Raw genomic sequence first — 115343 nt, 5'->3', positions numbered from 1 at the left:
GGAAACTCATGGCCCAGGCAGGGCGGCATGTATTATGAGAAGGGTGGAGTGCGCGCGGCCAGCCTGTTCTTTTCCGGGGGAAAGGGGGCTCCCGTGTTCATGGCCGTCCTGCCTCCGGAGGGGAAGAAGCTGAAACAATTCATTGCCGGCATGGCGGCGGAGGAATGGAACGGCATTCTCTCCGCCCTGTCCACCCGCGATGCCTCGGAGGAGACGCGCCAGCCCGGCAGAAAACCGCTGGAGCAATATTCCAGATACCATTTGCGTCTGCCCCGTTTCTCCCAGGCCTCTCCCACGCTCTCCCTGAAAGAAGCCCTGGAGGCCCTGGGAATGAAAGACGCGTTTACCGCCCGCGCGGATTTTTCACGCATGGGAAGTTGCGCGTCGGAACCCTTGAAAATCCATGACGTATACCAGAAATGCGCCATCCGGGTACGGGAGGACGGGCTGGAAGCCGTGGCCTCCACCGCTGATGACATGGAGCCTTTTGCCGGAACTCCTCCTCTTGGGAAAGGGCCGGAAATAAAATTCAACCGCCCTTTCCTGTGGCTCATTTACAGCCCGGTGGACCGGGCGGTGCTCTTTGCCGGAACCTTTGCCGGTCTGGAATACCCGGAAAAGGAACAGGCGGGCATGAACGTTGCGTGCTCCCAAAAACCTTGATTTTCCCAGGGGGGCTCTATAGGGTGGTGGTGCGCCGTTATGACCACCCCTACGTTTGAAGATGCCGTGAGCCGCATTGTGCAGAAAGACTCCCGTTTCTCGGAACGGGCGTATGCCTTTCTGAAAGATGCGCTGGATTTCACCATGCAGCGCATTGAAGAGCAGGAGGCGGGCTCCCAGCGCCATGTCAGCGGGCAGGAGCTGCTGGAAGGCTTCCGGGATTACGCCCTGGGCCAGTTCGGTCCCATGGCCTCCACCGTGCTGAAGGACTGGGGGCTGCGCAACGGCAAGAATGTGGGGGAGATGGTTTTTTTACTGATTGAGGAGGACGTGTTTTCCAAGCAGCCGGAAGATTCCCTGGATGACTTCAAGGGATTCATGAGTTTCCGCAAGGCGTTTGAGGAGCCTTACGAATTCCGGGATCAGCCCAGTTAACCGATCATACAGCCATGAGCAAGGAACCTGATGTACGCTGGCCCGCTGAATGGGAACCGCAGGACGCCGTCTGGCTTTCCTGGCCCCACCGCAGGGATCTGTGGCAGGGCGGCCTGGACGAACTCCGGCAGACTTACGGGCGCGTGGCCGCCGCCATTGCCCCGCATGCCCGCGTGTGCGTGAACGCCGCGGAAGTTCTTCATCCGGGCATCCGGCAGGCCATGCAGGATGCGGGGGTGCGGGAGGAACAGTACAGCCTGTTCAACCATCCCACCAACGACGTCTGGTGCCGGGACCACGGCCCCGTCTTTGTGCAGGACTTGAAGGACGGCTCCCTGATGCTGGCGGACTGGCAGTTTAACGCGTGGGGCGGCAAATTTGCTCCCTGGGACCTGGACAACGGCATTCCTGCCCTGATGGGCGCCGCGCTGGGGCTGCCCGTGCGCAGCTCCTCCATGATTCTGGAAGGTGGCGCCATTGAGGGGAATGGAGACGGCCTGCTGGTGACGACGGAGTCCGTGCTGCTGAATCCCAACCGCAATCCGGAATGGAGCCGCACCGCGATGGAGGAGGAACTGCGGCGCATGCTGGGCGTGAAGACCGTTTTCTGGCTTGGTTCCGGCATTGAGGGGGATGATACGGACGGCCATGTTGACGACATGGTGCGCTTTGTGCGCCGGGATGCCGTGGTCTCCATCGTGGAGCCGGACTCCTCCTCCCCCCATTACCGCGCCCTGGCGGAAAACAATGAACGGTTGCAGGATTTGAAGTGCGTGGACGGCTCCGGCGTGGAGGTAGTACCGCTACCCATGCCGGACCCGCTCCGCGCGGAGGACTGGCGGCTGGACCAGCTTCCGGCCAGTTACGCCAATTTCCTGATCGTGAATGACGCCGTCATTGTTCCCGTGTTCAACCAGCCCCGGAATGACGACCGCGCCCTGGGCATTCTGCGGGAATGCTTCAGCGGAAAACAGGTGGTGGGCGTGGATGCACGCAAGCTGGTGCTGGAGGGCGGAGCCATCCACTGCATCACCCAGCAGCAGCCCCGGCCGCGGAAGGAGGAGCCATGAGCGCGGAGGAAGGCGTAACGGTGGATGTGATTCTGCCGATGGAGAAGGCCGCGGACGAGCGCTCGCGCCGCGCCGCCGTGGCGGACAAGCTGGGCATTGCCCCCTCCCGCATCCGGGAACTGCGCCTGCTGAAGGAATCCATTGATTCCCGGCAGAAGAAAATTTTGTTTCAGCTCCGTTTTCTGGCGGGGGTGGATGAACCGCTGCCCCCGGAGCGCCTCCCCTCCCGGGATTATCCGCCCGTGAAACCCGGCGCCCCGGCGGCGCTGATTGTGGGATTCGGCCCGGCGGGGATGTTCGCCGCACTGCGCTGTCTGGAGCTGGGGATGAAGCCCGTGGTGCTGGAACGGGGGAAGGACGTCTCCTCCCGCCGTTTTGACCTGGCCCCCATTCTGCGGCAGGGCACGGTGATTGAGGATTCCAACTACTGCTTTGGAGAGGGCGGCGCGGGCACCTTCTCGGACGGCAAGCTGTATACGCGCGCCACCAAGCGCGGCCCGGTGAGGGAGGTTTATGAAATATTCGTCGCTCACGGCGCGCCGCGGGAAATCCTGACGGACGCCCATCCGCACATCGGCTCCAACCTGCTGCCGAACGTGGTGAAGGCCATCCGGGAATCCATCCTGCGCGCAGGCGGGGAAATCCATTTCAACGCCCGGGTGGTGCATCTGCTCCGTTCCGCGGACGGGCGGCGCATACGCGGCGTGGCCTGTGCGGATGGCCGGGAATTTGCGGCGGATGCCGTCCTGCTGGCTACCGGGCACAGCGCACGGGACGTGTACCGCATGATGCTGGCGGAGGGGCTGGCGCTGGAACAGAAACCTTTTGCCGTGGGGGTGCGCATTGAACATCCGCAGGCATTCGTGGACGCGCGGCAGTACCATCTGCGCCCGGACGGGAAACGCCCGGAACAGCTTCCGGCGGCGCGCTACTCCGTGACCACGACCATCCGTGACCGCGGCGTCCACTCCTTCTGCATGTGCCCCGGCGGCTTTATCGTGCCCGCCGCCACGGAAAATGACGAGGTGGTGGTCAACGGCATGTCCCTGGCCCGGCGTGACTCCCCCTTTGCCAATGCCGGGTTTGTGGTCAGCGTGCATCCGGAAGACACAGAAGCCTTCCGCAGGGAGCACGGCGTTCTGGCGGGCGTGGCTTACCAGAAGACGCTGGAAACCGCCTCCAGCCGGGCCGGAGGAGGCATGCAGAAAGCCCCCGCCCAGAAAGTGGAGGATTTTCTCAAGGGGCGCGTTTCCTCCTCCCTTCTTCCCACCAGCTACCACCCCGGCATTGCGTCCCATCCCCTGCATGAACTGTTTCCGCCGGAAATCGTGTGGCGCATGCGGGAAGGACTGCGGCAATTTGACCATAAGTGGCGCGGTTTTGCCGGGCCGTGCGCCCAGCTCATCGGCTGTGAGACTCGCACCAGCTCCCCCGTGCGCATTCCGCGGGACTCCGCCACGCTGGAGCATCCGGAACTGGAAGGCCTGTACCCCTGCGGGGAAGGAGCCGGGTATGCGGGCGGCATTGTTTCCGCCGCCCTGGACGGCCGCCGCTGTGCGGAAGCCATGGCACAGCAGGCGTCCCGTTAAAACGGTCTTGCGCGGCGGCCACCGGGGCTGCCGCAGGCTTCTACGGATAACGGGACGGAGGCGCTGCCAAAGGCGCACTCTTTTTTACCAATCCCGTGTTTCTCCCTTAATGTCATTGCCAGTTCTCCGGAGCCCGGCATTGTTTCAGTTGCCGCGGAGGCCTGCGATGCTCCATGAAGCTCTTTCCACGCTCCGCCGGACAAGGCCGCATCCCCGTCTGTTGACCTGTAAGAACAGCCTTTCGTTCCGGAAATAATTGGCGCATGCAAGCCGGAAGGGAAGAGGCCGGAGGAACGGTATTGCCGGAATGCATGTTTCTGGTATGGTGTTTTCATGGGGAAGATGGTTCGTTTTCTGCTCGTTTTAAGTATATCGGGAATGGCGGCCGCCCAGGATATTGCTCCTCCCGCCGTGCCGGACTTGAACCGGGATACGGAGGAGGGGAGGGTGCGTGAAAAGAATCGTGAAGGAATTCGGAACTTTCTTGCCCAGTTGTGCCTTGTCCGGAACCTCCCTGCCTTTGAAGTCATAATCAGGGGCGGCAACGGTCTGGCTACGGAATTTTACCAGGTGATCCTGGAGGAATTCCCGGAAAGCGCCCTGAAACGCTGTCCTGCGGATTTTCAGGAACTGATTGTTGCAAAAAAGCGGAAGATACAGGAATTCCTGGACGGAAAGGAAAAAAGCATTGTCTGGCCTTATGCGGCGGATGAAGAAGTCACTGCCTTGCTGTTCAAGTACGGCTTGAAGGATGAAGAAGACCGGATTGCCCGCTGGCTGGCTAAGAGGCTGGCCTTCAGGCAAAGCGATACCCCCGCGTTTAAAGCCCGGCGGATACATGAACTGAAAGAAGAGATGGAGGCAGGAAAAGTTGCAGTTCCCGGTGATGTGGGCGAGGCTGAAGAAATGGAGGGCCCGGAAATGCCGGAAGATGTATAAAAGAAGGAGTTATGGCGCGTCATGAACTGCCGTGCGCCGGAAATTGCTGCCTACTGGTGGAAAAGAGGAGGGCGGCGTCCGGGAAAAACGTTTTTTTCTGCGGTTTTCATTCCGGAAGGAGAGATTTTAAGTTTTTCCTGGTGAAACGGCCCGGAAAAGTAAAGTAGTGAAAGAACAGGAGATACCTACAGATTTCGAACGCTCGGGGGGCGCAGCTGTCCAAAATGAGCCATGAGAGCGTCCCGGATCTTCTTAATACTGTGCCCCGTGTGGTTCGCGCTGCCCGGCGCGGGCCAGGATGTGGGGGCTCCCGGCATGCCGAATGTGGACCTGGAAACTCCTTCCGGGCAGAAGCTGGCGAAGGAGAAGGCGGCCATCCGCAAGTTTTTCGTGCTGCTCTATTTGGCGGTAATCCTGCCCGCCATGGAAAACCAGAGCGATCTTTGCAGGGAGAAAGACCTGTATCCCCTCATGCTGGCCGCTTTTCCGGAGCAGGAACTGAAGGAATGCCCGCAGGGGCTCCAGCATTTGATGAATGCCAGGGTGCAGGAGCTGAAGGACGCCGTGGACGGGAAGAGGGAATTGCAAACCACCCCGTTTAATCCGGAAGACCGGGAACTTTTCATCTTCCTGGCTCAGTACGGCATGGAAGACGTGTGCCAGCAGGTCATGAACTGGATAAGCAGGGAAGTCAACACCCGCGGTGACATGGACCAGGAATCCTTTGCCCGGGAGTTCAGAAAATTCCGGGACAAGGTGCGTTCTGGGCATCTGGTGATGCCGGAAGCGGTGGAGGACTGAGCCCGGAGCCGGAGTTCTTCCGGAATGGCCCGGAACTATCCTTGGGGGCATGAGGAAAACTCATTGTTCCAGAATGGCCGTGTGCTATGGTGTTGGCATGTCCGGAGCGAGTCGTCTTTTATTGATTGGTGCATTGTTGGGCGGCATGTGCCCCCTTTCCTCCCGGGCGCAGGATATTGCGGCTCCCTCCATGGCGAATGTGGATTTGGAAACGGAGGAGGGGAAGGCGCTGGAGCGGGGCCGGGAAGCCATTGACAGGGTGGTCGTGCTGGGAAACATCATAAGCATGATAACGACTCTGGAAATGGAGGGCAGGGAGATGCGTGACGTCCTGATGGCCCTGTATGCCAACCATCAGGACGGGGTTCCTCCTCAAATGCTGGAGAAATGCCCGCCTGACTACAGAAGAACCTATGAGGCAGTGAGGGAGGAAACGGGAAAACTTCTGGACAGGGTGCGCAAGGAGAAGATGGATGATGTCCAGTTCCGCGCGGCTTTTAAGGAATTTTACATCCGGACCAATGAAATTAGCGCTCCCGTGGGAGAAAAATACCGTTTGAAAGAACGCAGCATCTCTCTTTTGGAGGCATTGAACCGCAAACTCCGGGTATTGGAGAAGGAGGAAAAAATAAAGCTGCTCCAACGGATGAAGGATGAGCTGATTGCCGGAAAAATGGAACTCCCCGGGTCGGCTGAAGAAGCGGATGATGAGGTCGGAGGATGCTTGAAGGTTTTTGTAAGGTAATGGGAATGCGGAAATGGATATTGGACGCCATTCACGCCTGCGGCCCGCCGCTTTTTTTGAAGGTTAAGTCTTGCCAGGGCAGGGGGCTTGGGGCCATAATCTGCAAGTTTCACAACCGCATACACAGCCATGAAAGTCATCGTCATCTACGGCAGCCCGAATGATAAGCCCTTTATGGAACCCGCCCGCGAGTATTTTACGCAGGAGAATGTTCCGTATGAAGAAACCGTCCTGTCCGCCCACCGCGACCTCCCGGAACTGATCAAGTTCCTGGGTGATCTGGAAGCCAGCGGAGAAAAGGCCGTGATTCTGGCCGTGGCCGGCCTGTCCGCCGCCCTGCCCGGCGTGGTGGTGATGAGCTGCTCTCTTCCGGTAATCGGCGTGCCTGTTCCCGGCGGCCCCCTGAACGGCATTGACGCCCTGCTGGCTATCGCCCAGTGCCCGGGCGGCGTGCCCTGCACCACGGTGGGCCTGCATAAGAAGACCCCCGTTAACGCCGCCATGGCCGCCCACCGTATTCTGAAGCTGGCCGGCCTGTAACCGTTCACTCCTTTACCTTCCGGCAGATGACTCCTCCCCCCTCACAGGAAATCGTGTTGGACGGCCCGGGGATTTCCCGTGCGCTGGAGCGCATGGCCCACGGCATTGTGGCCCGCTTCCCCGGGGAACCGCTCGCCATCGTGGGCCTGCTCAGCCAGGGGGACGTCATCGCCCGGAGGCTGGTGGACAAGGTGAAGGAACTGGGCGTGGAAGCCCAGTGCGGAGCCATTGACATTTCCCTGTACCGGGATGACATTTTCAAGCTGGAGGCCCGTCCCTCCCTCCGCTCCTCCAACCTCTCCTTTTCCACGGATGACATGAGGGTGGTGCTGGTGGACGACGTCCTTTATACGGGGCGCACCATCCGCGCGGCCCTGAACGCCCTCTTTGACTACGGGCGCCCGGCCCGCATAGAGCTGGCCTGCCTGATTGACCGCGGGGGGCGGGAGGTGCCCATCCAGCCGGACTATACGGGCCACGTGCTGGACCACGCCGGGGCCAAGGTCATCGTAAGCATGAAGGAGGCCGACGGCGAAGACCGTGTGGTCATCGCCGCCAATTAAACAGTTCTCAATCCATTACCCGTTTTTCATGAATCCCCGCAAGGATCTTCTCAACATCTCCTCGTTGACCGACGAGGAAATTCATACGCTGCTGGATTCGGCCGGTCCGATGAAGGAGCTCTTCACCAAAAGCGTCAAAAAGGTGCCTGCCCTGAAAGGGAAGTCCGTTTTGACGCTTTTTTATGAGCCCAGCACCCGCACCCGCTCCTCCTTTGAGGTGGCGGCGGAACGCCTGTCCGCAGACGTGACCAACTTTACGGTGTCCACCTCTTCCGTGGTGAAGGGGGAATCCGTGCAGGACACGATTGCCACGCTCCAGGCCATGAAGGTGGATTACGTGATTGTGCGCCATTACAACAGCGGCCTGCCGAACGTGATTGCGCGCCATACCTGCGCCAGCGTCATCAACGCCGGGGACGGGGCGCATGCCCATCCCTCCCAGGCCTTGCTGGATTCCTTCACCATCCGGGAGGTGTTCCCGGACGTGAGGGGAAAGCGCGTGCTGATTGTGGGGGACATCCTGCATTCCCGCGTGGCGCGCTCCACCTCCCTGCTGATGAAGAGGCTGGGGATGGAAGTGGCCTACCTGGGGCCCGGCTCCCTGGTGCCGCGCACGGAGCATTCCGGCATCCCCCGTTTTTCGGATTTCAACGAGGCGTTCGCGTGGAAGCCGGACGTCATTTACCTGCTGCGCGTGCAGAAGGAACGGCAGGACGCCCCTTTCTTCCCCAGCGCCCGGGAGTACAACAAGATTTACGGCGTCACGGAGGAACGGCTGGAGCGCATTTCCGGTGAAGGCCTGTACATCATGCATCCGGGCCCGGTCAACCGCGGCGTGGAAATCTGCGACCTGGCAATGGACTACGAGCGCTGCCTCATCAACCGCCAGGTGGAGAACGGCATCGCGTGCCGCATGTCCATCCTTTACCATCTCACCCCGCAAACCCAGCACTGATTGTTCATGAAAACTTCCGTACTTATTCGCAATGCCCGGCTGGCGGACGGTTCCGCTCCGGTGGATATTCTGGTTTCCGGAGGAGTAATCGCCTCCAAGGCGCCTGCCGGAACGCTGTCCGCGGATTCCGCGGAGAAGGTGCTGGACGCCTCCGGCAAGCTGGTGCTGCCCGGCCTGTTTGACCTTCATGCTCACCTGTGCCAGCCCGGACGGGAGGACAAGGAGCGCGTGGCTACGGCTACGGCTGCCGCGCTGCATGGCGGCGTAACCGGACTGATGGCCATGCCGGATACCGATCCCGTGATGGATAACGCCGCCCAGATCACCACCTTCATGGAAATCTGCCGCACGGATGCGCTGGTGGAGGTCATCCCCTCCGGCTGCCTGACCAAGGGGGACGGCGGTGAAGAGCAGGCCTCCTACGACTCCCTGCGCGCCAAGGGCGTGCGCTTCATCACGGACGGGGACCGCGCGCCGGACAACATGCTGCTGCTGTACCGCGCCATGCAGTACGCCAGCAACCTGAACCTCACCTTCGCCCTGCGCGGGGACGTGCCATCCCTGACGGCCAAGGCCACCATGCACCCGGGCACCACCTCCTACCGCCTGGGTCTCACGGGCTCCCCCTCCTGCGCGGAGGAAATAGGGATGGAAACCATCATCCGCCTTTCCGTGGAGACGGGCAACTCCCTGCACGTGCAGACCGTTTCCACCGCCGGCAGCGTGGACATCCTGCGCCGCTGCAAGCCGGAAACCGCCGGACTGAGCGCGGAAGCGGCCCTCCACCACCTCCTGTTCACACATGAGGACGTGGGCCGTTACGATACCAGTTACAAGACCCTGCCTCCCCTGCGGGACCGGTCTGACGTGGACGCTCTGATTGCCGCGGTGAATGACGGCACCATTGACTGCATCGTCTCCGACCACACGCCCTGCACGCCGTTCTCCAAGCTTCAGGACTTCGTCATCGCGCCGCAGGGCATGATTGCCCTGGATACGTTCCTTCCCGCCATTTACCAGTATCTGGTGGAACCCGGAAAAATGTCCTGGCAAACGGTGGCGCGCGCATGCAGCGACGCTCCCCGCAGGCTCATGGGCCTTCCCCCCGTCTCCCTGGAGGAAGGCGCCCCGGCCAACCTGGTGGTGTTTGACCCGGAGGGTGAAACGCCCGTCACGGATGAAACGCTCCGCAGCCGCGCCCGCAATACCCCCTTCCTGGGCAAGACCCTGAAGGGGAAGGTGGAAGCCGTAGTGCTCGGAGAACAGCTTCACTGCTTCTGATGAAAGCGTAATGAAGAAAGACCGGAAGCTATTAATTATTAACTATTAGCTATTAACTTCCTCTTGCACCCCGTCGCCCGCGTCAGCACGTGTTATCCGGACAAGTTCGGCGTGCCGCGCCAGAGCGGCCTGGTGCCGGGAGCACGGGCGCGGCTGGTGTTTGAACCGCCGTTCCGCAATTCGGACGCCGTCCGCGGCCTGGAGGGCTTTTCCCACGTGTGGTTGATCTGGGTGTTCAGTGAAAACCTGCGGGAAGGGTGGAGCCCCACCGTCCGGCCTCCGCGCCTGGGCGGGAATGTGCGCATGGGGGTATTCGCCACGCGCGCGCCGTTCCGGCCCAACCCCATCGGCCTGTCCGCCGTCAGGCTGGAACGGGTGGAACTGCACCCGCAGGACGGCCCGGTACTGCACCTTTCCGGCGTGGACCTGGTGGACGGCACGCCCATTCTGGACATCAAGCCTTATGTGCCCCTGGCGGACTGCATTCCGGAGGCCGCGGAGGGTTTCACCGCCTCCCCCTATGAGCGGCTGGACGTGGAAATACCCGCCGCTCTGGCGGAATCCATGCCGCCGGAGGAACTGGCGGCGCTGGAGGATACGCTGTCCCTGGACCCCCGCCCCCAGTACCAGGATGACCCGGAACGGATTTACGGCCTCCTGTTCTCCGGGTGGGAGGTGAAATTCAGGGTGGTGGAGGGACGCTTGTACGTGCTGTCTCTGGAGCCCTCCGGGCAACGCCCGAATACGGGAGACTAAAGATGAAAGCTTGAAATCCCGGTGTTTTTCCATCCGCCTGCGGTTATATTGGCCGTTGCCCTGGTCATCAGGCGCGGACCCTGGGCGGCCCGTCAGGACAGTGCGGGGGCTTGCTTTACGGGGCATGGGGAGGTAGCCTTCTCCCGGAATCCGGGAATGGAACCGGACTGTTTAAGGGAATGAACAATGACCGGCAGATAGCTGAAGCTTTTGAGAGGAACTTCCGTGATTACGGGGAACTGGGCGCATCCGTTTCCGTCTGGAAGGAGGGGAGGGAAATTGTTTCCCTGCATTCCGGTTTTGCCGTGGCGGATGAAATGCGCCCGTGGACGGACCGTTCCCTGGTGCCCGTTTACTCCGCCACCAAGGGGGCCGCTTCCGCCGCCCTGCTGCTGGCCCTGCACCGGCAGGGAGCCTCACCGCAGATGAGCATGGGGGAACTGTGGCCGGAATTCCCGTTGCCCTACGCATCCATCGCGCAAATGATGTCCCACCAGTGCGGCCTGGCTGCCTTCTCACGGCCTGCCAGCGTCTTTGACCATGAGGACTGCGTTCGCGCCCTGGAGGAAACCGTTCCGGCGTGGCAGCCACCGGAGCACGGCTACCATCCGCATACCTACGGCGTGATGCTGGATGAACTCATGTTGCGCCTGACCGGGGAGCGCCTCTGGCGTTACTGGGAGGAATACATCCGCACGCCGCTGGACCTGGACTTTTACATCCGCCTGCCGGAATCCGAATTCAGCCGGGTGGCGACCCTGTACCCCGGCAAGATGGACATGTCCAACATGGGCACGCCGTTTTATCTGGAATACATGAAGAAGGGAACGCCCGTGAACCGCGCGTTCAACACCCTGACCGGCCTGAACAGCGTCCGGCAGATGAACACGCCGGAAGCGTGGACGTCCGGCGCTCCGGCGTTCGGGGGTGTAGCTTCCGCCCGCGGCATGGCAAAATTCTACCAGGCGTGCCTGGGGCTGGATGAACTTCAGGTATTCCCGGCGGCGGTGCGCGGCTGGATGCGGGACATCGTCATTGACGGCCCGGACCTGACCCTGAAAACGCCCACCGCCTTTTCCTGCGGCTTTATGCATGACCCGGCGGACCCCGCCACGGGGCGCAAGCTGCGCCGCCTGTTCGGCTCCGGCGGCTTCGGGCACGCCGGGGCGGGCGGCTCCCACGCCTTTGCGGACCCGGCCCACGGCCTCTCCTTCGGTTACGCGATGAACCGCATGGACTTGAACGTGCTGCCCGGCGTGAAAACGCGCCTGCTCATTGACGCGGTGATGAAGGAAATTCAGGGGGCGCCGGAGGCGTGACCTTCCGGAAAGAACCGGAGGGCAGGAGAGTAAAAGCCGTTCTTCCGGAGTAAAAGGGAGATTTTCCGGATGCGCGGCCTGTTTTTAAGAGCGTCCGTTTTCCGCGGTCTGCGCCGCTTCATCTCCAATGGACTCATTGGGTATCCATCCCTCCTCCCGGTCGCTTATTCTCCGGACCCACGTCCACCCGTTCAGCGTCCTGATCTTGACGATTTCTTCCCCCGGGTCTACGTTCAATTCCTTGGCGCTGTAATCTTCCAGCACCGTTCCCTGCGCTCCGTCTTCCGGATGGTCAATCAGTTGAACGGGAACCCAGCCTCCATGGCCCCGGCTGTTTTCCGCCCAAATCCAGTCCTTCCAGTTTTCCTCCGGCGCTCTTTCTCCCAGCATAACGCGTTCCCCCTTTTCCAGCCTGATGGGATGTTCATATTCCGTCCGGTGTGAAGCAATTGTTTTAAAAATTTCCTGGGTATTCATTCTTGTATGTGTGTGATGAGCTTTTCCGTAGGGCAATAGAATCCTGTTCGTGCTTTAAGAGGGCGCTGCGTGATTGGCGGGAGCTTGTGTTCCTGGTGAGGTCTTGTCTGGTCAATCTTCATTTGCCGGAACCCATGCCAGTTTCCATTCCCGGCCCTTTCCGTCTTTGGCCCTTAGGGTGAGCGCCAGCTTCAAAGGGGATAATGATTTTTTGCCTATCTCTATGGAAAGAGAATTCTCTTCCATTTTAGTGGTAACGGAGTCGGGTGTCCAGAGAATGGAGAAGACAGGCGTATTTTTTATTTCCGCGGGAAGATGGGCAGTTTCATTGGGATTGATAAAATGTGTTTCCGTCTCGGCATATTCTCTATTTCCAGCGGATTGCCTGGATTGAGCTTTTTCAATAATCAGGGTTCCTCCTTCAGCGGAGAAGGAGTCCTGTGTTTCCCGGTTCCGGAAATAAAGATGGGGAAATTCGGAAGAAATATCCGGGACGAAATCGTCATCTCCATGGTCGCAGCGGCTGCTTTTTTCCTCTGTTCCCATCTTTTGAGAATCGCGGAGGATACCCTTTTCATACCAGATAATACACCCTTCAACGAGTGAGACGGCAGCGAGGAGAACAATGATGGTATTTGTAAGACGGCTGTTCATGCTCCTTCAACAGGGATGGGGTAATGAAAATTCCAATGCTGGGACTAGTGATTGTTTTCCGGAAGCGGAGGACTTACTATCTAGGATGAAGATAAGGCGCATGGTCTTTCATGCCTGTGGCGTTAGTTTTATTTCCCTGTGGAGCGTTAAGCCGTTTTTAGGGAAATAAGGGGCCTCAAATTCATGGAAGGTTCGGAAGCCGTGCTGGCTCCACAAGTATTTAAGTTCCGGCATTTCTAACTACTACCATATCTTTTTGCCCCGCCTCCGCAAGTGCCGAATCTTCCGTTTTTCGACAACACCCCCCTGATGCCTTACGGCAGATAAAAAAACTTCTCCCTGCGCCATCCGCCATGGAGGAGCGCAGGGAGAAGAAGTGATTTAAAGATGAAGAATGCGTCCGGCTCCGGAAAGCCGCCTTTTACCACCCTCCGCCTAGGGCGCGGGCAAGCTGGACGACGGCCTTGCGGATGTTTTGCTTCATGGTGACCAGGGATTCCTCGGAACTGAGCCAGGAGCGCTGGGCCGTGACGACGTTCAGAAAGTCCGTCTGTCCGTTGATGTACAGGGTGCGGGAGAGCAGGAAGGCCTCCTTGTTGGCATTGTTTTCCTTGTGAAGGTATTGCATTTGGGAGGTGTAGTTGCCGTAGGCGATCAGGGCTTCCTCCACCTCGGAGACGGCGGTAATGAGCGTCTTGCGGTAGGCTTCCGCGGCCTGTTCCGCTGCCGCTTTCTGGGCGCGCACCGTGGCTCTCAGGGCTCCGCCCCGGAACAGGGGCTGCACCAGGTTGCCGCCCAGGGACCAGACGTTGTTGTTTTCCCGGAAGAGCTGGCCGAAGTCCCCGCCGCGGCCGGAAAGGGAGCCCGTCAGGCTGAAGCGCGGGTAAAGGTCCGCCACGGCCACGCCCACGTTGGCCACAGCCACGTGCAGGTCCGCCTCCGCGGCGATGACGTCAGGCCTGCGCCGCAGGAGTTCGGAGGGGAGGCCCACCGGAACCACGGGAGTTTTTTCAAAGACGGAGGTTTTGGGAAGCGTCAGTTCCACGCGGGAATTGTACGTGCCCAGCAGCACGGAGAGCTGGTTTTTGGCGGAAGCCACTTGTGCTTCCAGCGCCGGAATACGGCTTTCCGTGGAGGCTACGGTGGAGGTGGCCTGTTCCACGTCCAGGCGGGGGGCGAATTCCGATTTGTAGCGTTTTTCCGCAATGGTGAGGGTGTTGCGCTGGATTTCCAGCTGTTCGCGGGCAATGCGGAGCTGTTCGCAGGCGGTGATCCAGTCAAAGTAGGCCGTGGCTACGTCCGCCAGCAGGGCTGTGCGCACGGCGCCCGCGGAAGCCTCCGTGGACATGAGGGAAGCGCGGTACGCCTCAATGGAACGGCGGTTGCCGCCAAAGAGGTCCAGCTCCCAGGAGGTGGAGGCCCCCAGGGTAAAGTCCTGGGAGGTGGAGCTGCGGAAGCCCCGGTCCGGAGACAGGCTCCAGCCCGCGCTCGCGTCCGCGGAGGGCAGCAGGGAGGCCTGGGAGACGCGCAGCCTTTCCCTGGCTTCCCGGATGCGGAGCAGGGCCGACTTCATGTCCGGATTGTTGTTCAGGGAGGCGGAGACCAGGCGGTTGAGCTGGGGATCCCCGAAGATGTTCCACCAGGAGCGCAGGTCCTTGTCGGAGCTGCGGGGGGGGCGGGACGTGGCCCAGGAGGAGGGCAGGTCATTGGCCGGCGGCCGGAAGTCAGGGCCTACCATGCAGGAACTCAGGCAGCAGGCGGCCAGCAGGGGGAGGTATTTGAACATGGATGACATGGAAAAGAAAAGAGTAAGGGGAGGTTATTCGTGGCGCAGGGCGTCGATGGGGTCCATTTTGGAAGCCTTCCAGGACGGATACCACCCGAAAGCCAGGCCGATGAACACGGAGACGCCCACGGCCAGGGCCATGGCTTCCGGGGAGGAGGCGGTGGCCCAGTTCATGGTGCGGCTGACGATGATGGAGATGGCCTTGCCGAGCATGATGCCCAGCGCGCCGCCCACCACGCAGAGCAGCACCGCTTCCAGCAGGAACTGGCGCATGATGTCCTGCGGACGGGCGCCCACGGCCATGCGCAGGCCGATTTCCTTGGTGCGTTCCGTGACGGAGACGAGCATGATGTTCATGATGCCCACGCCGCCCACGACCAGGGAGATCATGGCCACGATCATCAGCAGGTTGGTCATGACTTCCGTGGTGCTGCTCATGGCGCGGGACATTTCAGCCATGTCCCACACCCGGAAGTCGTCCAGCTGGCCGTCCTTCAGGTTGTGCTTGGCGCGGATGACTTCCGTAATCTGGTCGATCGCCTCGGAGGAGCGCTCCGGGTCCGCAATCTGCGCCATGATGGAGTCAATGTTGTTGAAGCGGCGCGGATGGGGGGCGTCCGTGTACGGCTGGTCCGTGGTTTCCGTGTAGTAATCCACGGAATTGGCGGTGTACTTGTCCGCCCGGTTGAAGGTGGTGGTGGATTTGCCGGAGGAGGAGGCGGACCCGCCACCCAGCCCCTGAAGGCGGTAGCGGATGCTCGTCCACGGCAGGATGATGGAGTCGTCCTGGTCGCGGCCCATCATGTTGGCCCCCTTCTTCTGGAGGATGCCGATGACCTTGAACATGACGTTCTTGATGCGGATGTCCTTGCCCAGCGGGTCTTCATCCCCGAAGAGTTCCCTGGCTACCGTCTGGCCGATGACGCACACGCGCCTGGCCTGCTCCACGTCTTCCTCGGAGAAGGGCTGGCCGCGTTCCATGTCATACCAGCTTTTGATTTTCAGGTATTCCACGGAACCGCCTTCCACGGTTTCCGGGCTCCAGTTCTTGTTGCCGTAAATGACCTGGCCGCTGGCGCGCACCACGGGCGTGGCGCGCAGGACCATGGTACAGTCTTTCATGATGGCTTCACAGTCCGCGTTGGTCAGGGAGGCCCTGCCGCCCGCGCCGGTGTTGACGCCGCTTTTGGAGATGGCGCCGGGGCGGATGTTCAGGGTGTCCGCCCCCATGGAGGCGATGGTGTTTTTAATCTGGAGCGTGGACCCCTGGCCTATTTCCACCATGGCGATCACCGCGGCAATGCCGATGATGATGCCCAGGATGGTGAGCGCGGCGCGCATGGGGTTGCGCACCAGGGCCTTGATGCAGGTTTTAAGGAGGGGAAGGAATTTCATACGTCGTCCTTGCTTAGCGTGTCGGAAATCCCTTCGCAGATGAGGCCGTCCGCCATGTTGATGGCCCGGTCCGTGAAGGCGGCTATTTTGGGGTCATGCGTCACCAGGATGACCGTGATCCCCTTCCGGCGGTTCAGGTCTCTGAACATGTGCAGCACTTCCTTGGAGGTGGTGGAGTCCAGGTTGCCCGTGGGCTCGTCCGCCAGCAGGATGCTGGGGTTGTTGATGAGGGAGCGGGCGATGGCTACGCGCTGCTGCTGGCCGCCGGAAAGCTGGGCCGGGGTGTGGTCCATGCGGTCGGAAAGGCCCACCAGGTTCAGCAGCTCCACGGAGCGCTCGCGCATGGCCTTCATGCTGAGGGTGGGGTGGGCGTACACGGCGGGCATCATCACGTTTTCCAGCGCGGTGGTGCGGGAGAGCAGGTTGAAGTTCTGGAAGACGAAGCCGATGCGCTTGTTCCGGAGCGTGGCGCGCTCTGCGGCGTTGAATTTGGCTACGTCCTCTCCGGCAATGTAGTAATGGCCGGAACTGGGGCGGTCCAGGCAGCCCAGGATGTTCATCAGGGTGGATTTTCCGGAGCCGGAGGCCCCCGTGAGGGAGACGAACTCCCCTTCCCTGATGTCCAGGGTGATGCCCTTGAGCACTTGAAGGTCTATTTCCCCCAGGTGGTACACCTTGGTTATGTCACGTAAGCGGATCACGTTGTTGTAATGCTTGATGCGGTAAAAAAATGGTTGAGCGGGCTGGTATGGCGTGGTCCCCGGATCAGGGAGGCGGGGGCGGGCCGCCATTGCCGGAGGCCGCCTTCGTATTGCCCGTGCTCGGCTTGCGGCGCGGAGGCATCTTGGGAGCGAACGGGTTTTCACCGCCGGCGGAGGCGGACGTTCCGTCCCCGGAGTTCTCGGAGCGGTTCAGGATCTGCGCCGTGGAGACAATTTCCATACCTTCCCGGAGCGTTTCCCCCTTGACGGCCGTCATCATGCCGTTGCTTTCCCCCCTGGTGACCAGGTGGGGGTAAAGAAGACTGTCCCGCAGTTCCCAGACCACGGCTTTTTTCTCCTGTCCCTTTTGTGCGGGAGCGGCCAGTTCGGGCTGCATCTGTTCAAGGGCTTTTTTCTGTTCGGCGCCGATGATGTCCGCTTCCGGCTGAAAGCGGAGCGCGGCATTGGAGACCAGGAAGGCATTCCGGATGTCCTCCACCACAAACTGGACGTTGGCCGTCAGGTAGGGGATGAGGAGCTTGTCCGGGTTGGGAACGTCAATGTCCACAATGTAGGTGACCACGTTGGAGGTCATGGTGGCGTCCAGGCGGATTTTGTCTACCGTTCCCTTGAATTTGCGGCCGGAAAAGGCGTCCACGGTAAAGATGACTTCCTGCCCCTGGCGGATGCTGCCGATGTCCGCCTCATTCACGGCGGCCCAGATTTTAAGCTTGGAAAGGTCCGTAGCGATGTAGAAGAGGCTGGAGGCGCTCATGCTGGAAACCACCGTCTGGCCGATGTTCACCAGGCGCTTGACCACCACGCCGTCCACGGGGGACTGGATGGTGGTGTATTCCAGGTTGCGCATTTCCTTTTTCAGCGCGGCTTCCGCCTGTTTCAGGGAGGCCTCCGCTTCCAGCAGGGAAGCTTCCGCCACGGCTACGTTGGCGCGTGCAGTCTCTTCATCCGCAATGTACTGGTCATAGCTGGACTTGGACAGGGCGTCCCCCGGTCCCAGCTTTTCCGCGCGTTCCCGGTCCAGCTTGGCCTGGTGGTGCTTGGCCTTGGCCTGCTGGATGTCCGCCCTGGCGCGGGCGATTCCGGCGGAGGCCTGCGCCTTGGAGGCTTCCGCACGCTGCACGTCCAGCTGTACGGGCAGCTTGTCGATCTCCGCGAGCATCTGCCCCGCCTTCACCGGGCTGGAGTAATCCACCACCTTGCCGTTCAGATCCTTGCCGAACTCCATGATGATGCCGCTGACCTGGGCGCCCACGTCCACCAGTTCATCAGGTTCCGTGACGCCGGTGGCATCAATGGTGATCATCAGATCCCCCTTTTCAAGAGGCTCTGTCTGGTACTCCACCTGGATGGCTTCATTCCCCTTCCACTGTTCCCAGGCGAACCAGGCGCCTGCGAGAACGACAATGACGATGATGAGTTTGATAAATCCCTTCACGACTATAATATACTTCGCAATAATGAAAAAGTTGCACAGATGTTAAAAACTTTTTCGCAACGGGGAGTGATCCTACCATGATTTCCGGAAATGTCTAAGGATTTATTTCATTCCATAACAGTTATGGAATATTAACTAATTATCTTACATAATCGTAATGCCCGTGCTCTTTTTTACGGAATTGTAAGGGGCTGGGGCAGGGCGCCCGGAGAGTGCTCCCGGCAATCAATTGATATCCATGCTTTTTCATTCAAAGGTAAAAACTGGCACGTTTCTTGCAAGGTAAAATGTGAAGGATCGCGTGATCCGGAAATAACCAGTAAACCATATGTACAAGAACGATTTATTTGATTTGATGTTCAGGCTGCTTCATTCCTTCTGCCGTTCCTCCCGGCCATGCAGGAACCGGAAGGAGAGGGAACGGAAGGCCCTGGAATATTTGAAGATCATGGCGGCCAACGCGCGGATGCGTTCCTTTTGAGCGCCCTCCGGGCTTCTGTATGGAAACCATGCAGGGCAGAAGCCGTAAAAACTGTTGGCGCCCATGCTCCGGCGGGCATGTGTTCAATTAGGCCGCCGGGCTCCCGGCTGCAAAGGGAGAGGAAAGACACCGCTGCACCGTCACTGGCAATGAGCCACGTTCCCGTGCCTCAATAGAGCGGGGACTTCCGCCGCTGTTTTGACTTATCCGGTATAGGACTTAGTCAGCCCTGCGTCGGGGCTGCCCCCATTAGGTATAATATCGGTTCGGGCCACTTTGCCAGGTGTTGACGAGTGCAGCAGCCAACACCTTATATACTGCACGGCGGGATATTATCCAAGGTGTTTTTGGAATCTTTTAAGACATGCGCGGAAGGGCCGCCGGGGAGTGATTGAACCTGAACGGGATGCCGTTCCGTCAGCAGGCACCCTCCAGCCATTCCTTTAAAATGGGGCGGTCTGCGGGCGCCCACGGCAGTTCCGCCAGCGTGCGGCGGGAGAAGAAGCCCAGGCTTTCATGCTCCAGGGGCCGGGGCAACGCTCCGGGTTCCAGGCGGCATAGGAAGGGGATGAGGCGGATGATGCGTTCCTTTTCCCCGTGCCGTACGGGAGTGAGCATGCGGACGGGATGGACGGCGCACCCCAGCTCTTCCCGGATTTCCCGGATGATGGCGTCCTGCGCGTTTTCTCCGGGTTCCAGTTTTCCGCCGGGAAATTCATAAAGCAGCCCGTTGGACTGTCCCGCGGCCTTTCTGGCGGCCAGGAGCAGGGTTCCCTGGGCGGCGGACAGCTCAATCAGGGCGCAGCAAACGTCCAGGGTGTTCATGATGCGCTTAAATCCACGGCGTGCAGGTTCATGATGCGGGAGTCCGTATCCAGAATGCCGAAGCCGATGCGCCCGGTTCTTCCCTGGAGTTCCCCCGGATTGGCAAGCAGGCAGTCTCCGTACATTTCCCGCACGGCCTGGTGGGTGTGGCCGTACAGGGCGGCGTCCACATTGCCGCTCCGTGCTTCCCGCATGGCGTATTTGGGATAATGGGAGAGGGAGAATTTCATGCCGTACCTGGTGATGACGGCGTGTTCCGGGTGCAGGCGCGCCGCCGGGGAGTTGGCCGCCATCCGGTGCATCAGGAGAAGATCGTAATCGTTATTGCCCGGCACGGCGTCCAGGGGCAGGCCGCCGGTCAGCTCCAATATGCGCAGGAAGCTTTCCGGGGTGGTGCAGTCTCCTAGGAAAAAGAAATGTCCGCAGCCCAGCAGGCGCATCTGGCGCATGGCGGGCTCCAGGTGGTCCGTGCGGTCGTGCAGGTCGGAAAAAATGCCTATCTTCATGTTCTTTCAGCGGGTCATGGCCTGGATGGGCCAGGCCAGCAGTTCGTCAGGCAGGGGAGGCAGGGGAGAGGATTCCCCGTCCCGGCGCAGCAGGCAGGTGAAGCCGCCCGCGCCCGCTCCGTGGAAAGGCATAAGACGGTAGCAGGCCTCCCGCGCCAGCGCGGAGCGGAAGGGCTCCAGCTCCGGCACGGGCACGGTGCACAGATACGGACAGCGTTTCAGCAGGTACAGGATGTTGCGCTCGTTCTCCTCCGGGGCGTAGGTGCAGGTGGTGTACAGCAGATGGCCTCCGGGCGCCAGGCAGCGGACCGCCGCCAGCAGGATGCCCCGCTGCCGCTTGGCGTTGCCCCCGGTCACGGAGGGGTTGAAGCAGCCGGGGTTGGGAATGCCCTTGGCCAGCAGGGACTGCCCGCTGCACGGGGCGTCCGCCAGAATGAGGTCAAAACTGCCGGGGGCGAGTTCCGCCCACTGGTCCGGCCGCAGGCGCTGGGTGTACAGGCCCGTGAAGCCGCAGCGCAGCAGGTTGTGGCGCAGGATGCCCAGGCGTTTGGGGTGCACCTCGTTGGAGACGTGCACCCGCGGGGCGACCCGCGTTTGCGCCAGAATGCTTTTCCCTCCGGGCGCGGCACACAGGTCCAGGCAGCGTTCCGGCCGGAGGGGCAGATGGGCCAGCGGGGCGGTCTCCCAGACGGAGGAGAGGTCCAGGGGGTAGTAATAGCCGCGTTCGTAATCCGGCAGGGAACCGGGCCGGGCCTCCGTTTCTCCCGCCGGGAGCGCCAGAATGGAAGGGTGCCCCCAGTCCCGCGGCGTTTCATCCGCAGGGAGGGGCGGAACGTAGCCTTCCGGAGCCTGCGGGGTGATGACCAGCGCGCTTCTGGCGCGGTCCCCGGCCTGCATGGCATCCAGAAAATCCTGCTCCTGTTCCGGAGCCAGCCCCAGCTTGGAGGCGAGCCTGAGTATTTGGATGGAGGACACGAGATCAGGCCCGGAACGTTTCGCCGAAGTGGGTGTTGAGCGCCAGATGGGCGGACCCCAGGATGCCCGCCTCCGTGCCGAACTGGGCGGGGAGGATTTCAAGCTCTTCCACCAGCGGGGCGGCAAGCTGGGCCCTCATGATTTCCTGGAGGGGCTGGAAGAGCAGGGTCTTGGCCTTCGCCACGCCGCCGCCGATGATGATGGCCTGCGGGTTCAGCAGGTAGCAGCAGTTCATCAGCGCGCAGGAAAGCTTCACGGCCAGGTCCCGCCATACCTGGGCGGCCACTTCATCCCCCGCCAGCGCGGCCCGTTCCAGGGCGATGGGGTTGCAGTCCACAATGGCCTTGTCCACGCCGTGGCTGGCGTACAGGGTGCGGGCGTCCGCCGCTATTTCCCGGTTGCCCACGTAATCCTCCAGGGCGCCGCGGTTGCCGTAATGGCCCAGCCGTCCCCGGTAGTCAATGCTCGTCTGTCCCAGCTCTCCGGCGGAGCAGGTGGCCCCGCGCACAAGGTCCCCGTTCACGATGAGGCCGCTGCCCACACCCGTGCCAAGGGTCAGGCAGACCAGGTGCCTTTTTCCTTTTCCTGCCCCCAGCTTCCATTCCGCGTAGGCCATGCAGTTGGCGTCGTTCTCCACATACACGGGCAGTCCGCAGGCGGCCTGGAGCATGTCCCGCACCGGAACGTTGTTCCATCCGGGCACGTTGGTGAGCGTGTAAACGGTTCCCTGGTAAAAATTGACGAAGCCGGGCATCCCCATGCCGATGGCCTGCACCTCCGGGTGGTTCAGCCGCAGCATGTTCACGAACTGGGCGATGGCTTCAATCAATTGATCCGGATTGCCGTATTCCTGGGTGGCGATGGAAGGCGCGTGCGCGATCACTTCCGTCCCTTTGACGACCCCCAGCTTGATGGAGGTGCCCCCGAAGTCAATGCCGATGGTGGGGATGGTTGAAGCTGTCATATGGTACCAATATAGAATTTTACGGGTCGATGGAAAGGTTAAATGAAGTACGTTTCCGTTAAAAAAACGGCCGGAAGGATGCCGCGGAAAATGACTTGTTTCATGGCTGAATTTTCTTGAATGAACATTTGGCCGCTTGTAGTGTCTCATAGTCTAGTCAGTTGGGCGGTCTCGCCCGCTGTTCGTGAAACATCGTCAACCTCAGCCCATAGAGACACCTCATATGCCTACTCCCAAGAAAACCGAAAGCAAGGCCGCCGCCAAAAAAGCTCCGGCTCCCAAGAAAAAGACCTGCGGGAAGACCGCCTGCAAGACCCCTGTAGAGCAAGAGGCTCCCGCTAAAAAGAAAAAGGCTGCGGAACCGAAAAAGGCCGTCAAGCCGGCTAAAAAAGCCGCCTCCCCTGCTGCCGCTGTGGAAAAGAAGCCGGAACCTAAGACGGCCAAAAAGGCCCCGGCCAGGAAAACCGCCGCTTCTCCCGCCGCTCCGGCGCCCGCTCCCGCCAGGAATGAGCTGACGGATGAACAGACGGAAGCCATTGCCGCCGCCAAGGCGCAACTGGCCGCGGACCCGGAATGGGAACCCTTTGTGCTGATGCAGCGCCAGCACCTGATGGACCTGCGCGACAGGGCGCTGGACAACATGAGCGGCGTGGCCCGCGACACCCTCCGGAACCATCCGGAAGGCAGTGAGGCCTCCGGCTCCGGTGAGCACCAGGCGGACGCCGGCAGCGACGCCTATGACCGTGACTTCGCCCTCAGCCTTCTTTCCAAGGAACAGGACGGCCTGTATGAAATTGAGCAGGCGCTTGCCCGCATTGACAACGGAACGTACGGCATTTGTGAAATGTCATACAAGGTCATTCCCATCCTGCGCCTGGAGGCCATCCCCTTCGCGCGCCTTACCGTGGAATGCCAGGCCCAGTGGGAAAAGGAAAAAGGGCAGAACGCCCGGTTCCGCCCCAGAGTGGCCCTGGGCTTTGCGGGAGGACAAAATGATGTTGATTTATCTGTTTCACTTGACGATGATGAAGAATAGTGTATAAATCCTCCCCCGTAACACATTTTCATCATGCCAAGAGACATCATCATCCTCGAATGCACTGAGGCCAAAGCCGAAGGAAAGCCTACGTCCCGCTACGTCACCACGCGCAACAAGAAGAGCCTGCGTACCCCCGGCCGCCTGGAAAAGGTTAAGTACAATCCTTTCCTGAAGCGCCGTACGCTTCATCGTGAAATGCGTTAATAACGGGCCAGCCTATATTCTTTATTATTATGTCCACTGAACCCAAGACTGTAGAACGTCGTATTCGTTTCCGCACGTGCAATCGCCAGATGCCGCGCCGCCGTCTCGACATCCCGATGGATCAGGTCGATCTGCTCAACCCCGATTTCCTGTCCAAGTTCACCTCTGAAACCGGCAAAATTCTTCCCCGCCGCGTGACCGGTCTGTCTGCCAAGATGCACCGCAAGGTGACCCGTGAAATCAAGCGGGCCCGTTCCATCAACCTTCTGCCGTAACAAGCGCCAAGGAAAATCTCTTTCGGTAGAAATTGTCTTTGCAGGCGGGAGTTTGTCCGGTAACAGGGCAGACTCCCGCTTTATTTCCAGCCATCATCCTCCCATGCAGGAACTGAAAGATACCCAGTCCGAGACGGATACGCGCAATATCTCCATTGACCGGGTGGGCGTCAAGGGGTTGCGCTTCCCCATCCAGATTCAGGACAAGCTCAACCGCATCCAGTCCACCGTGGCGACGGTTTCCCTGGCGGTGGACCTGCCGGAGGAATTCAAGGGCACGCACATGAGCCGCTTTGTGGAGGCCCTGCACCAGCACGGCCCCCTGCTGGACGTGCACACGGCCCTGGCCGTTCCCCGGGAACTGCTCCGCCGCCTGTCCGCGCGCCGCTCCCATGTGGAAATGGAATTCCCGTTCTTCCGCGCCAAGAATGCCCCCGTGACCGGAATAGAAGGGATGATGGATTACGTGGTCCGCTTTGAAATGGAGGCGGAAGCGGACAACAAGCTGGCGGACTTCAAGCTGACCGTGGTCGTCCCCGTGACGACGCTGTGCCCCTGTTCCAAGGCCATGAGCGCCTACGGGGCCCACAACCAGCGCGGGCTGGTCACTTATTCCGTGCGGTTTGCCTCCCGTCCCGTCTGGATTGAAGACCTGATTGACCTGGTGGAATCCTGCGCCAGCTGCTCCCTGTACAGCGTGCTGAAAAGGCCGGATGAAAAATGGGTGACGGAAAAGGCTTATGAAAACCCCGTCTTTGTGGAAGACCTGGTGCGGAACGTGGCGCTGAAAACGCAGAGCCATTCCGCCTTCAGCTGGTACCGGGTGGAGGCGGAAAACTTTGAATCCATCCACAACCACCAGGCGTACGCCGTCATTGAACGCGACCTGCGTTCCTGAACTTTTTCCCGTGCCGGAGTTATGAACGACAACTGGTGGGCCATCGCATCTCTCGTCCTCTCCCTGGCTTTCACGGGGCTGGGATGGCGCCTGCTGGCCTCCGGACGCCGTTTTTTATACGCCCACCTCTGGATGGCGTGCCTCTTTGCGCTCCAGACCGGGGCGCTCTGTGTCAAGGCGTACCAGACGGGGATGTGCCCCATCCGCGGCGCATCGGAAGTGCTCTTCTTCCTTTCCTGGACCATCAACCTCTTCTATCTTCTGCTGGGCCGCGCGTACCGCATGTCCGTGCTGGGCATTTTCACGGCTCCGGCCATTGCCCTGCTGACGGCGCTTTCCCTCCTGGTCAGCATATCCGGCGCGGATGTGCAGGGCACGCATGACTTCTGGGTGACGGCGCACGTGGGCGTGGCCATGATGTCTTACGGGGCCGGGGGCCTGGCCGCCGCCGCGGGCGTGGCGTTCTGCATGCAGAATGAATGCCTTAAAAGGCGCCAGATTCCCGGCACCTGCCGCCTTCTGCCCCCCATCCGCACGCTGGAAGCCAGCATGAAGCGCCTGATCCTGGTGGCGTTCATCCTGCTCCTGGCCGGGGAATGGCTGGGCTGGCAGCGGCACCTCCCCATCAACGGGGCCAAGACCGTTATTGTCATTCTGCTGACGCTGGGCTACGCCGCCCTGCTGTGGCGGACCTACCGCCGCGGAATGCCGGGCAGGGTTCTGGCCTACTGCTGTGTGGCCCTCTTTATGGCATCCATGAGCATTTTCCTGGTAAGCTGATGAGAATGGTTTGTTTAGGCTTGAATCACCGGACCGCTCCCGTGGAAATACGTGAGCGTTTTGCCGTGCCGTGCCACAGGCTCCAGGAAGAAGGGCGGCGCATCCGCTCCCTGCCGGACGTGGACCAGTGCGTGGTGCTTTCCACCTGCAACCGGATGGAAATCTACTACTGGTCGGACCGTCCTGAAAGCGCGCAGGAGCACATCCTGTCCCATTTCCTGGGGACCGGGCGCGGGAACGTGGACATGGGGGCCCACTTTTACAGCCACCTGGGCGCGGAGGCGCTGGAACACCTGTGCCGTGTGCTGAGCGGGCTGGACTCCATGGTGCTGGGTGAAACGGAAATCTTCGGCCAGGTGAAGACGGCCTACCAGATGGCGCTGGATGCCGGAGTGACCGCGGGCTGCGCCAATAAAACCTTCCAGAAAGCCTTCACCATCGGCAAGAGGGTGCGCACGGACAGCCAGATTCACGCCGGGGCCACCTCCGTGGGGTCCGTGGCCGTGGAGCTGGCGGAACAAATCTTCGGCGATCTTTCCGGCACGCGCGTCCTCATCCTGGGAGCCGGGGACATGAGCCGTGTGACGGGCCGCGCGCTGCGCGCCCGCGGGGCGGAGGGCATTTACGTGGCCAACCGCTCCTTTGACCGGGCCGTGGAACTGGCGGGCACCATCGGCGGCCAGGCCATCCGGTACGACGTGTGGGGGGATTACCTCAAGGACATTGACGTGGTGGTGGCCGCCACCGCCGCCCCCCACTGCATCATCACGCAGGAAACGCTGCTGCCCCTGCGCGCCGCCCGCAAGTACCGCTCCCTGTTCCTGATTGACATCTCCGTCCCGCGCAACATTTCACCGGACGTGGCGGACATTGACGAGGTGTATCTGTACGACATTGACACCCTTACCCAGCTGGCGGATGAGGCCAAGCGCAGCCGGGAGCAGGAAGTCTCCCGGTGCGAGGCCATCATCCAGGACAACATCTCCAAATACTTTCCGGACTCCGCTCTCTATGACCAGTAAAAACACCCTCATCATCGGCACCCGCGGGAGCGCCCTGGCGCTGGCCCAGGCGGACATGGTACAGGCCGCGCTGGCCGTCCGTCATCCCGGGCTGGACGTGCGCCGTGAAATCATCCATACCACCGGGGACCGCCGCACGGACGTGCCGCTGGCGGACGTGGCCCGCGTTTCCGGCATCGTGGACAAGGGAATCTTCATCAAGGAGCTGGAAGCCGCCCTGCAGGAAGGCCGCATTGACGTGGCGGTGCACAGCCTGAAGGACGTGCCCAGCGAGCTGGCGCCCGGCTTCACGCTGGCCTCCGTCCTTCCCCGCGCCGCTGTGGAGGACGTGCTGATTACGAAGGAACCGGACTGGAACGGAACGGGCACCCTGGCTACGGGAAGCGTGCGCCGCCGCCTCATGGCGCGTACGTACTGGGGCTCCGGCCTGCGGTTTGAGGACCTGCGGGGCAACGTGCCCACGCGCTTGGCGAAGCTGGCGCAGCACCCCGGCTGGGACGCCGTCATTCTGGCCAGGGCCGGACTGGACCGCCTGGGGCTGTATGCTCCGGAAACCGTGGCGGATGGAAGAAAACTTTACATGCGCCCCCTGCCGGTGGAAGCCTTCATTCCCGCCGTGGGGCAGGGCATTGTGGGGATGGAATGCCGCGCCGCGGACAAGGAGACGGCTGGCATTCTCAATAGCGTGAATGATCCGGAAGCCTATGGCTGCGCCCTGGCGGAACGTGCGTTCCTGGTGCGCCTGGGCGCCAGCTGTTCCACGCCCGTGGGGGTTTACGCCCGTTTGGAAGGTGAAGAAATGGTTCTGAGCGCGGCGTACTACGTGCCGGGCCGGGAAGAGCCTTTTGTCGTGGTGGTCCGGGGGGACCGGAAAGCTCCCCGGGACCTTGGCCTGCGGGCTTTTGAAGAACTGGGAGTGCGCTGACGGCGCGGTTCTCCCGCTTTTTTTCCGGATCAGGGAAAACAAAAAAAGGTCCCGGACTTTGTCCGGAACCTGAATTGAGCAGTGAGCGCACGGAAATTAGTGTTTTTCCTTGTGACTGTCCTTGGAGCTGGAGCTCTTTTCGGACATAAACTGCCCGGTTGAAGCATCACGCTTGACGCGCTGCCCGGTTTTATTGGTGGTGGTTTCAGAGCGCTTCTTTGAACCGCCTCTGTGATTTCCACCCATGTGGGAACTGGTTGCCATGTTATATTCACCTCCTTTCCATTTTCTTCACTTGTTCATGAACGAGAGAAGAAATCCGGCCATATCATAGGTCCCTGTGACAGCATTTGGGCCTTGCGGACGGCGCTTGTGCAAAATGTGCGCCTGGTTTATGAAGAAGACTGCTTCATCAGGTAATCCCTCAGCGCCGCGGCTTCGTTATGCTCCGTGTTTCTGGCGGAATACAGCAGCGTTATCTTTCCCTTGCGGGCCAGTTGGAGAAGGTGAGAAACCGCCTCCGTATTGTTGTCAAGCTCTTCAAAGTACCTCTGGCGGAACTCGTCCCATTTGGCATCGTCATGGTCAAACCACTGGCGCAGGCGTGTGGTGGGGGCTGCGTTCTTCTCCCATTCATCCCAGGAAGCCTTTTCCTTGGAAATGCCGCGCGGCCATAGCCGGTCCACCAGCACGCGGTACCCGTCTCCGGCGTCCTGGGGATCATAAATGCGTTTGATGGAAATATTCATTTAAAAAATAGTTTTATTACAGAAATAGAGCTTCCCGGGCATGCATCCGTTGAGCCGGAGAAGGTCATGCGGCCGTCCTGCGGCATGCGCGGCGCGGCGGCTGACGGGTAAAACAAAGGTGGAATCAGAAGAACGTCTCCGGGCCTGAAAGGCCCGGAGACGCTGGAAAAACAAGTGCCTGCGGATAGATAGAAGATAGCTGTTCCGGATTAGAATTCCAGCATGACACCCATTCTGCCGCTTTGGTCCAGATGGCCGTTGCCCGCCTCCAGACTGTAATCCAGCCCGGCGCTCCAGTTGCCGGATATGCTGATCTGGAATCCGGCGGAGGCCTGAAGGGCGGTGCGGCCCGGTTTGCTGCCGGGTGCCGTCCAGGAACGGGCAACGCCCTGGACCGCCACATGGGGCGTGCGGCGGTCCAGGTCGTGCGCCATGCCCGTGCGCACGTAGCCCAGAGCCGCTCTTCCCAGTGCGGAACCGTTCCGGTGGAATTCCACGCCCAGGCGTCCGCGCAGGGCATTCATGCGGCTGTCTTTCAGGCAGTAGGCGTAGCGTTCCCCCTGAAGGGTGGAGGCGTCCTGTGAGCTTTCCGCGTACTGGAGGCCGGAATAAAGGCCCAGCCGTGTTTTCCGGTTCAGCTCCCGCGTCCAGCTTCCCTGGAGGTCCAGCAGCCATGTCCTGTCCTTCCAGGAGCCTGACAGGCGGTCGCCCGCCAGGTCCGGGGAGGTGAAGCCCCCCTTGCTGCATGCGGAACCATAGCCGCCCTGAAGGCTGAGATGGAAGAAATCCTTCGTGCCCAGCTTCATGGACCGGGAAAGTTGCAGGAGGGCCATGACGGCGTCCTGGTCAAAGCTGCCCATGTCCCCGTTAACATCGTTCGTCCCGAAGCTCTGGCCGAAGGCGGCGCCCAGCGTCCACATGGGAGAAAGGTCATAAGCGCCTCCGCAGGAATACCCCCGGGAACGGAAGCGGTAACCCTGAGCCGCCGCCTGGGAGGACTGGGTGAAATAATCTCCCGTGGTCGTGATCCAGAAAGCCGTTCTTCCGTCCGGCTTCAGGCGCTGGCCCTCCCTGGTTCCCGCCGTGGCGGCAAAACTGCGCAGGCTGCGCATGGCCGTCCACTGGGAATTCCCCTGGACGGTGCCTACTCCCGCCGGGGCACGCCAGTCTCCCCCCTCTCCCTCCGGTGGAAGCAGGGCGCTGTGCTGCCCGGAAAGGTAATCGAAAAAGGAGCCGCCTACGCTGTAGCTCCATCCGTCGGCGTCCACCAGGCGCACGCTTTTGGCCCCGTTGACGCTGTCCATCAATTCCTTAGTCTGCCCTTCATGGGAAAAAATGAAGGGGCGCAGTTCTTCATAGGAAATGCCGAGCCGGCTGACGTCCAGCACAAACTCCAGGGAGCCTGCAAAGGCCGCCAGAGAAGAACCTTCCGTGAATGTTCATACGGGATTCTCCTCCGTGGCCGACGCCATGGAATCAGTCATCTGCACGAGCACGGTATGGGTGCTCCCCGGTTTTACGGCATGCACGCTGTACTGGCCGTCCATCGTCGTAAAGCCGTCAATGATGAGGCTGCTTCCCTGCCATGCGTCCAGCGCGCCGTGGATGGCCGTTCCCTCCCCCATGCCCAGGCTTCCCCGGTACAGTTCCGTATCAAGCCCGTCAATGGAGGCTCCGGCCTTGAAAAACACGGTTCCGTCCACGGGATAGCCTGCTGGATCGGGCTTGTTGATCGTCAAGACGCTCTCTCTGCCCTCTCCCCTGATGCCGTCGTAAAAAACCATGGAGCCGCCGTTCCCGGCGCAAAGGGCAATGTTGGCGTAATACTTGGAGTGAATGGCGTTGGAAACGCCTTCGCCGCCAAGTGCCGGAACCCGGTCCCTGTTGCCGCGGAAAATGCTGTCCCGCCCGTTGGCGATCACCCGGAGCCGCCCTTCGTTTGCGATGGCTCCCCCCTGCGCCAGGGACGGATCTGCGGAAGAGGCGTAATTACTGTAAAAGGAACAATTCACCAGCGTCAGCGTGCTGCCGGTAAAATTGTGAATGGCTCCCCCGCTGGAATCCGTCTCCGTCATGGAGGAAGCGTGATTGCCGTTAAAGACGCAGGAAACAAGCGTGCCCGAGGCTCCGGTTTCCAGGTTGAGCGCCCCTCCCCACGCACGCCCTGAGCTGATGGGGCCTGCGGTGCAGAAGGCGTAATTCCCGGTAAAGACGGCATTCCCCAGATTGATGGAGGCATTGTTATTCAAATCAATCCCGCCTCCGGAGGCTGCATAGCCCATGGTGTAATTCCCGTGGAACTCCAGGGCGTCTCCCTCCAGCCGTCCCCCGTACGTGGCCATGGAAACGGCGCCCCCCGCCGCCATGCTCATGCCATTGGCTCCGGCATTCAGGTAGGAGACGTAATTCCCGGAGAAGCGGCAGTTATTCAGCGTAACGGCGCCGACGCTGGAAATGGCTCCGCCATGCTGCTGGGGGCTGTTGAGGCACGGTTCATTGAAGGAAACGTAATTCCCGGTGAACTCGCACCCCTGGATACTCATCACGGAACCTGCCGCTCCGGCGAGCGCGCCGCCGCCTCCGGCTGTCTGGGAAACCATCCCGTTATTGGAAAAGGAACATCCGGAAAGGGCCAGCCTGGCGTTCTCTCCGTTGGAGATGGCTCCGCCGGAGGAATAGGAATACCAGCTCACGGCGGTATTGAAATTGCCGGTGATGGTGCAGTCGCTGATTTCCAATGTGCCGCGGTTGTCAAACGCCCGGCTGGTGAAGGTCTGGAGGCTCTGCGTGGTGGAGGACAAGGCGTGACGGCCTCCGTTCAGCGTCAGGGATGCGTCTTGAGCCACGGTGACGGCGGCGCCGTTGACGGCTGTTTCTGAAATGGAACCGTCCGCGCCCAGCTCAAGTACCGTTTCAGTGATGGAGCCGTCCTGCCAGCCCTGCACAAGATCATCCCAGGAGATGGGGCCGGAAGCGGAGGCATGGGGAACCGCCTGTGACAGGAGCAGGGCGGCAAGGAGGGGGAGAGGAAGTCTTGGAATCATTTATTTGGAGTTTGTCTTTGGATTAATGTTGCGGCTGTGTCCGCAAACTTCCCGGAGACTGGTGGATTTTCAATCCGCAAGGACATGGCGATTCCCTTGTATCCAAGGAGTTGTTCCGTTTTTTATCCTCTTCCTGTCATGCCTGCAAGAAGGGGGAGGGAGGCACCGGATAAGGCTCAAGTAATTTTGCCTTAAATGAATTATTATTGACAACGGATTGAAAATCCGATGAATACATTTATTTAATAAAAATGTAGCGGAAAGGAGGGCTGCTCATGCCCGTAATCACTACTTCCGCCAGGAGGAATCGGGCACCGCGCCGCGGGACTGCAGCGTCAGGATCAGCATCTTGAGCTCGCTGAGGCGCAGGTCATGTTCTTTCCTGACTTCGGGATTCAGGGCTCCGTAAAACAGCCACTGGTCCGTCTGGGCGGACATCAGCTCCTGCGCCGTCAGGGCCATGGACAGAGCCTGCCCCGGAGACCGGGAGGCGGTAACCGCACTCCAGGAATACAGCATGTTGGTGTAAATGGTGGTCCAGGCGAATATGCGGTCGTCAAACCTGCCGGGCTCCAGATACGGGCGCAGCAGTTGCTCCGCCTCCGTGTAGCGCCCCTGATGGATGTAAAGCAGGCTCTTGGCCGCTGCCATTCCATAATTGCCGGGGCTCAGAAGCTCCGCTTCTTCCTCCTGCCGTTCCAGCTCTCGGAGACGGGCCTGGTCCGGAGCCGGGGAATTGCCCAAGGCGTGCAGGATGCTGCGCCGTACCAGGTCCGGGTCCAGGCTGGCGGAGGCGGCTTCCTCCAGCATGGGGAGCCGTCCGTTGGAGGAAGGCGGGGCGGCGTGCAGGGAGGCCTTCCAGACCGGGAAGGCCAGGAACGCGAAACAAAGGGCAAGCGCCGCCAGCAGAAAGGCCGTGGAAGCCTGGGCCCAGCGTCCGGCGCGCCGGGATGCCTTCACTCTGGAAAGGGAGGCGGTGCAGGTAATGCCGCAGCACAGGGCGCTGGCGCCCAGCAGGGCCGGATTATGCCAGATAAACTCTCCGTAGGCATGGAAGGCGGCGATGCACAGCACGCAGAAGGCCGCGGGCCCCAGGGGATTGGTTCTCTGGTGCTCGCCCGCCAGCCGGAGCACGCTCCGGAACCCGGAGAAGAGGAACAGGGCCAGCAGGGCCAGCATCAGCACCAGGCCCGCATAGCCGTAATCACAGGCGGCCTGCGCATATTCATGGTGCGCAAAATTGGGGAGGTTGGAGCCGGAAAAAAATTCCGTGGAGAGATTGGTGAACATCCTGCTGCCGTGGCCGGTCCACGGCGCCAGGTCCGCCAGGGCCCACGCCAGCCTGGACAGGTCCAGCCTGCTGCCGAAGGAGAACGTATCCAGCAGGGAACCCAGCTTTCCGGCACCGTTCGCCAGGTCCAGCACGGCGTACGCGGCCCCGAAGAAGAGCAGGAGGATAAACAGGATGGCCGCCGCGTAAAATTTCCTGTTGTTGCGGAAAACGCTGGAGGTATAAATGAAGAAACAGAGGGTGACGCCTGCCAGGGCGTTCGGGAAGGCGGAACGGGAGCCGCAGGTGAAGGAAACGAGGATGAGCGCCAGTCCCGTGAACAGGGCGGCGCCCCATTTCCTGGCGGACGCCACGCTGTAGGCGCAAAGGAAAAAGCCCGTGACGGACAGGAAATGGGCGGAAAAATTCTTGTACCCGAAGAGGCCGATATTGCGCAGCTCCGTGCCGAAAAGGGAATAATCCGGCCTGAACCAGGAGGCCTCCGTCCCCGTCAGGTTCTGGTAACCCCACAGCAGCGCATTCAGCAACCCCAGGGCTGCCGCCAGCACGGGGAGAACACTCTTCTTCCCGTCGCCCGCTCCGGCATACGCCCCGGCCATGAACATGACCATGGCGGTGGCGATCAGGCCCAGGTCCGCCACGCTCTCATAATAAAACCAGGGGGAGAACCACGCGCGCAGGAAAAAATAACCGCCCCCCAGCCCCAGCGCGAGCCAGCCTGCCAGGCCGGGGCTGGGAATCTTGTCTCCCCGGATGATGCAGAAGCAGAACAGCAGAAGGGCCGCCGCCAGAAGGCAGGCGGGAAGAAAAAGAGTGTGCCATTCCCCCCCCGCGGCAGTCGTCGCCAGGGAAAAGTAAAAAAGAGCCAGAAGCGCTGCCAGAGCCTTTCCGGCAACGGTTTCAGCAATGCGCGGCGCGGGCGGTTTGCTGGGGATAGGGTCTGGCATGGCTGAACGTGGACTGGATGGCAGAAATGCAGGCAACAGTATAGACGCGGGGAACTCCGTTGCCAAGCGCAAGCTTCCGGGGGAGGCGGGATGTTTTTGGCGTCCTTGTGTAAAACCGGATACCTTGAGAAGGCAGGGGAAAAGAGGTTATGAGAGGCCTCACCCTGTTGTCGGGAAGCATCCGCCGGAAATGAACCAGCCGCCCTGCCATGAAACGCCGCAAGCTTGTTTTGCGGAAAACAGGGCCCCTCACGCCTGGATGCCGAATTTGCGCTTGATCTCCGGAACGGAATAATTAACCAGCGTAGGCTTGCCGCCCGGCGTGCAGTACGGCACCTCGCAGGCCAGCAGTTCTTTCAGGATGGCCGGGGCGCGGTGCGGGGAGATACGTTCCTTCCAGGCGGATTTTCTGGCAATTTCCCCGATGAAGGTTTCATAGGCCATGCGTTTGGCGTTTCGGCTGAACTCGGACTGCGTGAGGCGGTCTACCAGCTCCAGAAGGAACGCGCGGGCGTTGTCCAGCTCCAGCAGGGCGGGGAGGGATTCTATCCTGATGGTGTTCTGCCCGAAGGGAGTAACGGTCATTCCGGCCTGGTCAAAATGGGGGGCGACCTGCTGGATAACGGCAAAGTCCCGGGGGTCCAGGTCCAGCATGACCGGGTCCAGCAGCTGCTGGGACGGCATCGGCGCTTCCCGGTGGGCGCGCAGGCGTTCAAAGATGATGCGCTCCCGCGCCGCCCTGGGATGCATCAGCACCAGCCCTTCCGGCGTTTCAAACAGGGCGAATTGCTGGCGGAGGGTCCCCAGATAGGTGAATCCGGCGGAGGCGTCTTTCTCCATGGCTGCCTTTCCGCATGCGCTCCGCGGGGTGCCGCCCTCCGTCTTATTCTGAAAATCCAGCCGCCCCTGGGTGGCGGGAACCTGTTTCAGGGGAATGGGCCGGAGCGGGGGGGCGGGCGCGCTTCCGCGCGTCTGGCTGGTTCCGGAAAGGAGGGAAGCCATGCCGCCTTTTTCCGGGGAAGGCGGCAGTGGATGGTCCGCCCGGAGAGGTTTTTCCTCACGCGGTGCGGGGAAAGGAGCTTCCGGAAGACGCTTTTCCGTATCCGGCTCTGCGGCGGGAGCGTGGATTTCCTGGCGGGCGTGTTTCTGGAGGGTGTTGGAGATTGCCTCCACAATGGTGTTCACCACGTCCGCGGAACGGCGGAACCGCACTTCCTTCTTGGCGGGGTGCACGTTCACGTCCACCAGGGCGGGCTCCACCTCCATGTACAGGAACAGCGCGGGATGCAGTCCGGTGGGAAAGCCGCCGTAGCCGTCCCGGATGGCCCGGTTGATGAGCTGGTCTTCCACGGGCCGGGTGTTCATGAACACGTACTGCCCTTTTCTGGTGCGCCTGGCTTCGGAAAGCGGGAGCAGGAAGCCCGTGACGGAAATGCCGGGGCCGATGACCGGTTCTACCGGGATCAGGGCCGCCGCCGTGGCCGCATCCGTCAGGGCGGAAATGCGGACGCGCAGGTCTGCCGTGGCCGGCAGGTCAAAAATAAGCTGGTCATCCCGCTTGTAGGTAAAGCGCACCTGGGGGTAGGCCAGGGCATGCAGGCGGAGCTGGTGCTCCACATGGGAGGCCTCCGTCTCTGAGGACTTCAGGAACTTGCGCCGCGCCGGGGTATTGTAAAACAGGTCGGAAACCTCAATGGCGGTGCCGGGGGAGACGCCGGAGCTTCTCGGCTCATGCTCCTGGCCTCCGTCAATGCGTATTTCCCAGCCTTCCAGCGCTTGCGGCTGTCTGGTGCAGAGCTTGAAGCGGGATACGCTGGCGATGCTGGGAATGGCCTCGCCGCGGAACCCCAGGTGAGTGATTTCAAAAAGGTCCTCCAGGGAGGAAAGCTTGCTGGTGGCGTGGCGCTTGGCGCATAGTTGGGCATCTTCCCGGGACATGCCGCTGCCGTCGTCCGTCACCTTGATCAGGCCCACGCCTCCGCGGCGTATCTCCACCCGTATGGCTTTGGCTCCGGCGTCCAGGCTGTTTTCCACCAGCTCCTTCACGACGGAGGCGGGGCGTTCCACCACCTCGCCCGCCGCCACCTGGCTGGCAAGAGTGGAAGACATGACGTGAATGGAGGGCATGGCGGCAGCGGATTGGGAAAGAAGTATCGGAATCAGGGTACTAGCCGCCGGCGACGATGGAGACGATCTCCACCCGGTCTCCGGGAGCGACGGTCACCGCGGGAAAATCCTGCGGAAGGAGGGCGGAGCCATTGTGCTCCACCACCACGGGAGCTCCGTTCATGTTCAGGAGTTCCAGAAGCCGGGAAACGGAACAGGGTTCCGCCAGTCCATACGGGGCTCCGTTCAGCGTGATATCGTTTTGGGCTGTCATGGCGGAGCCAGTATACCACAACAGGGGGGAGAATCCAGAAACATACCTTGGGGATGGCGTAAAAAAGGCTCCGGTTCCAGGCGGGGGAAAAAGAAAAAAGCGGCATCATGGATGCCGCTGGTTTTCCATTTGCCGCCGTTGCCGGCGGCTGGAAGGCTGAAGGTGCACCAAGGAGCCGGACCCGGTTGGTGCCTGTTTATTGATATTTAACTCGCTATTTCAGCGGTGGGATATCAAAACTGTTTTTCCGGGGAACTCGTCATTGTTAAGCTGCTTGAATAATCTTGACCACGGCTGCCTGCCCGTAATGGTGGGCGACGAATGCCCATACCTCTCTGGCAGCTCCGGTGGTGTTGGACGCCAGCGTCAGAGTGACCTGGCCGCCGCCGGAAGGTATCTGTTCGGTAGACTGGGTGCACCACACGGCGGCGGAATCATGCCCGCACATGGTGTCGTTGACCACATATAGGTCCTCCACCAGCGTGGACGATACCGTCAGCGTTACCTCCCCTCCTTCCGCCGATACTTTCAGCGCCGATGCTGCCACTTCCGGCACGGGTTTGGCCGTTGCTCCGTCCATCACCACGCGCCCCATGATGGATCGTACATTGTTGACTCCCAGCGTGGGGATTGCGTCAATCCTCATACCTCCCATCCGCAGCCCTACTTGAAAGGTACTGCTTACCTCGTGCGCCTTGGCTTTTGCCGTGACGCAGGCTGTGTGACCAGACCCGCAGAACAAGGATGTCATCGGCATGACATATTTGCTGTCAATAAATAATTCCCATCTATTCATCGTGTTTTCGTGGTCGGCCACTGCACGGGGAGCCATTGCCACGGACACATAGGTTGTATTATACACGGATGGCGGCACCAGAGCCCACACATACTGCTGGTCGCCAAGGTCGCGCCCGTAATCCGTCCCCCGGATTAACATGGACTTCGTGCTGCCTAGATACCTGGTGCCGTATAACGTCACCTGCCAGGCGGGTGACATGTCTCGGTTGGTGTAATTATTGGTTGCGTTAAGCAACGGATATCTGTAATCCGCTTCGGCATGATTGAAATCTATCCAATGGATGGGATGAGCATAACAGGCCGCCGCCGGGATGGTTGATGATGAGTATCCCTGGGATGTGCTTCCCAACAGAATAGACGCCTTGTCAGAGCCGATAACCCGCCACACAACTGCGGAGGCATAATTACTGTTATAGTAATCGCCCAGGTAGGCAAATTTCCATGCGCCCGTAGATTTACCAATCAGGGAAATACCGGAGGCGGGCGTCATGGTAATCAGAAAATCGTGCAGATCGTTTTCAAAAATTCCTTCCTTTATGGACGCATTAGCCGTTCCCACATGATAAGACGTGGCCAGTTGAATCTGCCGCACCAATGTTGTCACCCATGACGGGATCATTGTATCTATGTAGCTATTCATCTGCCGCCAGTCATTAGCGGTCTGCTGCTCTATCAATGCCTCGTAAGACAGGGCTTCCTGTGCCGTGGAGGGCAGTGGCACGCGCACACCCCCGTTGGCATTGATAGTTTCCGTCGCAGTCAGCCCGCCGTCCAGTGTCATATTGCCCGCTTTATCCGTCAGCTTGTCCTGCTTGCCGTTCCATGTTTCACGCTCTTTCCCTGTTATGTGGACTGCAGCATCATTCTTGTGTGCGTCAAACACAGACGTATCGGCTTTTGTAGAAAGAGCGGAAGCATCGGCTTTAGCGTTCCACCCGGTACGCTCCTCCACCGTAACATGTACGGTTCCATTTTCCGTATGCTCCTTCAATTCATTCAAAGAGGCCAGGAGAGTTCCGTTGATAGAAGTAATTTTATTCATGATTGTTATTCTTTGTTATTGTTTGTCGTGAAGTGGTTGAAAAACGCCACTACCGCCCTGTCCACTATCGTGAACTCCGAATCATCCTGACTGGTGAAAAGCCTGCGTTCTCCCCGGCATTGACTGCTTCCACGGTCAACGCAACCGCATCCCTGAATTCCGGGAATACTTTCCCTCCCTCCGGGAGTGGGTTGACGATGGCCTGGCTCAGCCGCACCCAGACTTGAAGCGCTTTCCAATTGTCGAATAAAACGGCACGGTGTGATGCCACTTCATTGAAAGTTTCTGTCTGTTCCTAGGAAATATCATCCTGTGTGAAACGTCGGGACTTAATGAAGCCGTTCTTGTCCGCGAATACGGCTGTCAGGGTAAGCTTTCCCCAGTTGACGGATTCGGGAAACTGGGATTGTAATGGTACGCTATTCAAAAATTATTCCGTTGGTTATTCAGCTACGCTGATAGGGGGGCCAGCTCGTAGCACACGCAAGTATTGCTGCCGATGCCGTTAAGCACCGTCGGGGACTCCAACCGGAGCAAGCCCTCCTAATAGCGTATCAATGTACAAGACAGGTGCGGCATTTGCCTGATAGGTATCCTCCCTGATGTCCGCCAGCATAACAAACGTATCTGACTTACGGTAAATTGGGAAAGAACAAAATTACTTCGTTGGATACTTCCCCTTACTCAATAATCTTGAAATCCACAGGAACAACCAGCTTTGGGTCCAAATCAATCAATTTGGCCCCCGAACTGCCCGTGTAAGTCTTGGAAAGCGGGTTGAGAGGAATAAGCTCGTGGTCAACCGCCACGTTAAAAGCGCCGGATAGCGTGGATACGTACCGGATCATCGTGCCGGCGGAAACCCGTTCAAGTTCACGCTCCATAAAGTCCTTTGCCATTCCTTTGTTCACGGCGGTGAGCATCATGTTGCGCTCGTCCCCAGGAAGTCCAGGGAGTGATTCAAGCAGGAACTTTCCCGCGGACAATCCGTTGCGGCCAGCCTCCCACGCTGCCGCACCTTCACTGGAACTCTTTGCCATCCAGGGAGCGGACAGCGGTATCCATTTATTACCTTGGTTGATGATGCCTACTGTACTGTACAGTTTTTGAACCGTGTACAACATACGGCACAGTTATCTTTTTCCGGCCGCTTCCGGCGGTTCTCTCCAAAATAGAAAAAGCCTGATAAAATCAGGCTTTTTTCTTTCCACTTCTTCTTGGGAGTGGCATCGCGTACGGGACTCGAACCCGTGTTGCCCGCGTGAAAGGCGGGAGTCCTAGACCGCTAGACGAACGCGACTTGAACAGGTTTTACAGCATCTTGGAGGCGGGGGCGGGAATCGAACCCGCGAATAACGATTTTGCAGACCGTTGCCTTACCACTTGGCCACCCCGCCGCTGATGTTGTGCGCGGATACTAGGGGAAAGAAACGCGGGTGTCAATCTCGTTTTTGGAAAAGATGCCTTGTTTCTGCGGAAGGCTGCGGGAGAATCCGGCCAGCTTTCTCCGGGAAAATACGGATTAAAGCGGGATGATGGGAAGGCAGTCCCCGAAGGGCACGGCCGGGAGGTTTCAGAGAAGAACGTACAAAGGCCTGCGGCGCTTCCTGGCCTTTATTGAAAATCAACCCAAGCTCGGAGAAATGCCCTTTTCCGTCCCTGCTCAAGAGAGCAGTCAGCGGTTGGACAGCAGTTGCTTCATGTCCGGGAGACGGAAGTGCAAAGGGGGAAGTTCCGTTTCCAGGGCGGCTGCTTTTTCTTTCCTCAGGGTTTCCGCCCGTTCTTCCAGTTGGCGGGCTGAGGCCAGGATTTTGCGTATTTCCTGCCGCCCGCGGCCTATGTGGGAGGCGGCGCGGGCCGGGTCAGGAGTGAATTCCGGCCCTCCCTTGAGGTATTTTTCAAAGTATTGCTGGTAGCGTTCCGCCAGTTCCCGCCCCCTGGCAAAGAGCTGGCGGTCTTCCTCCACGTAGGCCACCACAGCGGGGTCCACGTCTTTCGTGCTCAGGTCCGCCAGTTCTTCATCCCGCTCCCGCAGCAGGTCCGCCGCGTCCTTGCTGCTTTCCGCCAGGCCCGGAAGGGTGGGGTTCTTTTTCAGTTTAAGGAGGCGCTGCACCAGCGCGTCGCTCTTTTCCGAGTATTCCGTATTGATGTCAGCCGCTTTTTTCCAGTAGGAAACGGTAGGGTCACCGCAGGAGGCCATCAGGAGGACGGCCACCACAGGGAGCATGCGGCGAAGGAAGGTAAGGGAAGTCATGCTGCCTTTGTAGCATTCCCAAGGATGGAAGCAAGGATGTTTTATGAATCCTTCTACGCGGATCGGGGTGGAAAATGCTGTCCGTCAGTTGGTTCCATTTCTGGAACGTTGCTTTTCCGCCGGAGGGGGCATTTCCACCACGCCAGTGCTGCCTCCGGGCGTCAGCAGTATTTCCACCTCCAGGGGCAGGGAGGTGTCCGCCAGCAGTCCTTCCGGGATGGAGATGCCGATGGGGGCGGAGCTTTTGCCGGGCAATACTTCCTGGGGGGAGATGATGTCCAGAATGAGGCGCCCGTGCTGGAGAATGTTGATCTTGCTGATGGAGAAGGCGTCTTTCATGCCTGTGTTATGCAGCGTGACGCCCTTGAGCTGGGCGGGGGCAAACGGTCCCGGAATGGTGAACCGCAGGATGGTGGATTCTCCTGAAGCGAGCGGCAGGGGGAGCCAGTACGCCGCAATGTCCGCCCTGGGGTTCAGGCTGTCCGTGAGGTAGCCGGAGCCGTTGAGGCGTTCCATCATGAGGCGGGAAAGTTCCGAGGAAGCGGGCACGCCCCACCCCTGCGAGTACATGAGGGAGAGCAGGTACATGGCCTCCTGGTCCCGGTACTGGACGGCCATTCTCAGGAACCGAGCCGCCTGGGCGTAATCCCGTGAGGCCAGCGGGGGCTGCTGGGGCAGGCGGGGGAAGTAGGAGGGGACGTCCATGAGCAGGATGCCCAGCTCCTTCATGGCCTCGTAGCATCCTCCGGTGGCGGAACGGTAGAGCCATTCCACGCCTTCTTCAGGCCGGGGGCCTCCGGGGCAGTCCGGAGACATGAGGGCTTTTCCCAGTACCTGCTGGGCAATGGGGTAGCCGGCTCTGGCCAGTTGCTCCAGGGCCGCCAGCGTGTCCGGTGTGGCGTCCGCATGGTTCAGGACGTCTCCGTGGCCCGGTGTTGGCGTAGTGACCGCCGCCACCAGCCCCTTGTAAACCGGGTCATGCAGCAGGGCAGGCTCCGGCGCAGGCGGCGCGGCAATGAAACGGATTTTGGGGAACGCCTCTTCCGTGCGTTCCGTCTCGCTTTTGAAACAGGCCATTTGCATGGGAACGGCCCTGTGCGTGGCGGTTTCAAAGGTGTACGTGTAAACACGGTCCGTGGACAGTTCCGGGAGGGACGGGAAGAAGAACGTGCTGGTGGACTGTCCCGGCACCGTGAAGGAGGGGACCGGGTTGACGGAGCGGTCCACGAGGGCGCCGTTGGAGTCCCGGATGGTGAGGTGAATTTCCTCGCCGCCGGAGGGCGGCGGCGTGATTTGAAGATAAATGCAGGAGATGCGCAGTTTTTCCGGCAGGATGGAGGGGAGGCCGGAGCGGGTGAGGATCGTATCATCAAGGCGCAGGTGGAATTCCTGGAGCGTTCGCGGTTCCAGCGCCGCGTCTTCCGTCATTTTAAGTTCCGGAATGCGGATGGACGCCAGGTCCCTGGGTGGGGCCGGCAGTTCCCGACCATTGGAATTGGCGGCGGGCTGCTGGATGGCTTCCTTGATGGTGTTGATGGTGGTGCCCATGGGGGCCTTTTTCAGGTAGTCCGTCAGGTAGACCGCTCCGGCGGCCAGCAGAAGGGTGCAGGCGCTGCCCACCATCAGGTACATCATGTGGCGGTTGCGGCGGAGGGTGCGTGCCGACAGCCTCCGGGAGGCGGAATGGAGGCCGCCCGGGCTGGCGGCGGGATTGTTGTTCCCGGATTTTTTTTCAGCGCAGGGGCGCGGCATCCCTTCCGGATGGATGTAGTGGATGTCTGCCGGGGACAGGTGGATGGTGGCGGAGGATTCCTCCCCGGAAATGGCGCAGATGTCGTGAATCCATTCCCGGGCGTTCTGGTAGCGGCAGTTGATCTGGGGGGAGAGCGCCTTGTCCAGGGACAGCAGGAACTGCCGGGAATAAAAGCGCGTGAGCACGGGATCACTGTGCAGGGGCTGCATGCCGTCTTCCGCCAGGCGCACTTCCGCCCGTTCCGGCGGGTGGCCCGTGAGCAGGGCGTAAAAGGTGGCTCCCACGGAATAAAGGTCGCTCCAGGGGCCGATGTTCGTTTTTCCCAGAGCCTGTTCCGGGGAGGAATACCCCTGGGTGGTCAGGACGGTGGCGGCGTGCAGCTTCAGGGCGTGGCGCGCCGCGCCGAAGTCGATCAGCACGGGCGTGCCCTCCTCCGTCAGCAGGATGTTGCCGGGCTTGATGTCACGGTGGTAGATGTGCCGGGAATGGAGGTAGTCCAGAATACGGAGCAGGCGCGTCAGCAGCCCCTTGAGTTCATCCTCCGTGTAACGGTGGCCCGTGCTGTGGAGCTTTTCCCCCAGAAAGTCCAAGGAGAGCCCGGTGATGTGCTCCATGGCGAAGTAGGCTGTGCCGTTGGCTTCAAAGACGGACAGGATCCTGACGATGCCGGGATGGTTGAGTTCCGCCAGCGTCTGAGCCTCACTCAGGAAGCTTTTCAGGGCCCAGGTGTAATTTTCCAGGTCGTGTTCATTGTTGGGGCGGATGTGCCCGGTCAGCGGGTCCCGGTAGGAGCAGCTGGAGGGGAAGTTTTCCTTGATGACCACGTTGCGGTTCAGGAACAGGTCCTTGGCCAGATAAGTGATGCCGAAGCCTCCGCTGCCCAGGACGCGGATGATTTCATACTGTTCCAGGCGCGTGCCGGGCGCCAGCTCCCGCTGGTAGACGAAAAAGGCGCCTTTTTCTTCCGCATGGGGAAGAGGGGGGCGGCCGGGCAGAATCTGTTCCAGGCCTGTCGTCGGTGCGGGAGGCGGGACTTGCCCTGTCGTCCGGGGCTGGTCATCTGGATGGCCTTCTTCTGCTGGCATGAGGGAAAGTTCCTGAAGCGGAAGCTACGGGCATTCTCATATGCCGGGTGCGGCAAGTCAAGGTGAATGCCTGTTTTCCTGCGTTCAGGGCTGCCGGCTCCTGGAGGGGGGCCCGGAATGGCGCAAGTTAAGTGGACGGAACGGGCCTACGGGGCGGGGTGGAGGCTTCTTTCTGCCTTGTCCTTTCCGTTCGCCGCGTCCATGAAATCCATTTCTGTGTAAGCCGGCCCTTCACCTTTTCAGGACTTGTGGCGCCTGATGAATTCCCGGGCGGCCTTCAGATAGGCGTCCGCCGCCGTGCCGGAAGGATCATGTTCAAAGATGGTGTGGCCGAAGCTGGGCGCTTCCCCGAGCCGGATGGAGCGGGGAATAACCGTCTTGTACAGCATCTGGGGCAGGTGTTTTTCCACCTGGTCAATGACCTGGCGGGAGAGGTTGGTGCGGCCGTCATACATGGTCATCAGCACTCCTTCATGCCTGATGCGGGGATTGGCTCCGCTGGCGCAGATCTGCGCCGTCACGTGCAGGATTTTGGCCAGCCCTTCCAGCCCGAACCATTCGCATTGCAGGGGAGTCAGCACTTCGTCGCAGGCGGCTAGGGCAGAGGTCATCAGGACGCCCAGCGAGGGCGGCGTATCCATGATGCAGTAGTCGTACGCTTCCGACTCCCGCAGGGGGGCGAGCGTTTCCCGGAGCCTGGTCAGGTGGTTGCCGGACCGGGCCAGCTCTATTTCCACGCCAGCCAGGTCCATGGTGGAGGGAATGATGTTCAGCCGTTTTCTGCCGGAAGGCACAATGCACTCTTCCGCCGGAAGCTGGCCGAGCAGGGCCGGATACAGGCTGGGCATGTCTTTTCCGTCAATGCCCATGCCGCTGGTGGCATTGGCCTGCGGGTCCAGGTCAATGACAAGGATTTTCTTCTTCAGCTGGGCCAGGGCGGCGGCCAGGTTGATGGCCGTGGTGGTTTTTCCCACTCCCCCCTTCTGGTTGGCGATGGCGATGATTTTCATTCGGGAAAAGGGTGCAGGGAAAAGGTAGCATAACGGGAGGCCCTTTCAACCATTTTCCCGGAGAGGCCGGGCGGCCTGCCGGCTGCAGCGGGCCTTCCCCTTTCGGGAACGGCTTGTTGTGCGGAACGGAGGAGCAGGGGAAATCTGCTCCTGCGGAGGCGGCGCGCCCCGGCGTCAGGGGGCCGTGGGGGCGGCGGGACGGTCGGAAGACAGGATGAGGCGGAAGCCGAGCGCGTTATCCCGTGTATTTTCCGGCAGGGGGGTGCGGATGGAAGTAGTGAGCTGCTTGGGGCGGAAGGAGAGGTAGCTGCCTCCGCGGGCTACGCCGTAGTTGCGGATGGGGAGGGATTCCGGCCCTCCGTAGGAATCGTCCACCCATTCCATGACGTTCCCCTCCAGGTCATACAGGCCCAGGTGGTTGGGCGGGAAGGTCTTCACGGGCGCCGTATACGGCTGTCCGTCCTCATACCCCACGATGACGCGGGAGGAAGGAAGGTAAATCAGGGCGGACTGGTCCGCAAAATTGCCTGTTTTATCCGGCGGCGGCCATGAGTAACCCCACGGGAACACCTCCCGGGAGTTTTCATGAGGCAGCGTCTTTTCATAGGGGGAGGACCCCTTTTCATCCGTCAGGCGCACCCAGGAGCTCCATTCCTCGTCCGTAGGCAGGCGGTAGGAATCGTGCTGGTCAATCAGCCCCTGGGCCCGTTCCTTGTTGGTAAGCCATGTGGCAAAGGCGCGCGCGTCCTGCCTGCTGACGTTCACCACCGGGTGGTTCTCCCCCTGGGGGAAGCCGGGCCGGGCCGGGGCTTTCCTCCCCGTGGCTTTCAGGAACTGCTGGAAATCCTTCACGCGCACCTCATGGGACATGACCAGGGCGTTTCCCCCTACCGGGGCCATCTGCATGCCCAGGCTGTTGGTCCAGGGTGAGCCGAAGATCACGGATTTGTCCGGCTCCAGCTGGAGGGAAAGGTATAAATCCTGCGGGTCCAGCCCCCGGCGCCGCATGGTGGCATGCCCCGGCAGTTTGATTTCAATCACGTAGGGTACCTGGTTGACGTATTCCTCAATGGGCGTGCGGCCAATCAGCCTGTTGTTGAAAAAGACGCTGGCTCCCGGCGGATTGGTGGTGACGGTGATGGGGACCTGGAACACGCGGGTGACGTTCAGGACGTAGGCGCTGTGGCCGTCCGTGCCTCCGGATGTTTGCGGAAGAGGGTCCGCATTGATGGAGAATTCCTTGCCCAGCAGCCCCTCCCGTTCGCATTTCTTGTTCAGCCATGCCAGGTAGGCCGTGATGCCGTCCTGCGTGAGCAGGGCCACGTCCTTCTCCGGATGGCCCGGTTCCGTCTGTTCCCGTTTCATCTGGTAGTTCCCCTTCTGGCGGTCCTCCTTCAGGAACTTGTTGAACAGAGCGGCGGTGAGGGGGCCTTGCGCCACGTGGCGCGTTTCCGCGGGCAGGTACGTGACTCCCTCCGTGTCTTTCCACGGCTGGCTGTCCGTGGGGGGATGGTACTCCTTCAGCACGCCGCCCAGGGCCAGCGTGGAGCCGCCCTTGACGGTGCCCGCCTCCTCTTTGTCCGCGAAGCCCGATTTCTTGATGGTATAAGCCACGGAAGCGCCGGAGGGCAGCTCAATGGGGCCGTAGGGCGTTTCATCCAGGTAATTGCCGTCCGCATCATATACGGACGCTCCCGCCGGGGAGCTGGTCACCAGAACGTACCCGGTCCGGGATTCCTCCTCCGGGTTGGCGGCCTGGGGGTCCTGGCGGACGTCTGCGGCGGGTTCTTCCGGAAGATGCTGGCTGTTGTTGAGCCACAGGGCCCCCCAGTACGCGGTGAAAGCCCCGGCTACGGCCGCGGCCAGCAGCTGGAGGGTGCGCCTGAGCTTGCGGCGCTTCTTTTTCTTATGAAGGCGGAAGCGGGAAGGCACTTCATACCCCCGCAGGGCGTCTATCTTTTCCGCCAGCTCTTCCGCGGAATCAATGGTGCATTCCTCTACGCGGGGTTCCGCCGCCTGGCAGATGATCGTGTTGAACGCCTGCCACTTCTTGCGCACGGTGCCTTCCGGCAGGTCATCCGGAAGTTCGGGAAAATCCATGCGGTCCTTTCCCGTGCTGATCTCATATAAAACCTTGGCCAGGGCGTAAACGTCCGCCCGCCGGGTGCCGGGGCCGTCCGGGGGGATGAACCCCTCCGTGCCCACAAAGCTGCGCTGGTCCAGATGGGCCACCAGGCCGATGTCCGCCAGCTTGGGCCGCCCGTTGACGAAGATGACGTTCGCCGGCTTGATGTCCCGGTGCGTCAGGTTCTTGCTGTGCAGGTACAGCAGGGCGTGGGCCAATTGGCTGCCTACCTCCAGGCAGTAATCCAGCGGCAGGGGCTTGTTGCCGGAAAACTTCTTGTCCGTCTGGAGCGTGCGGGGAATATACTCGTCCGGCGTGATATGGACGCCCGTGCGGGCGTCGTCGCCCAGCTCCATGACGTAATAGTAAAACGGGGAATCCTGGTCGTGCCTCCCTACGTGCAGAATGTGGACCAGCCCCGGATGGTTGCGGGCGATGGGCTCATACTGCAGGATGCCCTCAAACTCCCGGTTGAAGGTGCGCTCGTCCTCAAAATCCTCCCTCCAGACGATTTTTACGGCGCGCCATGCCCCGGTCAGGGAGCGGGCCAGCCAGACTTCCCCGTAAGCGCCGCTGCCTATCTGGCGCACGACTTCATGGTCCGGGATGGAAGGAGTGGGACGCACCACCCGCTTGACGGGCAGCGTCGGCAGATTGCCGCCGGGCATGGGTGGTGCGTCCGAAGTCATGGAAAGTGCGGGAATCAGGAAATAACCCCCAGGCTCTTGCCCACCTTGCAGAAAGCTTCAATCGCCTTGTCCAGTTGTTCGCGCGTGTGGGCGGCGGAAATCTGCGTGCGGATGCGGGCCTGGCCCTTGGGAACGACGGGGTAGAAGAAGCCGACGGCGTATACGCCCTCGTCCAGAAGCTGGGCGGAGAATTTCTGGGACAGCACGGCGTCCCCCAGCATCACCGGGGAAATGGGGTGGTCCTTGCCGCCGATGGTGAAGCCGGCGGCCGTCATGGCGTCACGGAAATACCTGGTATTCGCTTCCACGCGGTCGCGAGCTTCCGTGGAACCTTCCAGCAGGTCCAGCACCTTGATGGAGGCGGCCACGATGGCCGGGGCCACGCTGTTGGAAAACAGGTACGGGCGCGCCTTCTGGCGCAGGATGTCCACCACTTCCTTCGGTCCGGAAACGTAGCCGCCGGAAGCGCCGCCCAGGGCTTTCCCCAGAGTGCCGGTGGTGATGTCTATGTTGCCGAACAGGCCGCAATGTTCGTGCGTGCCGCGGCCCCTCTTGCCCAGGAAGCCCGTGGCGTGGCAGTCGTCAAAGTGGACGATGGCGTTGTACTTGGCGGCCAGATCGTGAATCTTGTCCAGCTGGGCGATGATGCCGTCCATGGAAAACACGCCGTCCGTGGAAATCAGCTTCACGCGGGCTCCGGCGGCGTCCGCTTCCTGGAGCTTGGCTTCCAGGTCCGCCATGTCGTTGTTGGCGTAGCGGAAGCGCTTGGCCTTGCAGAGGCGCACGCCGTCAATGATGGAGGCGTGGTTCAGGGAATCGGAAATGATGGCGTCGTCCGCGGTCAGGAGGCCTTCAAACAGGCCGCCGTTGGCGTCAAAGCAGGAGGGGAACAGAATCGTGTCTTCCGTGCCCAGGAACCGGGAAAGACGTTCCTCCAGCTGGCGGTGCAGGGTCTGCGTGCCGCAGATGAACCGGACGGAAGCCATGCCGAAACCCCATTCGTCAATGGCTTTCTTGGCGGCCTCCATCACTTCCGGATTATTGGCCAGGCCCAGGTAATTATTGGCGCACATGTTGATGACGGAGCGCCCGTCCTTCAGCGTCACCTGGGAATACTGCTGGGAGGCGATGAAACGTTCTTCCTTGTACAGACCTTCCGCACGCAGTCCGTCCAGGGTGGAAGTGAGGATGTTTTTGAATTCAGGGGTATACATGTCGAATAATGGAATATGAATTGAAATAGCCAGCAAGTGAACGATCAAGGATCACACGGTTGCTCCCGCACCTTTATCATTATTGGCCCGTGAAGAAAAGCTTAAAGAACACAAATTGAAGGCCGGGAGAGGACGGAATGGAGAAGCGGAAAACCTCCGTTGACCGCGTGGTGACGGCGAAGACGGGAGCTGCCCGGGGAGGGGCGTGCCCTGAAAGAAAAAACGGGGAAAACATGAAAAACCCGCACCAGTACGGGATGCGCCTGGGACAGGCGGGAACGGGAAGGGAGGACTTCCCCGGACTCCGGGAAATACATTTGATACACAAAACGGGAGCCAGGGCGCGCTTGAAAAATGAAGGTCGGAGCCAGCCTCCGGCCATTGAACCCATCATACCCGACCATGAAACTATCCCGTATCTCCTTATGGAGCCTGGCCCTGGCAGGATGCCTTCCTGCCGTGCGCGCCGAATCCTGGAACCAGTTCCCGGAAAGCGGTCCGGAAACCACGCTGGACTCCATGTGGGTGTCCGCGGCCTATGTGCAGACGCTGGTGGAAGCCTCCTCAGCCCAGATAAATATCTCCCGTTTTCAGCAGAAAGGGCCTTCCAACCTGTGGGCGGGCGCGCTGGGCAGCTTTGGCGATGGCGGCGTCCGGAACAATCAGCCTTCTTTTGACTACACCGCCGCCGGCTACGCGCTGGGATATGACTATGGCGCGTATGGAGAAAAATCCGGTTCCATGCTGGGGCTGGCGTTCGGGCAATTGTTCGGGCACCAGAACATTCAGGAAATGCCGGACTATCCGGACGGCCCCATCGAGGGGGACCGCTTCCGGCAGTCTGCGTGGATGGCCAACCTGTACGGCGCCTACTTCCGGGAAACGGGGCCGCGGTCCAGCCTGCTTCTTGCCGCGAATGCGGCCTTCGGCAGTACGGAAAACAAATGCCGCCACAACGATGCGTGGGGAAACGCCTCCAGGTGGGACTCGGAAACGTTCCAGGCGGGTCTTTCCGCCTCCTGGCGCTATCAGGTGACGGACTCCTTCAGCGTTACCCCCTTTATGGGAGTGACGTATGTGCATGGAGCCAACAAGGTGAAAAGGGATGACCGGGGCGATTGCGGCGATTCCTCCTGGTGGGGGGATTGCTGGTGGGATGACGACGATTGGGATGATGGCTGGGATGACGATGATGATTACAACCAGAGGCGGGACAACCGGGGAACGTTTGACAATGTGTCCCTGGCGATGGGGGTGACGCTGGAACACGTCCTCCGTTTGTCCGGAAACACCATATGGATCAATGCCCTGTCCGGGAGCTACTGCCCGGACGTCTACAGAAACGATCCCCATTACACGTTCCGCGACGGCTGGTGGGAAGGGGATGAATACCGGGAATCCCGGTATAAGGGGAAGGGCTATTCTCCCGGAAAGCAGTCATTCAAGGTCAAACTGCTCTCCAGGATGGTCTTCAATGACAGATGCTCCGTCTTCGCCTCCTACCAGGCGCATTTCAGGGAATCCCTTCTGGAGCATCAGGCCGCTCTGGGCGTCTCCCTCTCCTTCTGAACACGGAGGCTTCCGGGGGAAGCCGGATGGACACGTGCGGCTTCTCCCCGGATGGCTCAGACGGAAGGGGTGGAAGCCTGTGTTTCCTTGCCGGAGCAGTCCCCGGTGGTCAGGCAGAATTCCAGCATCCGGTCACCTTCAAACGTGAAAAACGCCTCAAACTGTTTCCCGTCCAGCATGGCGGGAAGCCAGAACCGGTCGTCCTGCCACATGAGATCGTAGGGAATCTCGTCCACCGGGCACCAGAAAGGCTCTGCTTCCGGGGTTTCCGATGGAGCGCCATGGAAGGAAGAAGCCATGAACACATGGCAGCGGATTTCCGGAATGGTGCCGCACGTGAAGGAAAAATTCAGCACGCCCATTTCCCGGGCGTCCGCAATGTCAATGCAGAGTTCCTCACGGACCTCCCGCAGCACGCACTGGAGGGCCGTTTCCCCCGCCTCAAACTTTCCGCCGGGACCGTTGACCTTCCCCGCGCCAATCCCCCTCTTCTTGCGTATCAGGAGAATCCTTCCGTCCTGCACCACAAACATCAGGGTGGCGAGAATATCGGGGGTCCACTGGGCGGGCCATTGAAAGCCGCTGCTTCTCTCTTGCATGGGCGCATGTTACAGGATGGGAGGGAAATCATGAAGAAAAATGCGAAATAAACCTGGTTGCCGCCAGTTCCGGGACATGGTTTCGCGCCGATGAGGCAGGAAGGTTGAGATGAAGACTTGCCGGTTATGGAAAGGAAAATCCCTCTCAACTTCTCATGGAAGTTGAGAGGGATTACCGTCAGGAATTTTTCTCCTGCTGCGGAGGACCTATCCCGGGAATGGGCGGCAGTTTTTCCTTAATAAAAAGCATCCAGGTGAAAGCTTTTATTAAACCGGCCTTGGTAACAATGATCAATGGTCAGGAACGCCTCTTTGAGTTCTCCTGGCAGATCGGTCTTGCTGCCGCACTCCAGAACGAAGAAGTTGGGGTCAAAAATGTGCACCTTTCCCTTTTCGTTGTGAATGCCGATGGCATGTCCATTAGGTTCGGCTCCTCGAATGGCTAAAATCGTGTAGGTGACGTCCTGTTGTAAAATCTTGGAAATAGCGTAATCCATAAAATTATTTTGGAAGAAGTTTACTGGAACCATCTCGTTATGCAGCATCCGCATTCCCCCTTCAATAGCCATTTTTTCACGGCTACGGACAATGACATCCGCCATGTCGTTTTGTTCATGGAAAACGGAGGCTTTTGCCGCGTATCCCTCTCCATAAATAAGGGGAGCTTTTGAAATGGGCTGATTGCGGGGCGGACTGATGCTGTGTTCAATATCGGCCCAGAATTGATTTTCTTCATGACGATGGCATGCAATGAGCCAATAAGTGACCAGGCCCAGACATATTCCGGAAGGATAAATATTCCCTGTCTGGCTGATTAACTGCCCCTGGCTGAATGATTTTATTGTTTTCATGATTCTTCTTAATGAAATGGTTGAGGGCGCATCATTCCATGAAGAAGAGGCGGAGAACATGATGGTTTTCCCAGATGGAAAATCAACTTTCCGGAACATGGGACGGGCTGTTCCACCGGACCCGGCTTCTCCCCGGAAAAGGAATCAGTCCGTTCCTTCCAGCAAGTCCTCTTTCCTGACTCGGGAACCTGCAAGGGCGTAGGCAAGCATGACCAGTTCACAGAGGAAGACAAGCATCCATGACCAGCGCCAGCTTCCCAGCGCGTCCGTCAGAGCTCCCTGGAGGAAGGGGAAAACGGCGCCGCCGAACACGCCCATCATGAAAATGCCGGAAGCCTTGGCGGTATATTTTTTCAATCCCACGGTGGCGAGCGTGAAAATACAGCCCCACATGACGGAATGGAACAATCCTACGGAAACCAGCACCCACAGGTTATGGGTGTAAATGGCCACCAGCGTCAGAATGGCCGCCGCGGAGGTTGCCGCCGTCAACTGGACGCGGGGGGAGATATGGTTCAGCCAGCTGGAAACGATGCGCCCCACCATCAGGCCGCCCCAGTACAGGGAGGCCAGCAGGGCCGGAATGCCCAGGTCCACCCCCCACACCACCAGGTTGCTGGAACCCAGGAACAGCAGCGGTTCATCCGAATTGCTGAGTTCCAGGGCATGCAGGTTCACGTTGATGCCCACGGATACCTCCGCGCCCACATAAAAGAAAATGGCGATCACTCCCAGCGTCAAATGCCGGAAGGACCAGATGCTGCGTTCCAGCTTCTCACCTTCTCCGGCCGTGGTGTCCCGGATGTTGGGCAGGTAAAGCCGCTTCGTCATCAGGGTGACCAGCGCAATCAGGACGCCCAGGACAAGCAGGGGAAGCATCAGCTGCCGCACGTGGACGCTCTCCATGGGCAGCCCGGCAAACAGGATGCCGGTCACGAAAAACGGCGCGATCGTCGTTCCGAAGGAGTTTACGGCGCACACAATGTTGAGACGCTGGACGGGCTGGGTTCCCTTCAATTCATAGGACGTCACGTAGGGATTAATGACGACTTGCAAAACCGTGGCCGCGGTGCCCATGGCATAGGAACCCGCCAGGAAAATAAAATAGCCGTACGGGATGCTGGCCCCGGCGATTGTCGTGCGCAGGTCCCCGAACTGGACGGTGAACCATGCGGACAGGAAAAAGACGGCCAGCCCGAGCACCATGAACAGAAGGCCCCGTATCAGCGTGGTCTTGTAGCCGTAGCGGTTGATCCAGCGGGAAGCGATGTTCCCGTTCACCAGGTATGCCAGGAAAAAGAAAAAGGGAATCAGGGTGATGAACGTGTTTTTCAGGGTGCCGGCGTCCGACAGGAAGGCGCTTTGCAAAGGCCCCTGGAATTGGCCGTTCACGGTGGACAGGAACCCGACGAGAAAATAAATGAAGGTCAGGGCAACGAAGGGGCCCAGGCGTGAACGCGGTTGTGTTTCCATGAAAAGGGTGAGAGGTGAAAATGCAGAAAAAGGAAAAGGCCGGGAAGGTTCCTTCATGCCGCCCGGAACCGGGTGCGGACGGCATGAAGGATTGTATGACTACGGAAGAACCAATTGTTCCAGAACGGGGAGGACGCCGTCTTGTTCAAGTTTCTCCACCATCTCCAGATACTGGCCGGCGAACTTGTCCGCCGCCTTCAAATCCGTGCTCCGGAAGGGGGACAGGGCAAGGAAATCCAGCGGGTCGCCGCTGGCGATCAGTTTCCGGTCCTCTTTCGTCAGCCAGGGTTCGTTCACTTCGTAAGCCTGTCCCCGGTCATCCTTCCCGTGCTTCAGGTAATGGCGGTAGGCGGCTACGAAAAACGCCAGGCGTTCCAGGTCTGCGCCGTCCCTGATCATCTTCGTTAAAACGGGCATCACATACACGGGAATCTTGGAAACGCCGTCAAAGCACAAGCGGCTGATCTGGTCGCTCACCGCCTTGTTGCCGAAGCGTTCCAGCAGGGTCTTCTTATACAGCTCCAAATCCGTGCTCCCCGGCGGTGGAACGTAGGGGCCCGCGTCCCGGTCCATGAAAAGGCGCAGGTAGCGGGCAAACCGCTCATCCCCTACCGCCTCGTCCACCCGTCGGTACCCGGCTAGAAAGGCGGGGTAGGACAGCAGGGAGTGGGACGCGTTCAGCAGGCTGAGCTTCATGTTCTCATAAGCGGAAACGTCGTCCGTAAACTCAACGCCCACGGCTTCCCAGTCCGGCCGCCCGGCAATGAAATCATCTTCAATCACCCACTGGATGAAATCCTCCGAATAGACGGGGGCGGCGTCTTCCACGCCGCTCTGCGCGTCCAGCCGTTTGACGTCGTCCGGCGTGACGGCGGGCGTAATGCGGTCCACCATGCTGTTGGGGAACGTCACGTTCTTCTTCACCCACTGCGCCAGTTCGGGGTCCTGGGCTTCGATAAAGGAAGTAAACGCCTTCCGGGCCGTATCCCCGTTATGCTGGAGGTTGTCACAGGATAAAACGGTTACGGGGCCTGCGCCGTCCTTCCGCCTTTTCCGCAATCCGGCGGCCAGGAAGCCGAAAACCGTACGGGGATGATCCGGGTGTTCCAGGTCATGTTTCACGTCCTTGCTGCCGAGCATGAACTCTCCGGTCTCCTTATCCAGATTGTACCCCCCTTCCGTAATGGTCAGGGTGATGATTTTAGTCCGGGGGTCCGCAATCCTGTCGATGACCTTTTTGGGGTCCTCAGGCCCCCACGCCAGATCCACCAGGGAGCCTATTTCATAAAACTCGTCCCTGCCGTCGCGGCCGCAGACCGTCAGCGTGTAAAGGCCGTCCTGGCTCTTCAGAGCCTTGTAAAGGGGCTCGTCCTGCGGCAGCAGGGCCACACCGGAAATCCCCCATTCATCACGGCCGCCCATGCCCAGAAGCTGGTTCGTGTAAAACTCTTCATGCGCGCGGTGGAAATTGCCCACTCCTATGTGGACGATTCCCGGCTGAATGGTTGTCCTGTCATAGGGAACGGGAGCTCCCGGAATCTTCGCCTTGCCCTGTCGTTTCAGTTCCTTCTTCATCTTGAAATGGGGTATCAATATTTGCCGTCTCATTTAATGGGCATTTCCGGAGAGGCAGGTGTTAGGGATATGCCAGACTTTTTCCCCTACCCGGCGGGTTTATCACGCGCCGCAGGGAGCGTTTGCGGAAAAATCCCGGATTTTCTCTGGGGCGCGGCTTCCTCAGGAAAGGAAAAAATGCCGGAAATGCGCCCTTCCCGGCATGACTGGAATGAACCTCTTTTTCCTTTCCCGGAACAGGCGGCGCGTTCTATGCTTCACTATCTCTCCCGGCTTTCCTTTCCGCCGGAAGAACCACCTTCAACATTTGGAAAAGCATGTATGACGTCGTAGCTCTCGGAGAACTGCTGGTGGACTTCACCCCCTGCGGAGTGAGCGCCCAGGAACTGCCCGTTTACCAGGCCAATCCGGGGGGCGCCCCCTGCAATGTCCTCTCCATGCTGTCCCGGCTGGGGCGCAGGACCGCCTTCATCGGCAAGGTGGGGCATGACATGTTCGGGAAAATGCTCCGGCGCACGCTTCAGGAGGAAGGCATTGACGATTCCGGGCTGGTCTCTTCCCGGGAAGTCAACACCACCCTGGCCTTCGTCCAGATTGACGAACAGGGCGACCGTGATTTTTCCTTTTACCGCAATCCCGGCGCGGACATGAAACTGACCGCCGGGGAGGTGGACATGGCGCTGGTGGAAAACACGCGCGTCTTCCACTTCGGGACGATCTCCATGACGCACGGCGACGTGCGGCGCGCCACCCGGCATGCCGTCAGCCATGCCCGGGAAAAGGGGGCTCTCATCACCTTTGATCCCAATCTCCGGCCTCTCCTCTGGCCCAGTCTGGAGCTGGCCCGGGAACAAATGCTCTATGGCTGCGGCGCGTGCAGCGTCATGAAAATAGAAACGGAGGAACTTCTCTTCCTCACCGGCTGTTCCTCCATGAAGGAAGGACTGGATGCCCTGAAAAGGAAATTCGGCAATCTCCGCCTCATCCTCGTGACGGGGGGCAGGGAAGGCAGTTGGGCTTCCTATGGAGACAGGCTTGTTTACCAGCCTACATTCCTGAAGGTCAACACCATTGACACGACGGGAGCCGGAGACGCCTTTTTTGGTTCCTGCCTGGACTGGATTCTGGAAACGGGACTGGAAAACCTGACGGAAGGACAGTTGGCGGACATGCTTTTATTCGCCAACGCCGCCGCTTCCATCGTGACGACGCGCAAGGGAGCCATCCGCTCCATGCCGGCCCGTGAAGAAGTCCTGGCCCTGATGGCTGAAGGCGTTTAAGGTTTTTTCTCCGGATGCTTCTTCCTGTTCCGGGATTCCATCAAAATTGGCTATTGCTCCAGTCTTTGACGTTTCGGGCTCTCTTTTCCTTGTCAACAAGAAACCCTCTTCAAGCATTTTACTTAAAGAGGGTTATTGAATGGTGCTCGAGAGGGGACTCGAACCCCTACGTCTTATCGACACTAGATCCTTAGTCTAGCGCGTCTACCAATTCCGCCACCCGAGCATAGGTGCCTTAAGGCGGGAAGTTTTTAGCGCACAGGAGCGAATAGATCAAGCTTTTTTCTTCTTTTTATCCTGTTGCTTCCGTTTTTTGAAGGCAGCTTTTTTACCGGACCGGGAGGGAGGTTGCCACGGGCATGATGGCCGGACGCAGGGTGACGGCCTTGGTGTCATATTTTTCCGAGGGCTTGAAGAGCCAGCCGGGATTGGTGTTGATGGGTTCGAACCGGGTCGGCTTGAAGATGGGTAGCTTCAGATTGGAGTTGGGCTCGTAACCGTATTTGCCCGTGTATTTGCCGTACACCCTGTATTCATAGTTGTTGTCATAGGCGTAGCGCGGGCTCCCGGCGTATTCCGGCAGGCGGTCCGGAGTGCGGCAGGAGCTTTCATCCATGATGACGAGCTGGGCCGTTCTCCAGGTCTGGCCCGGCTGGCGCAGGTAGCCCCAGAAGCGGGTTGCCGGGACATGATAGCGGCGGCCGACAAAGTAGTTTCCCCTGGGTTCTCTGGCAATTTCCGCATTGCGGGCGTTGATGCCGGCGATGTCTTTTTCCAGGGAGTTGCACTGGGTCAGGGCGGGAAGAAGAATGGCCCCCAGTAGGGGAAGCAGGAGCTTGTTCATGGTTGCGGTGATGTTTGTTTTTTGTTTAAGAGCGTTTGAATGGCGGCGGAGGCCGCAAAGAAGCCGAAGGTGCCAGTGATGTGGGTGATAGAGCCGAACCCGGCGTCACAACCCATTTTCCCCTGGAATTCCGGGTCGCGCGTGCAGGAGGTTTCTCCGTCACAGGTAGGGTACACGGGAGTTTCCTGGGAGAAGACGCAGGGGATTTTCAGCTTGCGGGCTTTTTCCCCCAGCGGGAGGCCGTAGTCTTTTTTGAGTTTGTAGCGCAGGCTGGAGAGCAGGGGGTCTCCCTTGGTGCGGGAGAGGTCCGCTATTTCTATTTTAGCGGGGTTGACGCGTCCTCCCGCGCCGCCGCAGGTGACCAGGAGCTGCTTGCTGCGGTAACAGGAGGCGATGAGGTGCGCTTTGGGCGCCAGGGAGTCAATGGCGTCTATGATGACGTCCGGTTTCGCCGCCAGCAGTTTTTCTGCGTTGGAGGCCGTGTAGAAGCTGTTGATGGAGATGGTTTCCGCGTCCGGGTTGATTTCCCTGATGCGTGCGGCCATGGCTTCCGTCTTGGACTGGCCGACGGTGGACGCCAGCGCGTGAATTTGCCGGTTCGTGTTGGTGATGCAGAGGTCATCCAGGTCCATCAGGATGATGGTTCCTACTCCGGAGCGGGCCAATGCTTCCGCCGCCCAGGAGCCTACGCCGCCAATGCCGATGACGGCCATGCGGGAGTTCCGGAGAAGGTCCAGCCCGCTGGTTCCGTACAGACGGCCAATGCCGCCGAATCTGGCTTCATGGTCTGTGGCGTTGGGCATGGTCAGGAGGCCGGTTTTTCCACGGTTTGGCTGATGCGGGCAATGTTGAGGGCTTTGCCGGTGGCTTCATCCACCTGCACGACGGCTCCGCAGAGGCGGACGGGCCAGTTGGCCACAGGGAATTTGGCGGGCATGGAGGAGCGGAAGCGCTGGATAATGGGCTCTTTTTCGCGGCCCAGCACTCCCAGGGCAGGGCCGCACATGCCTGCGTCCGTCAGGTAGGCCGTGCCATGTTCCAGGATGGTTTCATCCGCGGTCTGCACATGGGTGTGGGTTCCGATGACGGCGGAAACCAGCCCGTCCAGATTGTACCCGGTGGAGATTTTTTCACTGGTGGTTTCCGCGTGCATGTCCACAAAGATGACGTTAACGCCTTCTTCCTCCCTGAGCCTTCTGGCTTCCGCCTCCGAGATGAGGAAGGGGTTTTCCAGCGGGGGCTGGATGAAGGACCGCCCCTGCACCTGCATGACGGCTATCTTCCCCCTGGGCGTTTCCACCACCACGCTTCCGTGCCCCGGCGTGCCCTGGGGATAGTTGAGGGGGCGCAGTACGCGCGGTTCGGAGTCCAGCCACGGCGCCAGTTCCGCCTGGTCCCAGACGTGGTCCCCGGTCGTGATGACGTCCACTCCGGCATGCAGCAGTTCCTGCGCCAGCCGGGGGGTGATGCCGCGTCCGGCAGCCGCGTTTTCTCCGTTGACGATGATGAAGTCCGCCCCGTGCTCCTTTTTGAGTTCCGGAAGCATGTGCTTCACGGCGGTGCGGCCGGGCTCGCCGACCACATCGCCTATAAAGAGTATGGTAATCATGAAATGGGACGGGTCTTGTGCGGATGGCGGCTTTTATTGTTCTTCCTTGGTGACGGGAACCACCAGCACGGGCACGGGGGATTTCCGCATGACGGAGCTGGCTACGCTGCCCAGGAAGACGGTGGAAAGGAAGCCGTGGTTGTGTTTGCCCACCACGATCATGTCGATGTGGTGTTTTTCAGCGTAGTTAATGACCGCCTCGCTGATTTCGAATTCGTCTTCCACGGCCTGGATGATGGTGGCGTCCGTCAGCCGGGAGAGTTTTTCCGCCGTCTTTTTCAGATGGTTTTTTGCGATGGAGATGACTTCGTTTTCCTCCGTCTGGTCCATGACGGGCACGGGAACTTCATCCGGCAGCACGCCGGAGACTTCATAACAGATACTGGGTTCCACAATGTGGAGCAGGTGGATGATGCTGTCATTGGGGCACGCCAGTTTGCCGATCTGATGAATGACGGCGTCCGTGGCGTTGGAGAAATCAATGGCTACCAGAATATTCTTCATATATTCCTGTATAACATTCCGTGCTTTTCCATGCCACTAAAAAACGTGTTTCACTCCGGGTTCTCCGGCATTTCAACCCCCGGTTCAGATCAGGCCCACGGCCCGGCGCACCCTGTCCAGCACCACGGAAGCCGTTTCCCGCGCCTTGCGCGCCCCGTCTTCCAGCACCTGGTGCACGTAGTCCTGGTTGGCTTCCAGTTCAGCCCTGCGCTCGCGCGCGGTGCGGAAGTATTCCCAGTACGCGTCAAAGAGGCGCTTTTTGAAGTCGCCATAGCCGCAGCCGCCGCTCCGGAAGTCATGGACCATGGTTTCATAGCCTTCCGCGGAGGCAAAGAGCTTGTAAAGCTGGAGGATGATGGAGCCTTCCGTGGACTTGGGTTCCTCCACGGGGGTGGAGTCCGTAGGGATTCTCATGATGAGCTTGCGGACGGCTTTTTCCTCGCCGAAGATGGGGAGGGTGTTGTTGTAGCTTTTGCTCATTTTCTGACCGTCCAGGCCGGGAACGATGGCCGTGCTTTCCGCAATGAGCGCATCCGGCAGCTTGCAGGTGCCTTCCCCGAATTGTTCGTTCATCTTGCCCGCCAGGTCCCGGGTGACTTCCAGGTGCTGCTTCTGGTCCTTGCCCACAGGCACCAGGTCGGAGTCATACATCAGGATGTCCGCCGCCATCAGCACGGGGTAGGTGAAGAGGGCGTTGCTGGGGGAAAAGCCCTTGGCGATCTTGTCCTTGTAGGAGTGGCAGCGTTCCAGCAGGCCCACCGGGCAGACGGTGCCGAGTATCCACGCCATTTCATTGACTTCCGGCACGGCGGACTGGCGGAAAAAGACGCATTTTTCAGGGTCCAGGCCCACGGCCAGAAAGTCTGTCGCCAGGTTTTTGCAGTTTTCCCGCAGGGCGGCCGCGTCATGGACGGTGCTCATGGCGTGGTAGTCCGCCAGAAAGTAGTAGGAGTCTCCGCGTTCCTGCATGCGGACGGCCGGTTCCATGGCTCCGAAGTAGTTGCCGACGTGGAGCTTGCCGCTGGGTTGAAGTCCTGTGATGATACGCATTGCGCGCAGGATTGTGCCCGTTCACGCCCGGCAAGTCAAGAAAGGGGAGAGTCAAAGACTGCCGGGACGGCCGCCCTGGCGCCACGCTTGCCCCGGCAGATGCCCGGCACATTGTTCCTCCCTTTCCTTCTTCTCCGGAAAGCCGCTTGGGACGTGGGGATGGAGGAGTCCCGCCGGGGTTTATTCTTCCAGCGCTTCCAGCACATTGTGCACGCCGTCCGCAAAGCTCGGGTAAAGCGGTTCCCAGCCCAGGGCCAGCAGGCGGGAACAGGAGATCCTCTGGTTGGAAAAGCCGCGGCGCGCCTCCTCCCGGAGCGGTTCGGGCTGTGGAGCGGGCCTGCCCAGGAGCCCGGAGAGATAAGAGTAAATTTCCCCAAGCTGCATGGGGGTGCGGTCCGTCAGGTTGTAGATGCCGGAGGGCGGTTCACGGAGCGTGCAGAGCAGGTGCAGGGCGCCCACGGCGTCATCCCGGTGGATGTAGTTGATCCACCTGTCCATGTCTCCGGGGAGGGCGGTGCCTTCCGTACAGTATTGGGAGACAAGCACGCAACGGTCCGGGCCGTACAGGGCCCCCAGCCGGACGACGGTGCCTCCGGCGGCAAGAACCGCCTGTTCCGCCTGAATGAGGAGGCCGCTTTTTCCCGAGGCGGGATAGACGTTGTGCTCTTCCGTAATCCAGCGGCCGTCCGTGATGCCGTAAACGGAGGTGCTGGAACAGAAGATGACCGGTTTTCCGGGGAAGGCTTCCAGCGTGTTTTGCGTTCCGCGGATGTAGAGGCTGCGGTAGGCATCCTCGCTTCCCCCGCGGGTGCTGGCGCACATGACGATGATGTCCGGGGAGGGAATGCGGGAGGCCAGGCTGCGCATGGAGTCTGCGTTTGTGACATCCGCTTCATAAATGGCCCGCTGTGCGTCTATGTCCGCCGTAAGGGCCGTGTGGCCGGCTTTCCGCAGGCTTTCCGCCAGGGCTTTTCCCAGATAGCCCGTTCCCAGGATAAGGACGGCGCGGGGGGGGGTACACAGGAGGCTGGTCATAGGGTATTGCGGCGGTGCTTGAGTTCCAGCAGAATTTCAGCGCAGGAAATGTCTTCCGGCCAGGTGATCTTGGGGTTGGGCCCATGGTTGTGCACCAGGCGGGTAGGGTGGCCGATGAGCTGCAGGGCGGTGACTTCATCAGTCACCTTCATGTTTCGTTCCGTGACTGCCGCGTAGGCGTCCAGGAGCAGTTGATATTGAAATACCTGTGGTGTTTCCATGCACCACAGTCCTTCCCGGTCCACCTGTTCCGGAAGCGTAAAACGTTCTTCATTGGCGCGTTTCAAGGTGTCCGTCACGGGGTGGGCTGAAGCGGCTGCTCCACATTCCCTGGCGGTCTGGATGCAGCGGGAGATTTGCTCCACCGTAATGAGGGGGCGCGCGCCGTCGTGCACGGCTACGAGCCCGGGCGTGTAAAGCAGGGCCGCCAGGCCGTTTTTTACGGATTCGTGCCGTTCGCTGCCGCCATCCACGCGGGTGACGGGCACTTCCGTCTCCATGTCCGCGGCGTTAATGGCGCGGAAGCGTTCTTCCGGGCAAACCACCACGATTTCTGTGATTTCCCGGGAGCCGGCAAACGCCCGGATACTGCGTTCCAGCACCTTGACTCCGTGCAGGGGCGCCAGGAGCTTGTCAAATCCGGCGCGCCGGGAAGACCCGGCCGCTACGATGATGGCGGCGCAGCCTTTCATGAGAGTCTGGCTGATACCATCCGGGCCAGTTCCTTGCCGTTGACCCTCCCGGCGGTGCGTTCCTGCATGAGTTTCATGACCTGGCCCATGTCCTTTTTGGTGGCGGCTCCCGTTTCCTTCATCACGTTTTCCAGAATGGACGCCGTCTCCTCCGCGGTGAGCTCCGCAGGCATGAATTGCTTGAGGACGATCATTTCCGCTTCCTCCTTGTCCGCCAGTTCCGGACGTCCGGCGGACCGGAATTGTTCCATAGAGTCTTCACGCTGCTTGATTTGCTTGCGGACCACGGCCAGTTCTTCCGCTTCCTCCAGAGGAGTGCCCAGGCCTCCTTTGGCGATGCCCGCGTTCGTCAGGGCCGTCTTGAGGGCGCGCAGGGTATTGAGAGTGACGGAGTCTTTTGCTCTCATGGCGGTTTTCATCCCTTCCATGATTTGGTCTGAAATCTTGCTCATATCTCCATTAACTAAACGCATCCCCGGTGCACTTCAAGCCGTAAATTGAAAAAGGCCGCCAGCGGGGGAGATGCCACTGGCGGACCGGGAGAGGGTGTAAAAACGGAATAGTTCCGGTTATTTTTTCCCGCCAATGGGCATGATGTGGATTTTCTTTTCCGTCATGCCCGGAGCCACGATCATGGAGTCATACAGGATGAAGTCCGCCGTGCCTTCAATGGGGCCGGTGGCCACCGGAGCGGAACGCCCCGTTTTCAGGTCCAGCCTGCGGATGGCTTCCGGTTTTTTGTCCTTGGACCAGTCGCTGTAATAAAGGGCGTTGTCCCGGTAGGCCAGGCCGTCATACTGTCCCCGTTCCTTGGAAAGTTCCGTGACTTCACGGGAGACGGGGTTGATGGAGAGCAGGCGGCCGCTGGGCTTGCCTTTTTCATCCGTGGCATATTCGCAGAGGTAGATGACTTTTCTTTCCGGATCCCAGGCCAGGCCGTTCGGCTTGTAAATGGGCTGCTTGGTGACCAGCTCCCCGTAGGAACTGGTGTTTGTGTCCACATAGAAGATCTGGTTGGTATCCGTGGAGGAGACCATGAGCCTGCCGTTAATGAACGCCAGGTCATTGAGGAATTTCATGCGGGAGGGGGACAAGTCCACATACCCTTCAATGGTGCCGGTTTTGGCGTCTATCTTGTAGACCATGTCCACATCCGTGCAGTACAGGAAGCCGTCCTGGTACAGAAGCCCCTTGGGAGCGTCCAGGGTGTCCACCTCCGTGATTTTCTTAGGTTCCGTGGAGCCGTGCGGGATAACGCCCAGGTAGCCGTCCTTGTCCTTTTCCGTGGGCGTCAGCTTGGCGCCGATGCAGGTGAAGTAAATGTTGCCTTCCGCATCAGCCGCCACGCTTTCCGGGTGGCCGTCAATGGAAATGGTGGCTTTTTCCAGCGGAGGGAGGGGATTGGCTGGCGCCGGCTGTTTTTTGGCGGGAGGCGCCGCCAGCACGCTGCCGGCCAGGCAAAGAAGAAGGAATGTTGCTTTCATGGGGTTGTACCGTGTAAAAGGTCATGAATTTATGGCACGGCGGCAGGGGAAAATCAAGCAATAGAAGTTGTCCTCCCCGCTGCCGTGCGGAGGTGCGCCCGGCCCGCATATGCGGGCCGGAGCGCCGGGATCAGATGGCGCCTGCGTCCAGATTGTTGGGCTGGGGCATGTTTTCCATGCGGATGGAGCGGTTGACCGCGTTCAGGTAGGCGCGGGCGGAGGCTTCAATGACGTCCGTGGAGGCTCCCTTGCCCACGATGGGTTTCGCCAGGCCGAAGTCCACGTGCACCGTGACTTCACCCAGGGCGTCCTTGCCTTCGGAGGCGGCGTTGACACTGTAGCCTTTCAGCGTGCCTTTACGTTTGGTAATGCGTTCAATGGCCTTGATGACGGCGTCCACCGCTCCGTTGCCCGTGGAGCTGTCCTCAAACTTTTTGCCTTCCTTGAGCAGTCCAACCGTAGCTGTAGGCCGGGCGTGGCTGCCTGCCACAAATTGCAGGAAGTCCAGTTCCCACAGGCCGGAGGAGGCATGCAGGGAGTCGTCCACAATGGCGGAAAGGTCGTCGTCATAAACGAATTTCTTGGAATCGCCCACTTTCTTGAAGCGTTCAAAGACGGTATTGACCTCCTCTTCCGTAAGCACGTGGCCCAGTTGTTCCAGCCTGGCCTTTACGGCGGCGCGGCCGGAGTGCTTGGTGAGCGGGAGTTCCGTAGCGCCCCAGCCGACTGCCTGCGGGTCCATGACTTCATAGGTTTCCCGGCAGTTGAGGATGCCGTGCTGGTGGATGCCGGAGGAGTGGGCGAAGGCGTTTTCCCCCACGATGGCCTTGGAGCGCTGCACCTGCATGCCGCTCATGCGAGCCACAATGCGGGAGGTGCGGACGATTTCACGCGTGTTGATGTTGTCCGTCACGTCGCCGAATTGTCCGGCGCGGGTGCGCAGGGCCATGATGACTTCCTCCAGGGCCACGTTTCCGGCGCGTTCGCCAATGCCATTGATGGTGCCTTCCACCTGGCGGGCTCCGGCGCGGATGGCGGCCAGGGAGTTGGCTACGGCCAGGCCCAGGTCATTGTGGCAGTGCACGGAGATGACGGCCTTGTCAATATTCGGGACGTTTTCCTTCAGGTGGCGGATGATGCGGTAGAATTCGTCCGGCGTGGTGTAGCCCACGGTGTCCGGAATGTTGACGGTGGTGGCTCCGGCGTCAATGACGGTCTCCACCACCCTGGTCAGAAAGTCCAGGTCTGTGCGGGAGGCGTCTTCCGGGGAGAATTCCACGTCCTGCACAAATTGTTTGGCGTAGGATACGCCTTCCGCGGCCATGCGCAGGATTTCCGTTTCCGCCTTTTTCAGCTTGAACTGCATGTGCAGCTTGCTGGTTGCCAGAAAGATGTGGATGCGCGCGCGGTCCCCGGCGGGTTCCAGGGCCCTGGCCGCCGCTTCAATGTCCGCCTTCACGCAGCGGGCCAGCCCGGCGATGCGGCATTTTTTGATTTCACCGGCAATGGTGTGCACGGCTTCAAAGTCGCCGTCGGAAATGCAGGGAAAGCCGGCCTCGATCACGTCCATGCCCAGCCGTTCCATCTGACGCGCCACTTCCAGTTTTTCGCGTAGGTTCATGGATGCTCCGGGGCATTGTTCTCCATCGCGCAGGGTAGTGTCAAAAAAGTAGATTTGGTCGGACATGAATTGATATGATTAAGTGCCCATATAATAGTGTTTTGCTCCGGCAAGGCAAGCCCTACGCGCTGCATTCCTCCACAGGGGGGCGGGAGGGCGGCGGAAGGCCGCCCCGGGTAAAGAATGACGGAACCGTTCTTTGCGCAAAAGGGGAAAAACTGTACAGTGAAAGGGTGAAAATAAGATTTTACCTGAATGACCAGGCGGAACGCATCATGGCCCTGTGGAGTGAAAGCCGTGGAGAATACCTGGTGGCGGATTCCGTGGTTGCGGAGGTGGATGCCTGCATTTGCGGGGAAACGGATTCCTGCGGGGAGGAGATGAAGCGCATAGCGGAGTTTCTGGACAATCCCGCCGCCAAGGCTGTGGACCCGGACTGGATGATTGATACCGCGCTGCCCTGTTCCCCCTCCAAGCTGGTGTGCCTGGGGAAGAGCTATGCGGCCCACGCGAAGGAGTTTGACGGCGATCCCGTGCAGGAGCCGGCTATTTTCCTGAAATCACCTTCCGCCATCACCTCTTGCAGTGACGTCGTTTTATATCCCCCCGGCTGCGATAAGCTGGATTATGAGATTGAACTGGCCGTAGTGATTAAAAATGTGCTGAAGAACGCTTCAACGGAAGAGGCCGCAAAGGCCATCAGCGGCTATACCCTGATGTGCGATTATTCCGAACGGGCCAATCAGTTGGAACACGGCGGCCAGTGGACCAAGGGGAAGAGCTATGACAGCTTTGCTCCCATGGGGCCCACGTTTATTTCCGTGGAGGAACTGGGGGACGGCTCCGGCATTCCGCTGGAATTGAAGGTGAACGGGGAAGTGCGCCAGCATGGCAATACGGCCGGCCTGATCTGGCCCGTGCCGGAGTTGCTTGCCTACATTTCCCGTTTCATGACCTTGTGGCCCGGGGATGTAGTCTCCACCGGAACGCCGGCAGGTGTGGGCATGGGGATGAATCCGCCGCAGTATTTGAAGCCGGGGGACGTGGTGGAGTGGGGCAGCCCCGCTTTCGGCTATGCTTCCCAGGCGGTGGTGATTGATGACGAAGCCTGAAAAAGTCTTGAGAGTTTTTTCTTGATTCCGCCGTTGCGGTTTAGTGAAGTGGAAACGTGAAAAACGTGGTTTTTTATGTGGTCATGGTGACCGGACTGACCGCCATTTTCGTATGGCTGAAGGGGCGTAATGCGGAACGCGTTCCTGCGGCTTCCTCCATGGTGGTGTCTCCGGACGCTGGAACCCCTCATGAAATTCTTCTGGTGGACGTCCGCACCCCGGAGGAGTACCGCACGGGCCACAAGGAGGGTGCCGTGAACATTCCGGTGGATGAACTGGAAGAGCTGGCGCCGCAACTGCTTCCGGATAAGAATGCCGTGATTCTGCTGTATTGCCGTACGGGCAAGCGGGCGGACAAGGCTGTGGAAACCCTCAGGAAAATGGGGTATTCCCATCTGGAAAACCTGCACCGGTTTGAAATGTAGCCCGCAGCTCCTTTTTAGTGCGGGGTTCTCCATGCGCGCGGTCACGCCGTGTCCCGGGCCGGAGCAGGTTGATGAGTATAATGTAAAAGAGGTGCGGAAGTGCGTCAATAGGCTGGCTGATCAATAAACAAGCTCCGGCCGTTTGTATAAAAACAGCCGGAGCTTGATGAAGATGAAACAGGGGGTTACGCCCGTCTGCGGCGCATCAGCAGAACGCCCAGGCCCAGCAGGCCGAGGCTGGCCGTGGCGGGTTCCGGAACGGAGGTGAGGGCCAGGGAATTGATGCTTCCGCTTCCGCCCTGGGACTGGATATTGAGCTGGGTTCCGTCGGCTGCCACATCGAACGTATAGGTAACCACCATCCAGTCTCCGGTATGCGTGTTGCCTGTGACGGTGGCGCCGTTCAGCGTAGCGCCGGAACCGGTGGAGTAGTTGTCCAGACTGGCGGAAATGTTGGAGATGCCGCTGCCGTCAATGCTGAAGGAAGAAGTGTTGCCCGTACCGTAGTTGTTTCCGCGCCCTACCAGCATGGTGAGCGTGTAAGTGCCGGCGGACAGGTTGTTCAGGGACATCGTGAAATTGGCGTTGGCGGAACCGCTGGTGTTAATAACGCCGCCCATGGGATTGCCCGTGGACATATCCTGGCCGAAAATATCGTAAAATTTATTGTCCAGGCCCAGCGCAGAGTCTTTGGCGGAGGAATCAGTCAAAACACCGCCGCTCCCGCAACAGACGCCGCCGGTTGTCAGGGTGATGCCGGTAGAGTCGCCGCCGCTGGTTACCAGTGTTCCGGAAGTATAGGAAGAGGAGCTTCCAGTAGAGATTTTATTCACTTTTTGGCCGGATTCTCCCAGATACGTACCGTCAACAACAGCGGTACCATTTCCCGAATTAATCCCGAATGAAATGAGAACGGTGGAAGCTTGGGCCGCAACCGCCGCTCCCGCCATGGCTGCCAGAATGAATAATGTCTTCTTCATACTATCAATGAGATATGTGATTGGAAATGTTAGAACACCCTTCCTAGGAATAAGAAAGTAGCGGATTTATAATCCGGAGTCAAGCTTCAGTTCTAAAAGCAAGTCACTTGTGTTAAACGTTCGTTTCATTATTAAAACTTCTCCCGGAAGGAAAAATTGTTTTGTTGGGAATAACCGTACCAGAAACGCGGCATGCCTCTGCGGCAACCGGAATTCACACGTCTGCCAGAACATACTGCTTTTGAGAAAGGGAAGTCCACTGACGCTCAAGTTCCTATTCAGTTGCCGCATAGGCCTGGGACGCTCCTGATGCTGCCGGGTATTTTCCGTTTTCCCATGGAATGCTTCCCTCATCATTGAAAGTGGATAGGAAGGATATGGCCGTCACCAGGATTTAATTCATAACGGATTATAAATCCGCGCCATTTAAAAAGCGGGAGCAGGGCTTGTTTGTGGCCCGGAGAGGTTTTTGTTCCGGTGTCAGGGGGAGGGGCGTTCCTTCCAAGAAGAAAACCCTCCGCATGGATTCATGCGGAGGGTTCCAGTTTAATGGTTGTCCGTAGGGTTATTCCGCCTTCGGCTTGCGGGGCGTCCTTTTACGGGGCGTCTTGGCTTTCGGAGACGCCTTGTCCTTGACGTGCAGGAAGGTGAGCGTTTCCGTTCCGTCCGTTTCCACGGCTTCAATCTTGTCGCCGGGTTTCACGTCTCCCCGCAGCAGGGCTTCCGCCAGCGGGTCTTCCAGCAGCCGTTCGATGGCGCGGCGCATGGGCCGTGCGCCGTACTGCGGATCATAGCCGTTTTTGATGATCAGGCTCAGGGCTTCCGGGCTCAGGGCCAGCGTGATGTTCTTGGTCTTGAGGCGGGAGATGAGCTTGTCCGCTTCCAGCCTCACGATGCGTTCCAGGTCATCCCGTTCCAGCATGCGGAAGACGGAGATGTCATCAAAGCGGTTCAGGAATTCCGGGCGGAAGTGCTTGCGCGCTTCCTCCAGGATTTTTTCCTTCATGGCCGCGTAATCCGCGCTGTCGGCAGACATGGCGCCGAAGCCCATGGTGCTCTGCCTCTTGGCGGAGGCGGCCCCCACGTTGGAGGTCAGGATGATGATGGTGTTGCGGAAGTTGATCTTGCGTCCCAGGGAGTCCGTCACGCTGCCTTCTTCCAGAATCTGGAGCAGCAGGTTCATGACGTCCGGGTGGGCTTTTTCCACTTCGTCAAAGAGGATGACGGAGTAGGGCCTGCGCCGGACGGCTTCCGTGAGCTGGCCGCCTTCGTCATGGCCTACGTAGCCGGGAGGCGAACCGATGAGGCGGGACGTGGTGTGTTTTTCCATGTACTCGCTCATGTCCACCTGGATCAGGGCGTCCGCGGTGCCGAACATGATTTCCGCCAGGTTGCGGGCCAGATAGGTCTTGCCCACCCCGGTGGGTCCCAGGAAGAGGAAGGAGCCGATCGGGCGGCGCGGGTCCTTGATGTCCGCGCGGCTGCGCCGCAGGGCGCGGGCGATGGCGGAGGCCGCCTCGTCCTGGCCGATGACCTTGCTTTTCAGTTCTTCCTCCATGCGCAGAAGCTTGGTGGTCTCCTTTTCCTCCATCCGGGCCAGCGGAATGCCGGTCCATTTGGCAAGCACGCTCATCACGTCTTCATCCGTCACGGGAACGTAATTGGTCTCATAGGAGTTCCGCCAGGTGTCCAACATGTTCTGGAGTTCCGCCTTGGCCTGCTTTTCCTCGTCGCGGAGGCGGGCGGCGTCCTCAAAGAGCTGGGCTTCCACGGCCTGGTCCTTGCGTTCCCTGATTTGCTCGATTCCGGCTTCCATCTCGCTGATGTGGTCCGGACGCGTCATCTGGGAGACGCGCTTGCGGGCCCCGGCTTCATCCAGGATGTCGATGGCCTTGTCCGGCAGGAAACGCCCCGTGAGGTAACGGTGGGAGAGCTTGGCTGAGGCTTCAATGGCTTCCTTCGTATAATGCACCTTGTGGTGTTCCTCATATTTGGGCTGGATGCCGGCCAGAATCTGGATGGTATCCTCCACGGAGGGTTCCCCCACCTGCACCTGCTGGAAGCGGCGTTCCAGGGCGGCGTCTTTCTCAATGTGTTTTCTGTACTCATTGAGCGTGGTGGCGCCTATGGCCTGGAGCTCCCCGCGGGAGAGGGCGGGCTTGATGATGTTGGAGGCGTCCATGGAGCCTTCCGCAGAGCCCGCGCCCACGATGGTGTGCATCTCGTCAATGAAGAGGATGACGTTGCCTTCCCGGCGTATTTCATCCATCACGGCCTTGAGCCGTTCTTCAAACTGGCCGCGGTACTTGGTGCCGGCCACCATCAGCGCCAGGTCCAGGGAGATGACCCTCTTGCTGCGCAGGAGTTCCGGAACGTGGCCCTGGGCTATTTCCTGGGCCAGCCCCTCTACGATGGCGGTTTTACCCACGCCGGCCTCACCCAGCAGGACGGGATTGTTCTTGTTCCTGCGGCACAGAATCTGGATCACGCGCTCAATTTCCGAGGCGCGGCCGATGACGGGGTCCAGCTTGCCGTCCTTGGCGAGCTGGGTCATGTCCCGGCCGAAGGCCTGGAGAGCGGGCGTCTTGGACTTCTGCTGCCTGGAAAAGGAGGGGGAGGAAGGCTCATCCGCCGGGATGGCGGGGGAGTCGTTTTCCTCCTCGTCGTCATCGTCGTCCGGGATGATGTTGTCTTCATCCGCGTCCATCTGGTACTTGGGCGTGAGTACATCCAGCAGCTCGCGGCGCGCCTGTTCCAGGTCCACGCCGAAGTGGCGCAGAATCTGCCCGGCCACGCCGTCTCCGTCCCGGATGAGGCCCAGGAGCAGGTGCTCCGTGCCCACGTACGTGTGGTTGAGTTCCTGGGCTTCCCGGTTGGCCATGGCCAGGACTTTGCGCACCCTGGGAGTGTAGGGGATGTTGCCCTCGGCCTGGGGTTCCGTGCCCCGGCCTATCTGTTCCTCCACCTGCCTGCGCACGGCGGTAAGCTCCACCCCCAGGTTTTCCAGGATGGTGACGGCTACGCCCTTGCCCAGCTTGAGCAGGCCAAGGAGCAGGTGTTCGGTTCCTATGTAATGATGATTGAAGCGGTCCGCTTCCCGGCGCGCATGCGCCAGCACTTGTTGCGCCCTAGGCGTAAAGTTGTTCATGTTTTATGAAGATGTTTTGTTGTTGCATTAATCTCCGGACAGTTCCTTCCGGATAATATCCGCACGGATCTGGTCCCTGTGTTCCGGGGTGGTTTGGTCCGTGGTGGACAGGCGGGCCAGGTGGGCCGGCTGAATGTTCAGTATGGTTTTATTGACGTTTTTTAATGCCTGGTGGGAAAAGATGTCCAGGGAGGCTCCCATCCGGAGGAAGGAGAGCAGCCCCAGGGCCTCCTGCGTGGAGAGCAGGGTGGCGTTGGTCAGGAGGCCGTAGGCGCGGGAAACGCGGTCTTTCACCTGGAGGGTGGAGGCCTGGAGAAGCCGCCTGCGTGCGTTCCATTCCTGATGGGCCAGGTCCGAGGTGAAGCGGGTCATGCGTTCCACGATCCGGTCCTCACTGTCTCCCAGCGTGGTCTGGTTGGAGATCTGGAACAGGTTGCCGGTGGCTTCCGTTCCTTCCCCGTACAGGCCGCGGACGGTGATGTTGAGCTGCACGGCCGCCTGGACGACCTGCTGCATCTGTTCGGAGATGACCAGGCCCGGCAGGTGCATCATGACGGAGGCCCTCATGCCCGTGCCCAGGTTGGTGGGGCAGGCGGTAAGGTACCCCAGCCGCGTGTTGTACGCGTACGGGAGCTTGGCCTCCAGCTCGGAATCTATTTTGGAGATGGCCCCCCATGCCTTTTTAAGCTGGATACCGGGCAGGATGTACTGCAGGCGCAGGTGGTCCTCCTCATTGAAGAGGATGCTGGCGTTCTGGCTGCGTGAGATGAGCACCGCGCAGCCTTCCGCGCGCGCGGCCAGTTCCCGGGAGATGAGGTGGCGTTCCACCAGCAGCTGCTTCTGCTGCTGGGTGAGTCCGGAGAGTTCCGCGTAGTAGCCGCCTTTCATGACGGGGATTTGGCGCGCTTCTCCGGAAGTAAGCTTCAGCGTGTCTTCCCTCTGCTGGCGCGTGGCCCAGCCGGGAAAGGGGGTGGCGGTCAGATTGCGTGCCAGGCGGATGCGGGAGGTCAGAACGATGTCGTGTTCATCCCGTGATTCCACCATCCATTTGGCGGGGTTGTTCAGTAAGTCGTCAAAGAGCATGTAGGTTAATTGGTCGGCGTGCGCAATTGCTTGATTTGATCGCGGAGCTTGGCCGCGCGTTCATAATCTTCTCTTGCTACTGCCAGGGATAGTTGTTGTTCCAGATCACTGATGGTGTGGGTTTCCGTTTCGCGCTTTTCCGCCCTTTCAGGCGTCTTTCCGTGATGGTGGGAATCAGGCTGAATCTGGGCCAGAAGAGGGAGAATCTCTTCTTCAAAGACGTTGTAGCATTCACTGCAGCCCAGGCGTCCTACATTTTTGTAATCCTGAAGGGTGAAGGAGCAGATCGGGCAGCTTGTGAGCGGGAGGGACTGGAGGGCCGGAATGGGGGCGGAGGGATCCGCTGCTCCTTCCTTGCCGAACTGCCCCTGAAGGTTCGGGAACAGTTTCTCCGCCAGATCAAAGGCGTCCGGGTCCAGCAGGCCCCGCTCCTGGGCGCATTTGGCGCAGAGGCAGAATTTGGTGGATTTCCCGTTGATGATCTGTGTCAGGAACACCGTTGCCGGTGCAGAGCATATCTCACATTTTTTCACAACCCGCATTATAATGGCAACCCCCACGGCGGACTAGTAGTCTGCGTGTCATGGATTGTCATGAAAACGGGCCTTGTTATTGTACGGAGGAAGAATTCTTTCTGCGCTGTTTCAAAAGCCCGCACCGTGATGAATACAAATAGGCTGCGCAGAAGATGGTTCCCAGCACCAGAATGATGGTTGCGCCCAGATGCCAGCCCAGCGGGAAGGACAGGTAGAAGGCCAGCAAAGAGCCCAGGCCGCCGATGATTCCGCCCCCCCAGAAGAGGTGGGAGGGCTTGTTGGTGAGCATGTACACCGTGGCGGCGGGACCGACAAGCAGGCCCAGCGTCAGGAAGGCGCCCACGGCCTGGAGGGAAGACACCAGCACCAGGATGATGAGGGTGAAGATGCCGTAACTGATGAGGCGGGAGGGGATGCCCAGCGTGGTGGCGATGTCTGGGTCAAACAGGTAGATTAGGATGGGGCGCCGGAAAAGCAGCAGGATCAGGACGCTGACGGAGCTGATGGCGAAGGCGATCCACAGGTCGGAGTCGGACAGGCTCATGATGGAGCCGAACAGCCAGTCGTCTATCTTCTGCTGAAGCCCCAGCCGCACCAGCACGATGAAGCCCGCGGCGAAGGCCGTGGTGTGCAGGATGGACAGAGCCGTGTCCTGGTTCAGCCGGGACGTGCGGGAGACGAAGAGGGACCCCAGCCCGACGAGCAGGGCCGCCACCACGGCGCCCGTCAGCAGGCTCCAGCGGGTGAGGCCGAAGAGCAGCACGGCCAGGGCAATGCCCGGCAGCAGGGCACAGGACAGCGTGCCGATCTGAAGGGCTGATTTTTTCAGGATAACCAGCCCGCTGACGAAGCCGTTGGCAAAGCCGATCATGACGCAGGCCAGCAGGGAGCGTTGGGCGATGGGCTCGCGGAGGAATTGAAGAAAATCGTCCATCATGAAAGCCGGGTCGCCGGTTGGGGTTCCATTCCATACGTCTCACTGATGCGCCGGGTGGTAAGCACTTCCCTGGCGGGGCCGAAGGCGACCAGTTCCCGGTTCATCAGCAGGACAGTGTCAAAAATATCCGCCGCCGTGTTCAGGTCGTGATGGGAGGCGATCACCAGGCGGCCTTCCGCCGCCAGGGAATCCAGCAGGTGCCCCAGGGACTGGCACGCGGGGGCGTCCAGCCCCGTGAAAGGCTCGTCCAGCAGGAGGACGTGGGCCTCCTGGGCCAGTGCCCGCGCCAGGAAGGCCCGCTGCTGCTGGCCGCCGGAAAGCTCGGAAATCTGGCGGTCCGCCAGGGACTCCATGCCCAGCACGTGCAGGGACTTCTCCACGATGTCCCGGTCATGCGGCCCGAACTTCTTCCACAGGCCCAGGGCCGGGTAGCGCCCCATCTCCACCAGGGCGCGTACGGTGATGGGGAAGGACCAGTCCACGTCGGAACGCTGAGGCAGGTAGGCTATTTCTCCCGGCGTATCATGCAGGGGGCGGCCATTCCACAGGATTTCTCCGGTATCAGGCCGGATCAGGCCGGCCAGGGCCTTGATCAGCGTGGATTTTCCCGCGCCGTTGGGGCCCATCAGGGCCAGCGTGTGCCCGCAGGTGATGGAAAAGCTGATGCCGTTCAGGGCAAGAAGCCTCCCGTAATACACGCTGAGGTTCCGCACCTCCAGCCGGTGGCGGTCCGGATGGCTGGCGTGGGCCCCCCAGCAGATGTGGTCCCGGGCGCAGTGAGGGTCTGGACTGTTTATTTCCATGAGAAGGAGTAGCTGTCGTTCAGGGAAGGGCCGAAGGACCACCGCGTGGCGGAGGCCGCCTCCCTCCCCTCCGGTTCCAGTTCCAGCGTGACGGGAGTGTCCGGCGTGTTCTCCGGCCACCGGGCGGAAACGGTGAGGGTGACGGAGCCGTTTGCCAGCGGAAGGCCGCATTCCACTTCTTCATGCAGTCCTGGCGCGGCGGACTGCCAGAGGAGGCGGCTTCCCTGGGAGATGGAAAGGAACTCCGGACGGTGCGCGCACCTGACCGTAATGACTGTGGGAACGACGTCCGCGGACTGCTCCGCGGGAGCCGGACGGGACGCTTCCTGCGCCGGAGGGGTCCCGGCCGTCATCCGGTAAAGGAACAGCCCCAGCAGGATGACGACCCCCAGGGCCGGGAGAAACTGTCGCAGGGGGGAGCTGGTCATGGTTTGGGTGACGGGGAAAGGGCTTCCTTGATGATGCCGACGTTCTGCTTGAACATGGTCTCAAAAGTGTGGCCGTCCGGAGCCAGCCCGTCGGTATTGATCGGCCTGGCGACGGGGATGTTCAGGGATTTGGCTATCTCCGTCAGGCTCTTGGGGTTGGAGGAATATTCCGGGAACAGGGCCTTTACCCCGGCGGCGCGCAGTTTCTTCAGCGTGGAGGCCAGCTGGGCGGAATTGCCCTCGTCTTCCCGGCTCACCCCCTGGATGCTGATGCTGCGGAAGCCGAACTCCTTGCAGAAATGGTTCATGGCCGCGTGCCCCGTTACCAGGATGCGGTCTGTTTCCGGAATGTCGGCAAGCTCCTTCCTGGCCCAGGAGGAAAGCTGGTCCATCTTCCTGTTCCACCGGGCCAGTCCCGCCTTGTATTCCTGTTCATGGGCCGGGTCCATTCGGGTGAGGGCGGCAGCCAGGGCGCGGGCGGCGCGTTTCATGTTGGCCGGGGTATGCCACCAGTGGGGGTCATTGGGGCCGTGGGCGCAGCAGTCATCCCCGTGGGCATGGTCATGGTCTGCGGTGTCCGCCGCCACGGGAACGTCCGGAATGGAGGCCCCCAGGTCCAGAATTTGCGCTTTTCCGCCCAGGGCGTCCTTCAGCTTGGGAAGGTACGGCTCCAGATTCTTGCCGGAGGCCAGCACCAAGCGCGCCTGCCCGGCGGCGGCGATGTCCTGCGGTGCGGGTTCAAAGCTGTGCAGGTTTCCGTTGGGGCGCAGCAGGTCCGCCACCTGCACATGGCTGCCGCCGATGGCGCGCGCCATATCTCCCAGGATGGGATGCAGGGCCGCTATTTTCAGGGCGGGGGCATCCTGGGCCTGAAGAGTACAGAACAGGCCCAGAAGACACAGAAAAGGAATCAGAACGCGCCGGAGCATGTTCCGCATTATGGACCGCCCGGCTGGTGATGCAATGGTCAAATTTGTCTTCTAAAGTAAGATGACGCTAACTTTTTGGCGCCTCCCCCCGGGGATTCTTTTTGTTCCGCAGCTTGATATTGAACTTCTGGTACAGGAAGGAGGAAATGAGCACGATGGCGGCCAGCCCCACGAGGGCTCCCACGCGGTAAAGCTGTCCGAGGCTGGAAATATCGTAACAGACGGCTTTCAGCAGGGTGATGCCCAGCAGGGCTAGCCCCGCCATGCGCACCCTGGAAGACCTGATGTCAAATCCCGTGGCGATCAGCCCCAGGGCAAAGAGGCTCCAGGCGATGGAGATGGTCAGGTCCTGCGCCACGCTGCTCCCGAACTGGATCATCAGCGGACGGTCTCCCGGCGCGGCGAAGCCGCAGGAAATCTCCGTGTTCATCCAGATGAAGAGCAGAATGGCTCCAAAGATATTCAGGATCGTGACCATGATGCGGAGACGGGATTTGTGGTTTTCCGGCAGCCGGGGCGCCACTTTTCTCTGCACCCACCAGGCTCCGGCCATGCAGCAGAAAACCATGGTGGCAAACATCGTGCGCAGGGCCGGCATTCCCGCCGGGTCAAGCAGGACAAAGGCCTGGGACAGCCCGTTGCGGACAAACAGGAAAGCCAGCAGGAGAAAACCCGTCCAGGCCAGCCTGGGCAGGAGGAATTTGGCGCACAGCAGCAGAAGGGCCAGCCCTTCCAGGGACCAGGCGACGGTCAGGGGGGCTCCGGTCCACTGGAGGCCGATGGCCAGGGTCACCATGCCGATTCCCGCCCCATAGTAGAAACTGAGCACGGAAGAACGTTTCAAAAGCGTTTCAGCGGGAAGCTTCTGCAAGTACAGGGCAGCCAGCAGGGGAGGAACCGCACAGGAGAGGGCGACGGCGGCCTCCCAGAAACGGGCGGACTCCGGAAAATGATCCATCCCGAAAAGCCGCCATGAAAGGTAAAACAGGGGAGCCGCCAGCGCGGAGGCGCTCCACGCCAGCAGGCCGCTGCGGAACCGCCGGACCAGCACAAGGGGAAGCAGGAGGACCGCCAGAAAAACGGCTGCGGAACCCACGGGATGAATTTGCTGGCAGGAGGCCGCCAGCGTGTACCCGGCTGCCGCCACCACCAGGGCCTGCCCCCTCTGGTGCCGGACGGCCATCACGCAGAATGCGGCGGCTGTCAGGAAAACGTATAATGGGGTGGAGGCGGACGGGGGCATGACCAGCAGCCACGCCAGAGCCGCCGTGGCGAAGCAGGAAATCCTGACGCCCGGCTGGAGTTCTGCCAGATAAGCTCCTCCGGAGGGCGTGCGTGCGGACAGCACCGTGTAGGACGCCGGAATCATGAACAGGCAGAACAGCCCCCGCAGCAGGGCGGGGAGCCAGAGGGGGGACTGGGTAAACCCCGCTGCGGAAGACTGGTAAAAAAAGAAGACGGTAAAAAGCCCCATGGGCAGGAAGCATCCCCAGTACGTGGCTCTGGCGCGTGCCAGGGGGAGCAGGGCTATCATGGGGAGCATGCCTGTCAGCAGGAGGAGCGCCTGGGAAGAAAAAGAAAGGAACCGGAAGCTGCACTCCGACTCCAGGCGGAAGGCCGCCAGGCAGGTCACGGCAATGGCGCAGAACGCCAGGAAGAAGGGCATTCCCTTTTTCTCAGGTTCAGGCTGCCGCTTGCCGGCATACAGGCCGTAGCCGCCGTACAGCAGCAGGGTGCACAGGGAGAGGACGGCCACGGCCGCAACATGGGAGGGGCCTCCGTATTCGTCAAACCAGCCCATCAGCAGGATGGTATAAGCCGCCAGTCCCGTGCCTCCGGCGGCCGTCCACCTGGTGGCGGCAACGACGGCGAGCAATCCGGCATTGAGGATGGTCATGTACAGGAACAGGGAAACCGTATGGTCCTGGCCGGTGGACAGGATGACCGGGGTAAGGAACCCGCCGATGATGCCCAGAAAGGCAATCACCCGGAACCGCAGCCGCACCGCCAGGACAAACGCGGCCGCCGTGGTGGCCGCCAGCAGGGCGGAGGCTATGGCAGGGGTGAAGAAGGGAAGCTCGTAAAACATGCGCCCGGCGCAGGTAGCCAGGTACAGCACCAGAATGCCCGTGGAGGTCAGCGTGCCGGAAAGGATGGGGTACTTCCTCCTCAGCCGTGACAGCCCGGCGCCCAGCAGGACGGCTGCCGCCAGGTACGTGAGGCCCACCCTCCATTCCGGAGAGATCAGGTCATTGTCAATACTGTACTTGACGAAGAAGCCGGTCCCCAGGAACAGGACGAATCCCCCTATCCAGGAGAGCAGCTTGGCGCCGATGAAGTATTCCCAGGAAAAGGAAGCAGGCAGGGCTGCGGCGGGTTTGATGTTCCGGACCGTATGCACGCTGTGCCGGGGAGAAAGGGCCTGGGCGGGTTCCCGGGCCGGAGCGGCAGGGGGAAGCGTGCGGACAGGCTGGGCCGCGCTTTCCGCAGGGGGCGGGAGGCTCTTCCTGGTCTCTGCGGGGACATGCCGGGGAGAGGAACGGGGATCCAAACGTTCTTTCAGCCGGGCGACTTCCGTCTCCAGGGTGTAGACTTTTTGTTCCAGAGAAGTGACCTGGCAGGCCTTCACAAAGGTGAAGACCATTCCGGAAAGCAGGCCGAGGACCAGCAGCAGAATGAAAAATTCCATGGGGAGGGAAGGGGGGTAGGGAAAATGTATTTTACACCGTAAGAACGGAACTGCAAGATGCAAAAGGGGACATGGGAGGGCCGGGCTGAATGCGCGGCCATCCCGTTGGGAGGGAAAACCATGGACGGGAGACGGAAGTTTAATCCATTCATCTTCCGGATTGTTCCGCCGTGGCGCCCTTAAGCTGCGTTTTCCGTCCATAGCGTGTATTGGAATTAAAAACCTCTTAACGTCAGGATTGGTTTGATTAAAAGGCCGGGGGAGAAAGGATTCATCCCGGGAATCTTTTCCATCCGCTGGCATCTTCCGGGCCTAGCTGCGTTTTCCTCCTGTTGACATATTGCAGTGTCTGAACAAAACGTTTTTTCTTGAGGTGGAAAGTCTTTTTTGATTCCATTATCGCGCATAATCATGAATGGCTTTCAACTTCTTCAATGTGGTTTGAGCGTGGCGGCCCTGCTGGGCGGTTCCGCTCTTGCGGTGGCGCCCGCCGTGTATCCGGCTCCCCAGCAGTCCAAACTCTCCTCCCAGACGGTCGCTTTTTCCGGAAAGCCTTCCGTGGTCATCCGCTCCGCCAAGACGGCCGGGAGCAAGCTGCTGAACGGGGTTCCGGAAAAATCGGGCGCCTACAAGCTGGTCATCTCCCCGCAGGGAAAAGTGGCCATAGGCGCCCATGACGAACGCGGCGCGTTTTACGCCATGCAGACGCTGCGGCAGCTGGGCACGAAAACCGGGGGTGAGGGCGTGACGCTGCCCGTGGGGGAAATCACGGACTGGCCGGACATTGAATTCCGCGGAACGGTGGAAGGCTTCTACGGCACCCCCTGGAGCCATGAAGCCCGTTTGAGCCAGCTGCGCTTTTACGGCCAGAACAAGATGAACACGTACATCTACGGGCCCAAGGACGATCCCTACCACTCCTCCCCCCATTGGCGGGATCCCTATCCCGCGGACCAGGCCGCCCAGATCAAGGAACTGGTGAAGGTAGCCAAGGAAAACCACGTGGACTTTGTCTGGGCCATCCACCCCGGCAAGGACATCAAGTGGACGGAAGAGGACATGAACAACGTCATCAAAAAGTTTGAGATGATGTACAAGCTGGGCGTCCGCTCCTTCGCCGTATTCTTTGACGACATCTTCGGCGAAGGCAAGAGGGGGGACATGCAGGCCCTCCTGCTGAACAAGATTAACAACGAATTCGTCAAGGTGAAGAAGGACGTCACCCCCCTGGTCATGTGTCCCACGGAGTACAACCGCGGCTGGGCTGATCCCAAGCCGGGAACCTACCTGGACATTCTGGGCGACCGTCTGGACCCCTCCATCCACGTCATGTGGACGGGAGATTCCGTATGCCATGACATCACGCTGGAAGGCCAGCAGTGGGTGAACAAAAGAATCAAGCGCCCCTCCTACGTCTGGTGGAACTTCCCGGTGACGGACTACTGCCGCTCCAACCTGTGCATGGGCCGCGTGTACGGCGTCGCCACGGAGCCGGGAGCCAAGGAATCCATGGGCGGTTTCGTCTCCAACCCCATGGACAAGCCGGAGGCGTCCAAGGTCTCCCTCTTCGGCCTTGCGGACTACACCTGGAACATCAACGGCTTTAAATCGGAGGAATCCTGGAAGGAAGGCGTCAAGCGCCTGTTCCCGCAGGCGGCGGAAGCCATGCAGGTCTTTGTGAACCACAACTCCGACCAGGGCCCCAACGGCCACGGCTACCGCCGCGAGGAATCCGTGGAAATAGAACCCGTGGTCAAGCGCGTGCTGGAAGCCGCCCGTGAAGGCAAGGTAGTGAAGGCGGATGCGGCCCTGCTCAAAAAGGAATTCGCGCGCATGGCCGCCGCCGCGCCCGTCATCCGGGCCAAGGCGGACAATCCCCGGCTGATGAAGGAAATCGGCGCGTGGGTGGACGCCTTTGAACAACTGGGCCGCGCCGGACAATGTGCCGTAGCGGCGCTGGAAGAAAACAACACGAAGGACGCCGTAACCCAGCTGGTGCAGGCCACGCAGGCCCTGGCAGCCATGGACGGCATCTCCCGCCGCCACAACCAGGAAGGCCAGCTTTACCGTTCCGTGGTGAAGACCGGTTCCCGCGTGATGACGCCCGCCGTCAATGAACTGGCGGACATCGTCTCCAAAAAAGCCTTCCCGGCCATTGCTGGCTCCCCGGCGCTTTCCCCCAAGCCGCTGGTCAAGGGCGGCAGCATGGACAAGGCGGAACTCTTCTGTGACGGGGACCGCGGCTCCTTCTGGCATTCCGGCGCCTACGGCGAGCCGGGAGACTGGTATGGCGTGGACTACGGCATGCAGATTCCCGTGCGGAGCGTGGAAGTGCTCATGGGCCGCAATGACAAGGACGGCGATTATGTGGCCAGGGGACAGCTTGAAGGCTCCCGGGACATGAAGACGTGGAAACCGCTGGGACCGGAAACCTCCGGCATGCAAGTGGTGTGGCAGGCTCCCAAGCCCGTCTCCCTCCGTGCCGTGCGCTACCGCATCATTGAACCGAAGAAAACGGACAACGGCCGCTCCGTCTGGACCGCCGTGCGGGAAATAGCCGTCAACACGCCTCCTGCAGCCATGGCCGCTTCCAATGTGGCGGGGCTGGAAGGGGTTTCCGTACAGAAATCCGACAAAATCGTGCGCATCAACCGCGTGATGGAAACGCACAAGATGAAGCCCGGCGAATTCATCTCCCTGCAACTGGAAGGCCCCACGGACGCCACCTGGCTGGAAGTCAACCTGGAACGGGATGACCTCAACTCCTGGGCTGAAGTTGAACTGGATGTGGAAGGCTCCGCCAAACCCGTGGTGCAGAAGCTGGACAAGCAGGGCAGAAACTTCATTGCCAAGGCGAACCAGCTCCCCAAGGGAATCAAGGGCATGAAACTGGTCAACAAAAGCGGCAAGGAACAGGACATCATCCTGAACATGTTCAAATTTGACGTTCCCCCCTCGGACCCCGGCACCAGCCTGGTCTCCCTGACTGACAGGAACCTGAAAACGGTCTACCGTGCCGACAAGCCTCTGGATGTGACCATTCCCAACCTGGATAACCCCAAGGCCTCCAAGGTAGTCGTCGTAGGGTCCGCCGCCTTTGCCATTCAGGCGCGCCGTGGCGAAGGCGCCTGGGTGCCTGTAGGCAAGAGGAACGCCGGTCCCGGAGCCTCTGAATTTGCCATTCCCGCCGGAACTTCCGCCGTGCGCCTGACGTACAAGGCACCCCAGCCGGACGCGATCATCAATGAGGTGATCTTCTCCTCTAAAAAATAACGGTATCAAGCGTGGGCGCCTGATATGACGGCCCCGTCCGGAGAAAATCCGGACGGGGCTTTTCCGTTCACGGGACATCCGGCATGAAGGCCGTTCCTTCCATATGGGAATGCGCATTATTCATTACGGCGTAAAGAACCCCTTTGTCCGGAGCAGGGGGCCTTCCTTTTTCTTCTGCTCTGACAGCCTGTTATGGAAACAACCTTGACCCTGTTGGGCGGCGGGATAAAATACTTCCATGACACCGGGCTTTCATTGGACTCTCCGCCCCTCCGTGAGGGAGGATGATCCGGTCTTGAAAGCGTTTCCCGCAGAACTGCCCCTGCTGGTCAAGCAGCTCCTGCTGCAGCGCGGATTTACCGGAGGCGTGGAAACGGACCTCTTTCTGGAACCCAGGCTTTCCCATCTGAGCGACCCCTTCCTGATGGGGGAAATGAGAGCCGCCGTGGACCGCATTTTCCAGGCTGTGGATGAAGGGGAAACCGTGTGCATTTACGGGGACTATGATGTGGACGGGGTCACCTCCGTGGCGCTCCTGCGGGCCATTCTGATGTCCTATGACCTGGACCCGCAGTACTTTATACCCGTCCGTTCCCGGGAAGGCTACGGGCTCAGTGAAGCGGGCATAGAGCGCTGCCTCTGCGAATGTGCGGAAAAACCCAGCCTGCTCATTACCGTGGACTGCGGCACCTCCTCCGTAAAGGAAGTGGACATGCTCAACGGCCTGGGAATAGACGTCATCATTCTGGACCACCATGAGGCGGGGCCGCTGGGCCGGCCGGATGCGGTGGCGGTGGTCAATGCCAAAATTGAGGAAGACAGCCCGTACACCTACCTGTGCAGCGCGGGCGTGGTCTTCAAGCTGGCCCATGCCCTGCTGAAGGAGCGGAAGCTGAAAACCTTTGACCTGAAACTTTATCTGGACCTGGTAGCCGTGGCTACCGTAGCGGACATTGTCCCGCTGGTGGATGAAAACAGGATTCTGGTGCGCCACGGCCTGGGAAGGCTGGCGCACAGCCGCCATACGGGCCTCAAAACCCTGACGGAAATAGCGGGCATCCGCCCTTCAGATTCCGCCAACCATGCGGGCTTCCTGAACGCCGCGCATGTGGGCTTCAGGATAGGCCCCCGCATCAATGCCGCCGGGCGCATGGACTCCCCCATGGACGCCCTGGAACTTCTCCTGACCATGGACAACAGGCGCGCCGTGCAGCTCGCCCAGATGCTGGACTCCCACAACCGCAAGCGGCAGGAGGAAGAGGAAGCCATCCGGACGGATGCGGTGGAAATGCTTCACAACTCCTTTGACCCGGAACGGGACAACGTCATCGTGCTCGGTTCCCGCGCGTGGCATCCCGGCGTGGTGGGCATCGTGGCCTCCCAGCTTATGAGGCGGTACCACAAGCCCACCTTCGTCATCGCCTTTGATGAAAGCGGCGTGGGGAAGGGCTCCGGCCGCTCCATCCCCGGCGTGTCCCTGGTGCAGGCCATCCACCACTGTGCGGATACGCTGGTTTCCGGCGGCGGCCATGACATGGCCGCGGGCCTGGTGATTGAGGAATCCCGCATGGACGACTTCCGTAAGGCCTTCAACCGGTACGTCTCTGAAACCACCACGGAGGAACAGCGCAGCCCCGTGCTCAACATTGACATGGAAGTCTCCTTCCAGGCGCTGACGCTGGACCTGCTGGACAGCTATGAAAAGCTGGAGCCCTTCGGCAACTCCAATCCCCAGCCCCTCTTCATGAGTTCCGACGTTTTCCCCACGGAACCGCCCAAGCGCGTGGGAACCAACCATTTGAAGCTCTTCATGCGGCAGGGCATGGTGGAGCGTGACGCCATCTTCTTCAACGGCGCGGAGCGGGAACTCCCCAATCCCCCCTGGGACATCGCCTTTACGATTGACCGCAACGTGTACCGCGGCCGCGCCTCCCTGTCCATCTCCATTCAGGAAATACGTTCTCATCAGGAGATATAGAGGATTAAGCCCGTAGAGCAAAGTGTAGAAAAACGGCCTATTGCCGTGAATAGCAATAAGCCGTTGAGTTGTGGATAATATCTCAATCTTAGTGTTGAGGCAACACTAAATAGATTGGTATTAGGCGTATTATCCAGTTCAGATTCATATACTTTTCTCCTCTAAAACTGTTTTCAGCAATGAGTTTCGGTTAATGGGGTTCTATGTTTATCCGTACAGTATAACCTTGTTTAACAAGATCATGCACAATATCCTTATTGTAGAATCCCTCATTCGGTACCGCAATGAAGTAAATTGTTACTATTGCCGGTATAAAACGTCGATAGATATAGTGTTTTTTAGCCATTCTAATAATATTGACCTCGCTTCCCGATTTGACATCCTCATCATGAACCTCTATAAGGTGGTTGCTAGACAGCAACTCTGATATCAACTTCTGTATGAGGCCGTGTTCAGGGAGAAAGGGTGAGGTATTGGGTGTACCTTGCCCTTTTCTGTCCTGGAACGCCCTTCTTAATAGTAAATTGGAATTTACTTGTCAAGCTGATTGCTAATTTCCCCTAATAGGAAATGATTTTTTTTGAAAGGATTGACAATCTTCAAGTTTCTAATCATAATCTTTCATCTAGGAGGGGTTCCTCCTTTCAATTGCACTTTTACGAGTGCATGGCTCAGATAATATCCATCTGTAGATGTTTACAGATGGAAAGTGTCGCATCCTTACGGATGCGTGGATTGAAACCTATTGGGGGATATTGGTAAAAAAGAATGCTCTGCCCAGCTGATACTAATACTAATGTCAGCTGGGCAGCTCTTTATGCGGAAAGTATATTGCTTTTCAATAGTCCAATTGATGAAGTAGGCTAACGAAGTCATAAACGTTTAGTGGTCTTGACAGGAATACATAGAAAGTGCATCGTCTGCCTTGTTCCCCCATTCAGGGCGGAGTTATGGTAAAAATAAGCAAGATGAACACCCTGTTCCTTCAAGGTCGTCTATTGCTACTTCTCGGACGGTAGTCCGTGAAGATATCTTGATATGCGCCGGTGAGCCGTTCCGGCGCGAGGGAAGTAAACGGCTGGTCTTGATTTGCGCCAAAGGAAGGATTCCGGAACAGGAACGTTTCCGTGCGCAGTTTCCGAAGGAACGAACCCTTAACATTTTTACTGTAATGAAAGAACACATACATATTTTTGATACGACGCTGAGAGACGGGGAACAGTGCCCCGGCGCGGCGATGACCGTGGAACAGAAAATACAGGTTGCCATGCAACTGGAAGCTCTGGGAGTGGACGTAATTGAGGCGGGCTTTCCCGTCATCTCGGACGGCGATTTCCAGGCCGTCCGCACCGTGGCGGAACGCACGGAAAAAAGCCGCGTCTGCGGACTGGCCCGCTGCGTGGAGAAGGACATCATTGCCGCCCATGAAGCGTTGAAAGCCGCCGGAGACCGGGAGCGCATCCATCTGGTGGTGGCCACCTCCCCCATCCACCGGAAATACAAGCTGGAAAAAAGCCGCAGGCAAATCAGGGAGATGGCCACTAGGGCCGTCGCCATGGCCTCCGGATTATGCGGGGAAGTGCAGTTTTCCGCGGAGGATGCTTCCCGGACGGAACCGGAATTCCTGGCGGAGATTGTGGAAGCCGTGATTGATGCGGGAGCCGCCGTCGTCAACATTCCGGATACGGTGGGGTACACAATGCCGGAGGAATACTACCACCTGATTTCCTACCTGAAATCCAACGTCCCCAACGTGAGCCGCGCCAGGCTTTCCGTCCACTGCCATGACGACATGGGAATGGCCGTAGCCAACTCCCTGGCGGCCGTCCGCGCCGGGGCGCAGCAGGTGGAGGGCACCATCAACGGCATCGGTGAACGGGCGGGCAACACGGCCCTGGAAGAAGTCATCATGGCGCTGCATTCCCGGCCGGACTTCTTTTCCGGCGTGCAGACCGGAGTGCGGACGAAGGAACTGGTGCGGACCAGCCGCATGGTGGCCGCCATGAGCGGCCTGTCCGTCTCGCGCTCCAAGGCCGTGGTGGGGGCGAACGCCTTTGCCCACGGTTCCGGCATTCACCAGGACGGCGTTTTGAAAAACCGGAGCACTTATGAAGTCATGGACCCGGAGGAAATCGGCTGGGGAGCTACGGAACTGCCCCTGACCAAGCATTCCGGCAGGCACGCCGTGAAGATGCGTCTGAACGCGCTGGGCTTTTCCGTTCCGGATACGGACATGCCGCGCCTGTTTGAATTGTTCAAACAGCGTAGAGACCAGTGCAAGTTCGTGTATGACGACGACTTGTCCGCCATGGTGCACGCCATTCATGTGTAAATCTCCGCCTCCGGGAATTCCGCGAAGAAAAAATTCCCGGAGGCGGTTCTGACAAAGAAGGAGTGAATTACGGAGGGAGTCTGGTTCACCGGTATTCAGAAGAAGACAACGACTTTTTTCTGCTGGGGATATTTCGTAGAATATCTTTCCCGATTTTTCCTTATGATAGCTTGGAGGGAAAATTGAATACGTGTGACATGAAGAGAAAACCAGGCTGCCAGGCGTATTGAATATGCCGGTGAGAGCATTTGTTTTATGATTTTTCAATATTTCAATTTACAATTTGGATATTCTAGTTTATAGATAAATATATGAATAGTATAACAAAATTACTGTTTGGTGTATTATTTTCAGCTACGTCATTTTATGCAACGTTGGAAGCGAAACAATTGAGATGTGATGTGTCTATAGAGGGTCTTAATGTAGAGGGTATACTGCAACCCCAGACTTTGCGTTCTTACAAAGTCAATACATCAGCCGTTTTTAGTTACATACATCATGATGGTAAGAATGGGCCCGAAGAAAATTATAATAAGCAGCTTGGACCGTATGTTGTAAAAGAATTATTCCCTCTTGGAAAAATAGAGGCTGAGATGGAAGCCACTGCTCAGGCTGTTAGAGAATCGTTTGTAAAATTGGGGGAGGAGTGCAGAACAAATGGTTGTAATTGTGCGGTTCACGGTTGTGCTTGTTTAGGCATAGGTTGCGATATTGCTGCTTTAGCTCTTACGACTGACCGTTCTTCTGAGGAGGGAAAATTTTTGCAGGAGAAGGAAATGAAGGAAAATATAGAGGCTTGTAAAAATCCTGTTGTATTGAAAAATATAAAAGATATAAAAGGGATCAAAGTTGCGCAAGATGCATATCTTTGTAAACATTATAAGGAAGAAATCCTTCATGGAATTATCAATATATATACCATTCGTGATAGCCGATACATTCACATCATTGGAATGCATGATGAGACCGGCCAAGTGAAGATGGTCTTCTTTGATATGACTGATACTTACAAAAAAATTGAGAAACGGGGCAACAAGTCAGCTAAGATGAATATCAAGGAATTAATGGCAAGACATGAACCCGTAAAGAAATGAAAGAGCTTGGTTAATAAATTTTATAAAAAACTCATTTATATTCTATAATAAAATTTATGAAATATATAAAAAGAATATTGTTTACATCGTTATTTGTGTTTGTACCTTTTGCCGGATATTCGAAAGGAGAAAAATCGATGGATCCGGTTGATGAGGGAGTTAAGAAGGAACTGGAATTCGCCCGGTCTGCGATGAAGCTGGTTCTTCTGGAACACATTGAAAGCGTTGAAGAGATCAAAGCGGCACAGGATGCCTACCTCGACGAGCACTTTAAAGGTTACGAATTTCGTGGAGGCCATGTGTACGGGATGCTGCGCGGGCTGTATCTTCACGGTATTACTGTCTTTAACAGAAAGGGGCCCGCCAAGACTGTATTTTTTGATATGACTGATATTTATAAGAAGCTTGAACAGTCAAGTGACGAAGAGACCAGGGCAAAGGTCAGGGAATTAATGAGAAGGCACGGGGATACGAAGAAATAAGCCAACAGGTTGTGAAATAAAAATTGCGGTTGGTTTAACGAATTAAGAAAATTGCCGTTGTTCCCAGCCTGTTTGAGGAAAGCGGTTATCCTGATGGGCAACAGGCTAAAGCCCGTGCCGTATAGCCGGATGGAGAAGCCATGTTGCCGGGGAAATATCCTAATTTGGCTCTGGATTTTTCTGAGGGGCATCATGCATCCATGAAGGGAGAATAGTAAATTGATTTATCTTTTTATAATCTCGTTAATATGTATTAAAATATTTAACATAGATATATTGGTGAAGCATTAACATCTTTAAAAATTACGTCCATGCAGATTGACCATCCCTGTTGGATGTGTTAATAGTCTTGCCGGTATTTTAGGGAAAAGTGGCAATGAAGGTAAAGATCGGGTTCATGGAAGGTGCCGAGGAATGGCAGATCAAGGTGTTTTTATACCGTTTCAGGAACATTGATCCCTCCATCTTTGAGTTTGACATTGATAAAGACAATGCGGATTTCCTTATTGCTTTTCCGTGGCTGTATAAATCCACCAGGGAGGTATTTCTTCAGTTTTTGCAGGACTCGGCAGGAAAAATTACGATCATGGATGTATTGGGAGAAGCCGTTGCCCCCAATTTGAACTTGTTTGACTACCACATTGGGTTCGATCCTTCCGGCCAGGACGGCCGCGTGCTGGAAGCTCCCTATCTTTTTTCGTACCGCGCTTCGCTGGACTGTATGTCTCCGGATCATTTATCCGATGCCCTGGACGGGAAAAGCGGATTCTGCAATTATATTTATTCCCATGGGGAAGGGCATCCGTACCGCATCCAGTTGTTTTCCCGTCTTTCTGCCTACAAGAAAGTGAATGCCATAGGAAAACATTTAAATAATACGCCCTGTGACCTTCCCAGGGAAGCCGATGATTGGATGAAAGGAAGCGTGCTGCTGAAAACCCCTTATAAATTTTCCATCTCCTGTGAGAATGCCTGGTACAGGGGCTACTCCACGGAAAAAATCATCACGAGCTTCCAGGCCCGCTCCATTCCTCTCTACTGGGGCAATCCATTGATTGAGGAGGAATATAATCCCAAGGCGTTTATTAATTGCCACCGTTTTTCCTCCCTGGATGAAGTAGTGGCGGAGATCAGGAAAATTGACGAGGATGACGACCTGTGGCGTTCCATGGTGGAGGAGCCCAAGCGCCTGCCCTGGCAGATCGAGCGCGCGCAGGAAAAGGAAGATAATCTGACCGCGGCGCTGTTGGAAATCTTTACTTCCCCCGCGGAGCAGGCGAGGAGAAGGGGAGACGGGCTGTGGCTGGATCATTACAGGAATTTTTTCATCCATCATTTGAGTAGCCGCAGAAAAACTCCCCGGGAAAAGCTGGAGGCGAAGTTGAAAAAGTGGAGTAAAAAACTCTTCCGTCATTCTTAAGAATTTTGATTTTTCCGCGCGGCTGTGCCGTTTATCCCCTGCCTGTGGAGGGAAAGCGGAGAAACTATCATTTCCATGACGGTGTTATACGGCCGGTTCGCCCAGCATTGTTGCCGGAAAAATATCCTAATTACAGGGTGAGAAAAGAAACGGCACTGGAAAAACAGTCCGGACGGCAACTACTTTTCTCCTGGTGTGCTCCATTGAAGGAATTTCTACACGGAAAAGATCTGTAGCCGATGATGTCCGTTTCTGCCGTGATGGCTTTAAAATGGACGAGCTGGTCCTTCTGGAGCATGGCGGAGTTCTTCAGCCCTGCTATTTTACAGGGTTATTCCTTGATTTCACGGTATCCGCAGGAATAAGGCCCGGCGGCGTAGGCAAGGGCGGTGTCCTTGGTATGGCCGTAGACCCGTACGGTATATTTTTCCGGCCGCGCCGGTTCCTGCTCAAATGGTTCCTTTTGCTTTTGCATCCCGGCAAGCTTTTCCCCTGCCGTTTTTTGCCGCGCTTTTTCTCTGGCGGATTCACGGACAACCATTTCCGGAATGATGCCCAGGGCCGTCCGCTGTGCCGGGGTCCATTTGGCGGCGGGAAGGCTTTTTGTTTGTTCATGGTGTTTGATTTTAATCAGGAAACCGCCTCGGCAGGAGATGACGGCGTTGGCATAGACATGGCCGCCAGGGCCAGTCTGGGGAAAGCTATTTTCCAGCAAGAGCGGGAAATGCCGCACCCAGGCACAGGAAAATGGGAAAATAAGGGATAGTCATGATTTTGTGATTCATGTCGGGATGCAGTTTGGCAAGAAAGGAAGAGCCAGAAGGCCTGAAAAGAGCCTGCACGGGCGTTGGCGGCGCCCAATGCAAGAATGGTGGAAGCGATGCCCGGTGAGGCTGCGGAAAAAGTTTCAAGACGCCGGGATTATGGCGCATTCCCGGAGCTTTTCAGGACGGAGCAACACGGCTGGCGGAGCATCAGGCTGTGCCCGGCCGGGCAACATGTTTTCACTTGCAGGATCAAAACGTTGAAAAACAATAGTTAATGTGGTAAGGTCATTTCCTGTTTTGGGATTATTGTATTATTGAACAGGCAAATTGTAAAAAAGAACAAAAGTGTATTTGTTCCCCATTTGCTGCGCTGATTTATTCCCTGACATAGTTTGTTGAAAGAATGTTTTCAGCTGAACAAACACGGTCGATTTCGGTCAGCACGAGTATGGGAATACCGCCATTCATCTGCGTTTACGGTTCCCGGCAGGCTGTGTCCGTGCCGGGCTGGCGCAGCATATGTCCGGATCCGGGAGAGCCTTCTCCCTCCTTTGGCGCTCCCGGCGGGAAAAGATGGCTTCGGCCGCTTTTCCGGCGCCCCTGCGGCAGATGTTCCTTTATTCCATTAAAGAAAGTTTTTTTTGTCCTGTGGCCGACTCTCCTCCATCGGCTTTGTTCGGTTGTGCTCCTTCCTCCCGGCACAAGGTTGGTTATGTCCGGTAAAACAACTTTAACGTGGAGAAAGGCGCCCCGGCTTTTGTAAATGGTAGAGTAGCATTTATTTCTACATTTGCGGATTCTTGAGTCCGGCTGCCCGTTCCAGGGCCTTTGACGTGAACGCATGCTGTTCTTCGGAACGCTCCGCATGCGCTCAAATCCGCGTACTGGCATTTGCTCCCGGCGAAGGCCGTTTCTCTCTCCCTGCTTTTAAAAATCCCCTATCCCATTTTAAACACATACCCCATTCCCCTTATGAAATTGAGATTGCCGCTTTTTCTTGCCTCATTGCTGCTGGCCGCCATGGCCGCGGCTTCCCGTGCCGATGAATTCACCTGGTCCTCCACTTCCTCCAGCGCTTCCTGGCAGGAGGCTTCCAACTGGAATCCCGCTGAAGCGCCGGGCCTGAATTACGCCCGGTATGATACCGTTGTTTTCAACAACGCGCTTTTGTCCGCCGCTACCACCATCACGTTGAACGGCAGCGTTTACCTGAACCAGCTGGTCAGCACGGCAGACGACCAGAAGATGCTGACGCTGACGGGGAGTGGGGCGAGAATTTACTTCGGCAAGGAAAATCCCGGCATGTCCCTGAACGGCAATATGACGCTGAACCTGAACGTTCCCGTTTCCACCGACCAGGATTTCACCATCATCTCCAAACGCTCCAACGTCATTTTCAACGGCACGTATTCCAACCTTTACCATAATCTGAACGTGGATGCGGACGCCGGCACCCGCGTGGAAATGCGCAAAGAGGCCTCGTATATCAATACGCTGACCAAAGACGGTGCAGGCACTCTCGCGCTGGCTGCGGACAACCGCTATATTGACCAGGTCCATGTCCGGGAAGGCTCCCTTCATCTGGGAAGCGACAAGTCCCTGGGCGGGGCTGTGTTGATTCTGGGCGACGAAGGTCTCCGCAACCAGGTCGTTTCCCTGCAGGCGCTTACGAAAGACCTGGTCCTGACCAACGATTTTTCCTGGCTGAACACCAATTTGAATATCACCGGGCAGCATGCCATTACGCTGGCTCCCCGCAACCAGGTGACCATTGATTTGAACGGCGACAGGAGCATTGATACCGAGCTGAATACCAGCCTCATATTCGGCAGCACCGTAGCCACGGCCGGGACGGGCGGATTCACCAAGTCCGGGTTGGGACGTTTTGAAATTCAGGGGACCGGCCATGCGTTCGGTTCCTTTTCCGTCCGGGACGGCGTCGCGGCCGTTACCGCCAGGGGGGCGGATTATGTGCTGGGCGGTCCTGCGGAGAACGGGGAAGCCCTGCCGCTGGGAACCGGAACCCTTTCCATCATCGGGGAGAACAGCAGGCTGGAACTTTCACCGGATGCCGGGCGTGACGTGTATGTCAGGGGAAGAATCCGCCTGGACCGCGGCGGCGTTTTTGAGCTGATGAACCGCGCCTTCGTGCACCTGGAAGAAGGCGCGGAACTGGACGGCGGAACTGACGGAACCACTCCCACCCTGTTCATCCTGCGGGGAGACGTGCATATTGACGGGGGGATTGCCTCCCATCTTCCCAACGTCCAGTTCGGTTCCTCCGCCACCCTGTACGGTTCCGGCCTGCAAGGCTCGTTTGGCGAGCTGACGTTCGGCTTCCAAGAGCTTTCCGGAGACTCCGTCACGCTGGATTCTTCCCTGGGCGGCCTGTTTGCCGCGAAAGCCTCCGTTTCCGACCATTCCACATTGATGCTGGGCGCGGATGGACAGCTGGGGGGAGAACCGTCTCTTTCCCTGGGGAAAACCTCCACACTGGACACGCGGGGATTTTCAGCCTCCTTTTCCGATTTGTCCTGGACTTCCAGCACCGTCTGGGCGGACAGGTCCACCATCGTGCTGAGCAACGGAACGGATTCGGGCGGCGGCATTCTGCACTTTACCGGCAACAGCCTTTCCGGAGGCGCCGGACACCTGGCGCTGGAAGGCTGGCAGGACGGGCACGACCAGCTTCTTTTCAACCATGACGTCAGCGGGGAATCCTGGTTTTCCCGGGTCCACTTCCTGGGCTACAATGATGAAATGGGGCTTGAGGTTGCCGCGCGGGGAGATGCGTATGAGCTGCGCCCCGCCTCCGTGAATACGGGGGGAGTTTATACATGGACCGGACAGGCCTACCTGGGGGAAGGCGTCAGCAAGTCCACCAATACGAATGCCCTTTTCGGCGGGAACTGGGACGCCAACCGCGCGCCTGCCGGAGCGGGGGCGGAGATGGTGTTTGCCAATCTTGATCCCCATTTGCGGGGCAAGGGAATTAAGCTGAACTCCCCGTCGGGACAGTTCGTAGTCGGCAAGATGACCATTGCGGACGACGTGGCCGGGTCCTTTTCCCTCAGCGGGAACGACGTTCTGTTTTTTGACAACAACGGGAGCCAGGCGGAACTGTACGTGGGAACTCAAAACAATACTTACAGCATTTCCAACAACATCCTGATCGGGGAAAACGGCCTGAAATTCATCGGCAAGAACGGCAAAATGCAGCTATTCGGCGCCCTGCAGGGGGACGGAGACCTGGTGATCACAGGGGAATCCGGCATTTTGGAAATCCGGAAGAAGGGTAACACGGAATACCGCGGGAACGTCATTCTGGAGTCCGGAACCCTGATGCTGACGGATAACGGCGTGCTGGGCACCGGTTCCCTGATCATCAAGGGCGGAGCACTGGGCCGCAACGGCAATTCCGCGGAACTCCGCAACCAGCTTGTCATCCAGAATGATTTTCGTCTTGCCCAGGGGATGGTAGCGTTCACCGCTTCCGGTAACTCCGTCAAGGATGTGGTCCATCTCGACCGCATGTTTACTATTTCAGGCGCCGGCAGCCTGTATTTCCGGGAAGGCCGCGACCTTCAGGGCGCAGGGGGACTGGTGCTGGGGCCGCCCACGGGAGGAGTGGTGAGCATTTACAATTTTTCCGGTAACAACAGTTTCAGCGGCGGCCTGACCCTGAACGGCAATACGCTGTACGCGGCGGACGCCACCGGCACGGACGGCGAGGGATTGAATTACATGGTGTTCGGGGAACGTGAGCAGAATGCCAATTACGCCGGCACGGGCGACATCACCTTTGCGGGCAGCGGCAATTTTTACATCCGGGGCGGTGAACAGACAATCGTGGATTTCCGGAACGGCGTCAACATTTCCGGAAACGGCGGCACCCTGTGGCTGCAAGGGAAGTCGCAGGAGGTCCGGCTGACCGACGTCAATTTTGGAGGTTCCGTGACTATCAATTCCTACGGCAGGCAGGTCTTGAAGATAGGGCAGGTTGACTTTCTCAACAGCGGGTCCTCCTCCCTGATCCTGAGCATGGACCGCCATGATTCGGGTTCCGTGGAAGGGGACGTCTCCGTCCGCTCCCTGAACGGCGGCGAAGCCAGTTTGGACGGTCTTTTAAGGTTGATGATCAACGGTACAGGGTACACCTCCACGTTGGAGGAAACGATCAGCCATGTCAGTGCCTCCAATGTAAGGCTTTCCAGCGGACGGCTCGCCCTGACACGGGACAACCAGATTCAGGGCCTCCGTGCAGGGGAATACTCCAGTCTGGATTTGTACGGGGGCTCCATCATCAGCTCGAAGGGAGTCAGCAATGCGTTCGGCACGCTGACCGTCAACGGCGCCGCGACCATGGAGCTGGGTTCAGGCGGGGAATTGACCTTCAGCAAGGTCGGCTACTGGGGTACCAACGGCGGACTGCCCTACCTGGTCAATATAGAAAACGCTTCCGGCACTTGGAATACGCCGGGCAGTCCGGACGTTTCATCGGAACATGTCTGGTTTTTGACGGCAAACGCCCTGACGGCGGACCAGCTTAACCAGGTGGCTTTTACCGGGTATACCCGCGGGGCGGAGCTTTATTACCATGAAGACTTGAAGAAATGGGAATTGCTTCCGAACGGGGACGCCGCTTTTGAATGGACCGGAGGCGGGGGGGCGGACAGCCGGTCCTGGTCGCTCACCGCCAACTGGTTCGGCGGCAAGGTGCCGGTCACCCGCGGCAACATCGCCATTTTCCGGGACCAGGATGCGGACCTGGACCAGAAGACGATTCTGCTGACAGAGGATATCACTCTTTCCCAGATTAATTTTGAAGGCGCCAAATCCACCAGTTTTTTCATTGATTCCTCTTCCGACGGTCAACGGGGGGTGCTGACATGGGAAGGCCAGGGGAACGCTCCCGCCAAGATTTTCATGGCCGGAGCCATGTCTCCCGACATCCGGGCCGATATGGTCATCTCCCCCGGCGGGCTGCTGGTCAGCCACAGCGCCTACAACCAGACGCTTGTGTTGAGCGGCCGCATCGGCAACGCGGCCGACGGCTCTTCCGGCGCCTTGATTCTGGAGGGGAGCGCTTCCAAGGGGACCTTGAACACCATCAGCCTCCAGGGGGACAACACGTTTACCGGGGGCGTCATCCAGAGGGGTGGAAGGCTGGAGATCACGCATGACCATGCGCTGGGGGCGGGGGCCTATACCGTGGACGGAGAAGGCCGCTTCGGAGGCAAGGACCTCACCGGCTATACCATCCGGACGGTAGGAAACGACCTCCATCTGAAAGCCACGAACGGCGATGACGGCAAGTCCTGGATTCTCATCGGCAACATCACGTTCAACGATGCCGACGCTTCCGATGTGGACGGCTTTCTGTACGGCCCGCGCCAGACGGTTTCCACCGATTCCGGCGCCACGCTGACCTTCGGGGAGAATTACACGGTTGCGGACGCGGACGGGAACGTCCCCTCCATGCTGGAGTTCAAAACCACGTCCACTACTTCCCTTACGGGCGTTTTCCTGGGGCAGAACACTTTTTCCGGCGGCATTACCGCGACGGGAGGCGGGACAGTCACGCTCAAGGTAGGTTCCAGCAGCATCCTGAATGATCCGGCCCATCCGGAAGCGGGCATCAAGTCCGGCCCCCTGGGCACGGGAACCATCTTTTTGGGCAACGGGCGGTACCACAGCCTGGGCGTTTATTCGCCTGAAACCAATACCGCCGTCCATTACGTCCTTCACAACAATATTGAACTGGGGTCCTCGGAAGAGTTGAGATTCATGGGCGGCAAGGGCTCCCTGACGCTGGATTCCGCCAACTCCCTGGATTTCGGCTCCACGGACAGGCTCCTGTACACGGGGCAGTATTACGCCGGGGGCCAGTACCCCACCATGCTGGTCGTCAATTCCCGCGTGGACGCCTCCCAGGCGGCCGTCGCGGTGCGGGGTACCGAGTTCGTCCGCTTCTCCAATCCGGACAACGTGTTCAAGGAATTCAACATCGGAGTAAAGGACTACGATTACAACAACCTGGAGGGGCGCGTGTCCGTCGGCGCCGACAACGTGCTCGGGGACCAGGCCATAGGCGTTTACGCGTGGACCAGCGCCACGGCGGCTTCACAGTCCTACCTTCAGGCTTACTCGGGGGAAGCGGGCCGGTCGGTGCGTACGCTCGGCAACCTGTTCCGTTTCCATGCAGGGCTGATCTTCTCCTCCCTGGTGGAGGAAGGAGGCGTTGCCGGAGCAGAACAGCCGGGAGGAGTAATCACCCTGAACCTGAACGGCGCGGGAGCCTCCGACCTGAACGCCGGGCTTTCCTACAACCAGCGGAAATTCACGGTCAACAGTACGGAAACCGCCTGGAACAGCAAGATTTACAACAGCGTGATCGTTTCCTTCGCGGAGACGCATGACCTGACCAACGGCGGCATTCTGGCGGACGGCAATTCCACCAATTACAAGGCATGGCTGGACGGCCAGGGAGGAGAACTGGAGCTGCTGGGCACCAAGACTTTTTCCGGTGATACGGATGACGGCCACGGCAGCCGCTTCCTCGGCACGGGCTATGATCCGGACAGCAGCCATTACGCGCTGGTCATCGGCAATTACGGCCTGGTCACTACCACGCTGGGTGACAAGGATATGGTCATCGGCGCCATGGCGGACGGCAGCCGCGTCACCCCCTTCGGCCAGGGGGAAATCCTGCTGGACGGCCTCAACGGGCTTCTGCTGGTGCGCACGGGCGGCCAGAAGAAGAACGTCTATCTGGAAGACGGCCTTTTTGAAATGGCGCGCGGCACGTTTGAAGTCACCGGCGGCGGCAGCCTCCTGCTGGGCCGCAAGGGAGACGGAACGGCCTTTGACCAGACCCTGGCAGGCAGGAACGGACAAGCCGGGCAAGGCATGATTTCCGCAAGCGGCGGCAGCCGGATCGTCGTCGACGCCGGTGACAGGAATGTCACGCTCAGGGCCTACATAGGCGGGAACGTCACGCTGCTTTCAGGCACGCTGAACCTGGCCCTGGAAAAGGCGCTGGGGTCCGTGACGGACATGACGTTCAACGGCGGAACGCTGGCCTTGAACAGGATGAGCCAGTCCCTGGGAACGGGGAGCACCCTGTCTCTGGGCAGTTCCTCCCTGTCCACGCTGGACTTCGGCGGCACGGCCGCCTCCGGCAACGTGGTGATGGAGGCGGGGCGCCTGGGCGCCTGGGATGAAAACGGCACGCTCATCATCAAGGGCTGGAAGGGCAACATCGCCGGCGGCGGGAGAAGTCAGTTCCTGCTGACCGGCTACGGCGCGGACAGCCCCAAGTACATCGGCAACATTTCCTTTGAAGGATACAGCACCGGGGCCCGGATTGTCTGGGTGGACGGGCATTACGAGATTCTGCCGTATGCCGCCACGTACGTCTGGACGGGCGCGCGGGGCAGTTCCTGGGACGACCAGGGGGACTGGAAGGACGGCCAGGTGCCGAACATCATCAACGCTTCCGTCACGTTCGGCAATGAAGCGCTTGATTCCAGCACCGTCGCCGTGCTGACGGCGGACCGGACCGTGGGCGACCTGAAATTCAGCGGCACGCGGAACCAGCAGTTTGAAATCAGGGGCGCCGCAGGCGGCATCACTCTGGTGCTGGCCCAGACGCCGGAATCCGGATTTGACGCCGGGATTGAAATGACGGGTAATTCAGACGCCCTTATTTCCACGAATGTCCGCCTGGACAGCCATTTGAAGATTTCCAACGAAGAGGGGGCGGACCTGGAGATCAACGGGACCGTTTTCCACGACAGTGATTCCACCTACAGGATCAGCAAGAACGGAGCCGGCGTCCTGACGCTGAGCGGCAACAGCACCTTCAGCGGGGGATTCCTCCTGAATGAGGGCACGCTGCGGATCAACCAGGACGAACGCCTGACCAACCAGAGCGTTTCTTCCGGAGCCGTAGGCACGGGCGTTCTGACGCTCCGCGGCGGCGCGCTGGAAGCCTGGCGGCAGGACCGGACGCTCAGCAATGAAATCGCCATGAGCGGAAACGTCGCCATCGAGGGCTCCCATTCGCTTTTGCTGGACCACCGCGGCGGCCATTCCAGCCGCATTGACGGAGACGTGGTGATCACGGTAGCTTCTTCAGCCTCGCTCATCATCGGCGACGGCCATCATTTCTCCTGTGACGGCAATATAACTAAGGGAGGGTTGGGACTCCTGGAATGGCGTAGCACACTGGACAATACGCTGTCCCGGGGAGTCCGCCTGAACAGCGGGACCTTGGTGCTGTCGGCAGACAACAACTACTCCGGGGGAACGGAAATGGCAGGAGGAATACTGGCCATTTCCCGGAATTCCTCCCTGGGTAATGCCGACAGCGCCATTGAGGTCCTGGGGGATTCCACCCTGCGGATTGACCGCAGCCTGACCGGAGTGCTGAACAATTTTTCCCTGTCCGCCGGAACGGCATTGACCGTTCAGACGGCGGACGGCGGTTCTTCCGCCACGGATGCCGTGCTGGCCGGCGTCATGTCCGGAGAGGGCAGGCTGGTCAAGACCGGAGGAGGCTCCCTGATCCTGACCGGACGGAACAGCTTTACCGGAGGGGCGGAGGTGAGGGAAGGCGTTCTGCAGCTGGGCAACGGCGGAACAGGGGTCGGTTTCGCGGCAGGCGCCAGCCTGGCAGAAGGAACGCAATTCGTATTCAATCACAGCGACCGCATGGATTATGCCGGAAGCGTCAGCGGACAGGGAACCCTCGTCAAGCGGGGAACGGGTAGGCTTGTCCTGTCCGGGAGCAGCGCTTTTACGGGCGGGAGCATCCTGGAAGAAGGAACGCTCACCTTGGCCCACGGCCAGGCCCTGGGAAGCGGCGCCCTGGCGATGAATGACGGCACTGTTCTGGATTACGGCCAGGGCATTGAGCTGGGGAATGACGTCTCCATCAACGGCAGCGGCCTGCTGAACGTGGACGAAGGAAAGGCGGCCGTCCAGCAGGGAATCATCAGCGGCGAAACTATGGAAAAAACGGGAGAAGGCACGCTGGTTCTTACCGGAGAGAATACCTACCGCGGCGGCACTTCCGTCCGGGAAGGGACGCTTCAGGTGGGGAACGGAGGCCGGACCGGCTCCATCCTGTCCATGGCTGATTCCTCCCTTTCACTCACCGTGGCTTCGGGAGCGGCCCTGGCCTTCAACCGCAGCGACGATGTCCATTACGAGGGAACGGCGGCAGGGGGAGGCAGCCTTATCCAGCGGGGAACCGGAACATTGCTGGTGACTGGCGCGCAGGAATATACCGGCGGCAGCGTCGTGGAAAACGGCACCCTTAAAATCACCGGAGAAGGGGCGCTGAACGGTTCCGTCCGCATCAACGGGGGGGCCATGTTCTACATCGGCAGCCAGGACGCCCCCTATACTCTTGCGAACGACATCCTGGGAGAAGGAACCCTGGTCATCGACCTTTCGGAAGACCGCCTCCCGGAAGATGGCAGTCCGCTGCAATTCTCCTTCGGTAGCCGTGCCGCAGACCTGGGAAAAGGATTCACCGGAACCGTGGAAATGCGGAGTACGGCCTATGTGGTTGACGAACAAATGGAATGGTTCATGAACGGGGACGGCGTCTCCCATCTGAAGACCGCCGCCGGGAGCGTGGGGTCCCTTCAGGCCGTAGCCCAGGCAGACCCGGCCCTGCGCGCCAGAACGCTGGAGGGAACCGTGAATTTTGCCGGAGGGGAAATGAACTGGACCCTGGATGCGGACAACGAAGCGTCCGCCTGGCTGCAGGCCGGCTCCATCACCCTGACGGGGAATACGGATTTTAACCTGAATCTCAGCGAACATGCCGTTTACGACGGAGGGAGGCTGTCCTTCTTTGACGGACCGGGCACCGTACTGCTTGCCGAAAGCGGAACTGCCGTCAGCGGAGCCGGGTTGTGGACCCTGTCCGGCGTGCGCCTGGGCGGGAAAACCCAGGCGGATCTCCAGGCGGTACGGCAGGGAATCGTGCAGGGCGGCGCGGAAATCGCCCGTGGCGTCACTGCATGGTCGGCGGGAACGGAGGATGGAACGCGCCTGGTGGCCTACCGGGAACTTTCCCGGGTGGAAATTTATGATGGACGCACCCTGTCGGTAGTGCTGAATGCGGACGACGCTTCCCGTGAACTGAGCGTTGCGCTGACGGATTATACCCTGGAATCCCTGCTGGCAGACGGGAATGACCCCGCCGGGGCGGACAGGGCGGGGTCCGGCCATGTCAGTTTCAAGGATGCCGCCGGAGGACGCGGCATCCTGCTGAGCGGGACCAACAGCTATACGGGAACGACGACGATCGAGGTTGGAACCAGGCTGGTCCTGGGCGGCGATTCCGCCCTGGGAGGCGCCGGACGTCACACTTCCCTGCTCATCGCGGATTCCGCGAATGCCGTGCTTGACCTGAACGGCCATGCGGCTTACACGGGAGGCGTCAGCATCGGCCACGGGGGCGGCATTTTCCTGGGAACTGCAAACGGCGGGGAAGGCATTCTGACCATCGGCGCGAATGCAGATGACGGCACGCCGTCCGTTGCCGGGGGCGGCAGCATCGCCGGGGACGGCGCGCTTGCCGGAGCCGGGACGCTTCATCTGAACCTGGGCACGCTGACCATTTCCGGGGCCAATGACTCCGTGCAGGCGGAGACGGCGGTAGGCCGGGATGCCACCCTCCTGCTGACCCATGCAAATGCCCTGGGCAAGGGGGATTCCGCCGGCGCCATTGCCGTGGAAGGGCTGCTGCAAGTCAATGCGGCCGGAACCCTGGACAACATGGTGGCCGGGTCCGCTGCCGGAACGTGGGAAAAGCTGGGACCGGGAAGGCTCGTCTCGGAACGTAACCACACGTTCGCAGGAACCGTTTCCGTTGTGGACGGAACGCTGGCGCTGCTGGGCGGCAACCATTTCTTCCGGCAGGTCAACCTGCATGACGGGGCCGTTCTGGAGCTGGGGCAGGACGCCTCCGCCGGGAACGCCCTGATCAGCATGGGAGGCCGTTCCGGGACCATCCGCGCGTTGAATGACCTCCAGTGGTCCAACGCCATTTCCCTGGGACGGGAGCAGGGCATTCTGGATACGAACGGCCGCACCGTTACGGCGGGCGGAACCATCAGCGGCCAGGGACTTCTGGCCGTCACCGGAGGAGGCACGCTGAACATCCGCCGGGAAAATACGTATGCGGGCGGTACCGTGATCACGGGTAGCGGGGCATTGCGCCGCGCTTCCGGCACCAGAGTGGTGCTTGGGGAGGGCGGGGAGCGCGGCCTGGGCGCCGGACTGGTGACCCTGCAGGACGGAAGCCTGCTGGAACTGGCCTTTTCCGACAAAACCTTTTTCAACCGCCTGGCCGGAACCGCTGCGGAAACGGTCCTGGTCAGCGGCCGCGGGGTAACGCTGGACGCGGACAACAGCGCGTTTGCGGGCACCTGGGAAATTACGGGCGAGGCCCTCGCCGCCGGCACGCTCCGGGACGCGGCTTCTCCGGACCATGTCCTCAACAATCTCGGCACGGGAAGCTCCATTTTCCTGAACGGAGGGGAGCTGACCCTTTCCGGAACGAATGCAGAGGACGCGGACCTGCTGTTTGCCAACAAGCTGTCCGGAAACGGCATTCTTCATGCCGTGCTGGGCACGCAGGAGAGCCGGTTCTTCTTTGATGCGGACCGTGTGCTGCCTGCGGGGGATTCCTTTACGGGAACACTGGACATGAAGAATGGGACGTACGTCTTTTCCACGGCAGACGCTTCCGGCCGGGGAGTCCTTCAACATGGAACGCTGGAACTTTCCACCTCCGGTTCGGGCCGGGGCTCCACCGTCATCGACGGCAATTACAGGATAGGCGGGTTGACTATGAACGGAGGCGTTCTGAAGGTGGGCACGGACGCCAAGGGCGCCCCGGCAGGCATGCTGACCGTGGATGACCTGAATGTGGACGGCGGCGGAACGGTTGCCATGCGCATTCCCCAGTCCATCCACATAACGGACGCCAAAGGCACTCTTTTTGACGACAACCACGACGCGGAGGCCTACCAGCACCAGGTGGTGCGGGCTGAAGGCACGGCTTTGCCCGTCCACGGCGCCCAGCTTTCCTTCACCAATGAGGACGGCAGCGTCACCGGGAATCCGGGCATCAGGCAATACGTGCAGCTGACCGACTCCGGCAGCCGGGAAGTGGCCGAAGCCGTGTATGACTACATCATGACGGTGAAGACGGACGCCGCCCCGAATTCCGGAGAAAACGGCATCTACCTGGGCTACGGCCTGAGCCGCATCAATTCCTACACGGCCGGAACGCTCTACCAGCTTGCCAACACCGCAGAAAGCAGCAACGTGATGGGCGCCCAGCTCACCAGCACCGCCAGGGGAGAGGAAGCCGGAGCGACCTCCGTGGGGGGAGGCTTTGAATTCCGCGCCTTTGACGACGGGGAGCACGGCATCGTCATCGCCAACGCCGCCAACAACTATACGGGCAAAACCCTGGTGAGCAGCGGAAAAGTCACCTACGGCGCCGACAACGCCTTCGGCAACACCAGCGAGCTGGAACTGGCCGCCGGAACGAAGGTAGACATGAACGGCAAGACTCAGACCGGGGACAGCCACTTCATCGGCGGCCTGACCATGACCGAAGCCGGGGCGGAACTCCTGATGAACGGGGGGCAGCTGGAAGTGCGCGGCTCCGCCGTCCTCTCCGGCAGTACGGTGGACCTGGGAAATGCTTCCGGCAGGCTTGTTCTCACGGGAGCCGCCGCGCTGGACAATGACGCCCTGATGAACCTTCAGGGCGGCCAGGCCGCGCTGGGCGGAACGGCGGCCGTGGACCACGGCAGCAGCATTCTGCTGGAAGGCGGCGCTCTGACCGTCGCTGGAGAAATGACTGTCGCCAACGGAAGCTCCCTGCACTTGGGAGAGACAGCGGACAGCGCTCTTACCCTGCTGGGAGGAGGTTCCCTGGAAGGGGAAAACGCTTTGGAGGGCCAGGGGCTCCTCACCCTGGGCGGTGACGGAACGACGACGGTTGTCCGCGGAGCCAACGGCCAGTTGAATGCCGCCGTGGACATCCAGGCGGGGAACGCCGCCCGGCTGACGGACTTCAAGGGATTGGGAACGGGCGCGATCCGGCTGGACGGGGAACTGTCCATCACGGGTGCCTCCTCCGGCGACCTGTCCAATACGGTCACCTTCGGTTCCGAGCCCGGCGGCGTCCTGGACCTGGTCAACAGCCGTGGCGCGCAGAGCGGAACGCTTCAAGGGGAAAGCGCGGCCATTCGTCTGACGAATTCGGAATGGACGCTGGCCGGAGACAACTCCCGGCTGGGGGCCGGTTCTTCCTTCACGATTGACGTGTCCTCCCGCCTCACGGCTGCCGGCTCCGGCACGCTGGGACAGGCTGCCGTAAGCATCGGCGGCGTTCTGGAGCTGGACGCCTCGGAAGGCACGGAATGGAACCTTTCCAACCGGTTGTCAGACGATGGAACGGACGCCGGGACACTCGTCAAGAAGGGAGAAGGAACGGTGGTTTTAAATGCGGAAAACAGCCGCACGGGCTCTACTTCCATCAAAGCCGGAGAAATCAGGCTGGAACACGTGCTGGGGCTGGGAACCGGGCACATTGCCGTGGAAACGGCCTCCGGCGTCCTGACGCTGGGGAAAAAGGCTACGGGAGAATTCGTCAACCGGATTGCCAACGGCGGAACAGTGAACGTGGCGGGCTCTTCCCTCAGCCTTTCCGGAGATATCAGCGGAACCGGAAGGGTGAACGTGCTCTCCGGAGCGGACGTGCTCCTTTCCGGGGACAATTCCGGATTTAACGGAGAAAACGGAGCCTTGTGGAACGTGGAGGCGGGAGCCGCCGTTTCCATTACCCGGGCGGCCAATCTGGGCGAGAGCGCGGACGTTCTGTTGAACGGAACCCTGACCCTTCACAGTGCCGTTCCGGCGGAAGGAAACGTTTATGTCTGGCGCAATGCGCTGGCGGGCTCCGGGAACCTGGTGGTCAACCTTTTCTCTGAAACAGAGGAATTCGCCTTCGGGGAATCCCATGCCGCCGACACGGGGCGGAACTTCACGGGCACCGTCACGCTGGGGGCGGCCACGTTCAGGCTGGACGGACCGGGCAGCGGCAACGTGCAGGCCCTTGCCCAAGCCACGCTGGAACTGGCGGACGGCAGCCACGCCGTCGTGGGACAGGGAAGCGGTCAAAACGCCCTGGGTGGGCTGACCCTCCGCGGGGGCGAGCTTGACTTCTCCTGCGTTCAGCACACGGGGGCCCATCCGGGACTATCCGCGGACCACGTTTCCCTGGTGGCTTCCAACGGCACGCTGACGGTGGCGGGCGGAACGGTAAAGGTGAATGCGGGCCTGCTGACCGGCATTGACACGACGGTGGACACGACGGCCAACCTGCTGACGCATGAAGACCCCTCCATGGCCTTTGACCCGGACGGCAGGGAGCTGGCTCCCGTCAAGCTGGTGGAAACCGCTGCGGGACAGGTGCAGGGGGGTACCGCTTCCCTGGAAGTGGTGGACAGCGATTCCGGCGCCGTGATGCCGATGGACGCCACCGAACAGACGGTTTCCCTGCGGCATGGCGACGAAGTCGTCGCGACGGGGCATTACAACTACGGCGTCAGCCTAGGCGCGGAGAGGGACGGCCTGTATGTGGGATACATCCTGACGCAGGTGGACATCCAGGACGGCAAAACCCTGGTGCTGGACAATGAAGACGCCACCGGCGCGGCGGCGGACCTCTCCGCGCACCTTGCCGGAACCGGCCATTTGACCGTTCACGCGTCCGGAAACATTAACAAGGTGATCTCCCTTTCCCACAGCGGCAATACCTTCACCGGCATCACCACCGTCACGGACGGGACCACGCTGCGGGCGGAGACCGCCACAGACCACATCATCGGGGAAAGCAGGCAGCTTGTCCTGGGCAGCGGATCGACGTTCGACATGAACGGCACCAACCAGAACGTCAACAGCCTCACGGGCGCCGGGCAGGTGCTCTTCAACGGAGAAGGCGTTCTCCGGCTCCGCAATGCGGCGGATGCGGACAGCACCTACCGCGGGGATATGCTGGGGGCCGGAACCATGGTGAAAACGGGCGCCGGGGAACTGACCCTCCAGGGCGGCCGCATCCTGCACGAGCAGGGGACTACGGTGGAAGAAGGCGTGCTGACCATGAACGGCGCTTCCGCCCATGCCAACAAGCCGCTCGTCACGATCAAGGGGGATTCCCGCGTCAACATGGACGGCGGCAACATCGGCAGCAGCGGAGACACCCTTTTTGCTGCGGAGGATGCCACTGGAGAACTCCATGTCCGGAACATGGCCGGCTACACGGTGGGCCGTGACGGCCAGCGCCTGCTGGACGCCAGGGGCAGCGGCTCCCTGAACGCCGTGTTCAGCAACGTGAAGGACGTGCGGGGCGACGTGCATGCCGCCCCGGAATCCGCGGTGAGCATGCGCCTGGCGGACGGCACCACCCTGACGGGCATGATTGACCCGGCCTCCCTGGCCGTGGACGGCACCAGCACCTGGAACATGACGGCTGATTCCACCCTGACGAACCTGCGGAGCAGCGGCGTCATCGACTTCATGGACGGCGGCGCGGACGGCTTCAAGACGCTGACCGTTACCGGAAACATGGACAACGACGGCGACATTCCCGGCTCTTTCCGGATGAACGTCAGCCTGGCCGCCATGAAAACGGACATGATCAAGGTGGGCGGGTCCGTCTCCGGCTCCTACCACATCATCATCAAGCGCGACGCGCTGACCGACCTGACGGACGCCCGGACCTTCTCCCTGAAGCTGGTGGACGTGGACGGAACGAACGCCGGGAACGCGGACGGAGAAACATCCTTCCACGGGAGCACGGACGTGCGCATGAGAAAGGCGGTGGTCCAGGCCGGGGACGCGGAAGGCAACCACAAGGAAGACTGGTTCCTGGTCTACGACTCTTCCAAGGACCCGTCCGGCGACGTCAACGACACCGGCAAGAGCATCCTGGGCATCTCGGACATCAGCCTGCTCTGGTTCACCCAGACGGATACGCTGACCCGGAGGATGGGGGAACTGCGCATGAATGGCCCCCTGAGCGGCAACTGGGTGGACAACTTCTGGATCCGCAGCTACGGCAGCCGGTACAACGTCGGTTCCGGAGCCACCGGCTCCAGCTACCGCGACTACGTTTACGGTTCCGACATCGGGGTGGACCGGGGCTGGCAGCTGGACCCGGCCAACCGCCTGTACACGGGGCTCTTTGCCGGGTACGGCGGCGCGCGCAAGGACTTCCGGGCGCCGGGAGCCAAGGGGGACACGGACAGCTTCTACTTCGGCGGCTACGGCACCTGGATCAACCGGCACGGCTACTACGTGGACCTGGTCATCAAGGCGCAGCACTTTTACCATGACTTCAGGGCCTACGATGAAAGCTTCAACCGCACCAGCGGGGACTACACCCAGTGGGCGGTAGGCTCCTCCATAGAAGCGGGCAAAATGTTCAGGTTCAGGAATGACTGGTTCATTGAACCGCAGCTCCAGCTTAATTACTTCCACGGGGAAGGAGCCGGCTACTGCACCACGGGAGCCAATCCCTTCCAGACGCAACTGGGCGGCACGGATGTCCTGAACTTCCGCTACGGAGTCAACCTGGGCCGCACCTTCAGTGTCAGGGAACATGGTGCGCTGCAGCCCTACGTGACGGCGGAGGGCATCCATCAGGCCAGCAGCGGGGGCCGAGTCAACACCGGGGACGGCCAATGGCGGCCCAACATGGACGGCTCCGTCTTCCGGTGCGGCGCCGGCGTCATCTGGCAGATGGATGCGCGCAACCAGCTGCACTTCAGCTATGACGCCGCTTTCGGTAAAAAATACACCATGCCCTGGGGAATCAATCTGGGTTACCGTTACCAGTTCTGACGGCAGCGGCCCGCGGTTTTTTCCGCTTGAGCATAACAATGGAAAACCCCTGCAAGCGTTTAACTTGCAGGGATTTGTTTTGGTAGGCCCGGTAGGGTTCGAACCTACGACCAAGGGATTATGAGTCCCCTGCTCTAACCGCTGAGCTACGAGCCCGTTGAAGAACAACGTGGACGAATGCTAGCAGAATTGGAAGGGAAAAGCAAAGTTTTTATCCTGCGGTAAACGTTTTGGATTTGCAAACGGAAGGGAGGACAGCGCAGGGCGGAAAAAGGCTCAGACCTGCAGTTTCGTCCAGCTCCGTCCCTTGACGATTTTGTAGAGAATGACGGACTGGACGGCCATTTCAAAGGCGAAGAGCAGCCAGATGCCCCAGAGGGTCATGGTTTCCGGGGCAAGCTTGAACCACACCCAGGTGCAGACGACGCGGAAGAAGCCCATGATGCCGTAGGAAATGAACATGACTCTCCGGGTGTCCCCTGCGCCGCGCAGGGACATTTTCATCACAATGCAGGCGGCGAAGAAAGGCTCCACCAGCAGCATGGTGCGCAGCACGGGTATGCCGGTGTCAATGAGGGTCATGTTCCCGTTGGAGAATATCTCCATGAAGAGGGCGGGGAAAACGCAAAAGAGCACCCCAAGCCCGGTCATGAAGATGATGGCGTACCGCATGCATTTCCAGATGGTGATGCGGGCCATGAGCGCGTTCCGGGCGCCCAGGTATTGTCCCACCAGGGTGGAGGCGGCCATGCCGATGGCGAATCCGGGAAGGAAGCTGAGCGATTCAATGCGGACGGCGATGTTGTGGACGCCCAGCACGCCCTTGATGGGCAGCTCGCTGATGATGGAGAGGCAGAACATCTGGATGCCCCACATGCCGAAGACTTCCACGGCCTGCGGCAGGCCGATTTTCAGGATGCGCTTTTGCATGCCCATGTCCGGCCACAGGTTGGAAAAGTTAAGGTACAGGGGCGGTGCGTAGTGCTCTCCGTTCTCCCTGACGAGTTCCTCCAGTGAGTCGTTTTGGCGTCCTGCAAATATTTTCTTCTTGCGCCTCAGCATGATGAGGATGAGCGCGCACATGCTGATGGCGTAGCCGCAAACCGTTCCCGCCGCAATGCCTCCGATGCGCCAGCCGCCCAGCGGAGCGTCCGCAAAGACGAAGGTGACGCTGAAGATGACGTTGAGAATGCCCACGCACATCATAATCCAGAAGGGCAGCCGGGTGTCTCCGGAGCCGCGCAGGGCGGCATTAATGGCAAAAACCACGCCGCTGAAGGGGGCGGCGAAGGCGGCCACATAGACATATTGCAGCGCGTAGGCCCGGGCGGCTTCATTCATGGTCAGCACATGGGTGACCAGGAAGCCGCTGCACGCGAAGAGCAGGCCGCAGGAGATGACGCCGGCAAGAAGCCCCAGCATGGCGGCCTGGTGCAGGCCGTGCTGCGCCTGGGGATAGTCTCTGGCTCCCGTCATGCGGGAGACGATGGCCGTGGCCCCCATCATGATGGACCCCTGGATGACGAAGCCGAACCACATGAGGAAGACGACGGCGCCCATGCCGTCGGAAATGTTGATGGTGTCCTGGGCGTCCACGCCTATTTTGGTGGCGATGAACAGGTCGGACGAGGTGACGAAGAAGCTCAGCAGTTGTTCCAGGAAAGGCCAGAAGGCAATGACGGCAATCTGGCGGGGCAGGGACAGTCCGGCAAGTTTGCCGCCCAGGCGGGCCCGCGACGCCTTGCCGCGTATGATGCCTTCTCTCGCGTCTCCCGCACTCATTTCTGGGCCGTGTAAATGCTGGCTATCCCTCCGTTCAGAGGTTCCGCCGTGATGTTGCGGTAGCCGCAGTCCCGGAGCAGATCCTTCATGGCCTGTCCGCTGGGGAAGGCTTCAATGCTGTCCGCCAGGTAATTGTAAGCCTCCCGGTGGCCGGTCATCCAGCCGGCGATGACTGGAAGAACACGGTGAAGGTAGAACCGGTAAGGGCTTTTCAACAGGTTTTCAGGCAGGGAGAAGTCCAGAATAAGCAGGTGGCCCCCCGGCCGCAGCATGCGGGCCATTTCCCGCAGGGCGTCTGGATAGCTGGCCATGTTCCGCAGGCCGAAGGCGACGGTGACCACATCATAGGAGGCGGAGGGGAAGGGCAGGTTCATGGCGTCTGCGCAGACCAGGTTGTCCAGCCCGCGTTTGGCCGCCACGTCCAGCATGGGCTGGCAGAAGTCGGAGCCGGTCAGGTGGATTTCCGGCATCGCGTTCAGGAGGGCCAGGGCCAGGTCTCCGGTTCCCGTCGCCAGGTCCAGCAGGCGTTCCGGCTTCCATTCGGAGACGAGCTGGACGACGCGCCGGCGCCACAGCAGGTCCACGCCCATGCTCAGCACATGGTTGGTGGCCACATAGCGCGGTGCAATGGCGGAAAAAGCGGCTTTGACGAATTCTGGATTGCGCATGTGTGACGGGGGCTGGATAGTAAAAAAGAGCACCTAGGTGCTCTTCTTTAGAAAGGAAAGGGGATGGGGTGTCGGACGGGGCTCGAACCCGCAACAACCAGAATCACAATCTGGGGCTCTACCATTGAACTACCGACACCATTTGATGTTGTGGTGCGGCAGACATTAGCCGCCCTCTTCCGTTTTGGCAAGAAGAAAATAAGTCTGGAGAGTTTTTTAGGAGGAATATTTTCTCGAAAGTAAGATATGGGCGCGTCCGGGTAATTATTTGTTTCCCATTTGGAAAGTAATGCGGGGCTGGACAGTTCTTCTATTGAGTTCGCCTGGATTTGATGTAAACTTTTTTATTGTGGGAATTGATGTAATATATGCCGCCTTTAGGTCCCACCCGGTAGATTCTCTTTTCTCCTGGCTGCAGGAGGCGGGAGGACGGTTCCCCGGGGACCGCTCCGGAGCACAGGGGAGTGTACTCCGGCAGAAGCGGTTTGCGGGTGCAGTGGGACAGGCAGCAGAGAACCGGGATGATGGCTGCCGGAATGAGAAAAGATTGCTTCATGAAGGCGTTATTATCTTTTTCAGGAGTCTGTTTTGTCAAGTTTCGTAATCCTCTGGGACGGTTTTTTATGAGAAGAATATGATTTTTTCTTCATTATTTGAAAACGAATGTTTGAATTTGTCTTATTTCCAATTATTATAACCACAGTAGACGGTATTTATGTGATACGTTAACCGGGTATTTATCCATTTTCAAGCCATGCATTTCTTCCCGCATATCCCCATGTTGTCCACTGTGTTCAGCAGTATCGGCTGTTATTTACTTCCTTTTGGTGTGGTTTTACTGTGGCTTCTGTATGAATCCAGAAAAATAAAGGCTGTTCTCCTGGCCGGGCTGGTGCTTCTGAGCATTGTATGCATGTTTCTTCATGAAGCCTGCTGCCCCAGCAGGGAGTATCCGTGGGACTGTATGGTGGAGCACATGTTTACAGGAGTGCTTCTGCCTTTCCTCTGCCTGTTGGGCTATATCCTGTACGTCATTCTTTGCGCATGCATTCCGGTTTACAGGAAGGTGTGGAAGGGAATAGGCTTTGTCGCTCTTGGAGGAATGAGTCTGACTTTTGAGTTCGTGAACGTTTCCTTTCCGGTGATGCTGCTGGCGGGCTACCTGTTCCGTTTCATCATCCGCCGCCAGTTTCCCGGCCGTGTCCCCTTTGCCAGGAAATGCCATGGGGTGCTTGCACTGGGGGTAGTGCCGGGAATTTGCCTGATCAGCGTAGTCGTCGCTGTTTTGTTTCCTCCACCGGAGAGTTTCATCTGTAAAACGATCAAGGAGGAGATGGCGTATGACATGGCCTTGTGGAACTATCAGGCGAACCTGGTGCTGCTGTCCTCCCGTTTTCTGAACGTGGAACGCGGGAAGGATTTCATTACCGTGAAGTATTATTGCGAGACCAACATGGGGCCTGCCGTCTACAAGGCTTTCTGCAATAATTACGGCGGTTATGTGAAGGCGGAGTGCTCCCTGCTGAATAAACAGGCTCCCTGACGCGTGAGAATTCCCGCTCGTCCGGCAGAGGGGGCGGTTCAGAGTTCAATGTCTCCGGTAAAGACAAGGTCCGCGGGACCGGTCAGGGTGACATGGGTAAAGTGGTCCCCCATGCGCTGGAAGCCTACTTTAAGCGTGTCGCCTCCAGCCACGTCCACCTGGATGGGGGAGGGGGCGTCCATCAATACGGCGTGCAGCAGTGCGCTGGCAGTCATTCCCGTTCCGCAGGCCAGCGTTTCATCCTCCACGCCCCGTTCATAGGTGCGTATGGCGATGTGCCCCGGAGACAGGATGGTGGCAAAATTGGCGTTGGTTCCTTTTGGAGCAAAGGCATCATGATAACGCAGGTAGGCGCCCAGCCGCGGAATGTCAAGACCGTCCAGCTTGTCCAGGAACGCTACGGCGTGCGGAACGCCAGTATTCAGGAAATGGACGTCTGCGCCCACGGTGGGATCAGCATTCAGGGAGAAAAGCTGCAGGGAGTGAGGGTCCGTCAGGTTGACGGTGACGTTTCCGTCCTTTTCAAAGGAGGCGGTCACGATACCGGCCATCGTTTCAAAGGGCAGGGGGGCGGATTTGTCATGCCGGAGCAGAGCTGCCGCAAAGTTGCCGAAGCAGCGTGCTCCGTTGCCGCACATCTCCGCTTCTCCGCCGTCGGCATTGTAATAGCGCATGCGCACGGCCCCTCCTTTTCCCTGGGAAGGCTCCACGGCAATCAGGCCGTCAGCGCCAATGCCGAAGCGGCGGTCGCATAGGGCTTCAATGGTTTCCCTGTCCAGCACGGAAGAAAGGACCAGGTCACGGTTGTCCACCATGATGAAGTCGTTGCCGGCCCCCGTCATTTTGTAAAAATGAAGCAGCATGATCGTAAATTGTGTTGTGCCGGAATTTTAATATCCCCGTCCGGCTTTGGCAAGGCGGCTTACATGAATGACATGGCGTCCACGTCAATCACGGCCGTCAGGTCATCCCCCAGTCCGGCTTCCTGAACCAGCTTCCGGAGCGTGCGTGACAGGATGCGTGCGGAGGGGCCCTTTACCGTAATCTGGAACCTGAACTGGCCGTGCGCGCGCGGGATGGGAGCCGGCATGGGGTCCGTCATCGTGGCGGGAGGGGACAGCATCCCGCGGAGCCGTCCGGCGAGCGTGCGCGTGGCGAATTCCGCCATGTTTTCATGCTGGGAGCGTATGGTCAGCACGGCGATGTGGGTGAAGGGGGGGAGATCAAAGGCGCGGCGCATTTCCAGCTCCTGGGCCGCGAAGCCGTCCGTATCATGATGCCGCGCATATTGCAGGGAGGGGGACTGGGGCGTGAAGGTCTGGATGATGACTTCTCCGGAGAGGTCGCCGCGTCCCGCGCGGCCCGCCACCTGGGTCAGAAGCTGGAAGGTGCGTTCTCCGGCCCGGGGGTCCGGAATGTAAAGCCCCAGGTCCGCGTTCAGCACGCCCACCAGCGTTACGTTGGGGAAATCCAGCCCCTTGGCGATCATCTGGGTGCCCAGGAGAATGTCTATCTTGTGGGAGCGGAACTGGTTCAGGATGGTTCTGACGGCGTTCTTCTTCCGCGCCACGTCCGCATCCACGCGCGTGATGCGCGCCGCGGGAAAAGTGCGGCGCAGGATTTCCTCCACCTTCTGGGTGCCGTACCCCTGGAGCAGGATATTGGCGGACCGGCACTCCGGGCAGGCGCGGGGGGGCAGGGCCTTGAACCCGCACAGGTGGCAGATGAGGCGGTCCTCCGTGCGGTGGTACGTCAGGGGGAGGGAACAATGCAGGCACGTGACCACATGGCCGCAGTCCGGACACTGGATGGAGCGCGCAAATCCGCGCCTGTTGAGCAGCAGGATAACCTGCTCCCCCTTTTCCAGCCTCCGGTCAATGGACATCCGGAGCCGTTCGGAAAGGACATTGGGGCCGGACTTGTTCTTTCCCTCCGTTTTCATGTCCAGAATGCGGATGAGGGGGAGCTGCTGGCCGTCCGCCCGTTCCGTCAGTTTCACCAGGGCGTATTTCCCGGTCAGGGCGTTGTGGGTGCTTTCCAGGGATGGAGTGGCGGAGCCCAGGACTACGGCGCAGTTTTCCACGTGCGCGCGCAGCACGGCCAGGTCCCGCCCGTGGTAGCGGGGGGAGCTTTCCTGCTTGTAGGACGCGTCATGCTCTTCATCCACAATCACCAGCCCCAGATTCTGCAAGGGGGCGAAGACGGCGGAGCGGGGGCCGATGACGATGCGGGCTTTTCCGGAGCGGATGGCGTGCCATTCGTCAAAGCGTTCTCCGTCAGACAGAAGGCTGTGCAGGACCGCCACGGAGGAGGGCAGTTCCGCAAAGCGGGATTTGAAACGCTGGACGGTCTGGGGGGTCAGGGAAATTTCCGGCACCATGATCAGGGCGGATTTCCCGGATTTTACCACGCTGGAAACGGCCTGCAGGTAAACCTCCGTCTTTCCGGAACCCGTGACCCCCTGCAGCAGCACCGGTTTTTTCTGTTCCGCCGCGCACATGGCCGTGATTTCTTCCAGCGCCTTTTCCTGCTGGGGGTTCAGTGTCATCGGCTGGCTGGGGACGAATTGTTCTCCCGTGCTGGGATCGCGGTGCACGGACTCTTCCCTCAGGGAAATAAAACCCTTGGCTTCCAGGCCGCGTGCAATATTCAGGGCTCCGGGGCCGAATCCCGCCAGCGGGGCTTCCAACTGTTCCATAGATGAAAAATAATCCAGTATCTGGGCCTGCCGCGGCGCCTTGCGGTACAGGGCGTCCAGTTCCTCACGAGACGGGCGTTTTTTCAGATGCACCACTTTGCGCATTTTCTCCGCCGTATTTTCCTGCCGGACGGTTTCCGGCAGGAGGCAGCGGATCATCTGGTCCAGCGCTACGGAATAATAATCCGCCGCCCAGGAGGCCAGACTCATCATGGCCGGGGAAATCAGGGGATCCGGGTCAATCAGTTTCAGAATGGGCTTGAGCTTGTCCCTCCAGGCCGGGTCCGGTTCGGACAGCGTAAGGACGGTGCCGGTGGCCGTCCTGTTGCGCAGGGGCACCCGGACGCGGCAGCCCGGTTTTACGTCTCCCGCTTCCGGCGGAATGCCGTAATCCAGCACCAGATCGCTCTGTCCGTCAACCAGGATACGCGCCGCCTGCATGGAGTGAGAGGGGAAAGTTAAAGTTTAACGATAGCCGAACGGAAAGCGGGCGATGCCGCTCATGTCTTTCAGCACTTCAATGTAATTGTAGCCGTAGCCGTCCATGATCTGCGTCACGGCAGGCGCCTGGTCATACCCTATTTCCAGCGCTACAAAACCGTTATCATTCAGGTAATCCCGTGCGCGGGCCAGGAAGCGTTCAATGATTTCCCAGCCTTTCGGGCCGCCGAACAGGGCCGTGTGCGGGTCTTTCATGACCTCCGGGGCAAGCTCCTCTCCGTCCGCAATGTAGGGAAGATTGGCCACGATGACGTCAAAGCGCGTTTCCTGTCCCGGACTGGTTTCTTCCTCTCCCGGGGCGGCCACGGTGGAATCCGTTTCCGCCGGGAGCGGGGCGGCTTTTTCCAGGGGGATGTTTTCAAACAGGTCCGTCTGTATGGTGGAGACCCTGGCTCCCAGGCGCATGGCGTTTTCCAGCGCCAGATCCAGCGCCTGCGGGGAAATGTCCGCCAGGACGACTTCCTTCGCGCGTTCCTTGAGTTCCAGGGCCAGCGTGACGCCGATAATGCCGGACCCAGTGCCCATATCCAGCACGCGTACCGGACGGGCGGGAATCTTCTTCAGCACCATTTCCACCAGTTCCTCCGTTTCCGGGCGCGGAATCAGCGCGCGCGCATCCGTCAGGAATTCCCGGCGGAAAAATTCCGTGGAGCCCAGCAGGTGTTGCAGCGGTTCTCCCGCCGCCCTGCGCTTCAGCAGCTCCCGCAGGGGCGCCAGCTCCGTTTCCTCAACAGGCCTGTCAAACTGGGAGTAGAGAGCCGTGCGGTTGCAGTGCAGGACATGGGCCATCAGGTGCTGCATGGTGGCGCGGGCTTCTTCGCACCCCTGGCGCGTCAGGTAGTCCGTGCCGGACTGAAGAACTTCCAGTAAGGTTTTCATAAAAAGAGCGGGGAAGGTTAGGACATGCCGGCTTCCGCCAGGCGTTCCTGCATTTCCGCATGCTGGAGAGCCATGATCAGGTCTTCCATCTGCCCCATCAGGATGCCGTCCAGATTGTGGGAGGTGTAGCCGATGCGGTGGTCCGTCAGGCGGTTTTGCGGGAAATTGTATGTCCGGATTTTTTCTTCACGGCCTCCGGACCCGATGAGGCTACGGCGTGCGGCGGAATATTTTTCCGCCTCTTCCCGCTTCTTGGCTTCAAAAAGCTTGGCGCGCAGAATCTTCATGCCTTTCTCACGGTTTTTCATCTGGCTGCGTTCTTCCTCACAACGGACATAGACGCCCGTGGGAATGTGCCAGATCTGCACGGCGGATTCCGTCTTGTTCACGTGCTGGCCCCCGGCTCCTCCGGAACGGCATACTTCAATGCGGAGGTCCTCCGGGCGGATTTCAATGTCCACTTCTTCCGCTTCCGGCATGACGGCTACGGTGGCGGTGGACGTGTGAATGCGCCCCTGCGTTTCCGTAGCGGGCACGCGCTGCACACGGTGCACGCCGCCCTCATATTTCAGGAAGCGGAAGACTTCATCCCCGGCAATGCGGCAGACGACTTCCTTGAAGCCGCCTACGTCGGAAGGGCTGCTTTCCAGGTGTTCGAAGCGCCAGCCGCGTTCTTCCGCAAAACGCTGGTACATCCGGAGAAGGTCCCCGGCGAACAGGGAGGCTTCATCCCCGCCCGTACCGGCGCGGATTTCAATAATGGCGTCCCGGTCTTCCGTCGTGTCGCGGGGAAGAAGGCTGTACTGAACGTCGCTGCGCAGTTTTTCCAGCGCCGTTTCCAGTTCCGGAATCTCCAGAGCGGCCAGCTCCGCCAGTTCCGGATCATCCGTCTTCGCCAGTTCCTGGTTGTCCGCCAATTGCTGTTCCGTGGCATTCAGGGCATCCCACGTTTCCATCAGTTCCTTCAGGCGGCGGTGCTCCCTCATGGTTTCCGAGGCCCTCTTCTGGTCATTGAAAAAATCCGGTTCGGCAATGACCGTTTCCAATTCTTCCAGGCGCTGGCGGCGTTTTTCAATGAGAGGTGTGTAATCCATGGCGTTTGCGTGTGAAAATTTTAAAAGATAACAGGGCTTTCTGGAAGTCAAATCCGGGGGATGTAAGACATGTTCCGGCATTTGACAGGGAAGGGGATACCCCTCCCTGCCGTCCCGGCTGCGCCTTCCGTATTCCGGCAGCACCGGACCAAAAGAAAACCGCAGCCATTACGTTTTTCCAATAGGCCTTTCCTGAGGAAGGAAAGCGGAAGCATCGTAACTGCTGCGGCGGTAAAGCTGGCATCGCGTACGGGACTCGAACCCGTGTTGCCCGCGTGAAAGGCGGGAGTCCTAGACCGCTAGACGAACGCGACTTTTAGGTTTGCAGGGACTGCGCGGCGAAGTAAATACCACCGGAGGCCGAAAGGCAAGAATTATTTGAATCTGAATTGAAAAAAATCGTTATTTGCCTTCCGGAATGTGGGATTCGTCATAATCGTCCAGCCTGTGCTGCCAAAGGTAGTACCGCGTTTGCTGGACAAGCACTCCGGAAAGGGCCAGCAGCGAAATGAGGTTGGGAAGGGCCATCAGGCCGTTGGCGCAGTCTGCAAAGACCCATACCAGGTCTATCTTGGAAACGCAGCCGGTGAAGACCGCCGCCACCCAGATGACGCGGTAAGGCGTGATCAGCCGGATGCCCCCCAGGTATTCCAGGGCTTTTTCACCAAAGTAGGACCAGCCCAGAATGGTGGAAACCACAAAGGTGACCAGGCTGACCGTCAGGAGAGGGGAGCCCACATAAGGGATTTTACTGAATGCCAGGGTAGTGAGCCGGGGACCATCACCGGACGAGATGTCCGGATGGGCCAGGATGCTGGTAGTCAGCACAATGCCCGTCAGGGCACAGATGACCACGGTATCCCAGAACGGGCCGCTGGAAGAAATGAGCGCCTGCCGTACGGGGTTGCGGTTCTGGGCGGCGGCAGAGGCAATGGCGGCGGAACCCAGCCCGGCTTCATTGGAAAAGAGGCCGCGGGCCACGCCGGTCCGCATGGCCGTCATGACGGCGGCGCCCACCACGCCCCCGGCGGCAGCTTCCCCGGTAAAGGCGCAGTCCAGAATGTAACGGATGGCCGGAAGAATGTAGTGGGACTGCACGGCCAGGATGTAGACGCAGCCTATGATGTAAATGACTGCCATGAACGGGACGAAGAAGGCGCATACCTTGGCAATGCTCCGGATGCCACCCAGCATCACCAGGGCCGTCAGGATGGTCAGCACCACAGCCG

The 115343-nt window shown here is 59.6% G+C and carries 87 protein-coding genes and 6 tRNA genes (2 of these 93 cut by a window edge); 33 read left to right on the top strand and 60 right to left on the bottom strand.

Translation table 11 applies throughout. The features are described from left to right. The 4 genes in view from ABGM91_RS00685 to ABGM91_RS00670 are tightly spaced (at most 39 nt apart) and all read left to right on the top strand, a layout consistent with a single transcriptional unit that may run on beyond the window. Positions 1–663 carry the 3' portion of a serpin family protein gene (locus ABGM91_RS00685; RefSeq protein ID WP_354832934.1) on the top strand. The gene continues 648 nt to the left of window position 1, outside the view, so only the last 663 of its 1311 coding nucleotides appear in the window; its start codon lies beyond the left edge, outside the window; its stop codon occupies positions 661–663. Positions 664–702: 39 nt separating this feature from the next. Next, positions 703–1098, top strand: coding sequence for a Minf_1886 family protein (locus ABGM91_RS00680; RefSeq protein ID WP_215429054.1), 396 nt, complete (start codon positions 703–705; stop codon positions 1096–1098). Between the two features lie 14 nt (positions 1099–1112). Beyond that, positions 1113–2168, top strand: coding sequence for an agmatine deiminase family protein (locus tag ABGM91_RS00675; RefSeq protein ID WP_354832932.1), 1056 nt, complete (start codon positions 1113–1115; stop codon positions 2166–2168). Then, positions 2165–3757 carry an FAD-dependent oxidoreductase gene (locus ABGM91_RS00670; protein WP_354832930.1) on the top strand — a complete coding sequence of 531 codons (1593 nt, stop codon included), beginning with the start codon at positions 2165–2167 and terminating at the stop codon, positions 3755–3757. Before ABGM91_RS00675 ends, ABGM91_RS00670 begins: the two co-directional genes overlap by 4 nt. Here ABGM91_RS00670 and ABGM91_RS00665 read toward each other — a convergent pair. Next, a complete protein-coding gene (locus tag ABGM91_RS00665; protein WP_354832928.1) occupies positions 3754–4092 on the bottom strand; it encodes a hypothetical protein in 339 nt (112 codons plus the stop codon). The genes ABGM91_RS00670 and ABGM91_RS00665 overlap by 4 nt on opposite strands. Before the next feature lie 7 nt (positions 4093–4099). Here ABGM91_RS00665 and ABGM91_RS00660 point away from each other — a divergent pair, with 7 nt between their 5' ends. From ABGM91_RS00660 to ABGM91_RS00620, 9 genes are all read left to right on the top strand, one after another. After that, positions 4100–4696 (top strand): hypothetical protein, encoded by a 597-nt coding sequence (locus ABGM91_RS00660; RefSeq protein WP_354832926.1) that lies wholly within the window; start codon positions 4100–4102, stop codon positions 4694–4696. Between the two features lie 231 nt (positions 4697–4927). Beyond that, positions 4928–5497 carry a hypothetical protein gene (locus tag ABGM91_RS00655; RefSeq protein ID WP_354832924.1) on the top strand — a complete coding sequence of 190 codons (570 nt, stop codon included), beginning with the start codon at positions 4928–4930 and terminating at the stop codon, positions 5495–5497. A 145-nt stretch (positions 5498–5642) separates the two neighbouring features. Beyond that, on the top strand, positions 5643–6242 hold the full coding sequence (locus ABGM91_RS00650) for a hypothetical protein (RefSeq protein WP_354832922.1): 600 nt from the start codon (positions 5643–5645) through the stop codon (positions 6240–6242). A gap of 129 nt (positions 6243–6371) precedes the next feature. Next, positions 6372–6782, top strand: a complete 411-nt coding sequence (locus ABGM91_RS00645; protein ID WP_215429060.1) for an AIR carboxylase family protein — start codon at positions 6372–6374, stop codon at positions 6780–6782. Positions 6783–6808: 26 nt separating this feature from the next. Then, positions 6809–7345 carry a bifunctional pyr operon transcriptional regulator/uracil phosphoribosyltransferase PyrR gene (gene pyrR, locus ABGM91_RS00640; RefSeq protein ID WP_215429061.1) on the top strand — a complete coding sequence of 179 codons (537 nt, stop codon included), beginning with the start codon at positions 6809–6811 and terminating at the stop codon, positions 7343–7345. 28 nt (positions 7346–7373) lie between these two features. Next, a complete protein-coding gene (locus tag ABGM91_RS00635; RefSeq protein ID WP_215429062.1) occupies positions 7374–8300 on the top strand; it encodes an aspartate carbamoyltransferase catalytic subunit in 927 nt (308 codons plus the stop codon). Positions 8301–8306: 6 nt separating this feature from the next. Beyond that, positions 8307–9581: a dihydroorotase gene (locus tag ABGM91_RS00630; RefSeq protein ID WP_354832919.1), complete on the top strand. Its 1275-nt coding sequence runs from the start codon at positions 8307–8309 to the stop codon at positions 9579–9581. Positions 9582–9644: 63 nt separating this feature from the next. Then, a complete protein-coding gene (gene tsaA, locus ABGM91_RS00625) occupies positions 9645–10337 on the top strand; it encodes a tRNA (N6-threonylcarbamoyladenosine(37)-N6)-methyltransferase TrmO (RefSeq protein WP_354832917.1) in 693 nt (230 codons plus the stop codon). Between the two features lie 179 nt (positions 10338–10516). Continuing rightward, entirely contained in the window at positions 10517–11656 is a 1140-nt protein-coding gene (locus ABGM91_RS00620) for a serine hydrolase domain-containing protein (RefSeq protein ID WP_354832915.1), read from the top strand. An 84-nt stretch (positions 11657–11740) separates the two neighbouring features. On the opposite strand, the gene ABGM91_RS00615 is transcribed toward ABGM91_RS00620, so the two are convergent. From ABGM91_RS00615 to ABGM91_RS00570, 10 genes are all read right to left on the bottom strand, one after another. Beyond that, the gene (locus ABGM91_RS00615; RefSeq protein ID WP_354832913.1) at positions 11741–12133 is read right to left on the bottom strand and encodes an SH3 domain-containing protein; all 393 of its coding nucleotides are present in this window, start codon (positions 12131–12133) and stop codon (positions 11741–11743) included. Positions 12134–12244: 111 nt separating this feature from the next. Continuing rightward, positions 12245–12787 (bottom strand): hypothetical protein, encoded by a 543-nt coding sequence (locus ABGM91_RS00610; RefSeq protein ID WP_354832911.1) that lies wholly within the window; start codon positions 12785–12787, stop codon positions 12245–12247. A 421-nt stretch (positions 12788–13208) separates the two neighbouring features. Next, complete coding sequence (locus ABGM91_RS00605) at positions 13209–14573, bottom strand: efflux transporter outer membrane subunit (RefSeq protein WP_354832909.1); 1365 nt, start codon at positions 14571–14573, stop codon at positions 13209–13211. A gap of 33 nt (positions 14574–14606) precedes the next feature. Next, positions 14607–15968 (bottom strand): ABC transporter permease, encoded by a 1362-nt coding sequence (locus ABGM91_RS00600; RefSeq protein WP_215428305.1) that lies wholly within the window; start codon positions 15966–15968, stop codon positions 14607–14609. Continuing rightward, the gene (locus tag ABGM91_RS00595) at positions 15965–16669 is read right to left on the bottom strand and encodes an ABC transporter ATP-binding protein (RefSeq protein WP_354832907.1); all 705 of its coding nucleotides are present in this window, start codon (positions 16667–16669) and stop codon (positions 15965–15967) included. The genes ABGM91_RS00600 and ABGM91_RS00595 overlap by 4 nt, the downstream gene beginning before the upstream one ends. A gap of 64 nt (positions 16670–16733) precedes the next feature. After that, positions 16734–18125 carry an efflux RND transporter periplasmic adaptor subunit gene (locus tag ABGM91_RS00590; protein WP_354832905.1) on the bottom strand — a complete coding sequence of 464 codons (1392 nt, stop codon included), beginning with the start codon at positions 18123–18125 and terminating at the stop codon, positions 16734–16736. Positions 18126–19023: 898 nt separating this feature from the next. Then, positions 19024–19431, bottom strand: coding sequence for a (deoxy)nucleoside triphosphate pyrophosphohydrolase (locus ABGM91_RS00585; RefSeq protein WP_354832903.1), 408 nt, complete (start codon positions 19429–19431; stop codon positions 19024–19026). After that, on the bottom strand, positions 19428–19937 hold the full coding sequence (locus ABGM91_RS00580; protein ID WP_354832901.1) for a metallophosphoesterase family protein: 510 nt from the start codon (positions 19935–19937) through the stop codon (positions 19428–19430). The genes ABGM91_RS00585 and ABGM91_RS00580 overlap by 4 nt, the downstream gene beginning before the upstream one ends. A 6-nt stretch (positions 19938–19943) precedes the next feature. Then, complete coding sequence (locus tag ABGM91_RS00575; protein WP_354832899.1) at positions 19944–20912, bottom strand: RsmB/NOP family class I SAM-dependent RNA methyltransferase; 969 nt, start codon at positions 20910–20912, stop codon at positions 19944–19946. A 4-nt stretch (positions 20913–20916) separates the two neighbouring features. After that, the gene (locus ABGM91_RS00570) at positions 20917–21876 is read right to left on the bottom strand and encodes an ROK family protein (protein WP_354832897.1); all 960 of its coding nucleotides are present in this window, start codon (positions 21874–21876) and stop codon (positions 20917–20919) included. Positions 21877–22099: 223 nt separating this feature from the next. Here ABGM91_RS00570 and ABGM91_RS00565 point away from each other — a divergent pair, with 223 nt between their 5' ends. From ABGM91_RS00565 to hemC, 7 genes are all read left to right on the top strand, one after another. Then, positions 22100–22912 carry a TraR/DksA C4-type zinc finger protein gene (locus ABGM91_RS00565; protein ID WP_354832895.1) on the top strand — a complete coding sequence of 271 codons (813 nt, stop codon included), beginning with the start codon at positions 22100–22102 and terminating at the stop codon, positions 22910–22912. A gap of 33 nt (positions 22913–22945) precedes the next feature. Further along, on the top strand, positions 22946–23119 hold the full coding sequence (gene rpmG / locus ABGM91_RS00560; protein WP_022396979.1) for a 50S ribosomal protein L33: 174 nt from the start codon (positions 22946–22948) through the stop codon (positions 23117–23119). Between the two features lie 29 nt (positions 23120–23148). Next, a complete protein-coding gene (gene rpsR, locus ABGM91_RS00555) occupies positions 23149–23394 on the top strand; it encodes a 30S ribosomal protein S18 (RefSeq protein WP_022396980.1) in 246 nt (81 codons plus the stop codon). Between the two features lie 103 nt (positions 23395–23497). Further along, on the top strand, positions 23498–24292 hold the full coding sequence (gene folE2 / locus ABGM91_RS00550) for a GTP cyclohydrolase FolE2 (RefSeq protein WP_215428319.1): 795 nt from the start codon (positions 23498–23500) through the stop codon (positions 24290–24292). A gap of 21 nt (positions 24293–24313) precedes the next feature. Then, positions 24314–25072 carry a cytochrome c biogenesis protein CcsA gene (ccsA, locus tag ABGM91_RS00545; protein ID WP_354832890.1) on the top strand — a complete coding sequence of 253 codons (759 nt, stop codon included), beginning with the start codon at positions 24314–24316 and terminating at the stop codon, positions 25070–25072. Positions 25073–25092: 20 nt separating this feature from the next. Beyond that, entirely contained in the window at positions 25093–26094 is a 1002-nt protein-coding gene (gene hemA, locus ABGM91_RS00540) for a glutamyl-tRNA reductase (RefSeq protein ID WP_354832888.1), read from the top strand. After that, positions 26084–27019, top strand: coding sequence for a hydroxymethylbilane synthase (hemC, locus tag ABGM91_RS00535; protein ID WP_354832886.1), 936 nt, complete (start codon positions 26084–26086; stop codon positions 27017–27019). Before hemA ends, hemC begins: the two co-directional genes overlap by 11 nt. Positions 27020–27411: 392 nt before the next feature. Here the strand turns inward: hemC and ABGM91_RS00530 are convergent, their stop codons facing one another. The 15 genes from ABGM91_RS00530 to kbl form a co-directional block, all read right to left on the bottom strand. After that, the gene (locus ABGM91_RS00530; protein ID WP_215428329.1) at positions 27412–27768 is read right to left on the bottom strand and encodes a DUF488 domain-containing protein; all 357 of its coding nucleotides are present in this window, start codon (positions 27766–27768) and stop codon (positions 27412–27414) included. Between the two features lie 209 nt (positions 27769–27977). After that, entirely contained in the window at positions 27978–29156 is a 1179-nt protein-coding gene (locus ABGM91_RS00525; RefSeq protein WP_354832884.1) for an autotransporter outer membrane beta-barrel domain-containing protein, read from the bottom strand. Between the two features lie 51 nt (positions 29157–29207). Then, on the bottom strand, positions 29208–30812 hold the full coding sequence (locus ABGM91_RS00520) for a hypothetical protein (protein WP_354832882.1): 1605 nt from the start codon (positions 30810–30812) through the stop codon (positions 29208–29210). 288 nt (positions 30813–31100) lie between these two features. Beyond that, the gene (locus ABGM91_RS00515; protein WP_354832880.1) at positions 31101–33050 is read right to left on the bottom strand and encodes an O-antigen ligase family protein; all 1950 of its coding nucleotides are present in this window, start codon (positions 33048–33050) and stop codon (positions 31101–31103) included. Between the two features lie 249 nt (positions 33051–33299). After that, positions 33300–35159, bottom strand: coding sequence for a DNA mismatch repair endonuclease MutL (gene mutL, locus ABGM91_RS00510; protein ID WP_354832878.1), 1860 nt, complete (start codon positions 35157–35159; stop codon positions 33300–33302). 58 nt (positions 35160–35217) lie between these two features. After that, positions 35218–35430: a sulfur carrier protein ThiS gene (gene thiS / locus ABGM91_RS00505; RefSeq protein WP_290566818.1), complete on the bottom strand. Its 213-nt coding sequence runs from the start codon at positions 35428–35430 to the stop codon at positions 35218–35220. A gap of 265 nt (positions 35431–35695) precedes the next feature. Beyond that, positions 35696–37270 carry a hypothetical protein gene (locus ABGM91_RS00500; RefSeq protein ID WP_354832877.1) on the bottom strand — a complete coding sequence of 525 codons (1575 nt, stop codon included), beginning with the start codon at positions 37268–37270 and terminating at the stop codon, positions 35696–35698. A gap of 680 nt (positions 37271–37950) precedes the next feature. Beyond that, positions 37951–38394 (bottom strand): hypothetical protein, encoded by a 444-nt coding sequence (locus ABGM91_RS00495; RefSeq protein ID WP_354832876.1) that lies wholly within the window; start codon positions 38392–38394, stop codon positions 37951–37953. A gap of 100 nt (positions 38395–38494) precedes the next feature. Continuing rightward, a tRNA-Glu gene (locus tag ABGM91_RS00490) sits at positions 38495–38570 on the bottom strand. Between the two features lie 22 nt (positions 38571–38592). After that, a tRNA-Cys gene (locus ABGM91_RS00485) sits at positions 38593–38667 on the bottom strand. Between the two features lie 278 nt (positions 38668–38945). Then, positions 38946–39524 (bottom strand): hypothetical protein, encoded by a 579-nt coding sequence (locus ABGM91_RS00480; protein WP_354832874.1) that lies wholly within the window; start codon positions 39522–39524, stop codon positions 38946–38948. Between the two features lie 84 nt (positions 39525–39608). Then, positions 39609–42362, bottom strand: a complete 2754-nt coding sequence (locus ABGM91_RS00475) for a protein kinase (RefSeq protein ID WP_354832872.1) — start codon at positions 42360–42362, stop codon at positions 39609–39611. A gap of 239 nt (positions 42363–42601) precedes the next feature. Continuing rightward, positions 42602–43372, bottom strand: coding sequence for a ParA family protein (locus ABGM91_RS00470; protein WP_354832870.1), 771 nt, complete (start codon positions 43370–43372; stop codon positions 42602–42604). 174 nt (positions 43373–43546) lie between these two features. Further along, entirely contained in the window at positions 43547–46186 is a 2640-nt protein-coding gene (locus ABGM91_RS00465; protein ID WP_354832868.1) for an SUMF1/EgtB/PvdO family nonheme iron enzyme, read from the bottom strand. 14 nt (positions 46187–46200) lie between these two features. Next, positions 46201–47400, bottom strand: coding sequence for a glycine C-acetyltransferase (gene kbl, locus ABGM91_RS00460; RefSeq protein ID WP_354832866.1), 1200 nt, complete (start codon positions 47398–47400; stop codon positions 46201–46203). 402 nt (positions 47401–47802) lie between these two features. On the opposite strand from kbl, the gene ABGM91_RS00455 reads away from it, so the two are divergent. Further along, positions 47803–48969, top strand: coding sequence for an autotransporter outer membrane beta-barrel domain-containing protein (locus ABGM91_RS00455; RefSeq protein ID WP_354832864.1), 1167 nt, complete (start codon positions 47803–47805; stop codon positions 48967–48969). 56 nt (positions 48970–49025) lie between these two features. Here the strand turns inward: ABGM91_RS00455 and ABGM91_RS00450 are convergent, their stop codons facing one another. The 4 genes from ABGM91_RS00450 to ABGM91_RS00435 all read right to left on the bottom strand — a co-directional run bounded on the left by ABGM91_RS00450 (position 49026) and on the right by ABGM91_RS00435 (position 53467). Then, the gene (locus ABGM91_RS00450) at positions 49026–49568 is read right to left on the bottom strand and encodes an 8-oxo-dGTP diphosphatase (RefSeq protein ID WP_290566349.1); all 543 of its coding nucleotides are present in this window, start codon (positions 49566–49568) and stop codon (positions 49026–49028) included. Positions 49569–49804: 236 nt separating this feature from the next. Next, a complete protein-coding gene (locus ABGM91_RS00445) occupies positions 49805–50518 on the bottom strand; it encodes a YopT-type cysteine protease domain-containing protein (protein ID WP_354832862.1) in 714 nt (237 codons plus the stop codon). Between the two features lie 45 nt (positions 50519–50563). Next, complete coding sequence (locus ABGM91_RS00440) at positions 50564–51892, bottom strand: MFS transporter (RefSeq protein ID WP_354832860.1); 1329 nt, start codon at positions 51890–51892, stop codon at positions 50564–50566. A gap of 99 nt (positions 51893–51991) precedes the next feature. Next, complete coding sequence (locus tag ABGM91_RS00435; protein WP_354832858.1) at positions 51992–53467, bottom strand: mannitol dehydrogenase family protein; 1476 nt, start codon at positions 53465–53467, stop codon at positions 51992–51994. Positions 53468–53784: 317 nt separating this feature from the next. On the opposite strand from ABGM91_RS00435, the gene ABGM91_RS00430 reads away from it, so the two are divergent. Next, positions 53785–54747, top strand: a complete 963-nt coding sequence (locus ABGM91_RS00430) for a PfkB family carbohydrate kinase (protein ID WP_354832856.1) — start codon at positions 53785–53787, stop codon at positions 54745–54747. A 140-nt stretch (positions 54748–54887) separates the two neighbouring features. Here the strand turns inward: ABGM91_RS00430 and ABGM91_RS00425 are convergent. The 11 genes from ABGM91_RS00425 to ABGM91_RS00375 all read right to left on the bottom strand — a co-directional run bounded on the left by ABGM91_RS00425 (position 54888) and on the right by ABGM91_RS00375 (position 63652). Then, positions 54888–54973, bottom strand: a tRNA-Leu gene (locus tag ABGM91_RS00425). Positions 54974–55075: 102 nt separating this feature from the next. Then, on the bottom strand, positions 55076–55591 hold the full coding sequence (locus ABGM91_RS00420) for a hypothetical protein (protein ID WP_215428359.1): 516 nt from the start codon (positions 55589–55591) through the stop codon (positions 55076–55078). After that, positions 55588–56394, bottom strand: a complete 807-nt coding sequence (locus tag ABGM91_RS00415) for a tRNA threonylcarbamoyladenosine dehydratase (RefSeq protein ID WP_354832853.1) — start codon at positions 56392–56394, stop codon at positions 55588–55590. Before ABGM91_RS00415 ends, ABGM91_RS00420 begins: the two co-directional genes overlap by 4 nt. Before the next feature lie 2 nt (positions 56395–56396). After that, positions 56397–57200, bottom strand: a complete 804-nt coding sequence (locus ABGM91_RS00410; RefSeq protein ID WP_354832851.1) for a TIGR00282 family metallophosphoesterase — start codon at positions 57198–57200, stop codon at positions 56397–56399. 33 nt (positions 57201–57233) lie between these two features. Continuing rightward, positions 57234–57704, bottom strand: a complete 471-nt coding sequence (locus tag ABGM91_RS00405; protein ID WP_102713589.1) for a universal stress protein — start codon at positions 57702–57704, stop codon at positions 57234–57236. A gap of 84 nt (positions 57705–57788) precedes the next feature. Then, positions 57789–58754: a tryptophan--tRNA ligase gene (gene trpS / locus ABGM91_RS00400; RefSeq protein ID WP_215428362.1), complete on the bottom strand. Its 966-nt coding sequence runs from the start codon at positions 58752–58754 to the stop codon at positions 57789–57791. Between the two features lie 180 nt (positions 58755–58934). After that, the gene (locus tag ABGM91_RS00395) at positions 58935–59789 is read right to left on the bottom strand and encodes an NAD-dependent epimerase/dehydratase family protein (RefSeq protein WP_354832848.1); all 855 of its coding nucleotides are present in this window, start codon (positions 59787–59789) and stop codon (positions 58935–58937) included. After that, entirely contained in the window at positions 59786–60481 is a 696-nt protein-coding gene (gene ispD, locus ABGM91_RS00390; protein WP_354832846.1) for a 2-C-methyl-D-erythritol 4-phosphate cytidylyltransferase, read from the bottom strand. Before ispD ends, ABGM91_RS00395 begins: the two co-directional genes overlap by 4 nt. Further along, a complete protein-coding gene (locus ABGM91_RS00385; RefSeq protein ID WP_354832844.1) occupies positions 60478–60933 on the bottom strand; it encodes a GatB/YqeY domain-containing protein in 456 nt (151 codons plus the stop codon). Before ABGM91_RS00385 ends, ispD begins: the two co-directional genes overlap by 4 nt. A gap of 117 nt (positions 60934–61050) precedes the next feature. Further along, a complete protein-coding gene (locus ABGM91_RS00380; protein ID WP_215428366.1) occupies positions 61051–61965 on the bottom strand; it encodes an SMP-30/gluconolactonase/LRE family protein in 915 nt (304 codons plus the stop codon). Positions 61966–62095: 130 nt separating this feature from the next. Then, positions 62096–63652, bottom strand: a complete 1557-nt coding sequence (locus ABGM91_RS00375; protein WP_215428367.1) for a 2-isopropylmalate synthase — start codon at positions 63650–63652, stop codon at positions 62096–62098. An 8-nt stretch (positions 63653–63660) separates the two neighbouring features. Here ABGM91_RS00375 and ABGM91_RS00370 point away from each other — a divergent pair, with 8 nt between their 5' ends. Both ABGM91_RS00370 and ABGM91_RS00365 read left to right on the top strand, forming a co-directional pair. After that, entirely contained in the window at positions 63661–64698 is a 1038-nt protein-coding gene (locus ABGM91_RS00370; protein ID WP_354832841.1) for a fumarylacetoacetate hydrolase family protein, read from the top strand. Between the two features lie 56 nt (positions 64699–64754). Continuing rightward, positions 64755–65123: a rhodanese-like domain-containing protein gene (locus ABGM91_RS00365; RefSeq protein WP_215428369.1), complete on the top strand. Its 369-nt coding sequence runs from the start codon at positions 64755–64757 to the stop codon at positions 65121–65123. A 185-nt stretch (positions 65124–65308) separates the two neighbouring features. Here the strand turns inward: ABGM91_RS00365 and ABGM91_RS00360 are convergent, their stop codons facing one another. The 9 genes from ABGM91_RS00360 to ABGM91_RS00320 form a co-directional block, all read right to left on the bottom strand. Beyond that, positions 65309–66103 carry a PEP-CTERM sorting domain-containing protein gene (locus ABGM91_RS00360; RefSeq protein WP_354832839.1) on the bottom strand — a complete coding sequence of 265 codons (795 nt, stop codon included), beginning with the start codon at positions 66101–66103 and terminating at the stop codon, positions 65309–65311. Between the two features lie 565 nt (positions 66104–66668). After that, positions 66669–69251: an ATP-dependent Clp protease ATP-binding subunit gene (locus ABGM91_RS00355; RefSeq protein WP_354832837.1), complete on the bottom strand. Its 2583-nt coding sequence runs from the start codon at positions 69249–69251 to the stop codon at positions 66669–66671. Positions 69252–69278: 27 nt separating this feature from the next. Beyond that, positions 69279–70334 (bottom strand): protein arginine kinase, encoded by a 1056-nt coding sequence (locus ABGM91_RS00350; protein WP_215428372.1) that lies wholly within the window; start codon positions 70332–70334, stop codon positions 69279–69281. Positions 70335–70339: 5 nt separating this feature from the next. Further along, positions 70340–70831: a UvrB/UvrC motif-containing protein gene (locus ABGM91_RS00345; RefSeq protein ID WP_215428373.1), complete on the bottom strand. Its 492-nt coding sequence runs from the start codon at positions 70829–70831 to the stop codon at positions 70340–70342. Between the two features lie 112 nt (positions 70832–70943). Further along, complete coding sequence (locus ABGM91_RS00340) at positions 70944–71807, bottom strand: metal ABC transporter permease (protein ID WP_215428374.1); 864 nt, start codon at positions 71805–71807, stop codon at positions 70944–70946. After that, positions 71804–72610 carry a metal ABC transporter ATP-binding protein gene (locus tag ABGM91_RS00335; RefSeq protein ID WP_354832834.1) on the bottom strand — a complete coding sequence of 269 codons (807 nt, stop codon included), beginning with the start codon at positions 72608–72610 and terminating at the stop codon, positions 71804–71806. The genes ABGM91_RS00340 and ABGM91_RS00335 overlap by 4 nt, the downstream gene beginning before the upstream one ends. Further along, positions 72601–73038, bottom strand: coding sequence for a hypothetical protein (locus ABGM91_RS00330; protein ID WP_354832832.1), 438 nt, complete (start codon positions 73036–73038; stop codon positions 72601–72603). The genes ABGM91_RS00335 and ABGM91_RS00330 overlap by 10 nt, the downstream gene beginning before the upstream one ends. Next, positions 73035–73967, bottom strand: coding sequence for a metal ABC transporter substrate-binding protein (locus tag ABGM91_RS00325; RefSeq protein ID WP_354832830.1), 933 nt, complete (start codon positions 73965–73967; stop codon positions 73035–73037). Before ABGM91_RS00325 ends, ABGM91_RS00330 begins: the two co-directional genes overlap by 4 nt. Before the next feature lie 67 nt (positions 73968–74034). Beyond that, on the bottom strand, positions 74035–76656 hold the full coding sequence (locus ABGM91_RS00320; RefSeq protein WP_354832828.1) for a DUF2339 domain-containing protein: 2622 nt from the start codon (positions 76654–76656) through the stop codon (positions 74035–74037). 411 nt (positions 76657–77067) lie between these two features. On the opposite strand from ABGM91_RS00320, the gene ABGM91_RS00315 reads away from it, so the two are divergent. From ABGM91_RS00315 to ABGM91_RS00280, 8 genes are all read left to right on the top strand, one after another. Beyond that, on the top strand, positions 77068–79929 hold the full coding sequence (locus ABGM91_RS00315; protein WP_354832826.1) for a beta-N-acetylglucosaminidase domain-containing protein: 2862 nt from the start codon (positions 77068–77070) through the stop codon (positions 79927–79929). Positions 79930–80224: 295 nt separating this feature from the next. Then, complete coding sequence (gene recJ / locus ABGM91_RS00310) at positions 80225–81907, top strand: single-stranded-DNA-specific exonuclease RecJ (RefSeq protein WP_354832824.1); 1683 nt, start codon at positions 80225–80227, stop codon at positions 81905–81907. Positions 81908–83078: 1171 nt separating this feature from the next. Next, entirely contained in the window at positions 83079–84239 is a 1161-nt protein-coding gene (locus ABGM91_RS00305; RefSeq protein WP_354832822.1) for a 2-isopropylmalate synthase, read from the top strand. A 311-nt stretch (positions 84240–84550) separates the two neighbouring features. After that, the gene (locus ABGM91_RS00300; RefSeq protein ID WP_354832820.1) at positions 84551–85333 is read left to right on the top strand and encodes a hypothetical protein; all 783 of its coding nucleotides are present in this window, start codon (positions 84551–84553) and stop codon (positions 85331–85333) included. A gap of 56 nt (positions 85334–85389) precedes the next feature. Further along, entirely contained in the window at positions 85390–85815 is a 426-nt protein-coding gene (locus ABGM91_RS00295; protein ID WP_354832818.1) for a hypothetical protein, read from the top strand. Between the two features lie 376 nt (positions 85816–86191). Then, a complete protein-coding gene (locus ABGM91_RS00290) occupies positions 86192–87235 on the top strand; it encodes a glycosyltransferase family 10 (protein WP_354832816.1) in 1044 nt (347 codons plus the stop codon). Positions 87236–87506: 271 nt separating this feature from the next. After that, a complete protein-coding gene (locus tag ABGM91_RS00285) occupies positions 87507–88001 on the top strand; it encodes a hypothetical protein (protein WP_354832814.1) in 495 nt (164 codons plus the stop codon). A 973-nt stretch (positions 88002–88974) separates the two neighbouring features. After that, positions 88975–104949 (top strand): autotransporter outer membrane beta-barrel domain-containing protein, encoded by a 15975-nt coding sequence (locus ABGM91_RS00280; protein ID WP_354832812.1) that lies wholly within the window; start codon positions 88975–88977, stop codon positions 104947–104949. Between the two features lie 80 nt (positions 104950–105029). Here ABGM91_RS00280 and ABGM91_RS00275 read toward each other — a convergent pair. From ABGM91_RS00275 to ABGM91_RS00260, 4 genes are all read right to left on the bottom strand, one after another. Continuing rightward, positions 105030–105105 (bottom strand) — tRNA-Ile (locus ABGM91_RS00275). A gap of 120 nt (positions 105106–105225) precedes the next feature. Beyond that, positions 105226–106731 (bottom strand): MATE family efflux transporter, encoded by a 1506-nt coding sequence (locus ABGM91_RS00270; RefSeq protein ID WP_215428385.1) that lies wholly within the window; start codon positions 106729–106731, stop codon positions 105226–105228. Further along, a complete protein-coding gene (locus ABGM91_RS00265) occupies positions 106728–107399 on the bottom strand; it encodes a ubiquinone/menaquinone biosynthesis methyltransferase (RefSeq protein ID WP_354832810.1) in 672 nt (223 codons plus the stop codon). Before ABGM91_RS00265 ends, ABGM91_RS00270 begins: the two co-directional genes overlap by 4 nt. Positions 107400–107463: 64 nt before the next feature. After that, a tRNA-His gene (locus tag ABGM91_RS00260) sits at positions 107464–107538 on the bottom strand. A gap of 774 nt (positions 107539–108312) precedes the next feature. On the opposite strand from ABGM91_RS00260, the gene ABGM91_RS00255 reads away from it, so the two are divergent. After that, positions 108313–108942: a hypothetical protein gene (locus tag ABGM91_RS00255; protein WP_354832808.1), complete on the top strand. Its 630-nt coding sequence runs from the start codon at positions 108313–108315 to the stop codon at positions 108940–108942. A gap of 38 nt (positions 108943–108980) precedes the next feature. Here ABGM91_RS00255 and dapF read toward each other — a convergent pair whose 3' ends face one another. The 6 genes from dapF to ABGM91_RS00225 form a co-directional block, all read right to left on the bottom strand. Beyond that, entirely contained in the window at positions 108981–109805 is an 825-nt protein-coding gene (dapF, locus tag ABGM91_RS00250; RefSeq protein ID WP_354832806.1) for a diaminopimelate epimerase, read from the bottom strand. Positions 109806–109864: 59 nt separating this feature from the next. Continuing rightward, a complete protein-coding gene (gene priA / locus ABGM91_RS00245; protein ID WP_354832804.1) occupies positions 109865–112081 on the bottom strand; it encodes a primosomal protein N' in 2217 nt (738 codons plus the stop codon). Positions 112082–112105: 24 nt separating this feature from the next. Beyond that, on the bottom strand, positions 112106–113020 hold the full coding sequence (gene prmC, locus ABGM91_RS00240; protein ID WP_354832802.1) for a peptide chain release factor N(5)-glutamine methyltransferase: 915 nt from the start codon (positions 113018–113020) through the stop codon (positions 112106–112108). 17 nt (positions 113021–113037) lie between these two features. Continuing rightward, positions 113038–114114 (bottom strand): peptide chain release factor 1, encoded by a 1077-nt coding sequence (gene prfA / locus ABGM91_RS00235; protein WP_215428391.1) that lies wholly within the window; start codon positions 114112–114114, stop codon positions 113038–113040. Positions 114115–114352: 238 nt separating this feature from the next. Then, positions 114353–114428: transfer RNA gene (locus ABGM91_RS00230), tRNA-Glu, on the bottom strand. An 88-nt stretch (positions 114429–114516) separates the two neighbouring features. Continuing rightward, on the bottom strand, positions 114517–115343 hold the 3' portion of the coding sequence (locus tag ABGM91_RS00225; RefSeq protein WP_215428399.1) for a sodium:alanine symporter family protein. 583 nt of this gene lie beyond the right edge of the window; 827 of the gene's 1410 nt are visible here — the last part of the coding sequence; its start codon lies off the right edge, out of view; it ends in the stop codon at positions 114517–114519.

It is taken from the genome of Akkermansia muciniphila, from assembly GCF_040616545.1.
Lineage (GTDB): Bacteria > Verrucomicrobiota > Verrucomicrobiia > Verrucomicrobiales > Akkermansiaceae > Akkermansia > Akkermansia muciniphila_E.
This window is presented reverse-complemented; position numbering and strand designations above follow the sequence as displayed.

Excerpts from the sequence above, each read along its gene's own strand:
- ABGM91_RS00680 (WP_215429054.1), top strand. The coding sequence starts at position 703 with ATGACCACCCCTACGTTTGAAGATGCCGTGAGCCGCATTGTGCAGAAA.
- ABGM91_RS00675 (WP_354832932.1), top strand. The coding sequence starts at position 1,113 with ATGAGCAAGGAACCTGATGTACGCTGGCCCGCTGAATGGGAACCGCAG.
- ABGM91_RS00670 (WP_354832930.1), top strand. The coding sequence starts at position 2,165 with ATGAGCGCGGAGGAAGGCGTAACGGTGGATGTGATTCTGCCGATGGAG.
- ABGM91_RS00665 (WP_354832928.1), bottom strand. The coding sequence starts at position 4,092 with ATGAAAACACCATACCAGAAACATGCATTCCGGCAATACCGTTCCTCC.
- ABGM91_RS00660 (WP_354832926.1), top strand. The coding sequence starts at position 4,100 with ATGGTTCGTTTTCTGCTCGTTTTAAGTATATCGGGAATGGCGGCCGCC.
- ABGM91_RS00655 (WP_354832924.1), top strand. The coding sequence starts at position 4,928 with ATGAGAGCGTCCCGGATCTTCTTAATACTGTGCCCCGTGTGGTTCGCG.
- ABGM91_RS00650 (WP_354832922.1), top strand. The coding sequence starts at position 5,643 with ATGTGCCCCCTTTCCTCCCGGGCGCAGGATATTGCGGCTCCCTCCATG.
- ABGM91_RS00645 (WP_215429060.1), top strand. The coding sequence starts at position 6,372 with ATGAAAGTCATCGTCATCTACGGCAGCCCGAATGATAAGCCCTTTATG.
- pyrR (WP_215429061.1), top strand. The coding sequence starts at position 6,809 with ATGACTCCTCCCCCCTCACAGGAAATCGTGTTGGACGGCCCGGGGATT.
- ABGM91_RS00635 (WP_215429062.1), top strand. The coding sequence starts at position 7,374 with ATGAATCCCCGCAAGGATCTTCTCAACATCTCCTCGTTGACCGACGAG.
- ABGM91_RS00630 (WP_354832919.1), top strand. The coding sequence starts at position 8,307 with ATGAAAACTTCCGTACTTATTCGCAATGCCCGGCTGGCGGACGGTTCC.
- ABGM91_RS00620 (WP_354832915.1), top strand. The coding sequence starts at position 10,517 with ATGAACAATGACCGGCAGATAGCTGAAGCTTTTGAGAGGAACTTCCGT.
- ABGM91_RS00615 (WP_354832913.1), bottom strand. The coding sequence starts at position 12,133 with ATGAATACCCAGGAAATTTTTAAAACAATTGCTTCACACCGGACGGAA.
- ABGM91_RS00610 (WP_354832911.1), bottom strand. The coding sequence starts at position 12,787 with ATGAACAGCCGTCTTACAAATACCATCATTGTTCTCCTCGCTGCCGTC.
- ABGM91_RS00605 (WP_354832909.1), bottom strand. The coding sequence starts at position 14,573 with ATGTTCAAATACCTCCCCCTGCTGGCCGCCTGCTGCCTGAGTTCCTGC.
- ABGM91_RS00600 (WP_215428305.1), bottom strand. The coding sequence starts at position 15,968 with ATGAAATTCCTTCCCCTCCTTAAAACCTGCATCAAGGCCCTGGTGCGC.
- ABGM91_RS00585 (WP_354832903.1), bottom strand. The coding sequence starts at position 19,431 with ATGAACACCCTGGACGTTTGCTGCGCCCTGATTGAGCTGTCCGCCGCC.
- ABGM91_RS00580 (WP_354832901.1), bottom strand. The coding sequence starts at position 19,937 with ATGAAGATAGGCATTTTTTCCGACCTGCACGACCGCACGGACCACCTG.
- ABGM91_RS00570 (WP_354832897.1), bottom strand. The coding sequence starts at position 21,876 with ATGACAGCTTCAACCATCCCCACCATCGGCATTGACTTCGGGGGCACC.
- ABGM91_RS00565 (WP_354832895.1), top strand. The coding sequence starts at position 22,100 with ATGCCTACTCCCAAGAAAACCGAAAGCAAGGCCGCCGCCAAAAAAGCT.
- rpmG (WP_022396979.1), top strand. The coding sequence starts at position 22,946 with ATGCCAAGAGACATCATCATCCTCGAATGCACTGAGGCCAAAGCCGAA.
- rpsR (WP_022396980.1), top strand. The coding sequence starts at position 23,149 with ATGTCCACTGAACCCAAGACTGTAGAACGTCGTATTCGTTTCCGCACG.
- folE2 (WP_215428319.1), top strand. The coding sequence starts at position 23,498 with ATGCAGGAACTGAAAGATACCCAGTCCGAGACGGATACGCGCAATATC.
- ccsA (WP_354832890.1), top strand. The coding sequence starts at position 24,314 with ATGAACGACAACTGGTGGGCCATCGCATCTCTCGTCCTCTCCCTGGCT.
- hemC (WP_354832886.1), top strand. The coding sequence starts at position 26,084 with ATGACCAGTAAAAACACCCTCATCATCGGCACCCGCGGGAGCGCCCTG.
- ABGM91_RS00530 (WP_215428329.1), bottom strand. The coding sequence starts at position 27,768 with ATGAATATTTCCATCAAACGCATTTATGATCCCCAGGACGCCGGAGAC.
- ABGM91_RS00520 (WP_354832882.1), bottom strand. The coding sequence starts at position 30,812 with ATGATTCCAAGACTTCCTCTCCCCCTCCTTGCCGCCCTGCTCCTGTCA.
- ABGM91_RS00515 (WP_354832880.1), bottom strand. The coding sequence starts at position 33,050 with ATGCCAGACCCTATCCCCAGCAAACCGCCCGCGCCGCGCATTGCTGAA.
- mutL (WP_354832878.1), bottom strand. The coding sequence starts at position 35,159 with ATGTCTTCCACTCTTGCCAGCCAGGTGGCGGCGGGCGAGGTGGTGGAA.
- thiS (WP_290566818.1), bottom strand. The coding sequence starts at position 35,430 with ATGACAGCCCAAAACGATATCACGCTGAACGGAGCCCCGTATGGACTG.
- ABGM91_RS00500 (WP_354832877.1), bottom strand. The coding sequence starts at position 37,270 with ATGAATAAAATTACTTCTATCAACGGAACTCTCCTGGCCTCTTTGAAT.
- ABGM91_RS00495 (WP_354832876.1), bottom strand. The coding sequence starts at position 38,394 with ATGTTGTACACGGTTCAAAAACTGTACAGTACAGTAGGCATCATCAAC.
- ABGM91_RS00480 (WP_354832874.1), bottom strand. The coding sequence starts at position 39,524 with ATGACTTCCCTTACCTTCCTTCGCCGCATGCTCCCTGTGGTGGCCGTC.
- ABGM91_RS00475 (WP_354832872.1), bottom strand. The coding sequence starts at position 42,362 with ATGCCAGCAGAAGAAGGCCATCCAGATGACCAGCCCCGGACGACAGGG.
- ABGM91_RS00470 (WP_354832870.1), bottom strand. The coding sequence starts at position 43,372 with ATGAAAATCATCGCCATCGCCAACCAGAAGGGGGGAGTGGGAAAAACC.
- ABGM91_RS00465 (WP_354832868.1), bottom strand. The coding sequence starts at position 46,186 with ATGACTTCGGACGCACCACCCATGCCCGGCGGCAATCTGCCGACGCTG.
- kbl (WP_354832866.1), bottom strand. The coding sequence starts at position 47,400 with ATGTATACCCCTGAATTCAAAAACATCCTCACTTCCACCCTGGACGGA.
- ABGM91_RS00455 (WP_354832864.1), top strand. The coding sequence starts at position 47,803 with ATGAAACTATCCCGTATCTCCTTATGGAGCCTGGCCCTGGCAGGATGC.
- ABGM91_RS00450 (WP_290566349.1), bottom strand. The coding sequence starts at position 49,568 with ATGCAAGAGAGAAGCAGCGGCTTTCAATGGCCCGCCCAGTGGACCCCC.
- ABGM91_RS00445 (WP_354832862.1), bottom strand. The coding sequence starts at position 50,518 with ATGTTCCGGAAAGTTGATTTTCCATCTGGGAAAACCATCATGTTCTCC.
- ABGM91_RS00440 (WP_354832860.1), bottom strand. The coding sequence starts at position 51,892 with ATGGAAACACAACCGCGTTCACGCCTGGGCCCCTTCGTTGCCCTGACC.
- ABGM91_RS00435 (WP_354832858.1), bottom strand. The coding sequence starts at position 53,467 with ATGAAGAAGGAACTGAAACGACAGGGCAAGGCGAAGATTCCGGGAGCT.
- ABGM91_RS00430 (WP_354832856.1), top strand. The coding sequence starts at position 53,785 with ATGTATGACGTCGTAGCTCTCGGAGAACTGCTGGTGGACTTCACCCCC.
- ABGM91_RS00420 (WP_215428359.1), bottom strand. The coding sequence starts at position 55,591 with ATGAACAAGCTCCTGCTTCCCCTACTGGGGGCCATTCTTCTTCCCGCC.
- ABGM91_RS00415 (WP_354832853.1), bottom strand. The coding sequence starts at position 56,394 with ATGCCCAACGCCACAGACCATGAAGCCAGATTCGGCGGCATTGGCCGT.
- ABGM91_RS00410 (WP_354832851.1), bottom strand. The coding sequence starts at position 57,200 with ATGATTACCATACTCTTTATAGGCGATGTGGTCGGCGAGCCCGGCCGC.
- ABGM91_RS00405 (WP_102713589.1), bottom strand. The coding sequence starts at position 57,704 with ATGAAGAATATTCTGGTAGCCATTGATTTCTCCAACGCCACGGACGCC.
- trpS (WP_215428362.1), bottom strand. The coding sequence starts at position 58,754 with ATGCGTATCATCACAGGACTTCAACCCAGCGGCAAGCTCCACGTCGGC.
- ABGM91_RS00395 (WP_354832848.1), bottom strand. The coding sequence starts at position 59,789 with ATGACCAGCCTCCTGTGTACCCCCCCCCGCGCCGTCCTTATCCTGGGA.
- ispD (WP_354832846.1), bottom strand. The coding sequence starts at position 60,481 with ATGAAAGGCTGCGCCGCCATCATCGTAGCGGCCGGGTCTTCCCGGCGC.
- ABGM91_RS00385 (WP_354832844.1), bottom strand. The coding sequence starts at position 60,933 with ATGAGCAAGATTTCAGACCAAATCATGGAAGGGATGAAAACCGCCATG.
- ABGM91_RS00380 (WP_215428366.1), bottom strand. The coding sequence starts at position 61,965 with ATGAAAGCAACATTCCTTCTTCTTTGCCTGGCCGGCAGCGTGCTGGCG.
- ABGM91_RS00375 (WP_215428367.1), bottom strand. The coding sequence starts at position 63,652 with ATGTCCGACCAAATCTACTTTTTTGACACTACCCTGCGCGATGGAGAA.
- ABGM91_RS00370 (WP_354832841.1), top strand. The coding sequence starts at position 63,661 with ATGATTAAGTGCCCATATAATAGTGTTTTGCTCCGGCAAGGCAAGCCC.
- ABGM91_RS00360 (WP_354832839.1), bottom strand. The coding sequence starts at position 66,103 with ATGAAGAAGACATTATTCATTCTGGCAGCCATGGCGGGAGCGGCGGTT.
- ABGM91_RS00355 (WP_354832837.1), bottom strand. The coding sequence starts at position 69,251 with ATGAACAACTTTACGCCTAGGGCGCAACAAGTGCTGGCGCATGCGCGC.
- ABGM91_RS00350 (WP_215428372.1), bottom strand. The coding sequence starts at position 70,334 with ATGCTCTTTGACGACTTACTGAACAACCCCGCCAAATGGATGGTGGAA.
- ABGM91_RS00340 (WP_215428374.1), bottom strand. The coding sequence starts at position 71,807 with ATGATGGACGATTTTCTTCAATTCCTCCGCGAGCCCATCGCCCAACGC.
- ABGM91_RS00335 (WP_354832834.1), bottom strand. The coding sequence starts at position 72,610 with ATGGAAATAAACAGTCCAGACCCTCACTGCGCCCGGGACCACATCTGC.
- ABGM91_RS00330 (WP_354832832.1), bottom strand. The coding sequence starts at position 73,038 with ATGACCAGCTCCCCCCTGCGACAGTTTCTCCCGGCCCTGGGGGTCGTC.
- ABGM91_RS00325 (WP_354832830.1), bottom strand. The coding sequence starts at position 73,967 with ATGCTCCGGCGCGTTCTGATTCCTTTTCTGTGTCTTCTGGGCCTGTTC.
- ABGM91_RS00320 (WP_354832828.1), bottom strand. The coding sequence starts at position 76,656 with ATGGAATTTTTCATTCTGCTGCTGGTCCTCGGCCTGCTTTCCGGAATG.
- ABGM91_RS00315 (WP_354832826.1), top strand. The coding sequence starts at position 77,068 with ATGAATGGCTTTCAACTTCTTCAATGTGGTTTGAGCGTGGCGGCCCTG.
- ABGM91_RS00305 (WP_354832822.1), top strand. The coding sequence starts at position 83,079 with ATGAAAGAACACATACATATTTTTGATACGACGCTGAGAGACGGGGAA.
- ABGM91_RS00300 (WP_354832820.1), top strand. The coding sequence starts at position 84,551 with ATGAATAGTATAACAAAATTACTGTTTGGTGTATTATTTTCAGCTACG.
- ABGM91_RS00295 (WP_354832818.1), top strand. The coding sequence starts at position 85,390 with ATGAAATATATAAAAAGAATATTGTTTACATCGTTATTTGTGTTTGTA.
- ABGM91_RS00290 (WP_354832816.1), top strand. The coding sequence starts at position 86,192 with ATGAAGGTAAAGATCGGGTTCATGGAAGGTGCCGAGGAATGGCAGATC.
- ABGM91_RS00285 (WP_354832814.1), top strand. The coding sequence starts at position 87,507 with ATGGACGAGCTGGTCCTTCTGGAGCATGGCGGAGTTCTTCAGCCCTGC.
- ABGM91_RS00280 (WP_354832812.1), top strand. The coding sequence starts at position 88,975 with ATGAAATTGAGATTGCCGCTTTTTCTTGCCTCATTGCTGCTGGCCGCC.
- ABGM91_RS00270 (WP_215428385.1), bottom strand. The coding sequence starts at position 106,731 with ATGAGTGCGGGAGACGCGAGAGAAGGCATCATACGCGGCAAGGCGTCG.
- ABGM91_RS00265 (WP_354832810.1), bottom strand. The coding sequence starts at position 107,399 with ATGCGCAATCCAGAATTCGTCAAAGCCGCTTTTTCCGCCATTGCACCG.
- ABGM91_RS00255 (WP_354832808.1), top strand. The coding sequence starts at position 108,313 with ATGTTTCTTCATGAAGCCTGCTGCCCCAGCAGGGAGTATCCGTGGGAC.
- dapF (WP_354832806.1), bottom strand. The coding sequence starts at position 109,805 with ATGCTGCTTCATTTTTACAAAATGACGGGGGCCGGCAACGACTTCATC.
- priA (WP_354832804.1), bottom strand. The coding sequence starts at position 112,081 with ATGCAGGCGGCGCGTATCCTGGTTGACGGACAGAGCGATCTGGTGCTG.
- prmC (WP_354832802.1), bottom strand. The coding sequence starts at position 113,020 with ATGAAAACCTTACTGGAAGTTCTTCAGTCCGGCACGGACTACCTGACG.
- prfA (WP_215428391.1), bottom strand. The coding sequence starts at position 114,114 with ATGGATTACACACCTCTCATTGAAAAACGCCGCCAGCGCCTGGAAGAA.